The sequence below is a fragment of the Corynebacterium pilosum DSM 20521 = CIP 103422 genome, from assembly GCF_000373805.1.
In the GTDB taxonomy this organism is placed as follows: Bacteria; Actinomycetota; Actinomycetes; order Mycobacteriales; family Mycobacteriaceae; genus Corynebacterium; species Corynebacterium pilosum.
In genome coordinates this window covers 57,672-173,014 of sequence record NZ_KB892438.1, presented here as the reverse complement: position 1 = coordinate 173,014, position 115,343 = coordinate 57,672, and the positions used below count along the sequence as shown (strand labels likewise).

Annotated in this window: 101 protein-coding genes (1 of these 101 only partly in view); 75 read left to right on the top strand and 26 right to left on the bottom strand. The window is 61.0% G+C overall.

The genetic code is table 11. From position 1 onward, the window contains the following. Both B097_RS0100770 and B097_RS0100765 read left to right on the top strand, forming a co-directional pair. Positions 1 to 483, top strand: partial view of a polyadenylate-specific 3'-exoribonuclease AS gene (locus B097_RS0100770; protein WP_018580626.1) — the 3' portion only. The gene continues 30 nt to the left of window position 1, outside the view; the window shows 483 of its 513 coding nt (coding positions 31–513); the start codon falls outside the window, past its left edge; the stop codon is at positions 481 to 483. A gap of 65 nt (positions 484 to 548) precedes the next feature. Beyond that, the gene (locus B097_RS0100765) at positions 549 to 1,937 is read left to right on the top strand and encodes a class II 3-deoxy-7-phosphoheptulonate synthase (protein WP_026254203.1); all 1,389 of its coding nucleotides are present in this window, start codon (positions 549 to 551) and stop codon (positions 1,935 to 1,937) included. Between the two features lie 54 nt (positions 1,938 to 1,991). On the opposite strand, the gene pknB is transcribed toward B097_RS0100765, so the two are convergent. Beyond that, positions 1,992 to 4,208: a Stk1 family PASTA domain-containing Ser/Thr kinase gene (gene pknB, locus B097_RS0100760; protein WP_018580624.1), complete on the bottom strand. Its 2,217-nt coding sequence runs from the start codon at positions 4,206 to 4,208 to the stop codon at positions 1,992 to 1,994. An 80-nt stretch (positions 4,209 to 4,288) separates the two neighbouring features. Between pknB and B097_RS0100755 the strand changes: the two genes are divergently transcribed. Continuing rightward, complete coding sequence (locus B097_RS0100755; RefSeq protein ID WP_018580623.1) at positions 4,289 to 4,648, top strand: Rv2175c family DNA-binding protein; 360 nt, start codon at positions 4,289 to 4,291, stop codon at positions 4,646 to 4,648. Here B097_RS0100755 and B097_RS0100750 read toward each other — a convergent pair. The 3 genes from B097_RS0100750 to B097_RS0100740 are packed head-to-tail and all read right to left on the bottom strand — an operon-like array spanning position 4,620 to position 7,861. After that, positions 4,620 to 6,131, bottom strand: a complete 1,512-nt coding sequence (locus B097_RS0100750; protein WP_026254202.1) for an alpha-(1->6)-mannopyranosyltransferase A — start codon at positions 6,129 to 6,131, stop codon at positions 4,620 to 4,622. The two genes, B097_RS0100755 and B097_RS0100750, sit on opposite strands and share 29 nt — an antisense overlap. Positions 6,132 to 6,133: 2 nt before the next feature. Then, the gene (locus tag B097_RS0100745) at positions 6,134 to 7,237 is read right to left on the bottom strand and encodes a polyprenyl synthetase family protein (protein WP_018580621.1); all 1,104 of its coding nucleotides are present in this window, start codon (positions 7,235 to 7,237) and stop codon (positions 6,134 to 6,136) included. A gap of 57 nt (positions 7,238 to 7,294) precedes the next feature. Continuing rightward, on the bottom strand, positions 7,295 to 7,861 hold the full coding sequence (locus B097_RS0100740) for a GNAT family N-acetyltransferase (RefSeq protein WP_018580620.1): 567 nt from the start codon (positions 7,859 to 7,861) through the stop codon (positions 7,295 to 7,297). 171 nt (positions 7,862 to 8,032) lie between these two features. Between B097_RS0100740 and B097_RS0100735 the strand changes: the two genes are divergently transcribed. From B097_RS0100735 to B097_RS0100625, 23 genes are all read left to right on the top strand, one after another. Further along, on the top strand, positions 8,033 to 8,482 hold the full coding sequence (locus B097_RS0100735) for an SAV_6107 family HEPN domain-containing protein (RefSeq protein ID WP_018580619.1): 450 nt from the start codon (positions 8,033 to 8,035) through the stop codon (positions 8,480 to 8,482). A gap of 118 nt (positions 8,483 to 8,600) precedes the next feature. Further along, entirely contained in the window at positions 8,601 to 8,999 is a 399-nt protein-coding gene (locus B097_RS0100730) for a DUF3040 domain-containing protein (protein ID WP_018580618.1), read from the top strand. A 564-nt stretch (positions 9,000 to 9,563) separates the two neighbouring features. Beyond that, positions 9,564 to 9,998, top strand: coding sequence for a division/cell wall cluster transcriptional repressor MraZ (gene mraZ / locus B097_RS0100725; protein ID WP_018580617.1), 435 nt, complete (start codon positions 9,564 to 9,566; stop codon positions 9,996 to 9,998). Between the two features lie 168 nt (positions 9,999 to 10,166). Beyond that, entirely contained in the window at positions 10,167 to 11,162 is a 996-nt protein-coding gene (rsmH, locus tag B097_RS0100720) for a 16S rRNA (cytosine(1402)-N(4))-methyltransferase RsmH (protein WP_018580616.1), read from the top strand. Between the two features lie 13 nt (positions 11,163 to 11,175). Next, on the top strand, positions 11,176 to 12,015 hold the full coding sequence (gene ftsL / locus B097_RS0100715; RefSeq protein ID WP_018580615.1) for a cell division protein FtsL: 840 nt from the start codon (positions 11,176 to 11,178) through the stop codon (positions 12,013 to 12,015). Positions 12,016 to 12,193: 178 nt separating this feature from the next. Further along, positions 12,194 to 14,044, top strand: a complete 1,851-nt coding sequence (locus tag B097_RS0100710) for a peptidoglycan D,D-transpeptidase FtsI family protein (protein ID WP_081617980.1) — start codon at positions 12,194 to 12,196, stop codon at positions 14,042 to 14,044. Positions 14,045 to 14,065: 21 nt separating this feature from the next. Further along, on the top strand, positions 14,066 to 15,610 hold the full coding sequence (locus tag B097_RS0100705; RefSeq protein WP_018580613.1) for a UDP-N-acetylmuramoyl-L-alanyl-D-glutamate--2,6-diaminopimelate ligase: 1,545 nt from the start codon (positions 14,066 to 14,068) through the stop codon (positions 15,608 to 15,610). Positions 15,611 to 15,666: 56 nt separating this feature from the next. Beyond that, on the top strand, positions 15,667 to 17,229 hold the full coding sequence (locus B097_RS0100700) for a UDP-N-acetylmuramoyl-tripeptide--D-alanyl-D-alanine ligase (protein WP_018580612.1): 1,563 nt from the start codon (positions 15,667 to 15,669) through the stop codon (positions 17,227 to 17,229). Positions 17,230 to 17,235: 6 nt separating this feature from the next. Further along, positions 17,236 to 18,342, top strand: coding sequence for a phospho-N-acetylmuramoyl-pentapeptide-transferase (gene mraY, locus B097_RS0100695; RefSeq protein ID WP_018580611.1), 1,107 nt, complete (start codon positions 17,236 to 17,238; stop codon positions 18,340 to 18,342). Beyond that, entirely contained in the window at positions 18,343 to 19,764 is a 1,422-nt protein-coding gene (murD, locus tag B097_RS0100690; protein WP_018580610.1) for a UDP-N-acetylmuramoyl-L-alanine--D-glutamate ligase, read from the top strand. A 2-nt stretch (positions 19,765 to 19,766) separates the two neighbouring features. Further along, positions 19,767 to 21,230: an FtsW/RodA/SpoVE family cell cycle protein gene (locus B097_RS0100685; RefSeq protein WP_018580609.1), complete on the top strand. Its 1,464-nt coding sequence runs from the start codon at positions 19,767 to 19,769 to the stop codon at positions 21,228 to 21,230. A 19-nt stretch (positions 21,231 to 21,249) separates the two neighbouring features. Then, positions 21,250 to 22,323, top strand: a complete 1,074-nt coding sequence (gene murG / locus B097_RS0100680; protein WP_026254201.1) for an undecaprenyldiphospho-muramoylpentapeptide beta-N-acetylglucosaminyltransferase — start codon at positions 21,250 to 21,252, stop codon at positions 22,321 to 22,323. Between the two features lie 83 nt (positions 22,324 to 22,406). Further along, positions 22,407 to 23,828: a UDP-N-acetylmuramate--L-alanine ligase gene (gene murC / locus B097_RS0100675; protein ID WP_218564398.1), complete on the top strand. Its 1,422-nt coding sequence runs from the start codon at positions 22,407 to 22,409 to the stop codon at positions 23,826 to 23,828. Positions 23,829 to 23,838: 10 nt separating this feature from the next. After that, positions 23,839 to 24,528 (top strand): cell division protein FtsQ/DivIB, encoded by a 690-nt coding sequence (locus B097_RS0100670; protein ID WP_048402799.1) that lies wholly within the window; start codon positions 23,839 to 23,841, stop codon positions 24,526 to 24,528. Positions 24,529 to 24,697: 169 nt separating this feature from the next. Continuing rightward, on the top strand, positions 24,698 to 25,936 hold the full coding sequence (ftsZ, locus tag B097_RS0100665; protein ID WP_018580605.1) for a cell division protein FtsZ: 1,239 nt from the start codon (positions 24,698 to 24,700) through the stop codon (positions 25,934 to 25,936). A gap of 48 nt (positions 25,937 to 25,984) precedes the next feature. Beyond that, positions 25,985 to 26,716 carry a peptidoglycan editing factor PgeF gene (gene pgeF / locus B097_RS0100660; RefSeq protein ID WP_018580604.1) on the top strand — a complete coding sequence of 244 codons (732 nt, stop codon included), beginning with the start codon at positions 25,985 to 25,987 and terminating at the stop codon, positions 26,714 to 26,716. After that, complete coding sequence (locus tag B097_RS0100655) at positions 26,717 to 27,439, top strand: YggS family pyridoxal phosphate-dependent enzyme (protein ID WP_018580603.1); 723 nt, start codon at positions 26,717 to 26,719, stop codon at positions 27,437 to 27,439. Between the two features lie 72 nt (positions 27,440 to 27,511). Next, positions 27,512 to 27,991 (top strand): cell division protein SepF, encoded by a 480-nt coding sequence (locus B097_RS0100650; protein ID WP_018580602.1) that lies wholly within the window; start codon positions 27,512 to 27,514, stop codon positions 27,989 to 27,991. 139 nt (positions 27,992 to 28,130) lie between these two features. Further along, a complete protein-coding gene (locus tag B097_RS0100645; RefSeq protein WP_018580601.1) occupies positions 28,131 to 28,412 on the top strand; it encodes a YggT family protein in 282 nt (93 codons plus the stop codon). A gap of 207 nt (positions 28,413 to 28,619) precedes the next feature. After that, positions 28,620 to 29,654, top strand: coding sequence for a DivIVA domain-containing protein (locus B097_RS0100640; RefSeq protein WP_018580600.1), 1,035 nt, complete (start codon positions 28,620 to 28,622; stop codon positions 29,652 to 29,654). 302 nt (positions 29,655 to 29,956) lie between these two features. Further along, entirely contained in the window at positions 29,957 to 33,145 is a 3,189-nt protein-coding gene (gene ileS, locus B097_RS0100635; RefSeq protein ID WP_018580599.1) for an isoleucine--tRNA ligase, read from the top strand. A gap of 1 nt (position 33,146) precedes the next feature. After that, positions 33,147 to 33,977: an EamA family transporter gene (locus tag B097_RS0100630; protein ID WP_018580598.1), complete on the top strand. Its 831-nt coding sequence runs from the start codon at positions 33,147 to 33,149 to the stop codon at positions 33,975 to 33,977. 17 nt (positions 33,978 to 33,994) lie between these two features. Then, the gene (locus B097_RS0100625) at positions 33,995 to 35,386 is read left to right on the top strand and encodes a DNA polymerase IV (RefSeq protein ID WP_018580597.1); all 1,392 of its coding nucleotides are present in this window, start codon (positions 33,995 to 33,997) and stop codon (positions 35,384 to 35,386) included. A gap of 32 nt (positions 35,387 to 35,418) precedes the next feature. On the opposite strand, the gene B097_RS0100620 is transcribed toward B097_RS0100625, so the two are convergent. Then, complete coding sequence (locus tag B097_RS0100620) at positions 35,419 to 36,330, bottom strand: asparaginase (protein ID WP_018580596.1); 912 nt, start codon at positions 36,328 to 36,330, stop codon at positions 35,419 to 35,421. A 121-nt stretch (positions 36,331 to 36,451) separates the two neighbouring features. Between B097_RS0100620 and B097_RS0100615 the strand changes: the two genes are divergently transcribed. After that, positions 36,452 to 37,111, top strand: coding sequence for a WKL family lipoprotein (locus B097_RS0100615; protein ID WP_018580595.1), 660 nt, complete (start codon positions 36,452 to 36,454; stop codon positions 37,109 to 37,111). Here the strand turns inward: B097_RS0100615 and B097_RS0100610 are convergent, their stop codons facing one another. Together B097_RS0100610 and B097_RS0100605 are read right to left on the bottom strand one after the other, a co-directional pair. Continuing rightward, a complete protein-coding gene (locus B097_RS0100610) occupies positions 37,112 to 38,806 on the bottom strand; it encodes an ABC-F family ATP-binding cassette domain-containing protein (protein ID WP_018580594.1) in 1,695 nt (564 codons plus the stop codon). A gap of 59 nt (positions 38,807 to 38,865) precedes the next feature. Beyond that, a complete protein-coding gene (locus B097_RS0100605) occupies positions 38,866 to 39,804 on the bottom strand; it encodes a DUF6263 family protein (protein WP_244911200.1) in 939 nt (312 codons plus the stop codon). Between the two features lie 55 nt (positions 39,805 to 39,859). Between B097_RS0100605 and lspA the strand changes: the two genes are divergently transcribed. Genes lspA through B097_RS0100590 form a run of 3 tightly spaced genes read left to right on the top strand, consistent with a single transcriptional unit; the run spans position 39,860 to position 41,900 of the window. Then, positions 39,860 to 40,411, top strand: coding sequence for a signal peptidase II (gene lspA, locus B097_RS0100600; RefSeq protein ID WP_081617972.1), 552 nt, complete (start codon positions 39,860 to 39,862; stop codon positions 40,409 to 40,411). A gap of 44 nt (positions 40,412 to 40,455) precedes the next feature. Beyond that, positions 40,456 to 41,334 carry an RluA family pseudouridine synthase gene (locus B097_RS0100595; RefSeq protein WP_018580591.1) on the top strand — a complete coding sequence of 293 codons (879 nt, stop codon included), beginning with the start codon at positions 40,456 to 40,458 and terminating at the stop codon, positions 41,332 to 41,334. Continuing rightward, a complete protein-coding gene (locus B097_RS0100590; protein WP_018580590.1) occupies positions 41,331 to 41,900 on the top strand; it encodes a hypothetical protein in 570 nt (189 codons plus the stop codon). Before B097_RS0100595 ends, B097_RS0100590 begins: the two co-directional genes overlap by 4 nt. On the opposite strand, the gene rarD is transcribed toward B097_RS0100590, so the two are convergent. Continuing rightward, a complete protein-coding gene (gene rarD / locus B097_RS0100585; protein ID WP_018580589.1) occupies positions 41,887 to 42,756 on the bottom strand; it encodes an EamA family transporter RarD in 870 nt (289 codons plus the stop codon). The genes B097_RS0100590 and rarD overlap by 14 nt on opposite strands. Positions 42,757 to 42,803: 47 nt before the next feature. Between rarD and B097_RS0100580 the strand changes: the two genes are divergently transcribed. From B097_RS0100580 to B097_RS0100565, 4 genes are all read left to right on the top strand, one after another. Further along, a complete protein-coding gene (locus B097_RS0100580) occupies positions 42,804 to 44,117 on the top strand; it encodes an 8-oxoguanine DNA glycosylase OGG fold protein (protein WP_018580588.1) in 1,314 nt (437 codons plus the stop codon). A gap of 22 nt (positions 44,118 to 44,139) precedes the next feature. Continuing rightward, on the top strand, positions 44,140 to 47,700 hold the full coding sequence (gene dnaE, locus B097_RS0100575; protein ID WP_018580587.1) for a DNA polymerase III subunit alpha: 3,561 nt from the start codon (positions 44,140 to 44,142) through the stop codon (positions 47,698 to 47,700). 150 nt (positions 47,701 to 47,850) lie between these two features. Beyond that, on the top strand, positions 47,851 to 49,059 hold the full coding sequence (locus B097_RS0100570) for a cobalamin-independent methionine synthase II family protein (RefSeq protein ID WP_018580586.1): 1,209 nt from the start codon (positions 47,851 to 47,853) through the stop codon (positions 49,057 to 49,059). 140 nt (positions 49,060 to 49,199) lie between these two features. Next, a complete protein-coding gene (locus tag B097_RS0100565; protein ID WP_018580585.1) occupies positions 49,200 to 50,408 on the top strand; it encodes a cobalamin-independent methionine synthase II family protein in 1,209 nt (402 codons plus the stop codon). Between the two features lie 83 nt (positions 50,409 to 50,491). Here B097_RS0100565 and B097_RS0100560 read toward each other — a convergent pair whose 3' ends face one another. The 3 genes from B097_RS0100560 to B097_RS13660 form a co-directional block, all read right to left on the bottom strand. Next, positions 50,492 to 50,929: a hypothetical protein gene (locus tag B097_RS0100560; protein ID WP_018580584.1), complete on the bottom strand. Its 438-nt coding sequence runs from the start codon at positions 50,927 to 50,929 to the stop codon at positions 50,492 to 50,494. 150 nt (positions 50,930 to 51,079) lie between these two features. Next, positions 51,080 to 52,387, bottom strand: a complete 1,308-nt coding sequence (locus B097_RS12225) for a choice-of-anchor I family protein (RefSeq protein ID WP_244911199.1) — start codon at positions 52,385 to 52,387, stop codon at positions 51,080 to 51,082. Next, positions 52,365 to 52,982, bottom strand: a complete 618-nt coding sequence (locus B097_RS13660; protein ID WP_237559318.1) for a choice-of-anchor I domain-containing protein — start codon at positions 52,980 to 52,982, stop codon at positions 52,365 to 52,367. The genes B097_RS12225 and B097_RS13660 overlap by 23 nt, the downstream gene beginning before the upstream one ends. A 149-nt stretch (positions 52,983 to 53,131) precedes the next feature. Here B097_RS13660 and ilvA point away from each other — a divergent pair, with 149 nt between their 5' ends. After that, positions 53,132 to 54,403: a threonine ammonia-lyase IlvA gene (gene ilvA / locus B097_RS0100550; protein ID WP_018580583.1), complete on the top strand. Its 1,272-nt coding sequence runs from the start codon at positions 53,132 to 53,134 to the stop codon at positions 54,401 to 54,403. Here ilvA and treZ read toward each other — a convergent pair. Then, on the bottom strand, positions 54,400 to 56,139 hold the full coding sequence (gene treZ / locus B097_RS0100545; protein WP_018580582.1) for a malto-oligosyltrehalose trehalohydrolase: 1,740 nt from the start codon (positions 56,137 to 56,139) through the stop codon (positions 54,400 to 54,402). The genes ilvA and treZ overlap by 4 nt on opposite strands. A gap of 30 nt (positions 56,140 to 56,169) precedes the next feature. Here treZ and B097_RS0100540 point away from each other — a divergent pair, with 30 nt between their 5' ends. Genes B097_RS0100540 through B097_RS0100530 form a run of 3 tightly spaced genes read left to right on the top strand, consistent with a single transcriptional unit; the run spans position 56,170 to position 57,446 of the window. After that, positions 56,170 to 56,820, top strand: coding sequence for an IMPACT family protein (locus B097_RS0100540; protein WP_018580581.1), 651 nt, complete (start codon positions 56,170 to 56,172; stop codon positions 56,818 to 56,820). 5 nt (positions 56,821 to 56,825) lie between these two features. Further along, on the top strand, positions 56,826 to 57,059 hold the full coding sequence (locus B097_RS0100535) for a hypothetical protein (protein WP_026254197.1): 234 nt from the start codon (positions 56,826 to 56,828) through the stop codon (positions 57,057 to 57,059). 3 nt (positions 57,060 to 57,062) lie between these two features. Continuing rightward, positions 57,063 to 57,446, top strand: a complete 384-nt coding sequence (locus B097_RS0100530) for an RNA-binding S4 domain-containing protein (RefSeq protein ID WP_018580579.1) — start codon at positions 57,063 to 57,065, stop codon at positions 57,444 to 57,446. Here B097_RS0100530 and B097_RS0100525 read toward each other — a convergent pair. The 5 genes from B097_RS0100525 to glgX form a co-directional block, all read right to left on the bottom strand. Next, complete coding sequence (locus tag B097_RS0100525; protein ID WP_018580578.1) at positions 57,443 to 58,456, bottom strand: GTP pyrophosphokinase; 1,014 nt, start codon at positions 58,454 to 58,456, stop codon at positions 57,443 to 57,445. The two genes, B097_RS0100530 and B097_RS0100525, sit on opposite strands and share 4 nt — an antisense overlap. Positions 58,457 to 58,462: 6 nt before the next feature. Continuing rightward, the gene (gene treY / locus B097_RS0100520) at positions 58,463 to 60,991 is read right to left on the bottom strand and encodes a malto-oligosyltrehalose synthase (protein WP_018580577.1); all 2,529 of its coding nucleotides are present in this window, start codon (positions 60,989 to 60,991) and stop codon (positions 58,463 to 58,465) included. Between the two features lie 70 nt (positions 60,992 to 61,061). Continuing rightward, on the bottom strand, positions 61,062 to 61,616 hold the full coding sequence (locus B097_RS0100515; protein WP_018580576.1) for a hypothetical protein: 555 nt from the start codon (positions 61,614 to 61,616) through the stop codon (positions 61,062 to 61,064). An 87-nt stretch (positions 61,617 to 61,703) separates the two neighbouring features. Next, entirely contained in the window at positions 61,704 to 63,074 is a 1,371-nt protein-coding gene (locus B097_RS0100510) for a 3'-5' exonuclease (protein ID WP_018580575.1), read from the bottom strand. Positions 63,075 to 63,159: 85 nt separating this feature from the next. Then, positions 63,160 to 65,442, bottom strand: coding sequence for a glycogen debranching protein GlgX (gene glgX, locus B097_RS12220; protein WP_018580574.1), 2,283 nt, complete (start codon positions 65,440 to 65,442; stop codon positions 63,160 to 63,162). A 353-nt stretch (positions 65,443 to 65,795) separates the two neighbouring features. Here glgX and B097_RS0100500 point away from each other — a divergent pair, with 353 nt between their 5' ends. Both B097_RS0100500 and B097_RS0100495 read left to right on the top strand, forming a co-directional pair. Next, positions 65,796 to 66,494 carry a hypothetical protein gene (locus B097_RS0100500; RefSeq protein ID WP_018580573.1) on the top strand — a complete coding sequence of 233 codons (699 nt, stop codon included), beginning with the start codon at positions 65,796 to 65,798 and terminating at the stop codon, positions 66,492 to 66,494. A gap of 75 nt (positions 66,495 to 66,569) precedes the next feature. Next, positions 66,570 to 67,076: a hypothetical protein gene (locus B097_RS0100495; protein WP_018580572.1), complete on the top strand. Its 507-nt coding sequence runs from the start codon at positions 66,570 to 66,572 to the stop codon at positions 67,074 to 67,076. Here B097_RS0100495 and B097_RS0100490 read toward each other — a convergent pair. Next, positions 67,054 to 68,085: a YbjN domain-containing protein gene (locus B097_RS0100490; RefSeq protein WP_115324658.1), complete on the bottom strand. Its 1,032-nt coding sequence runs from the start codon at positions 68,083 to 68,085 to the stop codon at positions 67,054 to 67,056. The two genes, B097_RS0100495 and B097_RS0100490, sit on opposite strands and share 23 nt — an antisense overlap. Before the next feature lie 92 nt (positions 68,086 to 68,177). Here B097_RS0100490 and hisD point away from each other — a divergent pair, with 92 nt between their 5' ends. From hisD to B097_RS12215, 19 genes are all read left to right on the top strand, one after another. Beyond that, positions 68,178 to 69,488 (top strand): histidinol dehydrogenase, encoded by a 1,311-nt coding sequence (gene hisD / locus B097_RS0100485; RefSeq protein WP_018580570.1) that lies wholly within the window; start codon positions 68,178 to 68,180, stop codon positions 69,486 to 69,488. Further along, positions 69,488 to 70,585: a histidinol-phosphate transaminase gene (locus B097_RS0100480; protein WP_018580569.1), complete on the top strand. Its 1,098-nt coding sequence runs from the start codon at positions 69,488 to 69,490 to the stop codon at positions 70,583 to 70,585. The genes hisD and B097_RS0100480 overlap by 1 nt, the downstream gene beginning before the upstream one ends. Before the next feature lie 2 nt (positions 70,586 to 70,587). Then, positions 70,588 to 71,190 (top strand): imidazoleglycerol-phosphate dehydratase HisB, encoded by a 603-nt coding sequence (hisB, locus tag B097_RS0100475; RefSeq protein ID WP_018580568.1) that lies wholly within the window; start codon positions 70,588 to 70,590, stop codon positions 71,188 to 71,190. Then, entirely contained in the window at positions 71,191 to 71,397 is a 207-nt protein-coding gene (locus B097_RS0100470; RefSeq protein ID WP_018580567.1) for a hypothetical protein, read from the top strand. It begins immediately after the preceding gene. A gap of 80 nt (positions 71,398 to 71,477) precedes the next feature. Then, positions 71,478 to 72,755, top strand: a complete 1,278-nt coding sequence (locus B097_RS0100465) for an MFS transporter (protein ID WP_018580566.1) — start codon at positions 71,478 to 71,480, stop codon at positions 72,753 to 72,755. 11 nt (positions 72,756 to 72,766) lie between these two features. Beyond that, entirely contained in the window at positions 72,767 to 73,405 is a 639-nt protein-coding gene (gene hisH / locus B097_RS0100460; RefSeq protein ID WP_026254195.1) for an imidazole glycerol phosphate synthase subunit HisH, read from the top strand. A gap of 10 nt (positions 73,406 to 73,415) precedes the next feature. After that, positions 73,416 to 74,150, top strand: a complete 735-nt coding sequence (gene priA / locus B097_RS0100455; protein ID WP_018580564.1) for a bifunctional 1-(5-phosphoribosyl)-5-((5-phosphoribosylamino)methylideneamino)imidazole-4-carboxamide isomerase/phosphoribosylanthranilate isomerase PriA — start codon at positions 73,416 to 73,418, stop codon at positions 74,148 to 74,150. A gap of 18 nt (positions 74,151 to 74,168) precedes the next feature. Beyond that, on the top strand, positions 74,169 to 74,957 hold the full coding sequence (locus tag B097_RS0100450; protein ID WP_018580563.1) for an inositol monophosphatase family protein: 789 nt from the start codon (positions 74,169 to 74,171) through the stop codon (positions 74,955 to 74,957). An 11-nt stretch (positions 74,958 to 74,968) separates the two neighbouring features. Continuing rightward, positions 74,969 to 75,745 (top strand): imidazole glycerol phosphate synthase subunit HisF, encoded by a 777-nt coding sequence (gene hisF / locus B097_RS0100445; protein WP_018580562.1) that lies wholly within the window; start codon positions 74,969 to 74,971, stop codon positions 75,743 to 75,745. After that, positions 75,742 to 76,098: a phosphoribosyl-AMP cyclohydrolase gene (gene hisI, locus B097_RS0100440; RefSeq protein WP_018580561.1), complete on the top strand. Its 357-nt coding sequence runs from the start codon at positions 75,742 to 75,744 to the stop codon at positions 76,096 to 76,098. Before hisF ends, hisI begins: the two co-directional genes overlap by 4 nt. Before the next feature lie 72 nt (positions 76,099 to 76,170). Continuing rightward, on the top strand, positions 76,171 to 76,773 hold the full coding sequence (locus B097_RS0100435; protein WP_018580560.1) for a TIGR02234 family membrane protein: 603 nt from the start codon (positions 76,171 to 76,173) through the stop codon (positions 76,771 to 76,773). 113 nt (positions 76,774 to 76,886) lie between these two features. After that, positions 76,887 to 77,702 (top strand): indole-3-glycerol phosphate synthase TrpC, encoded by an 816-nt coding sequence (locus B097_RS0100430; protein WP_018580559.1) that lies wholly within the window; start codon positions 76,887 to 76,889, stop codon positions 77,700 to 77,702. Positions 77,703 to 77,726: 24 nt separating this feature from the next. Beyond that, complete coding sequence (lgt, locus tag B097_RS0100425; protein ID WP_018580558.1) at positions 77,727 to 78,611, top strand: prolipoprotein diacylglyceryl transferase; 885 nt, start codon at positions 77,727 to 77,729, stop codon at positions 78,609 to 78,611. A gap of 72 nt (positions 78,612 to 78,683) precedes the next feature. Then, positions 78,684 to 80,114 (top strand): pyruvate kinase, encoded by a 1,431-nt coding sequence (pyk, locus tag B097_RS0100420; RefSeq protein ID WP_026254194.1) that lies wholly within the window; start codon positions 78,684 to 78,686, stop codon positions 80,112 to 80,114. A 143-nt stretch (positions 80,115 to 80,257) separates the two neighbouring features. Beyond that, complete coding sequence (locus tag B097_RS0100415) at positions 80,258 to 81,445, top strand: ABC transporter substrate-binding protein (RefSeq protein WP_237559317.1); 1,188 nt, start codon at positions 80,258 to 80,260, stop codon at positions 81,443 to 81,445. Next, complete coding sequence (locus B097_RS0100410) at positions 81,445 to 82,581, top strand: FecCD family ABC transporter permease (RefSeq protein WP_018580555.1); 1,137 nt, start codon at positions 81,445 to 81,447, stop codon at positions 82,579 to 82,581. Before B097_RS0100415 ends, B097_RS0100410 begins: the two co-directional genes overlap by 1 nt. Further along, entirely contained in the window at positions 82,578 to 83,342 is a 765-nt protein-coding gene (locus tag B097_RS0100405) for an ABC transporter ATP-binding protein (RefSeq protein ID WP_018580554.1), read from the top strand. Before B097_RS0100410 ends, B097_RS0100405 begins: the two co-directional genes overlap by 4 nt. 12 nt (positions 83,343 to 83,354) lie before the next feature. Continuing rightward, positions 83,355 to 84,158 carry a class I SAM-dependent methyltransferase gene (locus B097_RS0100400; RefSeq protein WP_018580553.1) on the top strand — a complete coding sequence of 268 codons (804 nt, stop codon included), beginning with the start codon at positions 83,355 to 83,357 and terminating at the stop codon, positions 84,156 to 84,158. A 58-nt stretch (positions 84,159 to 84,216) separates the two neighbouring features. Next, positions 84,217 to 85,395 (top strand): ABC transporter substrate-binding protein, encoded by a 1,179-nt coding sequence (locus B097_RS12215; protein ID WP_018580552.1) that lies wholly within the window; start codon positions 84,217 to 84,219, stop codon positions 85,393 to 85,395. A 79-nt stretch (positions 85,396 to 85,474) separates the two neighbouring features. Here B097_RS12215 and B097_RS0100390 read toward each other — a convergent pair whose 3' ends face one another. The 3 genes from B097_RS0100390 to B097_RS0100380 form a co-directional block, all read right to left on the bottom strand. Continuing rightward, entirely contained in the window at positions 85,475 to 87,862 is a 2,388-nt protein-coding gene (locus B097_RS0100390; RefSeq protein ID WP_018580551.1) for a glycogen/starch/alpha-glucan phosphorylase, read from the bottom strand. Positions 87,863 to 87,949: 87 nt separating this feature from the next. Continuing rightward, a complete protein-coding gene (locus B097_RS0100385) occupies positions 87,950 to 89,206 on the bottom strand; it encodes an amidohydrolase (RefSeq protein ID WP_018580550.1) in 1,257 nt (418 codons plus the stop codon). A gap of 54 nt (positions 89,207 to 89,260) precedes the next feature. After that, positions 89,261 to 90,604, bottom strand: a complete 1,344-nt coding sequence (locus B097_RS0100380) for a DUF4921 family protein (RefSeq protein WP_018580549.1) — start codon at positions 90,602 to 90,604, stop codon at positions 89,261 to 89,263. A 30-nt stretch (positions 90,605 to 90,634) separates the two neighbouring features. On the opposite strand from B097_RS0100380, the gene B097_RS0100375 reads away from it, so the two are divergent. After that, entirely contained in the window at positions 90,635 to 91,036 is a 402-nt protein-coding gene (locus B097_RS0100375; RefSeq protein ID WP_018580548.1) for a hypothetical protein, read from the top strand. On the opposite strand, the gene B097_RS0100370 is transcribed toward B097_RS0100375, so the two are convergent. After that, positions 91,006 to 92,151, bottom strand: coding sequence for a glycerate kinase (locus B097_RS0100370; RefSeq protein ID WP_018580547.1), 1,146 nt, complete (start codon positions 92,149 to 92,151; stop codon positions 91,006 to 91,008). The genes B097_RS0100375 and B097_RS0100370 overlap by 31 nt on opposite strands. 93 nt (positions 92,152 to 92,244) lie before the next feature. On the opposite strand from B097_RS0100370, the gene gdhA reads away from it, so the two are divergent. From gdhA to smc, 8 genes are all read left to right on the top strand, one after another. After that, entirely contained in the window at positions 92,245 to 93,591 is a 1,347-nt protein-coding gene (gene gdhA, locus B097_RS0100365) for an NADP-specific glutamate dehydrogenase (protein ID WP_018580546.1), read from the top strand. A 53-nt stretch (positions 93,592 to 93,644) separates the two neighbouring features. Beyond that, positions 93,645 to 94,403: a DivIVA domain-containing protein gene (locus B097_RS0100360; RefSeq protein ID WP_018580545.1), complete on the top strand. Its 759-nt coding sequence runs from the start codon at positions 93,645 to 93,647 to the stop codon at positions 94,401 to 94,403. Between the two features lie 10 nt (positions 94,404 to 94,413). Continuing rightward, on the top strand, positions 94,414 to 94,947 hold the full coding sequence (locus B097_RS0100355) for a YceD family protein (protein WP_018580544.1): 534 nt from the start codon (positions 94,414 to 94,416) through the stop codon (positions 94,945 to 94,947). Beyond that, positions 94,944 to 95,714, top strand: a complete 771-nt coding sequence (gene rnc, locus B097_RS0100350) for a ribonuclease III (RefSeq protein ID WP_018580543.1) — start codon at positions 94,944 to 94,946, stop codon at positions 95,712 to 95,714. Before B097_RS0100355 ends, rnc begins: the two co-directional genes overlap by 4 nt. Then, positions 95,707 to 96,531 carry a bifunctional DNA-formamidopyrimidine glycosylase/DNA-(apurinic or apyrimidinic site) lyase gene (gene mutM, locus B097_RS0100345; RefSeq protein WP_018580542.1) on the top strand — a complete coding sequence of 275 codons (825 nt, stop codon included), beginning with the start codon at positions 95,707 to 95,709 and terminating at the stop codon, positions 96,529 to 96,531. The genes rnc and mutM overlap by 8 nt, the downstream gene beginning before the upstream one ends. Before the next feature lie 84 nt (positions 96,532 to 96,615). Continuing rightward, entirely contained in the window at positions 96,616 to 98,028 is a 1,413-nt protein-coding gene (locus B097_RS0100340) for an alanine/glycine:cation symporter family protein (protein ID WP_115324655.1), read from the top strand. Between the two features lie 5 nt (positions 98,029 to 98,033). Beyond that, positions 98,034 to 98,315: an acylphosphatase gene (locus B097_RS0100335; RefSeq protein ID WP_018580540.1), complete on the top strand. Its 282-nt coding sequence runs from the start codon at positions 98,034 to 98,036 to the stop codon at positions 98,313 to 98,315. A gap of 9 nt (positions 98,316 to 98,324) precedes the next feature. Beyond that, positions 98,325 to 101,774, top strand: coding sequence for a chromosome segregation protein SMC (smc, locus tag B097_RS0100330; RefSeq protein WP_026254192.1), 3,450 nt, complete (start codon positions 98,325 to 98,327; stop codon positions 101,772 to 101,774). Here the strand turns inward: smc and B097_RS0100325 are convergent. After that, positions 101,771 to 102,946 carry an HNH endonuclease signature motif containing protein gene (locus tag B097_RS0100325; RefSeq protein ID WP_161795922.1) on the bottom strand — a complete coding sequence of 392 codons (1,176 nt, stop codon included), beginning with the start codon at positions 102,944 to 102,946 and terminating at the stop codon, positions 101,771 to 101,773. The genes smc and B097_RS0100325 overlap by 4 nt on opposite strands. Before the next feature lie 324 nt (positions 102,947 to 103,270). On the opposite strand from B097_RS0100325, the gene ftsY reads away from it, so the two are divergent. Together ftsY and ffh are read left to right on the top strand one after the other, a co-directional pair. Next, the gene (gene ftsY, locus B097_RS0100320; protein WP_018580538.1) at positions 103,271 to 104,857 is read left to right on the top strand and encodes a signal recognition particle-docking protein FtsY; all 1,587 of its coding nucleotides are present in this window, start codon (positions 103,271 to 103,273) and stop codon (positions 104,855 to 104,857) included. A gap of 93 nt (positions 104,858 to 104,950) precedes the next feature. Continuing rightward, positions 104,951 to 106,564, top strand: coding sequence for a signal recognition particle protein (gene ffh, locus B097_RS0100315; RefSeq protein ID WP_018580537.1), 1,614 nt, complete (start codon positions 104,951 to 104,953; stop codon positions 106,562 to 106,564). Positions 106,565 to 106,850: 286 nt separating this feature from the next. On the opposite strand, the gene B097_RS13405 is transcribed toward ffh, so the two are convergent. Both B097_RS13405 and B097_RS0100305 read right to left on the bottom strand, forming a co-directional pair. Next, positions 106,851 to 106,991: a hypothetical protein gene (locus tag B097_RS13405; protein WP_155879200.1), complete on the bottom strand. Its 141-nt coding sequence runs from the start codon at positions 106,989 to 106,991 to the stop codon at positions 106,851 to 106,853. A gap of 186 nt (positions 106,992 to 107,177) precedes the next feature. After that, complete coding sequence (locus tag B097_RS0100305; RefSeq protein WP_026254190.1) at positions 107,178 to 109,253, bottom strand: acyltransferase family protein; 2,076 nt, start codon at positions 109,251 to 109,253, stop codon at positions 107,178 to 107,180. Between the two features lie 278 nt (positions 109,254 to 109,531). Here B097_RS0100305 and rpsP point away from each other — a divergent pair, with 278 nt between their 5' ends. The 3 genes from rpsP to rimM all read left to right on the top strand — a co-directional run bounded on the left by rpsP (position 109,532) and on the right by rimM (position 111,181). After that, a complete protein-coding gene (gene rpsP / locus B097_RS0100300) occupies positions 109,532 to 110,032 on the top strand; it encodes a 30S ribosomal protein S16 (RefSeq protein ID WP_018580534.1) in 501 nt (166 codons plus the stop codon). A gap of 58 nt (positions 110,033 to 110,090) precedes the next feature. Further along, positions 110,091 to 110,603 (top strand): NUDIX hydrolase, encoded by a 513-nt coding sequence (locus B097_RS0100295; protein WP_040429179.1) that lies wholly within the window; start codon positions 110,091 to 110,093, stop codon positions 110,601 to 110,603. An 80-nt stretch (positions 110,604 to 110,683) separates the two neighbouring features. Next, positions 110,684 to 111,181 (top strand): ribosome maturation factor RimM, encoded by a 498-nt coding sequence (rimM, locus tag B097_RS0100290; RefSeq protein WP_018580532.1) that lies wholly within the window; start codon positions 110,684 to 110,686, stop codon positions 111,179 to 111,181. On the opposite strand, the gene B097_RS0100285 is transcribed toward rimM, so the two are convergent. Further along, a complete protein-coding gene (locus B097_RS0100285; protein WP_018580531.1) occupies positions 111,178 to 111,786 on the bottom strand; it encodes a DUF4232 domain-containing protein in 609 nt (202 codons plus the stop codon). The genes rimM and B097_RS0100285 overlap by 4 nt on opposite strands. Between B097_RS0100285 and trmD the strand changes: the two genes are divergently transcribed. Together trmD and B097_RS0100275 are read left to right on the top strand one after the other, a co-directional pair. Next, positions 111,785 to 113,023, top strand: a complete 1,239-nt coding sequence (trmD, locus tag B097_RS0100280) for a tRNA (guanosine(37)-N1)-methyltransferase TrmD (RefSeq protein WP_048402855.1) — start codon at positions 111,785 to 111,787, stop codon at positions 113,021 to 113,023. The two genes, B097_RS0100285 and trmD, sit on opposite strands and share 2 nt — an antisense overlap. A gap of 17 nt (positions 113,024 to 113,040) precedes the next feature. Further along, on the top strand, positions 113,041 to 115,305 hold the full coding sequence (locus B097_RS0100275; RefSeq protein WP_018580529.1) for a Tex family protein: 2,265 nt from the start codon (positions 113,041 to 113,043) through the stop codon (positions 115,303 to 115,305). Positions 115,306 to 115,343 lie beyond the last annotated feature (38 nt).

Sequence of the window (115,343 nt, the reverse complement as noted above, 5' to 3'; positions counted from 1 at the left end):
GAAGATGGGCGCACGATCGAATTGGTCAGTATCGGGATTGTGGCCGAGGATGGGCGCGAGTACTACGCCGTGTCGACGGATTTTGATTCATCAGCCGCAAACAACTGGGTGCGTGACAACGTCTTAGACAAACTCCCCAGCCCCAACGACGAGGTATGGAAATCCCGGGACACCATTCGCAAAGAGGTCTACGAATTCCTCACGGCTGATTCCAAGCGCCCAGAGTTGTGGGCGTGGGTCGGGGCCTATGATCACGTGGTATTTGCCCAGCTGTGGGGTGATATGGCCGGTCTGCCGCGTAATCTACCGCGCTACACGCATGAATTGAAACAGTACTGGGAGATGGCAGGGAAGCCGCGGTTGCCTCAAACGCCTGACGGTAATCATGATGCGCTTATCGACGCCCGGCACAACCTGCAGAAGTTTAGGGCGTGCGAGAAGGCTTTGCCTCTGAATGGCAAAGGGCGAGTGAATCGGGACTAGCTTCACAGAACTAGTTCATTGGGGGAAAGTGGGTTTTCGCTGGGTGTCGTGCTACAACTAAGAGTGTGAGTTGGACAATTGATATTCCAGAGACAATGCTGCCCGATCTGCCACCGTTGCCCGGTGATCTCAACGAGCGATTCCAGGACGTGATCGCGCGCGACGCGAAGCAGCAGCCCACCTGGGACGAGCGGAAGGCCGAGAACGTTCGAAAGATTCTCGAGTCTGTCCCGCCGGTCGTCGTCGCACCCGAAATTCATAAGCTCAAGGCACAGATGGCTGACGTTGCCAACGGCAAGGCCTTCTTACTGCAGGGTGGGGACTGCGCCGAAACTTTTGAGTCCAACACCGAGCCTCATATCCGCGCCAATATTAAGACACTGCTGCAGATGGCGGTCGTGCTCACCTACGGTGCGTCGATGCCCGTGGTGAAGCTGGCACGTATTGCAGGGCAGTACGCTAAGCCACGTTCTTCGGACCTCGACGGAAATGGGCTGCCTAACTACCGCGGCGATATCGTCAACGGCGTGGAGCCAACGCCGGAGGCTCGTCGTCACGATCCTTCCCGGATGGTGCGCGCATACGCGAACTCGGGCGCGGCGATGAACTTGGTGCGTGCCCTGACCCTGTCGGGCACCGCGGACCTGTACAACCTAGATGAGTGGAACCGTGAGTTCGTCGCTAATTCTGCTGCCGGCGCGCGTTATGAGGCGCTGTCGCGCGAGATTTCCCGCTCGCTCGCGTTCATGGACGCGTGTGGCGTGAACGATACTCACCTGCGGACATCGAATATTTATGCTTCCCATGAGGCACTGCTGGTCGATTATGAGCGTGCGATGCTGCGCTTGGCGGAGGATGAGAACGGCGAGACGAAGCTCTATGATCTTTCCGCGCACCAGCTGTGGATCGGCGAGCGGACCCGTGGCATCGAGGATTTCCACGTGAACTTTGCTGCCCTGATCGATAACCCGATCGGCCTCAAGATTGGGCCTTCGGTGACCCCGGATGAGGCAGTTGCGTACGCAGAGCGCCTCGACCCGAACCGTGAACCAGGACGCCTGACGATGGTCGCTCGGATGGGCCATGAGAATATCCGCGAGGTTCTACCTGGCGTGATTAAGGCCGTCGAGGCCTCAGGCCACAAGGTCGTCTGGCAGTCGGACCCGATGCACGGCAACACCTTCACAGCGTCGAATGGCTATAAGACCCGCCACTTCGACAAGGTGATTGACGAAGTACAAGGCTTCTTCGAGGTGCACCGCGCACTCGGGACCCACCCAGGCGGCATTCACATCGAGCTGACCGGCGAGAACGTGACGGAATGCCTAGGCGGTGCCCAGGACATCACCGATGTTGATCTGCCAGGCCGCTACGAGTCGGCGTGTGACCCACGCCTGAACACCGAGCAGGCACTGGAGCTGTCCTTCCTCGTTGCTGAGATGCTGCGCTACTAGAACCACTAGCGTTACTAGCGACAGCCGAGCAGCCCGGTCACCCGGGCTGCTCTTTTATTTTTCCGAGTCAACGCGCACTGTCGCGCCTGGGCGGACTGTCTCGCCAGGGGAGGTGCGTTGCTCGGTGATCACTTCGTCGTTATAGCGGCTGCCGCGGTTGATCTTCAGCCCGATATCGTCGGCAAGCTTGCGGGCATCCTCTACGCGCATGCCGACGAAGGTTGGCACGATAACGCGGCCGGGCAAAGTGATGCTTACTTCGGCATCGTCTGGGTGGAGGTTGGTCCACGGTGCTGGATCAGTGGACAACACGCGGTTGGCGTTATCGGCGCTCTGATCGCTGTCACGTGTGGTGCGGTCGACGGTGATGCCTGCCTCCTCGATAGCGTCGGTGGCTTCGTCGAGGGTCCTACCCACAACGTCAGGTACCGTCCTAGCGTTGGAGAGGACCAGGTCGACCGTGTTCCCGCGTTCCAGCTCAGTGGATTGTGGGGGATCGGTGGAGACCACGTTGCCGCCGTAAATCTCGTCGTCGAAGGTGTGGCTGATTTCTCCGACGTTGAGGCCAGCCTCTCTGAGCGCTGCGATCGCTTCGTCTTCGGGTAGTCCGCGTAGATCAGGTACACCGATTGGTTCTGGGCCCTTGGAGACAGCCACGGTGACGGTGGATCCGATCGGCATCGGGGTGCCTGCCGGCGGGTTCGTTTCTGCGATGGAGCCAACCGGCGCGTCCGCCGAATAGACTGATTCGCCGGTGGACACGTCGAAAGTCCGTTGCTCGGCGAGCGCCCGGTAATCTTCCACGCCCATGCCTGCCGGGACCTCAGGCACCGTGGGTTTTCCCTGCGAAATCAACACCGTCACAGAATCGCCGGGTAGTAGTTTGTCGCCACTCGGTGGTTCAGTTCCCACCGGTTGATCTTTTGGGACGTCATCGTGGTACACAATCTCTGTCGTAGGTTCGAAGCCGGCCTCGCTGACTGCCGCGATTGCTTCTTCACGGTCCATGCCCAGTACCTGCGGGATTTCCCCGTAGCGGCCAGACCCGAACCACCACGCGCCAATGGCAACGGCTGCGGTGAGAATCCCAATGATCACCAGCCACACGATTAGGGAGACAGAAGAGCGGTTACTTTCGGCTGCGGGCGGTTCGATCTCCCGCCGTACCTCCGGTTCAGGCGAAGGAGCCGGCGCCGGTGGAGGCGCTATCTGTCGTGTCTGCGGCCCCGGCTGGGGCATCGGCTCCGGGGGCACCGCAGGTTGGACACGAGTTTCTTCTTCGGGCTCTTCCTCCTGGGCGGGGATGACTCGGGTCGAGCCTGCATCTTCAGGCTCATCACCGGCGTTTTCGGTATTCGCCCCAGGCCCCATGTTGGTGGGCACGGCGGCCGCACGGTGTGCCGCGGAATTCGTTGGCACGGGCACGGTGTAGGCGGGCAGGTTGAGCTCGGCGGCAACGTCGTCAAGCGCGGCAAGGAATTCGCCGGCGTCGTGGAATCGGTCGCCGGGCTGGCGGGCGGTCGCGGTGGCTACCAGCTCGTCGAAAAGCTTCGGTACGCCCTCGATGCGGCTGGAAGGGGGCGGGACATCGTCGTTAAGCCGCGCAAAAGCGTGGGCCAGTTGGGAGTCCCCCGAAAACGGTGTGGAGCCGGTCAATAGCTCAAAGAGGACGATGCCGGCGGAGTAGACGTCGGATGCCTGGGTGATTTCGTTGCCATCGACCTGCTCGGGGGAGAGGTAGGCAACTGTGCCTACGATCTGATCGGTGGAATGCTTCGCGTCGCTGGCGGCGCGAACCAGCCCGAAGTCCGCAAGCTTGACCCGGTTGTCAGAGTTGATCAGGATATTGTCCGGCTTGATATCGCGGTGCACCATGCCTTTGGCATGCGCAACGGATAAGCCGGTGAGTACCGCGCGCATCACTGCGGTGGCGGCGTGCGGCGGCATCGGCCCGCGCTCAGCGAGCAGTTCGCGCAGGGTGCCGCCGGTAATCAATTCCATGATCAGGAAGGCATGTTCCCCGTGCACCGAGAAGTCGTACACGTTGACAAGGTTGGGGTGCGTCAGTTGGGCCATCGCGCGTGCTTCGCGCCGGAAGCGGTCGAGGAAGAGGGAATCGTCCACGTAGCGGTCATCCATGACCTTCGCGGCGACCTCACGCCCGAGCCGCTCGTCGACGCAGCGATACACCATAGACATCCCTCCGCGCGCGATCGGGTGATCGATGCGGTAGCGGTCCTCCAGGTAATCTCCAACTGCGAGCTGATTCATAAAAACAAGTATCCCTCAACTTGGGTGCTAAGTGGTATCCGACAGCCTCTTTAGTCCGCCGTGGACGTAGAGTAGCCCATGTGAGTACCAACGTAGACGCATTGCTTTCCGACGAAGAACTGCTGACCTTCCCGCAGGTGGCTGATCAATTGGCCGTGCCCGTGACGAAGGTCCATGATCTGGTCCAGAATTCGAAGCTGGTGAAGTATCGCAAGGACGGGAAAAACTATGTTCCTGCAGCGCTTTTCGACGAGCACGGCGAGCTGACCAAGTTCGTCTCGGGCGTGATCACCGTGCTGGCGGACAACAAATTCAGCGACGAAGAGATCCTCGAGTACCTATTTACCGAAGATGAATCGCTGCCCGGCCGGCCCGTGGACGGTCTCCACGGGCACTTGGCACGCGAAGTGATTAGGCGCGCGCAGGCGATGGCGTTTTAGCCTCGCTTGTGGCTTCCTCGGCCTCGCGGACATAGCGGCTGCGAAGCGGGAAAATATATGCGGTAGCCAGCCAACCCAGGAAGACGGCGAAGCCGAGGAACCAGAGGTCATAGAACCTGTGGTTTCCACCCCCGGTAAAGGCCAGCGCGAGCACCACGGTGGCGCCGACCGTGAGGCGCTGGAGCCACAGCGGTGGGCGGAACGTGCCCACCAGGGAGACCACGGAGGCGTAGTACCAGGGGAGCACCACCGCGTTCACGGTGAACGCCCACTGGTACGCGAGGGTGGTTCCCATGATTGCGCGCCGGTCATTCTGGCGGAAGAACCACCAGATCACGACCAAACCGATCAGCATGACAATCGATCCCACGGTGCGGGTGGCATCCAAGATCACGTTATAGGGGAATCGCTCCACGAACAGCTGGACAAACGGGGTAACGATGTCCGCGATCAGCGTCGGCAGCGAGAGCGGGTTGACCACCTTGGAGTTGCCGGAAATCTCGGCCAGCCAGCCCCAGGAAGACCCCGAAGCCCACGTAACCACACCCACCACGGCGAGCGTTTCGATCACGCCGACGATGCCAGCAATCACGAATGCCAGCACGCGCCGCCCCAGCCCGGCACCCTGGCCGGCGAAGTGATGCATCGCCATCCACACAACAAAAGGCAACGCGATGGCGGCCGTCGCCTTCAGGGACACCGCTACCGCAATGAGTGCAACACCAGCGATGAAACGCCGCCTGAGCGCAAGCACCAAGCCGATCGTCACCAGCCCGACCATGGTCGATTCATTGTGCATGCCGCCCACCATGTGCAACATCATCACCGGGTTAGCCACACCAAGCCATAGCGCCAGCGCTGGGTCACCGCCCAAGGCGCGTGCAATGTGGGGCACACCCCAGGCGATCATGGCAAAGCCGAGCAGCGAAATAACCTTGTAGGTGATCAGTCCAAGGGCCACGTTGTCCCCAACTAGAGTGGTCACGCCCTCACCGATCCACAGGTGCAGCGGCCCGTAGGGGGTCGTTGTATTCCGCCAGTCGTGCGAGACCTCGAGGAGGTAGGGGCCGGGGTTGACGGCGGCACCTTCGTTATAAGGATCGAAGCCGTCGCGCAGCATGGCGCCTTGCATCAGGTAGGAGTACACATCGCGCGACAAGATCGGCGCCGCGAACACAAGCGGCACTAGCCACAGCCACATGGAACGTTGCACGGTGGTGAACCGGTCGTCGTCACGCTCCAGCTTATCGACGATCACCCGTCTCCCAACCAGCGCCCACGCACCAAGAAGGAGGACGATGCCCACGGTGAGAATGACCTCCATGATCCCTTTGCCGTGGCCAAAGGTGAGAAAATCAAGACCAAGTGCGCTGACCACACCACCTCGGTTGCGTGTAGCGCCGGCACCGAAGGAGCCGATAGCGATCAGTAGAGTCCCGATAAGCCCCACAGTGGCGGGGTTGATACGGCGCAGCCAGCCCATCACTACTTCCGCCGCTCCGTGGCCTTAATCGCGAGTTCGCGCATCGCGTCGTGAACCGGCGTTGGTACGCCTGCGTTGGTCAGGTGCTCCAGCCCGGACTCAGTCAGCCGAGTAATCTGCTGCTCAATCTGCTCGACCGCACCAGTCTCTTGAATGATGGCCGAAAGTTTGGCGATCTCAGCGGGGTCCGTCGCGGTGCCCACACCGGCGCGCAGAGAAGCAGCGGCAGCGGGGTCGGCCTCGTCGGCACGCGACAAGGCTAAGGACAGCAATACTGTGCGCTTGCCCTCACGCAAGTCATCGCCGGCTGGCTTGCCAGTCACCGAAGGATCACCGAATACGCCGAGAAGATCATCACGCAGCTGAAAAGCGATGCCGATATCGCGCCCGTAACCGCGGAACGCGTCGATCGTCTCCGCGGATGCCCCGGCTAGCGCCGCACCGAGGTGAAGGGGACGTTCAATGGTGTAAGCGGCGGTCTTAAAGCGGTTCACGGCATTCGCCAGCTCAGGGCTTTCGTCGCCGGTAGCTTCCAGCGTGATGTCTAGCAGCTGCCCGCCGATGACCTCAGTGCGCATCCCGCGCCACGGCTCCGCGGCCCGGTCCAGGGCTGCGTGGCTCAAACCGGAGTAACGCCACATGTCCTCCGCCCACACCAGGGCCAAATCGCCGACCAAGATAGCGGTGGACTGCCCGAAGTGCAGCGAACTGCCCGCCCACTGAGCATCCGAGTGAACCTTCTCCACAGCGCGGTGAACGGTGGGGTTGCCGCGCCGGGTATTTGAGGAGTCAATGATGTCGTCGTGAATCAGAGCGCATGCCTGGATGAATTCAAGAGAGGACACGGCGCGCAACACAGCGTGGGGGTCTTCGGAGGAATTTTCCAGGCCACCGCCACCGACGAAGCCGGCCCAACCGTAGAGCGGGCGGACGCGCTTGCCGCCGCCGAGAACGAAGTTGTGCAGGTGCTCTACGGCGCGAGTGACTGGGGTGCCAATCTTGGCGATGTCCGCGTCACGCTGGCTCAAAAACAAGCGGAGTTCCTCCGCGACGGCTGCGGGGACTTCATCGAGAGAGAGATTTCGGAAATCCTGAGTTGCGCTCACGCGACACACTCCTGAAACGTTGTAGTGAAGTATTTTGCTTTAACACTACCCATGCGCTTATTTCTGTTGGGGAAGTGGCAAGGGTCGCGCCAATATGGCAAAGGGCCGCGCATCGCCGTTGTAGAAGAAATCGCGCAGCACGTCTTCGAAACCAAAGGACCGGTACAAGCCGAATGCCGCGTTCTTCTCATCGGGAACCTCCGGCGTGGAAAGCATGGCGTAGGACGCGGGGGCGTTCCACAGGAGCTCGGTGAGTAGGGCGCGCCCGATCCCACGCACCTGGAGCCGAGGTGTGACGTGAATTTCGGCGACTTCAAAGTAGTCGCGCAGCATCGCTTCTTGTTCGGGTGTGGCTCCTCCGCGCTCGCGGAAGCCGCGACGCAGTTGTTGATCCCACCAGCGGTCGGGGTGCCCGATGAACCCATAGGCCACTCCAACGACCTGTTCGTTAAGCATGGCGACGATGGCAGTAAAGCCTGGTTGGTAGATTTCGGAGCGCCAGACTCGGATTCTGTCGTTGCGAATGCCTGGGGCGTAGCCCATGGCATGGATATAGATGTCGACAAGGCGGGGAGCCAGGATCGAAAATTCTGGACCGCTGAGACGGCGCAACGTAACACTCACATGTCCTATCGAACCATGTTGGCGCGATTCTCGCGTAAAAATCCCCCTGATTAGTTGCGTGGCCTGGCTAAACGCGCAGAAAGACGAAAGTATGTTCGAATTGCTAGAACGTGTGTCCGGGACGTGCTTTAGGGTGAAACCACATCAAATAAAGGAAAGGAAAATTAGGTCATGAACAGTGTTATCTCGGCTACCACTGGCTCGGTAATGGGGGCCCCGACGGCGCATGGCCGCAACATGAAGCGCATTGACGGCTTCCTAGCGTCCGCCGAATCCCTCTTAGCGTCAGCTTCGGAGCATTTAGCAGGCGGGAAGGGCGACCTTGCCTTGGAGGATGCTTACCGGGCTGCGTTACGGGTGGCCGGCGCGGTCAACGCGGCATCGCCCGTTATTGCGAATCGGAAGCGCTTGCCGACGAGCGCGTGGGACAAATTGGCCCTTACAGGGGAAAGCGCGAAGGCGTGGGCTACCCAATTTAAGCGCTACTCCGCATTGCGTGGGCGGGTTGCGTCGGGGATTGTCACGCAGCCGCCTCGGGAGGACGTGGTCGCGCTGCTGGATCTTGCGTATGCGTTCTATGACGAGACTGTGTTTGGTCCAGGTGGCTCTGCTGTGGCCTAAGGGTGGGGGAGAGTGGTACATGAGAGATTCCCTCTCTGGGAACAAAACAGATACGCTATACGTTGAGAAGTTAGAGAGTTCGAACAGGACATTTAACACCACTACAGCGGGAGGAATCGTGGCCCTTTCAGAGCAGGAACAGCGCGCGCTCCGTGAGATTGAGCAGTCGCTGCTGGCAGACGATCCTAAATTTGGCGCGCAAGTTTCAGGGAGCTCGTCGTTTGGGGATGGCACTGGTACCGGCAAAATTACACTGCGCGGCGTCGCCCTTATCGTCGTGGGTCTAGTACTCCTCGTTGCCGGTGTCGCATTGGCGCAGGTGAATCTATGGCTCATCGCGCTCAGTGTGTTGGGCTTCATCGTGATGCTTGGTGCTGGTGTGTGGATTCTGCGCACCCCGAACGACGATGAGCCAGCGGTGCGCCGCCCGTCCGGCAAGGCGAAGGCTCCGCGTAAGGATGGAGTCGGCTCCCGCATGGAGGAGAACTTCCGCCGCCGTTTCGAAGATAACCAGTAGTCCATTCTTTTCCGGCCGCCTCTGGCCGTAGTGGCATCCCCGCGCCTCAACTTGTGTTGAGGTGTGGGGATTTTTTATGTCTGCAGCCAATCGCGTGCGCCTGGCAGCTTTGCTCACCCCCTGCGCGGGGGTGGTCGGGAGAAATCGGGGTGCGCTCCGCTACGAGGCCACGGCTGGCCTAAATTCGGGAGACTGTGCGTCTCCCACTTTGCCCCACCCGGACGCCCCACTTTGCCCCACCCTCGATCCACCTCGCTAAAGGCGCAGGTCGTTCGGATAGGTTGGGTCCCCATTGGGCCGATGAGGAAGTTCTTAAAGCGAGGTATTGGTGCTCATGTGGCGGTTGTGACAAGCTTTTTGGGGGACTCGCGGGAAAGTCCGCCACCTTAATTTCTTGCTCTTTACCTGCTGTTATCGTGCCTAGCAAAAGAATTTTCGGGCCCGATGTGGCCAATGTGGGGCAAAGTGGGTTAAAGTGGGGCCTATCGGCGATCAATTGGGTAACCATGCGGTAGCTGAAGAAGATTCACACCGGCGTAGTCGAACGAAGGAAGGTGACCCTGGTTGTTTCTGGGCACCTACACTCCCAAGCTCGATGACAAAGGCAGGTTGACCCTTCCGGCCAAGTTCCGCGAGGAGCTGGCAGATGGGTTGATGGTGACGAAGGGGCAAGACCACTCCCTAGCGGTCTATCCCCGGGAAGCATTTGCGGCCCGCGCACGCAAGGCAGCAGCTGTTTCCCGCACGAACCCGAAGGCACGTGCGTTCATTCGTAACCTCGCAGCGAGCGCGGATGAGCAAACTCCCGATGGGTCCGGGCGCATCACCTTGTCGCCGGCGCACCGTGAATACGCAAACCTGTCCAAGGAATGCGTGGTCATCGGGTCGGTGGATTTTCTGGAGATCTGGGATGCGCAGTCCTGGGCTCAATATCAAGAAGAGACGGAAGCTGCGTTTGCCGCAGCGGATGAGGACGACATTCTTTCCGGGCTGCTCTAGCAGTAGCCACCGACGGAGAGCGTGTACGGACTCTGCCCGAAGCGCGAGTCTTTCTGGTGTACTTCCCCGACATCAGAGTGACCGCTTCGGGTAGGGCCCTATACGTTCCCCGTGATGAGTTCAATACCGGCTGCTATTTCCGAAGGGGGTGTTCAGGCCGTGAATCACATGGATTTCGATATCGACGCCAACCACGGCCACGTCCCCGTCATGCGTGATCGCATGGCCGAACTCCTCGCCCCTGCGGTGGAGGCCTTCGGCGACAACGCTGTGATCATTGATGGCACGTTGGGTGCCGGCGGACACACCGAGCACTTCCTCACCGTCTTTCCCCGCGCTCGAGTCATTGGCGTTGACCGCGACCCAGAAGCGTTGCGCGACGCGCAGGACCGGCTTGCCGGGTTCGGGAACCGCTTTACGACGATTCAAGCTCGCTTCGACGACATTGACGAGGCACTTGAAAGCGAAGCTGGTGAAATCTTCGTCACGGCCCGTGACCACGGTGTGGCAGGGGCCCTTTTTGATCTAGGCGTCTCTTCCATGCAGCTGGACCAAGAGGAACGTGGTTTCGCCTACTCGGTGGACGCGCCTCTAGATATGCGCATGGACCCGACCACCGGAATTACTGCTGCGGAGGTCCTCAACACCTACAGCCACGGTGACTTGGCACGCGTTTTAAAGACCTATGGGGATGAACGCTTCGCCGGCAAGATCGCATCTGCCGTGCTCAAAGAGCGCGAACAAGAACCATTTAGCCGTTCGGGTCGCCTCGTCGACCTGCTGTACCGCGTCATTCCGGCGGCAACTCGCCGCACCGGCGGCCACCCGGCGAAGCGCACTTTCCAGGCGCTGCGCGTAGAGGTCAATGGAGAACTCGACGCGGTGCGCAACGTCATCCCCGTGATCACTGATGCCCTTGGTGTCGGTGGGCGAGTGGTGTTCATGAGCTACCAGTCGCTGGAAGACAAGATCGTCAAGCAAGCCTTCGCAGAACTCACCGCTTCGAAGACCCCGCCGGGGCTGCCGATGGACCTACCAGGAACTGAACCACGATTCCGTGCCGTGACCAACGGTTCCGAAAAGGCAACCAAGGCGGAAATTGAAGACAACCCCCGCGCCGCCCCGGTCCGGGTCAGAGCAATCGAAAAACTAGCAGAGAATTAAGGACTGAAGGGACATGACCATGGGAGCCAGCCGAGACCTGACTGCCGGTTACGACACCGGGGCGAGCGTTACGCTGCTGGACGAGACCGGCAGGACCGAGCCAACGTATATCGACACCCCCCGTGACGACACCGCGCGGGCGGCCGGTCGATCGTCGGCACGCACTACTGTTCCTCATTCCCCCACTGGCTATCGTCCGCGCGTGGCCCCTCACGTCCCCCGCACAAAGCCGGGGCGACTGGGATCGAAGCAGGTCGTGTCTGTCCGCGGGCGTCGCGTCAACGAGCAGCCGGCCGAGGCCAAGAACCGGTTCACGGCAGTTTCGCTTATCGTCTTGCCACTGCTTGTTTTGGGCGTCGTGGCAGCCATGCTGTTCTCTGCGCTGTCCACCCAGCAGACGTTTGCGATTCAGCAACTACAGGGCAACGAGACGCGGCTGAACAATGAGATTGAGACCTTGAACCGCGATCTGGAAAACCTGCAGTCCACTGCAGAGGTGGCGCGCCGCGCCAGCGATGCGGGCATGGTCGTTCCTGTCACGCCGGGAATTGTCGATGTAGAAAACGACGGCACCGTCTCAGAGCGTCGCCCGGCTGATGGGGCAACGCAATCTATCATTGACGTCAACGGTGCGCCGGTCCGTCCAGGACGAGCATCGAGTGACCCAGACGCCACCGCAGACGTATCAGACTCCCTTGAAGCTCGCCCACAAAACAGCCGACCAGCACCTATCGACCGCCCTGATCAACAACGCAATGAGGCTCCCGCATCGAACGCGCCAGCGCCAGCGCCGGCTCCGGCACCAGAGCCAGCCGGGTTGCCATATGCCCCGAACGTTCCGGCACAGTTCTAGACAGCCGGGTGTTCGTCGACAAGCGATCAGTAGGGGATGGGTACACGCCAAACAACAAAGCAAAAGTAGGAAAGTAAGCAGGTGACAGACGGCCGTGACTAAGAAGACTTCGCGCGCCTCGCGCGCACAAGCACCTGTCGCCAAGCAAAAAACCATCACCAACAGCCGGCTCAGTATCATGCTCATCGCGTTCATCGCGGTGGCCGCCGTGCTGATTGCTCGCCTCGCATGGGTTCAAGTGGTCTGGGGGCCCGAACTTTCTGCAGCTGCAGAACAGCAGCGCGCCCGCGTCTACGTCGACCCAGCTCGCCGCGGCACGATTACAGACCGCGAGGGCAATGAGCTGGCCTATACGATGCAGGCGCGTTCCCTCACGGTCTCCCCAATCCGCCTCCGCGATGAGATCACGGAGCAGGAGCGCACCGCGTTAGAAATCGAAGAGCTGAGCGAGGCAGAAATTGAGGCCCAGCTACCAGCCAAGGTCGAGGACCGCCTGCGTACAATGGCCAATGAGATCCCGAAGATGATCGACGAGGCCGGCGAAACTGGCTCCGATAACGCCGAGGATGTCGATGCGAAAGAGATCCTGGACAAACTGAAGGCCAATACCCACTATGAAGTATTGGTCCGCAACGTGGACCCTGATGTTGCCGATGAGATCGCCGGGACCTTTCACGGTGTCGCCGCAGACCACCAGGACATCCGCCAGTACCCCAATGGCGCGATTGCCGAGAATATCGTCGGAAAGGTCTCCATGGACGGCCAGGGCCAGTTCGGCCTGGAGGCTTCCGGCGACGCACTTCTGACGGGTAATAATGGTCGGCGCACAGAGGACGTATCGACGGACGGCCAGCCCATCCCGGGCACGCTTCGCGACGAAGTCCCCTCCATTGACGGCAGCGATGTGACCCTCACGGTCGATCTGCACCTGCAAACCTATGTGCAGCAGCTGTTGGAGCAAGCCAAAGCGAACTCCGGCGCTAAGTCGGCTGAAGCAGTGGTGCTCGATGCCGCTACCGGTGATATTCTCGCCATGGCCAACACCGGAACCATTGACCCGAATGGTGATCTGGAGAAGCAGTTGGAACAGGGCCGGGACTTCGAAAATGAGTCGATTTCGCACCCCTATGAGCCTGGCTCCGTTGCCAAGATCATTACCGCCGCGGCCGCGCTGGAAGAAGGCGTGACCACCCCGGATGAGGTGCACCAAGTACCCGGATCTATCGAAATGGCCGGGATCACCGTGTCTGACGCGTGGGAGCACGGCGTTGTGCCGTACACCACCTCCGGCATCTTCGGTAAGTCCTCCAACGTGGGCACCCTGATGATCGCCGAGCGGCTAGGTGAGGAAAAGTTTGCCGAATACCTCAACCGCTTTGGCGTGGGGCAAACCACAGGCGTTGAGCTCCCCAACGAGTCCTCGGGCCTGTACCCGCCGTTGGAGCAGTGGTCCGGTGGTACTTTTGCGAACCTGCCGATTGGGCAGGGCATGAGCTGGACCACCCTGCAGATGGCCAGCATCTACCAGACGCTGGCCAACGGCGGCGAGCGCATTGAGCCACGCATCATCGAATCTGTGAGAGATGCGCACGGCAATCCCGTGGAGCAGGAAGAACCGGCCCGCACCCAAGTGGTCAGTCCGGAAACCGCAAAGACCACAGTCGATATGTTCCAGTCCGTATTCCAGGAAGATCCCACCGGGCTGAACTCTGGTACGGCACAGGGGCAGGGCATCGAGGGCTACCAGCTGTCCGGCAAAACCGGTACGGCGCAAAAGGTGGACCCGGACACCGGTGCCTACTCGCAGTCCCAGTTCTGGATCACGTTCGCGGGCATCGCGCCTGCCGACGATCCCCGCTTCGTCGTCGCGGTCATGATCGATGAGCCACAACGTGGTCCCATGGAGGGCGGTGCCGGGGGCCAGTCCGCGGCACCGGTGTTCCGTGAGATCGCGAACTGGCTGATTAACCGGGACAATATTCCACCTAACCCACCGGCTGAAGAGCCGATCATCTTGCAGACGCAATAAGCAGTAAGGAGACCACCTACAATGACAACCCCTGCACACACCGCGCCGTCGCTTGATGAGCTGGCACGTATCGCTTCGGCCCGGGTACACAACGCCCCGGCCCAGCCCGCGCAGTTGACTTTCGAAGCGATCAGCTTGAACTCCGCGGACGTGGAACACGGCGGAATTTTTGCGGCCCTGCCAGGTACCCGGGTCCACGGAGCCTCCTTCGCGGGTGAGACCCCAGCCGCGGCCATCCTGACCGATGAGGCAGGCGTGAAGATCCTGGAGGAGGCGGGTGATCGTCGTCCCGTGCTCGTCGTGGATGAGATTCGCGCGGTGCTCGGTTCGGTGGCTGCGGAAATCTATGGTCACCCCTCCGCAGACCTGACCGTCCTCGGAGTGACCGGTACCTCAGGAAAAACAACCACCACCTACCTGCTCGAAGCCGGCCTGATGGCCGCGGGGCATACAGTGGGCATCATTGGAACCACCGGCACACGGATCGATGGTCGCGAGGTTGCGACAAAGCTGACCACACCTGAGGCCCCTACGCTCCAAGCGCTGTTTGCGCGGATGCGCGATGAGGGGGTGACGCACGTGGTCATGGAAGTCTCCTCACACGCTCTGAGCTTAGGCCGAGTCGACGGCACCACGTTCGCCGTGGCGGGCTTTACCAACTTGAGCCAGGATCACCTTGATTTCCACCCGACCATGGAAGATTACTTCCTGACGAAGGCACGCTTCTTCGATCCTGAGTCGGCCGTTCATGCGCAGCGCGCAGTGATCTGCGTTGACGATGCCTGGGGTGAACGCATGGCAGAGCTTGCCTTTAACCCAACGACCGTGGGGACCCGTGGCCAGGACGGCCTGAACGTGGCCGCGACCCGCACACAGCTGGATGCCTCCGGCGCCCAAACGATTGACATCGATGTGGAGGGCACCCGCTACACCACAACGCTGTCCCTTCCGGGTGACTTCAACGTGGCAAACGTAGCGCTGGCAACGGCGATGGCTGCCAGCGCCGGAGTGAACGTCCCCGATTTCCTCGCCGGCGTAGAGACCGCGGGCGTGCCAGGGCGCATGGAGCGTATCGACGAGGGCCAGGACTTTGTTGTGGTCGTCGACTACGCCCACAAACCAGCTGCAGTGGCCGCTGTGCTGGAAACGATGCGCGGCCAGGTGGAAGGACGCGTAGGCGTGATCGTCGGCGCAGGTGGGGACAGGGATGCGTCGAAACGCCCCATCATGGGCGCGGAAGGAGTCAAGGGTGCAGACTTGGTCATCGTCACTGATGACAACCCGCGTTCGGAAGACCCGGCCACGATTCGCGCGGCAGTGATGGAGGGCGCTCGCGCTGAGGCTGAGGCACAAGCCAAGGCCGGCCGCGACGTCGAGTTACGTGAGGTGGGGCAACGCTCCGACGCAATCGACCAACTCATCCAGTGGGCTCAGCCGGGTGATGCTGTCATCGTGACGGGGAAGGGCCACGAGGTTGGGCAGATTGTCGGTGATGAAGTGCACCACTTTGACGATCGGGAAGAAGTACGCCGTGCCTTGTCCCAATTCCGGGGCCGGACAGATTAGCTTTTGAAACAGAGACACAATTCCAGTGGCAGGCCACGAAAGAAAGGTAGCTGGGAATGATTCCACTTAGCCTGAACCAGATCGCCAAGATCACCGATGGTCGCGTTGCTGATGCCTCAGAGGGCAAAGCCGCAGGACGCGAAGACGCATCTCTGGTCACCGGGTTCGTGGAGTTCGATTCGCGAAAGGTGACCGCGGGTGGCCTGTTCGTGGCGTTGCCAGGGGCACACGTGGATGGCCATGATTTCGCCCACACCGCGATCGAGAAGGGTGCCGCCGGTGTGCTCGCTGCACGCGAAGTAGGTGTGCCCGCCGTCGTCGTCCCGCCCGTTGAGCGCCGCGCAGACGACAATTCCGACCTTGCTGCTAATGATCCCGACGGTTCGGCCGCGGCAGTCGTCGAAGGGATGAGTAAGCTTGCGCGCCACGTCGCCCACGAGCTGGTGGACAACGGAACGCTGACAATCACAGGCGTGACCGGTTCCGCCGGCAAGACGTCGACGAAAGATCTGATCGCCGCGGTGCTCTCCCAGGCGGGTGAGACCGTTGCCCCTCCAGGCTCCTTCAACAATGAGATCGGCCACCCCTACACGGTGTTGCGCTGTTCGGAGCGCACCAATTTCCTCGTCGCAGAAATGTCCGCACGCGGCATTGGGCACATTGCGCACTTAGCGACGATCGCCCCGCCACGCATTGGGGTGGTCCTCAACGTCGGCACCGCCCACCTTGGGGAGTTCGGTTCCCGCGAAAATATCGCCCAGGCCAAAGGCGAACTGGTGGAGGCTCTGCCCGCAGCCGCCGAAGGTGGCGTGGCGGTCTTGAACGCCGACGACCCCTTCGTCGCTGCGATGGCATCGCGCACCACAGCCCGTGTTGTGCGGTATTCGGCGGCAACGCCCGCCGTGGCAGACGCCGAATACTATGCCACCAATATTGAACTTGATGACGTGGCACGCGCCTCCTTTGACATGCACACGCCGGGCAATCCGCCGCAGCGCGTCTGCCTCGGGGTGTTCGGCATGCACCAAGTGTCCAACGCGCTGGCTGCCGCTGCAGTAGGAATTGAATGCGGTATGGATGCAGTAGATGTGGCCGCGGCGTTGTCGTCGGCACGCTCTGCCTCTGCTAACCGCATGGACCTGCAAACGCGCGCGGACGGCGTGACCATCATTAACGATGCGTACAACGCTAATCCGGAATCCATGCGGGCCGGCATCGCCGCCCTCGGGTTTACGGCTGCGGCGCGCCCGGGCGCTCGTTCGATCGCTGTGTTGGGCGAGATGGGCGAGCTAGGAAATGACTCTGTTGGGGAGCATAAGGCGCTTGCCGACGAGCTGGCGCGCTACCGGGTTACTGACCTAGTGGCGGTGGGTGACAACCCCGCGACACAGGCCCTGGCGAGCGCTGCTGCAGGTCAAGGAGTGCGCGTGAAGTTGGTGCGCGATGTGGATGAAGCAACCGCGGCCGTCAAAGGTATCATTTCCACGGCGCCGCCAGGTGAAGCGAACTGGCACGCACGTGAAGACAAAGACGTTATTTTGGTCAAAGCCTCCAACGCGTTGGGGCTTTGGCGAGTGGCGGAAACGCTACTGGAGAATGAGATAAGGAACTCGAGGTAGGCCATCGTGACACAGATTATTATCGCGGGGATTGTCAGCTTCCTGGTGGCCATTTTCACCACCCCTGTACTGATCAAAATGTTTTCCCGCCAGGGGATGGGCCAAGAAATCCGTGAGGACGGGCCGAAGTCCCATGCGCATAAGCGCGGCACGCCCACCATGGGTGGTATTGCGATCTTGTTGGCGATTACCGTTGCCTACCTGGTGGCGGGAGCGTGGTCCATGGCTACTGGCCGGGGTGGATACACCGCGTCCGGTTGGTTGGTGCTGGGACTTACGCTGGCGCTTGGGGCAGTGGGCTTTGCCGACGATTTCATCAAGCTCTACATGGGGCGCAACCTTGGACTGAACAAGACGGCCAAGCTGGTGTCCCAGCTCGTCATCGCGATCGCTTTCGGTCTGCTGGTTTTGCAGTTCCCGAATGCCGAAGGAATCACCCCGGGTTCGACCATGCTGTCCTTCACCCGTGATATCGATACCGTTGACCTTGCTGTTGGTGGCGGAATCATCGGCACGATCTGCTTCCTAATCTTCATGTACATTTTGATCGCTGCGTGGTCGAACGCGGTGAATCTGACCGACGGCCTCGACGGGCTGGCAGCGGGCAGCACCACCTTGGTGATGGGCGCTTACACCCTGATTACGTGGTGGCAGTTCCGCAACTCGTGTGCCGTTGCCGCCGAACCTGGCTGCTATAACGTGCGCGACCCGCTGGACCTTGCAGTGCTGGCTGCCGCCGGCATGGGCGCGTGCGCAGGCTTCCTGTGGTGGAATGCTTCCCCAGCGAAAATCTTCATGGGCGATACCGGCTCCCTGGCACTCGGTGGTCTTGTAGCAGGCCTGTCCGTGGCTAGCCACACCCACCTGCTGATGGTCATCATCGGTGCGCTGTTCGTGATTGAGGCCGCGTCCGTGGTGATCCAGGTGATCTCCTTCCGGTCTACCGGCAAGCGCGTGTTCCGCATGGCTCCTTTCCACCACCACTTTGAGGCGGGCGGTTGGGCCGAAACCACGGTCGTTATTCGTTTCTGGTTGATTGCAGGCATCGCCGCAGGCTTGGGTATTTCGATCTTCTACGCCGAATGGCTCACTAGCTCAGGAGTTGGTTTGTAAATGTCTGTTGTGCGTCCAGACTTTCTTAACGGCCGAGTACTCGTCGCGGGTGCCGGCGTGTCCGGTCTGGGTGCAGCGCGCCTGCTGCGCGGACTTGAAGTGGACACCGTCGTCGCCGACGACAATGACATAAACCGCCAGAACATCACCACTGTCACAGGCGCGAACGCGGTGACGGTGGCCGAAGCGATGGTGCGTCTCGACGAATATAGCCTGGTGGTCACGTCCCCGGGTTGGCGCCCTGACTCCCCGCTGCTCGTCGCCGCTGCTGAGGCAGGTATTGATGTGATCGGTGATGTGGAGTTGTGCTTCCGCCTCGACCGCGCCGAGGTCTTCGGTCCACCGCGGACGTGGCTGGTGGTGACAGGCACCAATGGCAAAACGACGACGACGGGCATGCTCGCCGCCATGATGAGCCACGCCGGCCAACACACCGGTTTGCGGGCGACAGCGTGCGGCAATATCGGAGTCGCCGTTGCCGATGCGCTCACCGACTCAGAGCGCGTTGATATTTTGGTGGCGGAGCTCTCGAGCTTCCAGCTGCACTGGTCCGAACATCTCATCCCGGACGGCGGAGTTTTACTTAATCTTGCCGATGACCATATTGATTGGCACGGCTCTTTCGACGCGTACGCCACCGCAAAAGCCAAGGTGCTCCAAGCACCGGTAGCAGTGGCGAGGCTTGACGACGAGCGTGTCCAAGCTTTTGCCGAACGCACGGGACGTGATGACATCATCGGTTTCACTCTGGACCAACCAGAGGACAACCAGTATGGAGTCTCCAACGGCTACCTCGTGGAGGCCTGGCAGGGCGCCCAGACCCGGCTTGCACCTGCGACTGGCATTGAACCTGCTGGCGCGGCCGGACTCTACGATGCCCTCGCCGCAGCTGCCATGGCCCGCAGCTATGGGGCCACCGCCGAGGACGTGGCAGAAGCCCTAAGAAATTTCCAGGTAGATGGTCACCGCGGTGCTACCGTGCACCGCGCCGGCGGTGTCAGCTGGATCGACAATTCGAAAGCCACCAACCCACACGCGGCGCACTCTGCACTCGACGGTGCGGGAACCGTCGTCTGGATCGCCGGAGGGCAACTCAAAGGCGCGTCCGTTGAGGATTTGATCGCGGCCCACGCCGATCAGTTCCGCGCCGTCGCGGTGCTGGGCGTCGACCGCGACCAGATCGCCCAAGCGGTGCAGAAAGTTGCCCCCGAGGTTCCAGTTTTTGTCACCGATTCGACCGACCCAGAACAAGCCATGAATGACGTGGTGAAATTCGCCGCCGAGCACGCACACGCCGGCGACAGCGTCATGCTTGCCCCTGCGGCAGCAAGTCTTGATATGTACACCGGCATGGCACAACGCGGCGACATGTTCGCCGCAGCCGCTCGCACGCACGCCGTCATTCCGCAGGAGAGGGGATAGCCGTGACTACCACCCGCGAACATTCAACCCGACCGACCCCACGCCGTTCCAAGCCCGGCCAACTGATTGACCGCGCCTCTGAATGGATGTCGAGCCAACCCCTGATCGATTACAAGATGATCCGCACCATCGTGCTGGTCCTTGCCGGCTTGGGTGTGGTGATGGTGATGAGCTCCTCGATGACCTGGTCGGTCGTCGACGATGAAACCGTGTGGGCGCAACCAGTCAAGCAGGCAGTGATGGTTGTTGTCGGCCTGATCGTGTTTTATATCGCGCTTCGTATTTCGCCCGACCGGGTGCGGCGCTGGTCGCCCTGGCTGATGTTGCTTTCTGTCATCCTGCTCATCCTGGTGCTTACCCCACTGGGTACGGGCCGTGAGTCGGTTGGCTCGCAGTCCTGGATTGCGCTACCTGGTTTCCAGCTGCAGCCTTCCGAATTCGCGAAGGTCACCATCGCTATTTGGGGTGCCAGCCTTTTGGCGAACAAGGATCCCCGCACAGAAAACTGGAAGAACAGTTTTGTTCCCTTCGGCGTCGTAGCAGCAATCTGTGCCGGACTGATTGTCTTGCAGGGTGACGTGGGCATGGCGGTGTCCTTTGCCATCGTCGTCGGTTTCGTCCTGATCTTCGCTGGCATTAACTGGCTCTGGGTCGGTGTCGTGGCCGCATTCGGCGCAGTACTCATGCTCTTGGTCCTGCTCGCGGGCGGGTTTCGATCCAACCGCTTCCACGTCTTCTTCGACGCGCTATTTGGGCGTTTCGACGACACCCAGGGCACAGCGTTCCAGTCCTACCAGGGCTTTCTTTCGCTTGCCGACGGCTCCCTCTTCGGTGTGGGGCTCGGCCAATCACGCGCGAAATGGTTCTACCTCCCAGAAGCCAAAAATGACTTCATCTTCGCCGTCATCGGTGAGGAACTCGGCCTGTGGGGCGGCGCCCTTGTGATCCTCTTGTTCTTAGGTCTGGGCTTCTTCGGCCTGCGCGCCGCACGTCGGGCAAGCAACCAGTACCAGGCGCTGCTCGCGGCAAGCCTGACTGCAGGTGTGGTCTCTCAGGCGTTCATCAATATCGGCTACGTGGTGGGACTTCTGCCAGTTACAGGTATTCAGCTGCCGATGATTTCCGCCGGCGGCACCTCAGCCGTGATTACCCTGGGCTCCATGGGACTACTCGCCTCGGTGGCTCGCCATGAGCCACCCGCTGTCTCCGCAATGCAGAACCACGGGCGTCCGGTGTTTGATCGCATCTTCGGTATTCCGGAACCCGCGGCGCCAGGACAGCGCACGGACGCTACAGAGGAGCCACGCCGCAGCTCCCGTTCTCAGTATGGCCGGCCGGTCACGGCTCGTCGTCGTGAAGCACCCGCTCGCGCACGCACGGCCGCGCCGGAACGGGCACGCCGGGCACGAGGCGCAACCAGCGTCGATAAGCGTGTTGCTCCGGAGCACCCGCGTGGTCGTCGATAATAAAGGAATGAATACAACCATGGGAACAACTCCTACAGTCGTGTTGGCCGGCGGCGGAACCGCCGGGCATATTGAACCCGCGCTGGCTGTCGGCGAGGTGCTTCGCGACGAGCACGGCGCCACCGTTGTTGCGCTGGGAACGCCGAAAGGGCTGGAATCGTCGATTATTCCGGCGCGTGGTTTTGACCTGCGTCTGATTGATCCGGTGCCGGTGCCACGAAAGCAGCCGTTGAAGCTGCTTGGGCTGCCGTGGAAGGTTGCAAAGTCTGTGGGCCAGGCCAGGAAGGTGCTCAAGAAGACTGGTGCGACTATCGTTTTCGGCACTGGCGGTTATGTGGCAGCTTCAGCGTACCTGGCGGCGGCATCGCTGCGCCTGCCGTTTTTCGTGCTGGAGACGAATGCTCTTGCCGGAATGGCGAACAAGCTGGGCGTGCGCCTCGGTGGCATTGGCTTTAACGCGGTCGAAGGTTCGGGGATGGATGGCGAAGTCATCGGGATCCCCGTGCGCCCAACCGTGGGTGCCGATGAGGACGGGGAGAAAGCCCGCCGCGGCCACGCCACGTGGAACCTGGACCCAGAGAAGAAGACGGTCCTTGTCACTGGCGGTTCGCAGGGTGCGGTGAGCCTGAACAACGCGATGGTGGACGCCGTACCCGCGCTGGTGGGCGCCGGCTACCAGGTGCTCCACGCCTACGGGCAGAAAAACGATGCTCCGACCGCCCATGACAACTATGTGGCGGTGCCTTATATCAAGGACATGGCGGCTGCACTGGCGGTCGCGGACATCGTGGTGTGTCGTTCTGGTGCCATGACGGTGGCGGAGAACTCGGCGGCGGGCCTGCCTGCGATTTATGTTCCTTTGCCACACGGCAATGGTGAACAGGGGCTGAATTCGGCGCACCTGGTTGAGGCTGGGGCGGCGCGCACAATCCGCGATGAAGACTTGGAGGGTACAGCGCTTGCCGACGAAGTCATCGCCATCCTGGACAACCCGACTACTTATGAGACGATGCGTTCGGCACTGCGCGACAGCGGCGCCGGCGATGTGGCTGGTACTTTAGCTGAGAAGCTTATTGCAGCTGCCAAACACTAGATAGGAGACTTACTGCCGTGACCCAAGTTCAAGAGGCAATCGATCTGTCCCGCGTCCACTTGATCGGGATTGGCGGATCCGGCATGTCGGGTGTGGCACGAATTTTGCTTGACCGCGGCAGCGTTGTTACCGGTTCCGACGTGAAAGATTCTCGTCCCGTCCGCGCGCTGTCCACTCAGGGCGCGACGATCGCCGTTGGGCATGCTGCCGAAAACTTGGAGTTGGCGGGTGACCTTCCCACCGTGGTGGTGACCAGCTTCGCCGCGATTCCGAAAGACAACCCAGAGTTGGTTCGCGCGGTGGAGGAGAATATCCCGGTGATTCGCCGCTCTGACCTGCTGGCGGAGCTGATGCAGGGCTACACGCAAGTTCTGTTCGCGGGTACGCACGGCAAGACGTCCACGACGTCGATGGCGGTCGTGGCATTGCAGGCGGCGGGGGAGAACCCCTCCTTCGCCATTGGCGGGCAGCTTAATCGCGCTGGGACGAATGCCCACCACGGCACCGGCGACGCGTTCGTCGCAGAAGCCGACGAGTCTGATGCCTCGCTGCTGCGCTACCAGCCGGACGTTGCGGTGATCACCAATATTGAGCCTGATCACCTTGATTACTTCGGTACGAGGGAAGCCTACTTCCAGGTCTTTGATGAGTTCGCTGATCGCGTCACCCCCAATGGCCATCTTGTGGTCTGTCTTGACGACGACCACGCCGCCGCCTGCGGCAAGCGCGCCTTGGACCGTGATATCGCGGTGCTGGGCTACGGCACCCGCGAGGCCGTGGAGGCGCATCCGGAGATCACACCAGGTGTCATCGTCGAAGACGAAGTAGTCACGGGTGGCTCCACCAAGGTCACTGTCACCCTTGATGCTGGTGAGAGCGGCCAGGTTGAGCTGGAATATTCCTTAGCTATTCCGGGGCGCCACATGGTGCTGAATTCTGCTGCTGCGTTGTTGGCCGGCACCCTGGCTGGCGCCGATCCGCTGCGCCTGGCGAAGGGCTTGAGCGAGTTTACGGGCGTGCGCCGCCGCTTTGAGTACCACGGAGAGGTCATGGGCGGGCCTTTCGTCGGCACGCGCGTGTACGACGACTATGCGCACCACCCCACGGAGGTCAACGCTGTCCTGACCGCTGCCCGCGAGAAAGTGGAGGCGGAGGGCAAGGGCGCTCGAGTCGTCGTCTGCTTCCAGCCGCATCTGTATTCGCGGACCCAGGAGTTTGCCTTCGAGTTCGCGGAGGCGCTTTCGCTTGCCGATGCCGCCGTGGTGCTGGACATTTTCGGCGCCCGCGAAGCACCGGTGGAGGGAGTGGACTCGCGCATCATCACCGAGCGGATGACCAATGAGGTTGTCTACGAAAAGAACTTCTCCGCGGCCCCGGACACGGTGAAGGAACTGACCAAGGCGGGAGATATCGTCTTGACCATGGGTGCTGGTTCGGTCACAATGCTTGCCAGCGAGATCCTCACGGCCTTGTCTGAAACCGCCGAGTCTGAAGTTACCGAGTAGGGCGGGAAGAATGTCTACTGCCTTGAACACTGAGGAAGGGCCGAACCGGAAACCATTATGGATTGGGTTGGCCACCGTGGTGATCGTCGCGGTCATCGCAGCCGTCGTTGTCCTGGCCACCCCGGTTTTTTCGGTGCGTGATTACAACGTGGAGGGCAATTCCCACACCGCGCCCGAGCAGGTCGTCGAGGCTGCAGGCGTACCTGAGGGGACAAACTTGGCGCGTGCCGACGTCGGATCCGCCGCCCAGGGCGTGGCCGGTTTGCCGTGGGTAAAGTCGGTGACTGTGACGCGTGGCTGGCCCTCTTCTCTCAATATCAGCATCACCGAGCACCAGGCCGTCGCCTATGTCGAGGAAGACGATGGGACGCACCTGATCAACGCGGACGGTGCTGAATTCGCGATCGATCAGGCACCGCCGGAGGCACTAAAGATCGTCGGCGATGCGCGTGACGACGAGGCCGCACGGAAAAACGCGGTGGATATTGCGGCATCCATTCCCGAAGAACTGCGTCTAGAAGTCGAAGCGATCAACGCGAAGGATCCGTACAACTTCGAGCTGGAGCTCAATGATGGCCGTCTGGTGGTGTGGGGCGCTGCGGAACACAACCACGATAAGTCGCTTGCTCTGGACACTGTCTTGAAGCGCGAAGGCCAGCGCTTTGATATTTCTAACCCGAGCCAGGTGGCGGTGAGCTAGCGTGAAAGGGTCGGCATAACCCCAGACTATAACCCTAAAGTAAAGGTTGAGGGTGCCGACACGCCGCGAAAATCAACCACCTTTTCGGCCTGATTTAACCCATGATGGATAGCAAGCACTTGAAGCGAACATATTCCTCCCATGATTAATTGAAAGGCGAGCCTCACCTATGACCTCTCCTAACAACTACCTCGCCATGATCCGCGTCGTCGGTGTCGGCGGCGGTGGCGTCAACGCGGTTAACCGCATGATCGAAGAAGGCCTGAAGGGCGTCGAATTCGTCGCCATCAACACGGATAGTCAGGCGCTGCTGTTTACCGATGCAGACACAAAGCTCGACATCGGCCGTGAAGCGACCCGTGGTCTTGGCGCAGGCGCGAACCCTGAGGTGGGTCGCACCTCCGCGGAAGACCACAAGAGCGAGATCGAAGAGTCCCTCAAGGGCTCTGACATGGTCTTCGTCACGGCCGGCGAGGGCGGCGGCACCGGCACCGGCGCTGCCCCGGTTGTTGCCGGCATCGCCAAGAAGATGGGCGCGCTGACGATCGGCGTTGTCACCCGCCCGTTCTCCTTCGAAGGCAAGCGTCGCACCCGCCAGGCACTCGAGGGCATCGAGCGCCTCAAGGAAGTCTGCGACACCGTCATCGTCATCCCGAACGACCGCCTGCTGCAGCTTGCCGACGGCGACCTGTCCATGATGGAAGCGTTCCGCGCAGCCGACGAAGTGCTCTACAACGGTGTGCAGGGTATTACCAACCTGATCACCATCCCGGGCATGATTAACGTTGACTTCGCCGACGTGCGTTCCGTCATGGCCGATGCGGGTTCCGCACTGATGGGTGTCGGTTCCGCCAACGGCGACGACCGCGTCATGGACGCCACCCTGCAGGCCATCAACTCCCCACTTCTGGAATCCTCCATGGAGGGCGCGAAGGGCGTGCTGATCTCCGTGGCTGGTGGCTCGGACCTTGGCCTGATGGAAGTCAACAACGCGGCGTCCGTGGTGGAGGAGAAGGCAGACGACGATGCCAACATCATCTTCGGCACCATCATCGACGACAACCTGGGCGACGAGGTCCGCGTGACCATCATCGCCACCGGCTTCGACGAGAAGGCCAACGCTCTGCCACAGGATTCGGAGCAGCCACAGGAACAGCAGGTAGAGCAAGCACCTGTGTCTGAGGAAGCCACCCCGGCGCCCGCTGCCCGTGGCTCCTTGTTCGAGGACCGTGAGCGTGACGACGAGCGCAGCGAAGATAGCTACGCCGCCCGTCACCGCTACGAACCACAACGATCTGAACCGCAGCGTTCGGAGCCTCGCCGCACCGGACTGTTTACCTCCAGCGATGATCGTCGTGACAACCGCGACGACGATGATGACCTGGATGTGCCAAGTTTCATGCGCTAGGTTCTGCGCTTCGTCGCGCCCCAACGCGACTGCGCTAACCTATGGAGTATGTCGCAGCTAGAAGATCGCCCCGTCCGCTTCGTGTTTACGTCACGAGCTGGCGGGGTTTCGCAATCCCCCTATGACTCTTTCAACCTGGGCGGCCACGTTGGTGACCGCCCCGAAGACGTCGCTCAGAACCGAGCCCGCCTGGCGGAGATTATCGGTGTTGACGCGGGCACTTTCGTGTGGATGGAACAACTCCATACCAATAACGTGGCCTTCGTCGATAAGCCACAATCGGCACCCGTGGAGGCCACCGATGCCGTGGTGACCACCACGCCGGGTCTTGCCTTGGGTGTGTTGGTCGCAGACTGCGTTCCGGTGCTGCTCGCCGACCACACCAATGGGGTGATTGCGGCGGCGCATGCAGGACGGATGGGCGCGCGCAACGGAATCATTCCGGCTACGGTGAAAGAGATGCTGGCCCGCGGCGCGCAGCCGCAGTCGATCCAGGTCCTGCTCGGGCCCGCGGCTGCAGGAGAATCCTATGAGGTGCCAGAAGAGATGGCGGCGGATGTGGAGAAGCATCTGCCGGGCTCACGCACGAAAACGAAAAAGGGCACCCCGGGCCTTGACGTTCGTGCGGGTTTGGTGCGCCAGCTGATGAGCCTGGGGATCACCAATATTGATGCGGATCCTCGCGACACGATTACAGACGAGGCCTTTTTCTCCTACCGCCGCGAGGGAACAACCGGGCGACAAGCGGGCATTGTCTGGTTGACAGGAAAGGATGCATAAATGAGCCGTCGTGAAGAACTAGAGCACAACCTTAATCAGGTGCGCGAACAGATCTGGGCCGCCGAGAGCGCCGCGGGCCGTGAGAAGGGATCTGTGTCGCTGCTGCCGGTATCCAAGTTCCATTCCGTGGAGGATATCCGGATCTTAGGTGAGCTCGGTGTCACCCTAGTCGGGGAAAACCGTGAGCAAGAGGCCCGCGGGAAGGCCGAGGAACTGGCGGGGCAGTCGTCGACAAGCGATATTGCCATCGCAATGATCGGCCAAATCCAAACGAAGAAGGCCAACGCTGTGGCGCGTTGGGCGGCCGAGGTGCACTCCGTTGACACGCCGCGGCTGGCGGCGGGGCTGGATCGGGGAGTGGGGCTGGCGATCGAACGCGGTGATCGTCCGGAAGGCCAGCTGCCGTGCCTGGTGCAGGTATCGATGGATAACGATCCCACCCGCGGTGGTGTTGCCCTGGAAGATGTGGATGCTCTCGCGGCCCAGGTCGAAGAAGCCGAGAACCTAACCTTCGGGGGAATCATGGTGGTGCCACCACTGGAATCCGACGCGGAGGCGGTGTTTACGCAGGCCCGCGAGCAGGCTGATCGCCTCGGGGAGCACGTGGGGCGCAGGCTTGTGTTGTCCGCTGGAATGAGTGGAGATTTTGAGCTGGCGATCGCGTGCGGAACGGATATCGTGCGTGTCGGAACCGCGGTGTTTGGCCAAAGGCCCTTAGGGTAAATACACAAGAAGAACACCAGTGTCATTTGTTGAACCCGCCAGGTCAGCACATCAGAATGAGGAGTACAACACATGTCTTTTGTGAAGAACGCCAAGGAATTTTTCGGCTTCGCGCCGTACACCCCGGAAGAGGACGCCTACTACGACGAGCCACGCTACGGCGATGACGGCTCCTCCGCGTACGCGCCGGCACCAGCACCAGAGCGCACCTACTCTTATGATCGCCCAGAGCGTGTGGAGCGCATCTCCACCCGCGAGCCACGCTCCTATACGCCAGCGACCGTCGTCGTGACGCCTCGTTCCTACAACGATGCGAAGGATATCGGCGAGCCATTTCGCGACGGCGATGCCGTAGTTATGGATCTGACTGAATTGGACCGCAAGTCTGTCACCCGCATGATCGACTTCGCTGCAGGTCTGTGCTTTGGTCTGCGCGGCCAGATGCACAACTTGGCTAAGTATGCCGACACCGACCGCTACGTCTTCGCGATCGTGCCGGAGAACGCACAGATTTCCACCAGCGAGCTCGAGCGAGCAGCGGATCTCCGCTAGCGTTTGGGCGTGTGACCTGGCGGTCGCGCGAGAAACACCCCTCCGTAGTTGGGCTTTGTCCGGGCTTTCCGACGAAGGCCCACGCGGCTGGGGTGTTAGTCGTTTAGTGAGGAAATAGGTAGGGTAGATCACCGTGAGCATGCTCGGAGCCATTCTGTACGCATTAGTGCGTCTATATACGTTGATCGTGATTGTGCGACTGATCATTGAGATGATCCAGTCCTTCTCGCGACAGTTCGATCCGCCTCGGTGGTTCATGGTGGTCGCGGAATTCTTCTTCGTGGTCACCGATCCGCCGATCAAGGCCTTGAGGCGCATCATTCCGCCAATCCGCATGGGCGGGGTAGCCCTCGATGTCAGCGTGATTGTGCTTTTCCTCATCCTGATGATCCTCAGTGTGATTATTATCGCTATCTTTTAATCCACCTAAGGCGGGGGTAATTCGGTGGAAAATCGGGCATAAACGGTGAGAAATATAGCCCTCCGGTAAAGATTGAGGGTGGTAGTTACGCCATGAAGGACTAGTCTTGACTAGAGTAGTAAACCGTAACGAAGATAAATTAACTACAATGCAATAAAATGCCCACACTTTCGGTGGGTGCTTAGATTTGACTCGAAGGGAACGCTAATGCCGCTGACACCAGCAGACGTGCACAATGTCGCTTTCAGCAAGCCACCAATTGGCAAGCGCGGTTACAACGAGGACGAGGTCGACCAGTTCTTGGACTTGGTCGAAGAGGCCTTGGCTCAACTGCAGGATGAAAACGACGACCTGCGTGCCCGCGTTGAGGAACTGGACGGCCAGGTGAAGTCCGGCGGTGCCGCCGCGGCTGCTCCTGCAGCGCAGGCCGGTTCCACGGCGAATGACAACAAGGTCGACGAAGAGGCTCTACGAGAGCAGATCGAAGGCGACCTCCGCGCGGAGTACGAGGCCAAGCTGAAGAAGGCACAGGATGCCCAGAACAAGGCTGAAGCTGATGCCAAGAAGGCCCGCGTCGCCGCGGATCAGGCCCGCCAGGACGCTGAGGCTGCAAACAAGCGCGCATCCGAACAGTCTTCTGAGCCAGAAAAGAAGGAACAGCCTGTTGCTGCTGCATCAGTGGCAAACGACGAGGCTCCGGCAACTGCCGACACCCACCTGCAGGCCGCAAAGGTCTTGGGCATGGCTCAGGAGATGGCAGAACGCCTGACCGCTGAGGCGCAGGAAGAGTCCAAGTCCATGCTGGACGAGGCACGCCAGGCAGCAGACACCCAGCTGAAGGACGCGGAAGAGCGTTCCAAGAAGCAGCTGGCTGATGCTGATAAGCAGGCAAAGACCCGCACCCAGGAAGCAGAGACCAAGGCAAATACCCTCATCTCTGACGCTGAGAAGAAGGCAGAGCAGACCACCAACGATGCCAACTCCCGTGCTGAGGCACAGATCCGCCAGGCGGAGGAGAAGGCTGTTCAGCTGCAAGCAGACGCAGAGAAGAAGCACACTGAGATCATGGCGACAGTCAAGAGCCAGCAGACTGCACTGGAAAACCGGATCTCCGAGCTGCGCACCTTCGAGCGCGAGTACCGCACTCGCCTGAAGACCTTGTTGCAGTCCCAGCTGGAGGAGCTGGAGAGCCGCGGATCCTCGGCGCCTAACGGTGACGCAGGCCAGGCAGACAACAACTAAACCAACGTAGGACCGCCCGGGAACCCGAAAGGGAGTCCGGGCGGTTTCGTCGTGTATAGTAAACCTCTGTCGAGGCACCGCACTAGCAGTGCCGAAGCGCGCAATGATCCGCCATCAACGGGGAGCGCTTCCGGAAGAACAGCCACTGTGGCCCAGTAGAACCGGACGGGATGAGAAGGCGCCGCAACCTTCTTCACCACAAAAGAAGTGGGGCAACCTTGGTTGCCCAAGCAGGGTGGTACCGCGTGACACCTGTCGCGTCCCTGCAAACAGGAATGTTGTGCGTGAAGAAAGGACGATTGATGAATACTCCCGTCGGTGGCGTGTACCCCAAGGTCGATATGACCGGGGGAAGCAACAAGTTCCCAGAAATGGAAGAAAAGGTACTCCAGTATTGGGACGAGGACAGCACCTTCCAAGCCTCCTTGGAGAACCGCAAGGACAACGAGGAATTCGTCTTCTACGACGGCCCTCCTTTCGCTAACGGTTTGCCACACTATGGACACCTGCTAACGGGCTACGTCAAAGACATCGTCCCGCGTTACCGCACGATGAAGGGCTACCACGTCCCACGCGTCTTCGGTTGGGATACCCACGGCCTGCCAGCAGAGCTCGAGGCAGAAAAGCAGCTGGGAATCAAGGACAAGGGCGAGATCGAAGACATGGGTCTGGCCAAGTTCAACGAATACTGCGCCAAGTCCGTTCTTGAGTACACCGACGAGTGGAAAGAATACGTGACCCGCCAGGCCCGCTGGGTCGACTTCGACAACGGCTACAAGACGATGGACCTGACCTACATGGAGTCCGTCATCTGGGCTTTCAAGGAACTCTACGACAAGGGCCTGATCTACCAGGGCTTCCGTGTCCTGCCGTACTCGTGGGCCGAGCACACCCCGCTGTCCAATCAAGAGACACGTCTCGACGATTCCTACCGCGAACGCCAAGACCCCACCCTGACGGTGACCATGCCGTTCACAGGTGCTGAAGAAGGCACCGCCGGCGCGGACACCTGGGCGAAGCACGAAGAACTGCACGACGCGGCAGCCCTTGCGTGGACGACCACCCCGTGGACCCTGCCATCCAACCTGGCACTAGCGGTGCACCCAGAGGTGGAGTACTCCCTGGTGGAGGTTGCAGACGATGGGGCAGAAGACTTCGTCGGCAAGCGATTCCTCCTGGCAACCGCACTGGTTGGTGCCTATGCCAAGGAATTCGGCACCGACGCGCAGACCGTAGCCACCTTCCAGGGCTCCGAGCTGGAGGGCCTGCAGTACACCCCAATCTTCGACCACTTCGCGGATCAGCCCAACGCATTCAAGGTGATCCTGGCGGACTATGTCACCACCGAAGACGGTACTGGTGTGGTCCACCAGGCGCCCGCGTTCGGTGAGGACGATATGCTGACCTGCCAGAAGTACGGGATTGACCTGGTGATCCCGGTGGACATGGACGGCCAGTTCACCTCCCAGGTGCCGGAATATGAGGGCCAGCTGGTCTTCGATGCGAACAAGAACATCATCCGCGACCTCAAGGACAAGGGGCGTGTGCTGCGCCACCAGACCATCGTGCACTCCTACCCGCACTCCTGGCGCTCCGGGGAGCCACTGATCTACATGGCGCTGCCATCCTGGTTCGTGAAGGTCACCGAGTTCCGCGACCGCATGGTGGAGCTCAACCACGAGCAGATCGAGTGGATCCCGGAGCACGTGCGCGACGGTCAGTTTGGCAAGTGGCTGGAAAATGCGCGCGACTGGAATATCTCGCGTACCCGCTACTGGGGCAGCCCGATCCCGGTGTGGCAGTCAGACAACCCGGAGTACCCGCGTACCGACGTGTACGGCTCCCTCGACGAGCTGGAGCGCGACTTCGGTGTGCGCCCGGAATCGCTGCACCGCCCATATATCGACGAGCTGACCCGCCCGAACCCGGACGACCCAACCGGCAAGTCCACCATGCGTCGCGTGCCCGACGTGCTGGACGTGTGGTTCGATTCCGGTTCCATGCCTTTTGCGCAGTTCCACTACCCGTTTGAGAACAAGGAGTGGTTTGAAAAGCACCACCCGGCGGACTTCATCGTGGAGTACATCGGCCAGTCCCGCGGCTGGTTCTACCTGCTGCACGTGCTGTCCACCGCACTGTTTGATCGCCCAGCGTTCAAGCAGGTCGTCGCCCACGGCATCGTGCTTGGCGACGATGGCCAGAAGATGAGTAAGTCCAAGGGCAACTACCCGAACGTCAATGAGGTCTTCGACCGTGATGGTTCCGATGCGATGCGCTGGTTCCTCATGTCCTCACCGATCCTGCGCGGCGGCAACCTGATCGTCACCGAGCAAGGCATCCGCGAAGGCGTGCGCCAGGCACTCCTGCCGATCTGGAACGCATACACCTTCCTGCAGCTCTACAGCTCGCAGGAGGCGGAGTTCTCCACGGATTCTGGGCACATCCTGGACCGCTACATCCTAGCGAAGCTGCATGACCTCGTCGTTGAAGTGGATCATGCACTGGAGACCACCGACATCTCTGGGGCGTGCGATAAGGTGCGCCTATTCGCCGACGCGCTGACCAACTGGTACGTGCGCCGCTCCCGCGACCGGTTTTGGGCCGGCCAGGAGGAACACCCGGAGGCATTCAACACCTTGTACACCGTGTTGCACGTTCTCACCCGCGTGGCGGCACCGCTGCTGCCATATGTCACCGAGGTGATCTACCGCGGACTCACCGGTGAGCGTTCCGTGCACCTGACCGACTACCCGGATGCGCAGGTCATCCCGGCGGATGCGGATCTGGTTGCTGTGATGGATGCGACCCGCGCGGTGTGCTCGTCGGCAAGCTCCGTGCGCAAGGCCAACAAGCTGCGCAACCGCCTGCCACTGCCGAAGCTGACAGTGGCGCTGCCGGAGGCAGATACGCTGGCGGACTACACCGGCATTATCCGCGACGAGGTTAACGTCAAGGATGTCGAGCTGACCAACGATGTTGATGCGGTCGGATCTTTCGATGTGGTGGTCAACGCGAAGGTGGCCGGGCCGTCGCTGGGCAAGGATGTCCAGCGCGCGATCAAGAACGTGAAGGCCGGCAACTACACCCGCGACGGCGAGAACGTGATCGTTGACGGTGACATCACCCTTACCCCGGAGATGTACACCGAGCGCCTCGTGGCGGAGAATCCCGAGTCCACCGCCGCGATCGACGGCACTGAGGGGCTTGTCGTCCTGGACATGACCGTGTCCGAGGAACTTGAGGCGGAAGGCTGGGCCGCCGACGTCATCCGTGGCCTGCAGGACGCACGCAAGGCATCCGGTTTTGAGGTCTCAGATCGCATTACGACGACGCTGTCGGTACCTGCGGAGAAGGAGGAGTGGGCCAACCGCCATGCGGATCACATCGCTGCGGAGACCCTGTCCACCTCCTTTACCGTGACCACCGATGCAGTGGCTGACGGCCATGACATCGTGGACGGTGTCACCGCGACGGTGCAGAAGAACGCCTAAAATGCGTGAGCGTCTGACAGCCCCAGCGCTGATGGTTGTCTCAGGTACCTCGATGTACCTGGGTGCGGCCATCGCGGTGGGGCTCTTCGACATTTTTCCGCCCACGGTGGTGGCGTGGATGCGCATGAGTGCTGCGGCCTTGATCGTCCTGGTGATCAACCGCCCGCAGATTCGGGACTTCGTGGGCCCGGTCGGCCGAGCGGCGGCGATCTACGGCGTGGTGACCATGGCGATGAACATGACGTTCTATGAGGCCATCGCGCGCATCCCGCTGGGCACTGCCGTTGCCATCGAGTTCTTAGGCCCGATCGCGGTGGCAGCAATCGGCTCGCGCAGCCTGCGCGACTGGGTGGCGCTGCTGCTCGCAGGTTCCGGTGTGCTGGTGATCTCTGGTGCGACGTGGGCAACCGATGCCGCCGGCATCATCCTGGCCCTGGCCGCCGGGTTGCTGTGGGCTGGCTATATCGTGGCGGGTTCCCGCATTGCCGGCGATGCCGCGACTTCGCGTGCTTCGACCGCCATCGGCTTTAGCTGGGCGGCGGTGATCGGCCTGCCGCTTGTTGTTTGGCTGTGGCCTGCGGAGGTCGCACAGGACCCCGGGGTCACTTTTGGTTTGGCCATGGGGCTTGGCTTGTTGTCGGCCGCGGTGCCTTATTCGATCGATCAGATCGTTCTGCGCAAGGTCGGTCGCGCGTATTTCGCAGTGCTGCAGGCGATTTTGCCGGTGGTCGCGGCGGTCATTGGCGCGGTAGCGTTGGCCCAGTGGCTCAGCCTCGCGGAGCTGATCGGCATGGCGTTGATCGTGGTCGCGGTTGCTTTAAGACGACCTTAGCTGGGTACCGTAGAGGTATGCGCCGCTGGGTTTTACACATCGACATGGACGCGTTCTATGCGTCCTGCGAACAGTTGACCCGCCCCACCCTCAAAGGTCGCCCAGTTCTGGTCGCCGGGGTGTCGGGCAGGGGAGTCGTCGCCGGTGCCAGTTATGAAGCCCGCAAATACGGTGCCCGTTCCGCCATGCCCACCCACCGCGCAGCCCGGCTTGTCGGCCCGCGCGTGGTCCTCGTCGCGCCCCGCCGCGCCGTCTACTCCACGGCCTCGCGCCGGGTGTTCGAGGTTTTGGGCAGGCACGTGGATGTGGTCGAACAGCTCAGTATCGACGAGGCCTTCATGGAGCCACCCGAGCTTATCGACGCCACCGTCGGCGAAGTCCGCGAATGGGCCGAAAAGGTCCGCGCGGACATCAAAGACGAGACCGGTCTGCCAGCCTCCATCGGTGCCGGCTCCGGGAAGCAATACGCCAAGATCGCCTCTGAACTGGCAAAACCCGATGGGATCTACGTCCTAGACCCGGACCACGAATTAGAGACCTTGCACGCCTTGCCCGCCAAAGAGCTGTGGGGTGTTGGCCCTGTCACCCAGGGCAAACTATCCACGATGGGGATAGAGACCATCGGCGACTTGGCCGCGCTGAGCGAAAAGGAAGTAGAGATCGCCCTTGGCGGGGCAGTAGGTCGCCAATTGTGGACCCTGGCACGCGGCCACGACGACCGGCCCGTCGCACCACGCGCCGAAGCCAAGCAGATCTCCGCCGAGCACACCTATCCGCACGACCTGACCACTCCACCCGAAGTTGATGCGGCGATGACTCGTGCAGCCCAGGACGCACATCGGCGCCTGTTAAAAGATGGCCGCGGCGCCCGCACCGTCAGCGTGAAGCTGCGCATGGCGGACTTTCGCATTGAGTCCCGCTCCGCCACGCTGCCCTATGCCACCGACGACGCCGAAACCCTCCTGGCCACCGCCTTCCGTTTGGTGCGCTACCCCGACGAAGTCGGGCCCATCAGGTTGGTCGGGGTGAGCTACTCCGGGCTGGAAGACGGGCTGCAGCACGTGCTCTTCCCCGAGCTGGACCAGCAGATCATCCGCCCGCAGCCCGTTGACACGGACTACGAAACAGGAGTTAGCGACCACGCGGGTCAAGCAGGCGCGGATTCCATCGAAGTGGACATCACTCCCGCCGACCAGCCTGGCCACTGGCGCGCCACCCAGGACGTGTACCACCCCGAGTACGGCCACGGTTGGGTGCAAGGCTCCGGCCTCGGCTGGGTGACCATCCGCTTTGAAACCCGCGCGACCGGCCCGGGACGGATCAAAACATTGCGTGTCGACGACCCCGACTTGAAGCACGCCGACCCCGTGGACTCGCTGGCCTGGGAGGACTGGGAACCCGCGGAATAAACCGTCGGCAGAATTCTGCAGCTGCAGAAAAATCAGCCCAGAAGGGTAGCCGGATCCACGCCCGCAGCTAGTGCCACGGTCAATGCCATGCGCGCCTGACCAGCGCGAAGCCACCCGGCCGACATAGCACCGCGGGTGCCAAGCGTGTTTCCGCCACCGGCACCGCCATAGGAGAACTGCACGGCACCACGCGGCACCTGTGTCGTGATCACCACAGCAATGCCAGACTCCAGCGCGCGCACCAGGGCCGCCCCCATGCTGTCCGAAACATTCCCAGAGCCGAGCGCTTCGACGACGATGCCGTCTGGGCGCGTATCGACGATCGCATCAATTACTTCTCCACTCGCGCCGGGCCACGCGGCGGCAACAACCACGTCTATGCCCTCCAAGGAGCAGAGCCCGACGGGGGAGGGGCGGCGCAGCGGCTTTTCAGATGTCAGTGCAAAAGCATCACGATTAGAGGTGTGCTGTTTGAATAATCCCCGGGCGGGTAAAGCAACATCGTTGAAGAAGACGTGCACGCCAACCCCAGGAGGAGATACCACACAGTCGATCGCGCCGCGCAGATTGGCTGGCCCGTCAGCGTCGGGATGGTCAGCGGGTTCTTGGGCGCCGGTGAGAACGATGGGGCGATCGTCGTCAAGCATCAAGTCGAGCGCGATGGCGGTATCGGCCATGGAATCGGTGCCATGGGTGATCACAACGCCGCGGCAGTGCTCGTCGGAAAGTGCGCGCTGCGCCTCGTCGGCAAGCGTGTCGATGTCGCTTAAGCCCATCGCAGACGAATCCAGCGAAGCGTTGTCGATGACGCGCGTTGGAACCTGGGTGCCGCACGCACGGATGAGGGCCGCGCCGGAGAGTGTCGGGACGCGGGCGCCTTCCGCATTTACGGTGGAGGCGATGGTGCCACCAGTGGCGATGACGGCAACATGAGGATCGGGCATAGAAATAGCTTGCCACAGTGCGTCGCTCTTTGGCATGGAAGTTACGAAACGGTAACGTGGGAAGGCGTATTGACGCGTGCGGAGTCCCATTCCCGTAGCCCGAAACGCACAAGGAGAAATTGTGAAACTCAACAAGATCACTGCAATCATCGCCACCTTTGGCGTGGCCGTGACAATGGCAGCGTGCTCGAACGACGAAGCCGCCAACGACGGGTCGACGAACTCGGAGACCACCGCGGCCTCGGATGCCAACGAAGACACCGCAGCTCAGGAAAGCCCAGCTCCGGAACTGCCGACGGCGGCCGACCTCAACGAGGTCCTAGCACGGGCCACCGACCCGAACCTGCCGATGGAAGAGCGCGTGAACACCGTCCAGAGCGGTGAGACCGCGCCCGAGCTCTTCGACACGATGACGATTTCCAAGGAAGAATCCGGCGCTGACTTCCAGGTCGTCGACCCGGTTCTGCCTGGCTACTCCGCAAACTCGGTGCTGGCCACGGTCAATTTCACTCAGCCTGATCAGCCAACCCAGCTGGCAGAAAACGTTGAGTTCGTCTACGAAGATGGCACATGGAAGCTCTCCCAGTCCTGGGCGTGCACCCTGATCACCAACACGGTGGCCCCGGAACAGGTCCCAGCAATGTGCCAGGCCGGCGAACCGGCAGCCCCCGAGGAGGCACCGGCACCGGCACCAGCAGAGGCGCCAGCGCCTGAGGCCCCGGCGGACGCACCGGCTCCTGCGCCTGAGGCTCCGGCTCCTGCCGAAGCACCTGCGCAGTAGCTACGCTTTATCGCGCCACACCTCATCGGACCACAAGGTCTCCAACGTGAGGATCGTGGCGCGATCTTCTTTTTTCTCGATCCGCTGGCGCCAACGACGACGAATCCACCGATCGTGACTGGTCATGATCACGGTGCCTGGGAAACCCAACAGAGCTTGTTCCAATTCCTCCGCCAAGGCCAGGGAGAGGTGGTTGGTGGGCTCGTCGAGAAGCAACAGATCAGGAGGGCAGGCCAAGATGATGCCCAGGGAGACGCGGCGACGCTGCCCTAAAGAGAGGTCCGCGATAGGTTTGGTCACCTGCTCTTCGGTCATCAGCCCCATTTCCACCAGGGACGGTGTGCCGGCGGGCACGCGGGCCTCGAAAGCCTGCTGGGCGGTGATGGAAAGGTCTTGCCAATCGTCGTCCTGTTCCAGGCGGGATACGGTCACTTCCTCGGGGATGCGCAGCTCGCCCTCGTAGTCGGTGAGATGGCCGTCGAGGATCTTCAACAAGGTGGACTTGCCGGAACCGTTCGGGCCTTCCACCAGCAGCTGGTCACCAGGCTGGACCTTGATGGTCAGCGGAGCCAGCCGGTCCTCCACAGCCAGGTCCTTGGCAGCAACCGCCGGCTCGCCCAGGCTTGCCGCCGTGTGTTCTGGAATGCCGTGGAAGCGCAACGGCTCTGGTGGCTTGGGAAGCTGGTTACGTTCCAGATCCTCCAGCCGGTTCTTCGCACCACGGGTGCGATTGCCCAGCGTTTTCGCGGCACGGTCGGCATAATACTTGGCGGCCATGCGGATCTCGGTCTTGCTGTCGTGGGAGTGGAACACATCCTCTTCGGTTTGCTCGGCGGCCTTCTCCAACCGGGCGCGTTCCTGCTCCTGGGCGTTATAGTCGCTGATCCACCGGTTGCGGCGGGCCTCACGCGCCTTCAGGTAGTCAGAGAAAGAGCCGGTAAACCGGTTGCCCTGGCGGGTCTCCTCACCGAATCCGCCCTCGGGGCCCAGACCTGGGTCTAGATCCACGATGCCATCGCAGGCAGTATCCAAGAAGTAGCGGTCATGGCTGGCCACCAGCACGGGGCCTTGGAAAGCCTCCAGCTCAGCGACTAGGAAGTCCACCGCCTCGTCATCTAAGTGGTTGGTGGGCTCGTCCAGCACCATGCCATCGACTGGGCGTAGCAAGAGCGTGGCCAGCGCAAAACGACGGCGCTGCCCACCGCTCATCTCACCAAGAGGAGTGGCAAGATCCACGTTCGACAGGCCCAACCCGGCCAGCACGGTGCTGACACGCGCATCCAGTTCCCACACGCCAGAAGACTCCGCACGAGCCAGGGCAAGGTCAAACTTCTCGGCCACCGACGTGTCCTCGGGCGTATCCACCATCGCCTGGGAGAGGTCGGTGATGGCCTGTTCGACTGCGCGCAGTTCCGCGACGGCTTCGTCGATAAGCGCCTGCGCGGGCGCGCTAAAAGGCAGCTCCGTCTCCTGCGCGATGAAGCCGGTGACTGGGGGAGTGATGATCTGGCCGACGTCCGGCTCCAAGTCACCGGAAATCAACGATAGGAGTGTCGATTTGCCCGCGCCGTTCTCGCCGATCAGGCCGGTGACGGAGCCGGAGGGGACGGCAAAAGAGATATCCGTGAGTACGCGGTGGCCCCCAGGATAAGAAAATGAGACACCGTCAATATTGAAGTGCAGCGATGCGACCATGGGGGCCTCCTAGCAGAATGAACAATAACTACATCCATTCTACTCTGCACCGCAACTGGCTATGACCAGTTCACCTTCTCGGTGTAGTCCTGCACGATGCGGAAATCCTCGTCGGCACCTGCGTAGACAACGCGCGTCGAAGCCGACGCCGCCCCGTCCACGGGCAGGGCCTCGGTGCGGTCGACGGTGAGGGAGCCCTCCGCGACGGTATCGGAGCTTTCCACCGTCAAGGATTGCCCCGCCAAGTCCGGGGCAGTTTCGGCATCAAAGTTCAAGGTTTCCTGCGCGGGGCGCTGGTCGACGACCACGTCCAACATCACCTGATCGCCCTGAATATCGGTGACCGTATAGGTTGTGGTGCGCAGCATCGTCGACCCACCAGTCACACGTGATTCCACGGTCCAGGAACCACCCACGCCCACGGCATCGCTGGGGAAAATCACTGTGCTGGACAGCACGGACATCAGCGCCGATTCCACCGTGGCACGCGCGTCCTCGGTGGCTTCCTCGGGGGCAAGCAGCTTCACTGTGCTGACACGCCCGTCATCCGTGCCACGCCACACGGACAAGAAGCCGGTGGCAGACGCAAGGTCGGCGGAGACATCGTCGGCAACGCGCAGTTCCACGCGCCGCGACGCGTCGAGCTCACCTTCCCCGGCCGCCGGCGCTTCCAGCGTGCGCACCTCCAGCGGCAGCGTCAGCGCATCAGTTTCCTCGGTGGGCTGGGCGGCGGGATCTACTGCGTCGGACGCGACCACGTTCTGGTCGAATCCGGTTTCGGTGGTCACGGTGCGTGTCGACGATTCCTCCTCACCGCCTACGTCATTGTAGGAAAGCACCTGCGGATCCGTGCCCGCTTCAACAACTTCCACCCGCGCCACGTCCACGGGGAACGCAGGAACCTCGGCGACGGGGTCGGGTTCCCCGCCGCAGGCCGCCAGTGTGGAGGCGAGCGCGACCGGAATAAGGAGGGCTGGTGCTTTATGACGAATACTCACACCAACAAACTACCTCACGGGGCAAACTAGCATTTGGGTACTAAGGTAGTGAACAATGGTGCAAGTGAACAGGACATCTCAAAGGAAGAAGCGGGAGCGCAATTACGTTGGCCTGATGGTGGCGATCATCGTCATAGTGGCCCTGATCGACCAAGCCGTGAAACAGCTCATGCTGAACTGGCTGGAACCCGGCCAAGCCGTCGCCGTGATTGGTGACTGGTTCCGTTTCTACCTCCTGTTTAATCCCGGTGCTGCCTTTTCTATGGGGCAGGACTCAACCTGGCTGTTCACCACGATTCAGCTGGTGTTCGTCGTAGGCGCGTTGATCGCTGCGTTCTTCATTCGCCAGCCGTGGTATGCGGTGGGCATCGCCCTGATCGCTGGTGGCGCGCTGGGTAACTTGTGCGATCGCCTCTTCCGCGAGCCAGGGTTCTGGTTTGGACATGTGGTCGACTACATCTCTGTGGGCAACTTCGCGGTGTTCAACTTGGCGGATGCCTCCATCACCATCGGCGTGGTCGTCTTCGTTATCGCCGTGTTCCTCGACGATTCGGATAAGGCGGAGAAACAGGACGCCCAGGAGGTTAAGGACGGTGAGGCCCAGTGACAGGAGATTTCCGCAGCCTTCCGGTACCCGAGGGATTGGCCGGCATGCGCGTGGACGCAGCCCTGGCCAAGATGTTTGGTATTTCGCGCACGGTCGCCGCTGAACTAGCGACGACAGGGGAGGCGCTTGTCGACGGCCACACAGTCTCCAAATCCGATCGCCTCGTCGAAGGCGCCCGGCTTGAGGTCACCTTGCCCGAACCCCAGGGACCACCCATGCCGAAAGAGGAGCTGGTCCCGGGGCTGGACATCTTGTATTCGGACCGTGATCTCATCGCCGTGAACAAGCCCGTCGGCGTGGCTGCGCACCCAACGGTGGGGTGGGAGGGCCCCACGGTGGTCGGCGGTCTAGCGGCCGCTGGTTTCCGTATTTCTACCTCCGGCCCGCCGGAGCGCAAGGGCATCGTGCAGCGCCTCGATGTGGGCACGTCGGGGGTGATGGTGGTCGCGGCCAGCGAGCCGGGCTACTCCGTGTTGAAGCGCGCGTTCAAGGAACGCCAGGTGAAAAAGACTTATCACGCGATGGTGCAGGGGCTGCCAGATCCGCTCGTCGGAACGATCGACGCACCGATTGGGCGCCACCCTTCCGTCGGCTGGAAGTTCGCCGTGACCTCTGACGGCAAGCAGGCCATCACCCACTACGAAGTCATCGAAGCCTTCCGGGAGTGCAGCCTGGTCGAAGTCTCCCTGGAGGCCGGCCGAACGCACCAGATCCGCGTGCACATGTCCGCGCTGGGCCACCCGTGTTGCGGCGACCCGATGTACGGTTCCGACCCGAACCTGGGCAAGCGACTGGGGCTGACCCGCCAGTGGTTGCACGCGGTGCGCCTCGGGTTCCACCATCCGCGCACGGGCAAGTGGATGGAAGTGGAATCGCCCTACCCGGATGACCTCCAGTCCGCCCTAGATGTGATGCGCGGATGAGCCGCTTCGATAGAGGCCGTGCCGTCGTCGCGGCCATCAGCATCGTGGTGTTAGTGGGCCTCGTCGTCGTGCTTGGTATGCGCTCGGACCCACCGCCACCCATCAACGGCGACAGCCTTGGCATGGAGCAAGGGGAAAGCTTCACGGATTACGCCGCGCGTGCCGACGAGTCTTTGCGCGCGCTTAACGACGAGGACGCGCATCACTTCGCCCTGGTCACTTTCACCGAACCCCTCGAAGCTGAGCCAGCTGGCGAAGTGACCGAGCCGGTCGGCCGCGTCAACGCGATGGTAATCGCTGATGCCCACCCGCGCCCACTTCCAGAGCCCATCGATGGGGAGAACCGCTCCGATGTCTACGCGCGTGAGCTGGATCGCGTGGCCACGGCACTTGCTGATGTACCGATGCCCGAGCCAATAAACACCCTGAACGGGGTTGTGGTGTGGGACTACCCGGCGGCCCTCCGCGCGCTTGACGACGATCCCCACGTCGCTGCCGTCGAGGCACTTCCTGCAGACGCGCAGTGGGGTAGGTTCGGTGTCTCGCCAGTAGTCATGCCCGATTAGCCGCGCGCCGCTGTCTGCCGAAACGCAGAATGTCCCACAGATAAATAGCTACCGCTACCCAAATGATGATGAAACCCACCCACCTGGACGCCGAGAGGTGCTCCTGGGTAACGAAGAGCGCCCACAGCATTTGCATCGTCGGCGTGATGTACTGCAGCATCCCCAGCGTGGTCAGGTTCAGGTGCTTCGCCCCGGCACCGTAGAGCAGCAGCGGGATCGCCGTGACCAGCCCAGAGGTGACCAGCAGCAGCGCATGGACCGGGCCCTCGGACATGGCCGTGCCGCGCCCGGTGGCCTCCAGCCAGATCAAAAAGCCCACGGCCAGGGGCAGCATCGCCAGCGTCTCACCTGCAAGCGAGGCCTGCGCCGACACCTTCACGCGCTTCTTCGCCAGGCCGTACAGGCCGAACGTGACCGTCATCCCCAACGCCATGATCGGCGGCTGCGCCGAAAAGACCAGCAGCCAGATCACACCCAGTGCAGCGATACCCACCGCAAAAACCTGCCACTTGCGCAGGCACTCCTTCAAAAAGATCACACCCAGCAACACAGAAAATAGCGGGTTGATGAAATAACCCAGCGCGGCATCAGCCACGTTGCCAGAATTCACCGCCAGAACATAGATCCCCCAGTTCGCCGTGATCAGTGCGCCGGACAAGGCGATCAACAACCACTGCCGCCCACCCGCCTGACGCAGCTCACCCCAACGGCGCGTCATGGTGAGAACCACCACCATCAGCACCGCCGTCCACACCACGCGGTGAGCCAAAATCTCCACCGGCCCGGCCGGCTTCAGCAGCGGGAAGAAAGCGGGGAACAGGCCCCACGTTAAATAGGCGAACAGTCCATAGATCACAAGGTGGCACAATACCCGGTTTGCCCGCCCCGCTACGATGATTCGTTGTGAATGAGCAGATTCCTACCCTCCCTGTCTGGCTAGCCATCCATATCGGGCGCACCCCCTGGGCTGAGTCCTATCCCATCAACCGCGCCGGGATGAACAAGATGCTGACCTCCGTGGGCCTGGATATCACGCTGGAACACACCACCATCACCGAGGCGGAGATGGTGGAAGCCGCAGGCCACGCAGCCACCGATCCTGCAGCAGCAACCCTACTGATGGTGCAGGTCATCGCAGCCAATTCGGGATCCTCGCTGCGCGGCGCGAAGCAGCGCCTGCGCTCCATCGCCACCCCGGAGGCACAGGAGAAGCTGCGCGAGATTGCCGCGACCGCCAACGAGGACGTCGCCGCCGCCTACACCTTGTTCCGTACCGGCTCGCGCAATAACTTCTCCCACATCGGCCCCGCCATGTTCACCCGCTACCTGGCGGCGGTCACCCCGGAAGCCTTCGTGCTGGACAGCCAGGTGGCCACGAACCTCAACCGCGCGGGCGTGGACATTGACCCCGTCGGTCCGTGGAACACGGCCAGCTACTCCCACTACATCGAGGTGCTCTATACCTGGGCCGGCCAGCACCATGACCCCGCAGATCTTGAGTTGGCACTGCTCAATTGCCCTACCTCTGCCACAGAGATGGAGTTCTCCGGCGATACCGGCCGCATGCTGGCCCACCTGCTCGGGGTGGAGCGGCCCGCACCGACCACGTGGGGGATGCACCGGATGGACAAAAAGTTTGGCCGCCTGCGCACTGGTACCGTCACCGTGGTGTACGGGAAGAAGGGCAGTGGGGTGACGTCTCTGTTACGCACCATCGCTTTGGGGAATTCGGCCCGCGGTTTAAACGTGGACTTCATCACGGAGATGGACTCGGGCGATGCTTGGTCGCTCATGCTCGCCGGCGCCACCGGCATGAGTGTGGAGGAACTGACCGACCGCGACAATGCCAGCCGCAACCGGATGGTCGTCGATAAGGCGCCGCAGCTTCCGGGCACCATCCGTATCCTGGCAGCGCCCGACCCGGAAACCCGCGCGGAAGTGATCATTGATGACCGCACATTTCCCACAGACCGTCGTCGTAAAGCGCCTCCCGTGCCCGAACCCCGCCACGGCATTGCCTACCTGATGTCCTACCCCTTGCTGGACTTGGCCGAAGACGCGGACATCGACGCTTTCCTGCGCCTGGAGCGCCCTGACCTGCACCAAGGCGATCATAAACGCGCGGGCGAGATCGATTGTTATGACACGGTGAACAATCGCGGCATCGTGTTGGCCAACGCCCTGCACTGCGGACGAGTGACGGACAAGGGGCGTTGACAGCTGGGCTACACTAGCCAGCATGGCCAAAAAATCCTCGTTCGTTCATTTGCACAATCACACCGAGTTTTCCATGCTGGACGGCATGTGCAAGGTGGATATGCTTGCCGACGAGGTCGTGCGCCAAGGCATGCCCGCGGTAGGCATGACGGACCACGGCAACATGTTCGGCTCCGATGCCTTTTATAAGGCGATGACGAAGGCCGGCGTGAAACCGATCATCGGTATCGAGGCGTATATGGCGCCTGAGTCCCGCTTCAACAAGAAGCGCGTGACCTGGGGTACGCCTGACCAGAAGCGTGACGACGTCTCTGCCTCCGGCGCTTACCTGCACCAGACGATGATCGCGGAAAATGCGACGGGCCTGCGCAACCTGTTCAAGCTCTCGTCGTTAGCCTCCTACGAAGGTCAGCTGGGTAAGTGGCCGCGCATGGACCATGAGCTGATCGCTGAGCATGCCGATGGCATCATCGCCACCACTGGGTGCCCTTCGGGCGACGTGCAGACCCGACTGCGCCTGGGCCAGTTCGACGAAGCCCTCGAGGCCGCTGCCATGTGGCAGGACATTTATGGCAAGGACAACTACTTCTTGGAAGTGATGGACCACGGCTTGTCCATCGAGAAGCGCGTGCGTGATGACCTGCTGCGCATCGGCAAGATGCTGGAACTTCCCGCGCTGGCCACCAATGACTGCCACTACGTGCTGGAATCCCAGGCCGCTTCGCACGAGGCGATGCTGTGTGTGCAGACCGGCAAGACGCTGCTGGACCCGGACCGCTTCAAGTTCGATGGCACCGGCTACTACATCAAGTCTGCCGAGCAGATGCGCGATCTTTTCGACGATGACATCCCTGATGCTTGCGACAACACGCTATGGATCGCTGAGCGTGTCCAGCCTTACGACGAGATCTGGGAAGAACACCCGCTGGACCGTATGCCGGTGGCGGACGTGCCCGAGGGACACACCCCGACCACCTGGCTGACCGAGGAAGTCATGCGTGGGTTGCAGGACCGTTTCGACGGTGCCGAGGTGCCGCAGGAATATGTTGACCGCGCGAAGTATGAGATCGAGGTCATCGACGTCAAGGGCTACCCGTCCTACTTCCTGATCGTCGCGGAGATCATTAAGCATGCCCGTTCCATCGGCATTCGTGTGGGTCCGGGCCGTGGTTCGGCGGCTGGTTCCTTGGTGGCCTACGCCTTGACCATTACGAATATCGACCCGATGGAACACGGCCTGCTGTTTGAGAGGTTCTTGAACCCCGAGCGCCCGTCCGCACCGGATATTGATATTGACTTTGACGATCGCCGCCGTGGCGAGATGATCACCTACGCCGCCGAGCGTTGGGGCGAGGACAAGATCGCCCAGGTGATCACCTTCGGTACCGTGAAGACAAAGCAGGCCATTAAGGACGCTGCCAAGGTGAACTTCGGTCAGCCCGGCTTTTCCATGGCTGACCGGATTAATGGCGCGCTGCCGCCAGCCGTGATGGCGAAGGATATTCCTCTCTCCGGCATTACTGACCCAGAGCACGAGCGTTACGGTGAGGCCACCGAGGTCCGCACCATGATCGAGACCGATCCTGACGTGGCCAAGATCTATGAGACCGCCCGCGGCTTGGAGGGCGTGGTGCGCCAGGCGGGCGTGCATGCGTGTGCGGTGATTATGGCGTCGGTGCCGCTTATGGACTGCATCCCGATGTGGAAGCGGCCTGCCGACGGCGCGATCATCACCGGCTGGGACTACCCGGCCTGTGAGGACATTGGCCTGTTGAAGATGGACTTCCTGGGCCTGCGCAACCTGACCGTGCTGGGTGACGCGGTGGAAAACGTGGAGAAGAACCGCGGCGAAACCATTGACCTGGAAGCTTTGGACACCGATGACCCGGCCGTCTATGAGCTGCTCAGCCGCGGTGAGACCTTGGGCGTGTTCCAGCTTGACGGTGGGGGCATGCAGGAGCTGCTGAAGCGAATGAAGCCGACCGGTTTCAACGATATTGTGGCCTCCCTGGCCCTGTACCGCCCAGGCCCGATGGGCGTGAACGCACACTGGAATTACGCCGACCGTAAGAACGGCCGCCAGCAGATCACCCCCATTCACCCAGAGCTTGAGGAACCGCTGCGCGAAATCCTGGATGAGACCTATGGTCTGATCGTGTACCAGGAGCAGATCATGGAGATCTCCCGCAAGGTGGCCAACTACACCGCCGGTGAGGCAGATGGTTTCCGTAAGGCCATGGGTAAGAAGAAGCCTGAGGTGCTCGCCGCGCAGTACGAGAAGTTCTGGTCCGGCATGCAGGATAACGGCTACTCCAAGGACGCGATGGACGCGCTGTGGGGCACGATCGAGCCGTTTGCTTCCTATGCGTTTAACAAGTCCCACGCCGCCGGCTACGCACTGGTGTCCTACTGGACCGCCTACATGAAGGCGAACTACACCGCGGAGTACATGGCCGCACTGCTTACCTCTGTGGGTGACAAGAAGGACAAGTCCGCCATCTACCTGTCGGACTGCCGCCACCTAGGCATCCGCGTTCTGCAGCCGGATATCAATGAGTCCGAAGAGGACTTCATGGCTGTGGGCGAAGACATCCGCTACGGCCTGGCCGCGGTACGCAACGTGGGTAGGGAAGTGGTGGATTCCATCAAGGAGTCCCGCCGCACAAAGGGCGATTTCACCTCCTTCTCCGATTACCTGGACAAGATCGATCTGCTGCCGTGCAATAAGCGCATCACAGAATCGCTGATCAAGGCTGGTGCTTTCGACTCTTTGGGCCATGCGCGCAAGGGCTTGATGTTGGTTCAGGAAGACGCGGTGGACTCGGTCTTAACGACGAAGAAGGCCGCCGATAAGGGCCAGTTCGACCTCTTTGCGGGCCTGGGCGGAGAATCCGAGGAAGCCGCCAACGCTTTCGCCATTGAGGTGCCTGAAGACGAGTGGGACCGTAAGCACAAGCTGGCGCTCGAGCGTGAGATGCTGGGCATGTATGTCTCGGGCCACCCGTTGGATGGTTTCGAAGAGGCCATTGATGCCCAGACGGACACGCCACTGACACAGATCCTGTCCGGGGAGATGCGCCACGGCACCGAGGTTGTCATCGGCGGCATTATCTCTGCGGTGGACCGGCGTTTTTCTAAGAAGGACGGCTCTCCGTGGGCGATTGTGACTCTTGAGGATCATCACGGCGCCCAGGTGGAGGTGTTGCTGTTCAACAAGGTGTACTCGATGGTTGCCCCGCAGATCGTGGAGGACAACATCATCCTGGTGTCCGCGCATATCTCCATCCGCGATGAGCGCATGAGCATTTTCGGCGACGATGTGCGTATCCCAGAGCTCGGCCCCGGTAACGGTGCTGGCCTGCCGCTGCGCCTGACGATGCGCACGGAACAGTGCACCATGGACAACATCACGAAGCTGAAGAACGTGCTGGTCAACAACCCTGGCGAGTCGGATGTGTACCTCAACCTGGTCAACGGCGATGAAAGCCAGCTGCTTGTGTTGGGCGATCATTTGCGCGTCGAACGTTCCGGCAACCTGATGGGTGATCTGAAGGCAACGATGGGCGCGGGCATCCTGGGATAATACCTGGCGGCGCGGTCGCGTGAATTTAATTCCGCGATTCGCCGCGCCGTCACGGCCGTCTGTGTATCTTCAAAAACACAGTCGTTGTAAATCCGGAGCCCCGGTCTGACTGACATACCGCATTGTCAACACACAGAAAGGGGCACTACCATGTCTCGGATTTTAACTACCCACGTCGGCTCGCTTCCGCGTACCAAGGAACTGCTGGAGGCCAACGCAAAGCGCGCACAGGGCGCCATCGCTAACGACGAGTACCTGCGCATCCTTCAAGATTCCGCCAACCAAGTGGTGGCGAAGCAGCTGGAATTAGGCATCGACATTGTCAACGAGGGTGAGTACGGCCACGCGGTCAAGGAAGAAATCAATTACGGCCCATGGTGGAATTACATCTTCCCCCGGTTGACCGGCCTAGAAAATATCGACCGTGAGCGCCTCGACGCGGCTATCGCGAAACAGCCAACAGACAAGGTTGTTCTCAGCGAGTTCATGGAGCGCCGCGACTTCCAGAAGTTCGCCGACGTCTACGCCACTACAAGCGCGGGTGAGTCCACCCACAACGAAGAAACGAGTAGCGCCACATTCCCGGCGATCACCGGTGAGATCACCTACGTGGGCCAGGAGGAGGTCGCGCGCGATGTGGCTTTGCTACGCAACGCATTGCAAGCAAATAACTCCACCAACCGCGGCTTCATGGCTGCCGTGTCTCCCGGCTCTGCTGTCCGTTTGACCAACGAGTACTACGACGATCAAGACGCCGCCGTCTTGGCGGCTGCCCCGGCCATGCACGAAGAATACAAGGCCATCACGGACGCTGGTTTTAGCGTTCAGATCGATGCGCCTGACTTGGCTGAGTCCTGGGACCAGATCAACCCGGAGCCTAGCCTGCAGGGCTACCAGGATTTCCTGAAAATTCGTGTCGATGCGATCAACAAGGCCATCGAAGGCCTGCCGAAGGAACAGACCGTGTTGCACGTGTGCTGGGGCTCCTGGCATGGTCCGCACTCCACGGACATTCCTTTCGCAGACATCATTGATGTGCTGATGGAGGCCAAGGTGGGTGCCATGTCGTTCGAATCCGCAGGCCCAAGCCATGCCCATGAGTGGCGTGTGTGGGAAAACCGCCAGCTGCCAGAAGGCTACAAACTCTACCCCGGAGTGATTTCCCACAACGTGAATGCGATTGAGAATCCACGCCTTGTGGCCGACCGGATCCACACGTTCGCAGACCTGGTGGGCCCGGAGAATGTGGTGGCATCGGCTGATTGTGGCCTAGGCGGTCGCATTCACCGCGACCTTGCGTGGGCGAAGTTGGACGCACTGGTGAAGGGTGCGGAGATCGCTTCCAAGGAACTGTTTTAGCCGATCTGAATGTAAATGAACCGCATGGTACGGACGTTCCTTTGGTTTCCATTAAGATGGTGCTTCATATGCCAGTAAACCCGGAGCCCTGGTTTGGCTGACTATTTTGTACACCGCAATTTTTGGAGACTGAAAAACATATGTCAGTGAACAAGATTCGTACCACGCACGTTGGCTCCCTGCCGCGTACCCCAGAGCTGCTGGAGGCAAACAAGCGCCGTGCAGAAGGAAACATCGAGGACGCAGAGTTCTTCGAGATCCTGCAGAAGGCGGCCGACGACGTCGTGAAGCGCCAAGTCGACCTGGGCATCGACATCGTCAACGAGGGCGAGTACGGCCACATCACCTCCGGTGCCGTAGACTACGGCGCTTGGTGGAACTACTCCTTCTCCCGCCTGGGCGGCCTCACCATGACGGATGAGGACCGCTGGGCGGCGCAGGAAGTCAAGCGTTCCACCCCGGGCAACATCCAGCTGACCAGCTTCTCTGATCGTCGTGACCGCCAGATCTTCGCGGACGCATACAACGATCCTGATTCCGGCATCTTCACCGGTCGCGCGAAGGTGGGCAACCCGAAGTTCACCGGTGAGGTCACCTACATCGGCCAGGACGACATCGACGCAGACGTGAAGTTCCTGCGTGAGGCCATGGACAAGGCCGGTGCGAAGGACGGCTTCGTCGCAGCTCTGTCCCCAGGTTCGGCAGCACGCCTGAAGAACGAGTACTACGACTCCGAGGCCGAGCTGGTTCAGGCATGTGCCGACGCGATGTCTCACGAGTACAAGGCGATCACCGNCGCCGGCCTGACCGTCCAGCTGGACGCGCCTGACCTGGCCGAGTCCTGGGACCAGATCAACCCGGAGCCATCCATCGAGGATTACCGCGATTGGCTGCGCATCCGTGTTGACGCGATCAACTCTGCCATCAAGGATCTTCCGAAGGAGCAGGTCCGGCTGCACATCTGCTGGGGTTCCTGGCACGGTCCGCACACCACGGACGTGGAGTTCGCGGACATCATCGACGAGATCCTGCGCGCCGACGTCGGCGGCTACTCCTTCGAGGGCGCGTCCCCTCGCCACGGCCACGAGTGGCGCGTGTGGGAGAACGGGAAGCTGCCTGAGGGCAAGCTGATCTACCCGGGCGTTATCTCTCACTCCACCAACGCTGTTGAGCACCCACGTCTGGTCGCGGACCGCATCATCCAGTTCGCTGAGGCCGCGGGCCCTGAGAACGTGGTTGCTTCGACCGACTGTGGTCTGGGCGGTCGCCTGCACCACCAGATCGCTTGGGCGAAGCTGGAGTCCCTGGTGAAGGGCGCGGAGATCGCGTCGAAGGAACTCTTCGGCTAAGTCGCTGTCGCTTATCGACGAAAGACCAGCGCCGCTCCGATCCACTAGGAAGTGGGGGAGCGGCGCTGGTGTTTTGTGGTGCTTTACATGAAGTTCTTCAGGATCGGCACGATGATGACCGCTGCCTGAGTGATCGCGGTGAGGATACCGATGATCAGGCCGAGCCACTCGAATGCTTCCTCAGCCTTCGGGGAAAGCTCATTCCAGTTCAGCAGGGTGCTGGACAGGTTTTCCGAGGAGGTCTTCTCTGGGTCCTTGCTGGAGTGCGGGAAGCCGGTGCTGTTTTTGTCATCGGAGGAACCGGAGGAGCCACCCTTGTCGCCCTCATCGGAGGAGCCGCTATCGTCCTTGGAAGCCTCAGACCCTTCAGGCTTTTCCGGGGTCTGGTCTGGCTGTTGCTTCGACTGTTCAATGCCAGGGTTAGCACCTGGGTTGTCTTGAGTTTCGGCCTGAACTGGGGCGATACCGGCAAGAATGACTGCACCTGCTGTTGCCAGTGCGAGAGAGATACGACGGTTCACAGGGGGAACTCCTCTGTAGATGATGTTTTGAAGAACGAAAACGCCAGCGACAGTGTACCCCACCGTATTGCTACTGGTGAAGGGGCCGCTGGAGCAGCCCAGTCTTATCCGGGCTCTCCTTGTCCTGCTGGCTCCAAGGAATCATACCCTTTACGCGGGAAGTTGGGGCAAGTATGGGCGTACTTTATTCAGCAGTTCGGCTGTCAAGCCTGGGTTCATTGCGACGACCCCACCCACGGCAGCCAGAACGCCAAGTATTGCTGCGATCGCGGTCAGGGCTCCGGCAGAGGAACCACCGGTGCTGCTTCCACTGCTTGGCGCAGCAGGGGCAGGGGTGGTCGGCTCGACCAGGTCGTCTACCTGGAAGATGGTCGTGGTTCCCGACACTTCATTGCCGACGACCAGCAAGTTCTCGCCGTTGGGGGAGTCTGCGGCCGGGATGAACTTGAGCCCCTCAGGGCCTAGGTCGCCGGCCTTGGGCAGGTTCGCTGCGATCGCGGCGGGGTCCTTCTTGTAATCCTCCATGGAGATGCCGAAGTCGCGATTGTTGACGTAGGTTACGTAGCGCGATTGGGCCGGGTCCGTGACGTCATAGACGATGACACCGCCAACGCGTTCAAAGCCGATGAAGGCGTAGGTGCGGTCGCCGATCTGGCCGAGTGCCAGGCCCTCTGGCTCGGGGCCCTTGTCGTCGGAACGGCCCTCGAAGTTGGACTCGGAATGGTTCGAGTTGAAGAACTTTGGGTGCACCTCTGCGGTGATCTTTTCGAAGTCAGCTCCAGAGTCGAAGACAAGCTCACCATCGGCGGTGAAAATGGAGAAGTTGCGGCCACCATAGGCGTAGACCTCGTCGTAGCAGGTGCGCTCGTCGTTAAGCCCGAAAGCGGTGGTGACTTTCAAGCGGCCGGCGCCCTCGTCGGACTGGAAGAACTCGATCTCCTCGGCCGTCATTCCCTGGAAACCTTCGCACAGGCCAGGCAGGCCCTCGTCGGGATCGCCCAGGTCCTTCAGGCGTGCTTCTTCGGAATAGGCATCCCAGTCGCGGGCGTCGCCCTCGTTGGCGGTCACGATATACGTGGTGCCACCGGCTTCGTAGGCGCCGATTGCATCCGGTTGGCGAATGCCTTTGACCGGCCAGGTGCCGATCTTGATCTCACCGCTTTTACCGTCAAGATCACGGTCAGACGGGTCGAACGGGATATCCGCGCGGTCGATGTAGCCCAGCGGCCAGATCTTCTCCACGGTGGCAGAGGCAATGTCGACCACGGCGATGGCGTTGTTCTCCTGCAGGGAGACATAGGCCTTGCCGCCAACTTGTGCGATGTACTCCGGTTCCAGATTCTGCGCATCCGTGGTGGAGGCCCGAACCTTGCCATACACGTGGACGCCTTCGGGAAGCGCGCCCTCGAAGGCGTCGAAGCCGGCGGTGCGCACATCAGCCTGCGTCGAGGCCGACACATCGTCGTTCAGCGCGACAACAGAGACGGATCCCCTCTGGGTCGACGGAGTAATCCTCGGCCGGCTCGCCCTCATTGGCGACAAGGGCATATTTGCCGTCGTCAGTGATCAGGACCATGTCTGGCAGGGAACCAACCTCCACGAAACCAAGCGCCTCGAGGTTCTCGGCACCGGCGTCGAAGAACATCAGCTGGCCGGCATCCGTCTTGTTTGCGGGTTCGACGGTGGCAACACCCAGCCCGTCGGTACGCACGGAGACGGAATTGATGGTGGTGTCCGCCCCACCAGAGAGCGCACCGATCTTCGTCGGGTTGGTGGGATCCGAAGCGTCGAGAACATCGATCTGGCCGGATTGCGCGTTGACCACCAGCAGGCGCTTTGACGCCGCGTGGTAGTCCACGATCTCGGCAGCAGACGCGTCGAACACGCCTGAGTCATACGCACCGATAGGAGCAAGAGCGACACGAGCGTCGGCTGCGGAATGGCTCCATGGCTTATCGACGATCGCTGCCTGCGCCTCAACGGCCAGGGAGAATGTCAGTGCGGTGGTTGCTGCGATCGTGATACCGCGGCGGAAGAACGAAGACTGGGGCATTGGGGGCCAAACCTTTCAAAGTCACAGAAAACTCACAGTGCTTCATTCTTAAACCAACAGAATGATGATGCGGTGACGTAGACGTGAACAACGCGTGAATCGGTAGGGAGAGCTAGTGCTAGAACCGCGGGGGTCTACACTAAGAAGCCATGAGCTTCGAACCGGTACACGCATCCGATATTCAGGTCGCCCAGGCAAATATCTCTGCCGTCATTGCTCCCACACCGCTGCAGTATTGCCCGCGCCTCTCGGACAAGCACGGCGTGGAGGTTTACCTCAAGCGCGAGGACCTTCAGGACGTGCGCTCGTATAAGATTCGCGGCGCTTACTACGGAATGTCGCAGCTGTCGCCGGGGGAGCGCGACGCGGGTGTCGTGGCTGCGTCGGCAGGCAACCACGCCCAGGGTGTCGCCTACGCCTGCCGGACGATGGGGATTGAAGGCCGGATCTTTGTTCCCAGCACCACCCCGAAGCAGAAGCGGGACCGCATCCAGATCCACGGTGGTGACATGGTGGAGTTGGTGGTCACCGGCGCGAACTTCGACGAAGCGGCGGAGGCGGCTCGTCGTGACGCACAGGAGCGCGGCGCAACCATCATCGAACCTTTCGATTCGCGCAACACCGTCATCGGCCAAGGCACTGTGGCCGCGGAAATCGTCACGCAGCTGACCTCTCTGGGCAAGTCGATGGACACGATCATGGTGCCCGTGGGCGGCGGAGGCCTGCTGGCAGGTGTGACAAGCTACCTGGCGGACATGTCGCCACGCACCGCAATCGTGGGCGTGGAGCCGGCCGGCGCCCCTTCGCTGCAGGCATCCATCGCCAACGAAGGCCCAGTCACCTTAAAGGACGTGGACAGCTTCGTCGACGGCGCATCCGTCAAGCGCACAGGCGACCTGAACTACCAGATCGTAGAGGCGAATCAGGGCCGCATCCATCTGTTGTCCGCTGATGAGGGCGCCGTGTCCACAGAAATGCTGGATCTCTACCAAAACGAGGGCCTGATCGCGGAGCCTGCAGGCGCGCTCTCCGTGGCGGGCCTGGCCGAAATCTCGCTGACACCAGGATCAGTGGTGGTGTGCATCATCTCCGGCGGCAACAATGACGTGCTGCGCTACGCAGAGATCATGGAACGCTCCCTAGTCCACCGCGGCCTGAAGCACTACTTCCTGGTCAACTTCCCGCAGGAACCAGGCCAGCTGCGCCGCTTCCTCACCGATGTCTTGGGCCCCGACGACGATATCGCGCTTTTCGAGTACCTAAAGAAAAATAACCGCGAAACCGGCGCGGCCCTAGTCGGCATCGAATTGGCCGCCGCCCGCGACTTGGGCCCGCTGCTCAAACGCATGGACGAGTCCGGCATGGACTGCGAACGCCTCATGCCGGGCACACCCGCCTACGAGTACATCGTGGGCAATTAACGACGAATAATTGCGAGCTCCCACCCATCAAGGTGGGTCTCGTTTTCACGCACCTCTGGGTTGGTGAAGCTGTAGATCAGCTCACCGCCCACCGGGGCAACCGCTGGTTCATTACCCAGGTTGACGGCTAAGACCACATCGTCATAGCCCATGGTCAGCCATGTCGGGCCATGATCAACCTGCAGCTCGCGCAGGTCCGAGCGGCTCAGCCCCAGCTCGCGGCGCAGCGCCAGCAGACGCGTATAGGCAGCGTGGATCGCCTGCTGCTCCGCGGTGAAATCCCAGTCCAGCTTCGCCGACTCAAAGGTTTCTTCCGCCGCTGGGTCGGGCACCTCCGAGGAATCCCAGCCTGAGCGCGCGAATTCGCGGAAGCGGCCCTCGCGGGTCAGGCGATTCAGCTCGTCGTTGGTATGGGAGCAGAAGAAGGGGAATGGGGTTGTTGCGCCGAACTCCTCGCCCATAAACAGCATCGGTGTGAATGGGGAGAACAGGATCACCGCGGCTTTGAGCACCTGCTGGTTCGGCGTGAGGTTCTGCGAAGGGCGATCGCCCTGGGCTCGGTTACCGGTCTGATCATGCGTGGTGGTGTAGGTGACCAGGTGCGCGGGAGACGTCGTCGACAAGTCAATCGCACGGCCATGAGTGCGCCCGCGGTACCCGGACCAGGAATTGCGGAAGCGGAACCCGTGGCGCAGCGTGTCGGCCAACAATTCGATAGTGCCGAAGTCCTCGTAATAGGCGTGCTGCTCGCCCGAGACGACAGTGTGCAGCGCGTGGTGAATATCATCCACCCACTGGCCGGCCAGCCCATAGCCGCCATTCGCCTCTGGGGTGATCAGGCGCGGGTCATTCAGATCGCTTTCGGCGATGATGGAACGCGGGATGCCGGTGCGTGCCTCCACCTGGTGGGCGATGTACTGGATTTGCTCCATGATGGAAAATGCGCCCCGGTCATCCAGCGAGTGCACCGCGTCCAGCCGCAGGCCGTCGATGTGGAACTCATCCAGCCACTGTTTGACGGTATCCAAGATGTAGCGGCGGACCTCGTCGGAACCATGCGTGGAGATATTCACCACCTCGCCCCAGCCCGTCGACCCGCCCGCGGTGTACGGGCCGAAGAAGCCGTTGTAGTTGCCGTCGGGCCCGAAGTGGTTGTACACCACGTCCAGAATCACGCCGATGCCCTTATTATGCGCCGCGTTGACCAGTTCCTTCAGCCCGCGCGCACCACCATAGGATTCCTGCACAGCGAACCAGTCGACGCCGTCATAGCCCCAGTTACGCTCCCCGCCGAAGGGCTGCACGGGCATCAGTTCGATCGTCGTTACGCCCATGTCTTTCAGATAATCAAGCTTGTCGACGATCCCGGCGAACGTGCCCTCCGGGGTGAATGTGCCCACGTGGAGCTCGTAGATCACCTGGCCGGGGAGGACGCGGCCGGTCCATGCGTCATCGGTCCAGTCGAAGTGCGGGTCAATGACCTCGGAGAGGCCATGAATGCCGTCCGGCTGCGACTTGGTACGCGGGTCCGGCAGGGTGATGGACCACTCGTCGCCATCGAAGACCTCGTAGCCATAACGGTCGCCGGGGCGCGCCACGGTATCGCAGGTCCACCAGCCCGCACGCTTCTTGTGCGGATCAGACTCCCGGCGCATATCCACAGTCGAGCCATTGAGCTTCAAACGGATGTCGTGGGCAAAAGGCGCCCACACGGAATACGGTTCAAAGGTAGTCATAGCACCAGGCTAGACTAAAATAAACTCATCATGGTCACGAAATACGAGCTTCCCGCAGCTGGAGAGATCTTCACCAACGAATTTGAGATCAAACGCTCCCGCTTCATCACCTGGATCGCACGCGCACAAAGCGACGACGAAGCCCGTGACCTCATTGCCCTGGCCCGCGAAACCTACCCGGACGCCCGCCACCACTGCTCTGCTTATGTGGTCCATGTCGATGGATCCACTCCCATCGAACGCTCCAGCGATGATGGCGAACCCTCCGGAACGGCCGGCAAACCCATGCTGGACGCTTTGAAAGGCTCTGGCATGCTCGATGCTGTGGCGATAGTCATCCGCTACTTCGGCGGCATCAAACTAGGTGCCGGCGGGTTGGTGGGTGCCTACTCTGATTCCGTTGTCGAGGCGCTGCCACACGTTAAACGTGTCCGCCGGGCGATGAAGGAACTCGTCACCGTCGACCTACCGCACGCGGAGGCCGGGCGCATTGAGGCCGACCTGCGCAACCACGGGGTGGACATCGTCAACGTCGAATACGGTGCCGCCGCCACCTACACGTTGGCCCACGATCCAGGCCGCCGGGAACAGCTCGATGCGCTGCTGGCAGCGACCACCCAAGGCGCTGCCGAATCAGAGGAAGCCGGACACGACTGGGTGGAGATTGACGTTGTAGACTAAGACCCATGTCAATGCAGCGACGAAACCCCAACCCCATCCAGGCACGCAAGGATGCCGTCCGCAAATACTCCCGCAACGCAGTCGTCTACGCTGGCGGTGGCATTGTCGGTGGTGTGGCCCTCGGCCTCATATTCAGCTCGTGGACACTTCTGGTCTTGGGCCTCGTCGTCGCCGTCGTTGGTGGCGTGGTGAACTACAACAAGGTTCAAAAGATCGTCAACCACAAAGACAATTACTAGACGATGACCACTCCCGCCGGCACACCAGTACGTATCGACGCATGGACGTGGGCCGTTCGCATCTTCAAAACCCGCAGCGACGCCGCCCAAGCCGTGCGCGCCGGGCACGTCAAACTCAACGGGGAATCGGTGAAACCGGCCGCCCAGGTTGTTCCAGGGGACCGGGTGCACGTGTGGAAAGATCACCGCAATTACGAATTTGAAGTAACTGCAACCGTGCGCAAGCGGGTGGGGGCACCCGTGGCCCGGACCTGCTACGTGGACCATTCCCCGCCGCCACCGCCGAAGGAGATCATCGCCTCCATGCCGCGGCGCGACAGGGGAGCGGGCCGCCCCACAAAGCGGGAACGCCGCCAACTAGACAAGCTGCGCGGCTACAGGCGCTAGTGTTTCGTCGGGGTGCGCAGTTGCTCCAAACGTCGTTCCAAGCGCTGCGGGCGCTGTGCTGCCTGCCGGCCCAAAGAACCGGTGCGGTGGATATGTTCATGGCCGAAGCGGTTCAACAATAAATCGTCGATAATGCGCACCTGGCCGGGTTGGAACCGGTAGTTCATCGCCGCCTGCACCACTTCCAGATCCGCTTCGTTGACGACGTCGGCAAGCTCTTGGATCGTCGTGATACCGTTCGCGAACAGCAGATCCTGCAGCCAGCGGTACGCATCTGTGCGCGAACGGGGGAAACGGTTGCCCAGCAGCATCGTCAAAATCCCGGGCAGGGTCTCCGCGGTCAGATCCACTTCTTCTGCAGGTAGGCGGACGCCTTCTGGATCATAGAGCGCCGCGATCTGGTCAAACTGTTGGTCCGCCAGTTCAATCAGCCCGGCGGCCAGCGTGAACGCGCGGTCTACTTGGGGGTCGGTGGAGTTTTCGCCGCGCTTATAACGAACATCGTGCTCGAATTCCGCCCACGCGTGCTGCAACACTGTGCGCACTTGGACCTCGAGTTCCATCCCGCGGTATTCCTCCAACCCTTCAGAGTCCTCGGTGACCTGCAGGATGAGGTGGTGCGAGCCGTACCCAAAGCCGCCGGAAATCTTCGTCTCCTGGGCCTTGTCTACGCTGCGCAGCACCTCAAAAGAGTGCGCAATAATATCCAGCACCACGGGGATCTCGGTGGAATGCAGCACCGTGATGCGCGCCCCGATCAGATCGTGGATGTCATTCCACGGATCGGGGTACACCAAGCTGCCATCGTCGTGACGTTTCGCAGCCTTGCCACGCAGCGAGGTCCACGTTTTTACGCGTGCGACGATGCGGTCGAAGTTGATCCCGGCATCGCTCAGGATATCTTCGAGCGCTCGCTCGAAGTCTTCCGCCGTGGTGGGGTGCTGGGCGGTCCACTCATGGTAAGTAGCGCCCAACGATGCGATCGTGTGGGCGGGTTCGTTGTCACTCATGCGCTACTAGTTCCCGGAGGCCATCTCTTCCAACCGTGCAGAGACCAGCAGCGCTGTGGGCAGCAGCTCCAGAATCTCGGAGACCGGAACCGTGCCCGCAAACGTGCGGCCGGTGAGGCGGTCACGCCACTGACCTTCTGGGAGTGTGACGGTCGTGCCGCGCCAACCACCATCTTGCTGGAGCAACAGTGGGCGACGCACCGCCAACGCGATCACGGAGATCCCAGCAGCACCAGGGGTGTCGCCGTCGCCACGTGCCGTGCCCACCAGGTGTGATTCCGCAGGGCCGACACCGAAGACAGCCTGGTGTTCACCGCGCAGGAAAACCTCTGGGAACTGGCGGCGCAGCAGCATGCCCTGATGCACCACGGCCTGCTTAGCTCGGTCGGACCACCGTGCCAAGTGCGGGTAGGGGGTGGGGTTCTCTCCGGCCTCGCGCTGTTCGGCGCGGGCCTGGGCGGCGATCTCCTCTAGGTGGTCTGATTCTGGGTCCTCCAGCACGTCCAGGCTCTGGCTGCGTGCCGTGTAGTCGACAAAGCGACGGTTATCTGGATCCACCAGCGAATAGTCGAAGAACTCCTGGCCCTGGTAGGTATCAGGAATGCCAGGGCCCGCCATCTGCAGCATCTTCCGGCCCAAAGAGATCTGGACCGCGCCACGGTGGATATCCTGCATAAACTCCGTAATTTGGGTGGTGGCCGGGCCGTCGAGCAGTGCCTCCACCCAGGTCAGGATCGCGTTCTCATACGACTCGTTTTGATCCACCCACGTGGTGTGCAAGCTCGCCTCGCGCACAGCCTTCAGCGCATAATCGCGCAGGCGTGTGCGCAGCGAATCCGTAATCTCCCCGTCTTCGGGCCAGACGCCCAAAATATTCTGGATCAAAAAGTGCGCCGTCGCAGGGTCCGGTGCCGGCACCACAGCGTTGACCTGGGTGACCAGTTCCGCAAATTCGCTGTGGTACTCCGTCAACTCAATGATGCGGGCGCGCACATCCTCACTGCGCTTGGCATCGTGGGTAGACAAAGTGGTCATCGCCAACGGCCACAGGTTCTGGCGTTCCTGCTGCAGCAAGTGGAATTCAGCGGCGGATACACCGAAACGGCCCGGCGCGCCGCCGACTTCCTGCAGGGCGACCAAGCGCGATGCGCGGTAGAAGGTGGTGTCCTCTACGCCCTTGGCCATGACGGCACCACAGACTTGGGCGAAGCGGACTTTGGCTTCGCCGTTGGCTAGGAGGGCGGCGGAGATCAGGTCGAGTGCGTCACGACGAGAGGGGAACCGGCGCGACATGTCGGCCACAACAGAGGCGGTGATGCGTGAGAGGGAGACGTAGTCGGCGCGGTAGACCGGCATGGCCGCCACCAATTCTTCGATGGTGGAGATCAGGTCATCTTCCGATACAAGGGCACCGGCGGTGGAGAAGTTGTCGCGGCGGATGGCGCGCGCGAGGCGGCGGACCTCGGCGGCGAGTTCGGTGCGTGCGACATCGCGCTTGAGATGGTGCTCTGTCGCTTCGATAGCACTTTCATCCCAGGTGGAGCCGCTTTGTTGTAGCGCGAGCATGCTCATGTGGTTTTCGGCTTCGCGGGAGATGAACACGCCGTCAAACTCGCGCAGGGCGTCGTAGCCGGTGGTGCCGTCGACAGCCAGGCGGGGGTCGAGGGGCTCGTCGACACCCAGGATTTTCTCGATGACTAGCCAGCGGTCATCGCCGACAACGTCGCGCAGGCGGTTGAGGTAGCCGAAAGGATCGGATAGGCCGTCGGGGTGGTCGACGCGCACACCGTCGATCAAGTCTTCGGCGATCAGTTCGCGCAGGACGCGGTGGGAGTGTTCGAAGACCAAGGGGTCTTCTTGGCGGATGCCGGCAAGCCCGTTGACGGAGAAGAACCGGCGGTAGGAGATGACGCCGTCGCGCCAGTACATCAGGCGGTAGGACTGCTTCTCATAGACCTCTTGGGGATTGTCTTCGGGGCCATCGCAGGTGCCTGGGGCGATGGGGAAGTAGTTATCGTAATAGGCCAGCACCAGCTCGTTGAGTTCGGAGTGGTAGTGGATTTCTAGTTTGTCTTCGTCGCCTTCCTGTCCCAGGATCGGCATGCCTAGCTTGCCGTCGGCGCCGTTGTCTTCGTGCCAGTCAATATCGAAGTAGGGATCATAGTTGGAGTCTTTGCCGTGCTTGAGCACGTCCCACCACCAGGCGTTCAAGGTGGGGTCGTCTACGCCTAAGTGGTTGGGCACGATATCGACGATCAGCCCCATGCCTTCGGCGTGTGCCGCTTGCGCCAGTGAGCGTAGCCCTTCGACCCCGCCCAGCTCCGGGTTGACGGTGGTGGGGTCGGTGACGTCGTAGTTGTGGTTAGATTCCGGTACTGCGGTAAGGATGGGGGAGAGGTAGAGGTGCGAGACCCCCAGCTTCTTCAGGTAGGGGATTTGTGCTTCGGCCTCAGCGAAGCCGAAAGCGCGTCCCCCCGGATCGGCCTTGGGGCCGCGCAGCTGCAGGCGGTAGGTGGACGTGATCGGACGACGCACGAGACAACTCCTTCGTTTGTAGAATCTTTAGCCTCCACACTAATGATTTTTCGTCACACCCGGTTGTGGCTTACCGCACTACAGGAAAGCCCAATGAGTAAGCAACCACGTCCGCTGCCTCGCCTCTCGCGCTCAACCCGGCGCGAAGAAGGCCCGGCGCACAGCTATAGACCGCGACCTCATCATCGGGACGCACCGCGTAGCTAAGTTCAGCCTTCGGACCCACCAAGGTTGTGAGGTGGCGGTGCAGCACCGTAAAGGTGGAAGGGTGGGCCATCCACTGCCGCGCATTGGCGATGTCCCACCCCTGCACCCCAGAGAGCACACAAGGCGCGTCGCGCACCAAAAATTCCACGCCTTCACTGGAGCTATGCTTTGCCAGCAGCTCGCGGGCGGCCAGATCCCACGCCGCATGAACACTCAGCCCCATCCGACCCAGGTCGTGGTAGGTCAGTCCGCGGCCGGCATCGTCGTAAAGCACGGCGCGGAAGTCACGCGAGAGCGGGACGTGGGCAATGTCGTCGCTTATCGACGACACACCCCACGGTGCCTGAAGGCATTCAGAAGCGTGGACCGCCTTCATTCCAAGCGACCCGATCGAGGCGTGTGCAAGCGCGGCAGACATGGAGGGAACCCTTTCGGAAGGAGCAGATGTGATTACCCTTTAGACTGCTCAAATACCGAAACGGTTCCCTCGAACACGCAAAAAGTTTTAAAACGGGGGTTCTTCGTCCAGCCCCAGCACCTGGAGCAGCTTGTCGGCCGGCCAAATCGCCAACTCTTGGCCCTTCTCAATCAGCTCGCGTGCGCGCTTTTCCTTCGATGTCATGGTGGCCCATTCACCGGTGACCAAGATCGTCGTCTTCTTCGTCACGTTCTTGCCCACTTGAGCACCGCACTCGGCGATACCAGCCCACAGAGTGCCCTTGTCGAAAGGCTCAAATTCGCCGGTCAGGGTAACGTTCTCACCGAAGAGCTCGTTGCTCGGGTCAGCGTCCTCATTGGGTTCGGGGATCGTGTCAGGGGTTGCCACCGACTGCCAGGGCGCAGGCCCACGACGCGTCTGCTTCTCCGCGCCCGCCGGCTGATCCGTCCCCGCACCCGAGACCTCCGGTGCCGGCGACTCATTCTTCTCCACACACTGCGCCTGCAAAGCGCGCGACGCCCCCGAACGGTCACGCAGCGTAGGAATCACCCGCGACGGCTCCAACACACCGAGCGTAAAACCCGTGCCATGCACATAGTCCATTAGCGATCCAGTGTGATCAGCCCGCCGCGCCAACTCCACCATGACCTCGGCGCACGCCACCGCATCAGCTTCCGCATCATGGTGCGCAGTTAGCTCCACCCCAAGATGCTCCGCGAGCGTTGGTAGCTTGTGGTTGTCCACGCTTAACGACGATGCACGCGACGCCGCCAAAGAACACCCAAACATTGCCTGGGGAACCTCCACACCTGCCGCCTGGCACGCCTCACGCAGGGCAGTCATATCGAACTGCGCGTTATGCGCGACAAGGGGAAGATCGCCAACAAAGGCCGTGAACTCGTCGACACGCTCCGCAAAAGTGGGCTGGCCCGCCACATCCTCGCTAGTGATGCCATGAATATTCACGTTGAAAGTGTCGAACTCATCAATACCCGCAGGCGGGGTGCACAGCCAAGACGCGGTCTCAGTCACAACACCGTCAATAACTTTCGCCGCCCCAATCTGGCAGATGGAGCCCCACTGACCATTGGCGGTCTCCACATCAAAACCCACGAAATCAAGCCCTGTGACACCGGCCTGAGCTTCGCTGTCCTCCGGGGCCTCGCCGCGCCGGGCGTCGTCGATACGCGCGAGGAATTCCTCGACTGTGTCCTGGGAGCCTGGGGCGAAGCTCACGGTGACGGGATCGCCCGCGGTGGGTAGCGTGACGGTGGAGTTGTCCCAAGCGTCACCGTGTGTGACATCGACCTGGCCAAGCTGTGCGATCTCCACCGTGACGTCGTCACTAGAACCACGCAGCGATGCCGCTAATTCCGTAGGCGAAATGCGGATGGTGGTGTTCGTGACAGTGATTGTGGCGCCGTGAGCTGCTATCACCTGAGCTGTCTCCTTTAAAGCGAAAGCGGGTAGGACGAGTGTTCTTGCTCATCCTACCCGCGATGCCAACGCCGCTATTCGCCGACTACTCGTCGCCGTTCTTATTTTCCTCTACTTCCGCGGCGACCTTCTCGTTGCGCTTTTCGGCACGCTCAGCACCCGCAGTGTTCCCCGCAGATTCCTCTGCGTCGTTCTCGGGGGTCTCCTCGTCGAACTCAGGGCCACTGACCTGCTTCAGCACCAGGGTGGAGCGCGGCTCGACCGTGACGGTATCGCCCGTGGACACGATGGACTGCTCCAGCGGGTAGCCGGTCAGTTCAGTGGTGTCGATGAGTAGCTGCCATTCGGTACCGAAGTTCTTCGAAGGAATCGTGAACTCGATGGCCTCATAGTGCGCGTTGAACATCATGATGAAGGAGTCATCCTCGATCTGACGTCCGCGGGAATCAGGCTCAGAGATCTTGTCGCCGTTGAGGTAGACCATCAAGGCCTTACCAAAAGCGAAATCCCAATCACCCTGGGTCATCAGCGTTGCTTCAGGTGTCAGCCACGCGATGTCACGATCCTGGGCATCGATACCCAGCGGGCCGCCCTCAAAGAAACGGTGACGGCGGAATACCGGGTGGTGGCGGCGGATCGTGAGCAGACGGCGGGTGAAATCATGCAGCTCCCTGTTTTCTTCAAGAAGCTCCCAGTCCATCCACGCGATCTCATTATCCTGGCAGTACACGTTGTTGTTACCGCCCTGAGTACGGGCGATCTCGTCGCCATGCGAAATCATCGGGGTGCCCTGAGACAGCAACAGTGTGGTCAGGAAGTTACGGCGCTGGCGGTCGCGCAGATCATTGATGATCGGGTCCTCAGTGGGGCCTTCCTCACCGTGGTTCCAGGAACGGTTGTGGGATTCGCCGTCGCGGTTGTCCTCACCGTTGGCCGAGTTGTGCTTCTCGTTGTAGCTCACTAGGTCATTCAAGGTGAAGCCGTCGTGAGCGGTGATGAAGTTGATCGATGCCGTCGGGCGGCGACCATTGTGCTGGTACAAGTCCGACGACCCGGTCAGGCGGGAGGCAAACTCACCCAGGGTGGAAGGCTCGCCACGCCAGAAATCACGCATGGTGTCGCGGTACTTACCGTTCCACTCGTACCAGAGGGGCGGGAAGTTACCCACCTGGTAGCCATCGTGGCCAATATCCCATGGCTCGGCGATCAGCTTGGTCTGGGAGACCACTGGGTCCTGCTGGCACAGGTCAAAGAAGGTGGCCAGGCGGTCCACGTCCGAGAACTCGCGCGCCAAAGTAGAGGCCAAGTCGAAGCGGAAGCCGTCGACGTGCATCTCGGTAATCCAGTAGCGCAGTGAGTCCATGATCAGCTGCAGCGAGTGCGGGTCGCGCACGTTCAGCGAGTTACCGGTACCGGTGTAGTCCATGTAGTGGAACTTGTCGCCTTCAACCAGGCGGTAGTACGCCTCATTGTCAATGCCTCGGAAAGCGATGGTGGGGCCCAAGTGGTTGCCCTCGGCGGTGTGGTTGTAGACCACGTCGAGGATCACTTCCATGCCGGCCTCGTGGTAGGCGCGGACCATCCCCTTGAACTCAGTGACGGCGTCTGCTGGGTCTGAGCCGGAGGCATAGTCTTGCTGTGGGGCGAAGAAACCGAAGGTGTTGTAGCCCCAGTAGTTGCGCAGCCCAAGTTCGCGCAGGCGGTCGTCCTGCAGGAACTGGTGGACCGGCATCAGCTCTACCGACGTGACTCCCAAGTCCTTCAGGTATTCGATCACGGCCGGGTGAGCCATGCCCGCGTAGGTGCCACGCAAGTTTTCTGGCACGTCGGGGTGGGTGGCCGTCATTCCCTTGACGTGGGTTTCATAAATTACCGTCTCATTTGGCGGGATCTTTGGCGCGCGGTCGTCGCCCCAGTCGAAGAAGGGGTTGACCACGACCGACAGCATGGTGTGCCCCAGGGAATCTTCCTCATTGCGCCCGGAGCCTGCTGGCTCGGCGTTGATGTCATAAGAGAACAGGGAAGGGTGCACGCTAAATTCACCGTCGAAGGCCCGTGCGTAAGGGTCGACGAGCAGCTTGTTCGGATCGCAGCGCTTGCCGTTGTGCGGATCCCAGGGGCCGTGTACGCGGTAGCCATAGCGCTGGCCCGGGGTGACGCCGGGCAGGTACGCGTGCCACACGTGGTTATCTACTTCGGTGAGTTCCACGCGGGTTTCGTTGGTGTCTTCGTCAATCAGGCAGAGCTCAACCTTTTCCGCCACGTTAGAAAAGATGGCGAAATTCGTGCCAGCGCCGTCATAGGTGGAACCTAGGGGGTATTGGTCGCCTGGCCATACTTGCAGGGATTCTGCGGTCATGTCAGTCATGTGCACTAATCGTAGTGGAATTTTCCCAGAATCCCTGTTGGGCACCCCGCGTGAGACGAGCAGATTGCGTAAAGGGAGTATGAAATTCTCTATTCTCCGAGGTTATCGTCCTAAAGATGGATTTTCCTGACGTGAATTCAAGGTTCGCTTTTCGACGATCAATTTTCCTGCTCTTTCACAGGAAGCTATGCGGGACAGTTGCAAGAACAAGCAGGACTGACTTGATAGGGTTTTGTGTGGTTGTCCACTTTCGCGAACATGGCGAAACGAGGCAGGATGAAATTTATACCCATCTGGACGGCCGTGCATGCCTGTCGTGCCGTCGCCGGTAACCCTCAATCAGGAGAAGTACTTTGAAGATTTCTTTCACGTCGAAAAAGACCCTCGCTGCTGTAGCGATGGTGATCCCGCTGACGTTGACCGCTTGCGGCTCGAAAGAGTCTGAAGAAAGCACAGAGGCGATGGCGTCGAGCTCCACGACGACCACGACCTCCTCGAAGTCCTCCGAGAAGGATAAGCCAGAGGAGGAGAAGGACAAGCCTGAGGGCGAGGAGCGCGAGGAGCCCGAGAATCCTGAGGCCAACCCAGACGAGCAGGCCGCCCCGCAGGGCCGCGCAGCCGCCCGAGGCGCTGGTGGCCCCGCTGCTGGTGAGAACCCGCTCGAGGGGGGCCAACTGCCTACTGTCCAGGTTGAGCCACTGCAGACCGGTCAATCCGGCACGGCAGAAGATGCCGCGCAAATCAAGGCGAACCTCAGCGAGATTTATAACCAGACCACCGTGCAGGGCATGACGAACGCCTTGGTGAATAACACCTGCGCCCGTGTTCTCGAGGAAAATGGTGGCGCGCAGGTCTTCGACCTCGGCGGCCAGGATGTCTCTCTTGCCGAACTTGGCGTTGACACGAGCCAGAACTATGTCCGAGACGTCCGTGATGTAAAGATCGACGGTAACCGGGCTTCGGCAACCGTCGAGGTGCAGACTCAGCAGGGTACCGATACTGCCACCCAGATTTTTCAGAATGAGGGCGGCCGCTGGAAGATGTGCAACTAGTTGCACGACTCTTTCGTTAGGCACTCCACCTCGCAGCTATCTCGCCGATACACGGTTGGATCGGCTGCGGGGCTTTTGTGCGTTGGCATCATCTCTGGGATTGTCCTCGGGGTGGCCTGGGCGTTCCTGCGTCCCGGCTATACCGGAGAGGTCGTCGACGGGATCTTCACCGCCGACCCATCAAACGCAGTAGACAACGTGGAGTTCACCTCATTCATGTGGTTTGTGGTGTTCTCGGCGGCGATTGGTTCGCTGGTGGCCAGCGTCGCTTACGCAGCGGCGGGGCATGTCCGCGGCCTGAAAACAATGCTCTGGCTCGGCATCGTCGCCGCTGCGGGTTCCTTCACGTTACTGGTCGTGGGGCAGTGGGTGACCTACGCGCTCCATCCCCTCCCGGATGAAGGCGCTGGCGAGACGCTCGAGGCGGTCACGTTAGTGCCTCCTATCGACCCCTTGCATGGGTGGGTGGCCGCACCACTAATGGCGGTGCTGACGTATTGGATCTTCGCCGTGATCACACTGCCCGAACAGATCCGGGCCCAAGAACCCTTGCCGGATGTCAGTGTGGCCACTGCACAATAGTGGTGCCCTGAGTCTGCTTGCTCAGGCTATCCATCGCGCCCAGGATGCTGACCAGCGCGGAAATCACAAAATGGCTGCGCTGATCTAATGCCATGCCGTCGGTGATATTGACGGCGGCCTCCAGGTGGAGCAGCATCACGCCTTCCTCCATGCGGGTATATGCGGTGGTGCCCACCGCGGACTCATTGTGCTCATTGCAGGCCAGCCACAGGTCCAGAAAATCAGATTGCGGATCAAACTCCGTGATCCACCCGCCGGTGACGCGGAAGAATGCGCCCCCATCGACACAGAGGGCAAACCCCACACCGTTGACGGCCGTGGACACAATCCCGTCCTCACCCTCCGTATAGCTAAACTCCAGTTGTGTCAGCGGCTCAGTGATATGTTCACCCACAAACTCGTCGATCGGTTCATGCTCAGCGATGACGGCCTCATCCGGCACGGCATACACGCCAATCTCCTCGTCCGCGGGAAGATGGCGGGAATGGGGATGCCGGCCGTGCAGCGCCGCGTAATCCTGCTCGGTCACCAGGGTCTCCGGCACGGTCAGCGCGTCGTCGTCAAGCTCAAGCTCCTCGCGAAACTCATGTGCAAAAGTGCCCAGCGCGTTCATCGATGAGGCGAGGAAGGTGAGCAGTTGATCGTCGGAAAGCCCATGCTTGATCCACGTGGCGGTGCGGGCGCGGACCGAAATATTTCCGGCAGCGGTCAGGCGGTAGGACACCGTGGGGCCGATGCGCTCCTGGTTCCACCTGTCCAGGGCTTCGGCCAGCTGGCTGGCGTAGTCCAAATCGAGAGGGACGCGGCCCTCGCTGTCGATGACAAGGGCGTGGGGCGCGGAGTAGTCGATCCATACCGTGGCGATGTAGTCATAGGCACCGATCACGATGCGGTCGAATTCCGTCGCGAAGCCGTACCCTAAGCCCTGCAAGGCATGTTCGACACGGGGTAGATCGACCGCGCTGGCCTGTGCCTGCCCGATCTTGTCTGGTTTCCTGTGTCGTGCCATATGTGTCAGTGTAATGGCCCTGTCCGCGGCGCTGGTGAGCGCTGTGAATACAATGGTGGTGTTTAACACTGGTTTTACCCAAGGAGCCCTCCATGCTGAAAGTCACAGACCTGCGCGGACACACCCCAACCATCTCTGAGTTGAGGCGCGTTCTGCCGCGCGGTGGCACCGATGTCAACGCGGTGCTGAGCACTGTTACCCCCATCGTGGAGGACGTGCGCGAACACGGCGCAGCCAAGGCGCTGGAATACGGGCAGCAGTTCGACGGCATCACGCCTGAGTCTGTGCGCGTGCCACGTTCGCTTATCGACGATGCCCTGAACACTATCTCCGAAGAGGTACGCGAGGCCCTGGAAGAGGCCATCTCCCGCATCCGCAAAGTGCACGCGGACCAGAAGCCTGCGCCGCACACCACGGAGCTGGGTCATGGCGCGACCGTGACGGAGAAGTTCATTCCCATCACGCGCGTCGGCCTGTACGTCCCGGGTGGGGAGGCGGTGTACCCGTCGAGCGTATTGATGAACGTGATCCCTGCGCAGGAGGCAGGTGCCGAAACCATGGTGGTGTGCACCCCGCCGCAGGAGGCGCACGGCGGGTGGCCGCACCCGACCATCCTGGCTGCCTGCAAGTTGTTGGGCGTCGAGGAGATCTGGGCTGTCGGCGGTGCGCAGGCCGTAGCCTTGATGGCTTACGGCGACGATGAGCATGAGCTGGATCCCGTGGACATGATCACAGGACCGGGCAACATCTTCGTCACTGCCGCTAAGCGCCTGGTCAATGGCGTGGTCGGAATTGATGCAGAGGCTGGTCCTTCGGAGATCGCGGTGCTTGCCGACGATTCCGCCGACCCCGTCTACCTCGCCTATGACCTGATCAGCCAGGCCGAGCACGACGTGATGGCTGCCAGCGTGCTGATTACTGACTCCGAAGAGCTGGCCGATACCGTCAACCACGAGATTGAGGCGCGCTATACCGTGACCCTTAACGCGGAGCGCGTCCGCGAGGCGCTGACGGGTGCGCAGTCCGGCATCGTGCTTGTCGACGATCTGGAAGCAGCCATCGCAGTGGCGGATGCTTATGCCGCAGAGCACCTGGAGATCCACACCCGCGACGCGCGTGAGGTCGCCGAGCGCATCCAGCATGCCGGCGCAATCTTCGTCGGCCCGTACTCGCCTGTACCTTTGGGCGATTATGCCGCAGGCTCCAACCACGTGCTGCCCACATCCGGCACCGCACGCTTCTCCGCGGGGCTGTCCACCCACACCTTCCTGCGCCCGGTGAACCTGATTGAGTACGATCGCGTCGCGCTCAAGGAGATCGGCCGCCACATCATCGCGCTTGCCGACGACGAACAGCTGCCCGCCCACGGCGAGGCCATTCGCGCACGATTCGAGGAGAACTAATGGATATCACCCTGGACCAATTACCGCTTCGTGGCGAACTACGCGGCAAGTCTGCCTACGGTGCGCCACAACTTCAGGTCCCCGTTCAGCTCAACACGAATGAGAACCCCTACTCGCCCTCGCAGGCGCTGATCGACGATCTTGTCGCCGAAGTGTCCAAGCTGGCATCCACCCTGAACCGCTACCCAGAGCGCGACGCGGTGGAGCTGCGCGCCACGCTGGCAGACTACGTGACCAAGCAGACCGGCGTGGCCGTGGCCAAGGACAACGTGTGGGCCGCCAACGGTTCCAACGAAGTGCTGCAGCAGCTATTGCAGGCATTCGGCGGGCCGGGACGCAAGGCGATGGGGTTTGTTCCGAGCTACTCCATGCACCCCATCTTGTCCGCAGGTACTCAGACGGAGTTCATCGGAGTCGATCGAGGAGCGGACTTCCGCATCGACATGGACGCGGCACTGCAGGCGATTGAGCAGCACGCACCAAGTGTCATCTTCATCACTACCCCGAACAACCCGACTGGTGATGTGACCAGCCTGGAGGACATCGAAAAGATCTTGGAGGTGGCGCCTGGCATCGTGATTATCGACGAAGCCTACGCTGAGTTTTCTCCGTCTCCTTCTGCTACAACCCTGCTGGAGAAGTACCCCACCAAGCTGGTGGTCTCGCGCACGATGAGCAAGGCCTTCGATTTCGCAGGTGGGCGTTTGGGCTATTTCGTCGCAGCCCCCGCGTTCATCGAGGCGGTCATGCTGGTGCGCCTCCCGTACCACCTGTCAGTGCTGTCGCAGGCAGCGGCGACCGTGGCATTGCGCCACTCAGAGGACACGCTGGCCACCGTCGATAAGCTATCGAAGGAACGCGAGCGCGTCCTAGCCGCGTTGATCGAGCTGGGGTACGAGGTTGTGCCCAGCGAATCCAATTTCCTCTTCTTCGGTAATTTCGCTGATGCCGCCGAAGCCTGGCAGGCATTCTTGGACGAGGACGTCCTCATCCGCGATGTCGGGGTACCTGGCCACCTGCGGGTCACCATCGGCCTGGATACCGAAAATGACATGTTCCTGCAGGCAGCTAAGATTGTGAAAAAGAAAGGGCTGTAACTATGAGCGAGCGCATCGGCACCGCCACACGAACCACCAGTGAGTCTGATATCACCGTCGAAATCAACCTCGACGGCACAGGCACGTGCGATATTGACACGGGCCTGCCATTTTTTGACCACATGCTCACCGCATTTGGCACCCACGGCTCCTTCGACCTGAAGGTACACGCCAAGGGCGACACGCATATCGACGCCCACCACACCGTCGAAGACACAGCCATCACCCTGGGCTGGGCGCTGTTAAATGCCGTTGGCGATAAGAAGGGGATCCGCCGCTTCGGTTCCATGGACTTGCCGATGGATGAAACATTGGTCAGCGCTGTGCTCGACATTTCCGGGCGGCCCTACTTCGTGATGAACGGCGAGCCCGAAAATATGGACTGGCAGATCATCGGCGGCCACTACGCCACCGTGATCAACCGCCACTTTTTCGAAACCCTGGCGTACAACTCACGTATCACCCTGCACGTCAATGTGCAGTATGGCCGCGACCCGCACCACATCACCGAGGCGGAGTACAAGGCCGTGGCGCGCGCACTGCGCCAGGCAACCGAGATGGATCCGCGCGTCGAGGGTGTGCCATCGACCAAGGGCGCGCTGTAGATGATGGTGCTCGCACAAGGCTCATCGCCTGGGATCGGCGGGTCCCTGTTCATCTGGATCCTGTTTATCATCGCGGGCATCCTCGTGGGCGGCGCTTGGTCCGCCTATCAGAACGGATCAAAGAAGGCCACGCTGTTCATGGTGGTCTTTGCCGCCGTTGCTCTGTTGATAGCGTTGGGCAGTTTGTTCACCGCGATGCCGATCTAGGACACTAGCCCGTGTTATCTGTTATCCTTGCTCGGTTGACTAGACCTTAAAGCACTTATAGGCACAGCGGAAGGGGAGCAGTGGCACAGGAGCGCATGAGCCGGGACGAGATCGAACAGCTCGATAGCATTTGGAAGGCGCCGGGGTTCCTTCCGACGATGATTGCGGTAGCTGCCGCATTCGGCGCTTGGGCCCTGCTGCTCCCGGTGCTGCCGGTGGCCGTCCTCGACTACGGTGGCAGCGCCACGCTAGCCGGACTCACCACCGGCATTTTTATGCTGGCCACCGTAATCACGCAGGTGTTTACTCCTGCGATGCTGCGCTCCATCGGTTACCGCCCCGTCATGGTCACTTCTGCCTTATTGCTTGGAGTTCCGGCCTTGGGTCACATCATCAGCATGGAGCCTTGGGCAGTGCTGCTGTTCTGCGCCATGCGTGGTGTTGGCTTCGGCGCGATCACCGTGGCCGAGTCTGCGCTGGTCGCGGAGCTGATTCCTGCGCGCTTCTTAGGTAAAGGTACCGGGTTGCTGGGCGTTTTCGTCGGTGTGGCACAGATGCTGTTCCTTCCGGTGGGCCTGGCTATCGCCCCGCAGTTCGGATACAACACCGTCTACGTAGTCGGCGCGGTCATCGCGCTGATTGCGGGTGTGATGGCCCTGCGGATCCCGTCGCTGAAGGCAGACCCAGTTGAGCCGCGCAGCACTGACACGTCGCAGGTCCACACACCGATGTGGAAACTGGTGGCGGTGCCAGCGTTGGCGTTGACCACGCTGTCGATGAGTTATGGCGTGATCACCTCCTTCTTGCCTTCGGCGATGCGGGAGATGGATACCGAGGCCGGGGTGGTCTTGGGCGGCATCATTCTGTCGGTGGTCGGCGCGGCGTCGATGATCGTGCGCTATGGCGTGGGCATCATCGCCGACAAGCGCGGTGAACCAGGCATTACCATGATCCCCGCGCAGTTGGCCGGTTTCCTCGGCATGGTGATTATCGTCGTCGTCATGCTGACCGGGGCGTCGGTGTGGTGGCTCGTTCTGGCGGCCATTTTGTATGGTGGCGCTTTTGGCGCGGTGCAGAATGAGTCGCTGCTGAGCATGTTCCACCGCCTGCCGCGTTCCCAGGTGTCGAATGCTTCGGCGGCGTGGAATATCTTCTTCGATGGCGGTACGGGCTTCGGTTCGACGGTGCTTGGCATGGTCGTTGCGGCTTCGGGCTACCCGGGCGCTTTCGCTGCGGGCGCCGCGATTATCGCGCTGGGCATCGTCATGACGACGATCGACCGCATGTTGGGTAAGCATCGCGTGGTGCCGCACAACAACATCGCTACCCGTCTGAAGACGGTGCGTCGTCGGAAGTAGAATCGGTGACCATGACGAAGAAGATCGCAGTCCTCGATTATGGTGCCGGCAATCTGCGCAGCGTGCAGCGCGCCCTTGAACACGTGGGGGCAGACGTTGCGATCACGCACGATCCCATCATCGCCATCGAGGCCGACGCCTTGGTCGTTCCGGGCGTCGGCGCATTCGGCGCCTGCATGAAGGGCTTGAACTCGGTCCAGGGCGGCCGCATCATCGGCCAGCGTTTGGCCGGTTCGCGCCCAGTATTCGGCATCTGCGTCGGTTTCCAGGTGCTTTTCGACAAGGGCGTGGAACACGGTGTGGAGACCGCCGGCACGGGGGAGTGGCCAGGTGTCGTCGATAAGCTCGATGCGCAGATCTTGCCGCACATGGGCTGGAACACCGTGAGCCAGGCTGCGGGCAGTGACATGTTTGCAGGCCTAGGCGCTGATCAGCGTTTCTACTTCGTCCATTCCTACGGTGTGCAGAGCTGGGAATTGCGTGTCGACGAGTTCATCGCACCGCCCAAGGTGAGCTGGACCAATCACGAGCAGGCCACGTTCGTCGCGGCTGTAGAGAATGGACCATTGTGGGCCACGCAGTTCCACCCGGAGAAGTCTGGGGAAGCCGGCGTGCACCTTTTGGAGAATTGGCTGCGTAGCGTGGGTTAAGGTAAGTGCCATGACATTTACCTTGCTTCCAGCCGTCGATGTGGTCGACGGGAAAGCTGTCCGCCTCGACCAGGGCGAGGCAGGAACCGAAAAGACATACGGCGAACCCCTCGACGCTGCCCTTGAGTGGCAGGCGCAGGGCGCGGAGTGGCTGCACTTCGTGGACCTCGATGCCGCATTCGGCCGCGGTTCGAACCATGACCTGATGGCGGAGATCACCGGAAAGCTGGACATCAACGTGGAGCTGACCGGCGGCATCCGCGATGATGAATCGCTGGAGCGTGCACTGGCCACCGGCGCGAAGCGCGTGAACATTGGTACTGCAGCCTTGCAGAATCCGGAGTGGATGGAGGGCGTGCTCAAGCGCTACCCGGAGCAGGTGGCCATCGATATCGCTGTGCGCAATGAGGAAGGCCAGTGGCGCACGAAGGGCAACGGCTGGACGTCCGACGGCGGCGACCTGTGGGAAGTGCTGGAGCGTTTCGACGCCGCCGGCTGCACCCGCTTCGTGGTCACCGACGTGTCGAAGGACGGAACCCTCGCGGGCCCCAATATCGAGCTGCTGCGTGAGGTGTCGGCCGCGACTGATGCGCTGATCACCGCGTCCGGTGGCATCGCCACGCTGGAGGACGTTGTGGAGGTGGCCAAATACCAGGACGAGGGGATCGATTCTGTCATCATCGGCAAGGCGCTCTACGAAAAACGCTTCACGCTGCGCGACGCTCTAGCAGCGGTAGCACAATAAATAAGTAAGGTGTACAGCATGGTTGATACCCGCGCCCTTCTCACCGTGGCCAATGACATCGTCAGCCACGCTAGCGGCATGTTTGTCAAAGGCGTGGGCGCGGCACCTTCCCTGTACAAAAAAGATGGCGATTTCGCCACGGAGATGGACTTGGCGATTGAGCGGTTCATCCGCGAGGAGCTCGCCAAAGAATCCTCCATCCCGGTCTTCGGCGAGGAGCAGGGCGGCAAGTTCAACCCAGAGGCGTGCTGGATCATCGACCCGATCGACGGCACCACGAACTACGCCACCGGCAACCCGAACTGCTCCATCCTGGTCTCGCTAGTGATCAAGAACGAGCCACGCATTGCCGTGACCGCGATGCCGCTTTTCGATAAGCACCTGTCCACGCGTGACGACGAGCCGGTCTACCTGAACGGGAAAGAGCTTCCGGAGCTTGTCGACGATTCCTCCGGCGGGCTCATCGGTTTAGGCTCGGTGGGATCACCGGATTCCGACAAATTCCCCATCGAATTCCGCCTTAAACTGATGGGCTGGCTCACCGACACTCATTTGCGTCCCCGCATCACAGGCTCTGTCGGCGTGGACCTTGCGCTGGTGGCCTCCGGCACGTTCAAGGCGGCGATGAGCTTCTCCCCAAATATGTGGGACAACACCGCCGGCGTGCTGCTGGCCCGCAACGCCGGTGCCGTGGTGACCGATGGCCTGGGCCGGCCGTGGAGCCCGACGTCCCCAGGGGCGATCGTCGGCACGCGCGACGCTCATGCAACTGTGATGGACACCATCATGACAATTCTGAAACTGTAGAAAGACGAACAATGTCTGTAGCTATTCGTGTTATCCCTTGCCTGGACGTGGACAACGGCCGCGTGGTCAAGGGCGTTAATTTTGAAAACCTGCGCGACGCAGGTGACCCGGTGGAGCTTGCGCGCCGCTACGGCGAGGAGGGCGCCGACGAGCTGACTTTTCTCGACGTGACCGCCTCAAAGGACGGGCGCGGCACCATGCTTGACGTGGTACGCCGCACCGCTGACGAGGTGTTCATTCCGCTGACCGTGGGCGGGGGAGTGCGCACCGTTGAGGATGTGAAGGAGCTGCTGCGCGCAGGCGCGGACAAGGTGTCGGTGAACACCGCGGCGATTGCGAAGCCGGAGATTCTGCGCGAGATGGCAGACGAGTTTGGTTCGCAGTGCATCGTCTTGTCCGTCGACGCACGCCGCGTGCCTGAGGGCGGCCAGGCGCAGCCTTCCGGTTTTGAGGTGACCACGCATGGCGGCACGAAGTCCGCCGGTATCGATGCAGTGGAATGGGCGCGTCGCGGCCAGGAGCTGGGCGTGGGCGAGATCCTGCTGAACTCGATGGATGGCGACGGCACCAAGGACGGCTTCGACATTGAGCTGCTGACCAAGGTCCGCGAAGCCGTGACCATTCCCGTGATTGCCTCTGGTGGCGCTGGCAAGGCGGAGCACTTCCCGCCGGCCGTGGAGGCGGGCGCGAACGCGGTGCTCGCGGCGTCGATCTTCCACTTCGGTGAGGTGTCCATCGGCGAGGTCAAGGACGCACTGGACGCAGCCGGCTATGAGGTCCGCAAGTGAGCGAGCACCCGGCAGACTACACTCTTGACCCCGCCATCGCCCAGCGCCTGAAACTGAACGACGCAGGGCTGATCCCCGCCATCGTCCAAGCCGATGAGACCGGCGAGGTGCTGATGATGGCCTGGATGGATACCCACGCCTTGGCCTATACGCTTGCTTCACGACGAGGCACCTACTACTCGCGTTCCCGCAAAGAGTACTGGATTAAAGGCCTGACCAGCGGCCATACCCAGGAGGTGACCGGTGTGCACCTTGATTGTGACGGCGATACGCTGTTGGTGACTGTCAAGCAGGTCGGCGGCGCCTGCCACACTGGTGATCGCACCTGTTTCGATGCCGACCAGTTGCTCTAACCGAAAGGAACTTTTGTGACCACTGCTACGCAGGCCCCGTCGAAGGGGTGGTCCCGCCTTGGACCCCTTGGGATGGGTGTGGGCGCTGTCATCATGTGGGTGGGCTCGCGCATGACGTGGATGGATGTTGCCTACCTTGACGACAAGTCCGGCTCGGGCTCAGTCGCCTTGTCGGGGGCGACGTGGTCGACCGAATTAACCGCCGTGATCCTGGTGCTGCTGGCGGGCATGATCGCAGCGTTCGCCCTCCGCCGCTGGGGCCGGCGCATCGTCGGCGCGATCGGTGCGTTGGCGGCGTTGGGCGCTCTGATCTCTCCGGTGGCGGTGCTGGCCGGAAACCCGGATGCGCAGCGGGCGAAGATGTTGCTGACATCTGGCGCGGCGAGCCAGCGGTCGAATGCGCCGGTCTCTATTGCCGAGTGGGCCGAGATCACCGACGTTTCCGTGCAGGCCCTCGGCCCAGTGGTGACAGTGATTGGCGCGCTGCTGGCGATTGTGGCTGGTGTTGCCCTGGCGGTGAAACCAGGCGGGGATTCCCCGAAGCGAAATAAGTATGAGAAGGCGACGATGCGGCGCGAGAAGATTGAGGAGGATCTTGAATCCACACCCGATTCCGGCCGCGTCATGTGGGACGCTCTTGATGCAGATATAGACCCCACCGATCGCAACGGCTGACCCTCCGATTACCCCCGCTAAGTAAACAGCAAGCGACGTGATTTCTTCCACTGAACTATCACCAACTAGCCTTGAACATGAAGCTTCATTATCGAGGTTGGGAGGTGAGCGCAGTGCGCACCTTAGACAGCGTGCAACGCATCGTCAGCGGGGTGCTGGCCGATGTCGCCCAGCGGGAAGCCCGCCTGCCCTTCCAAGAAATCAAGGCGCGATCGCGCGATATGGCCCCCACGCGGGATGTCCGCGCAGCCTTATTGAAACCTGGTTGTGGTGTGATCGTCGAGATTAAACGAACCTCCCCAGTGTTTGGCCCCACCGGCCTCGTAGCATCCGTCGAGGATGTGGCTCGAGATATTGAAGCCGGTGGGGCTCATCTTATTGCTTGCCAAACGGAGCGACTGCGCTTCGACGGCTCTCTGTCCGATATGGTCGCCGCCCGCGAGGCAGTGTCCCTGCCGATGGTCTGCCGCGATGTGATCCTGGATCCTTACCAAATCCATGAGGCACGTTGCTATGGCGCCGACATGATCCCGCTACAAGTCGGATTGATGGACCAGCACCGGCTGGAGTCCTTGTTGGATCGAATCGAGTCGCTAGGCATGGTCGCTATGGCCGAGGTGCGTACCCCGGAGGAGGCTGACCGCGCGCTCCAGGCTCGCGCCAGCGTGATCGCCGTCAATTCCTGGACCTTTGACACCAATGACCTCAACCGCGACTCCTTCGCCCAGATCGAACCGGGCATCCCCGGAGAGGTCCTCCGGATCAGCCTCGGCGGCGTCCGCAACGCGCGCGACGTCCTCGACGCAGCCTCCCAGGGGGCCGATGCTGTCCTGGCCGCCGAATCGGTTATGAGCCAGGACGATATACGCGTTGCGACGATGCGCCTTGCCGCCGCGGGGCAGCACCCGTCGTGCCCCTCGCGTTCTTAGCCAGAATCGGGCACACTATGTAACGTGCAAACTACGATTTTGGCTAATATCCCATCGCCTCCGCAGGGAGTCTGGGAGCTCGGGCCCATCCCAATCCGCGCGTACGCGCTGTGTATCGTCACCGGAATCCTGGTCGCGTTGTGGCTCACGCTGCGCCGCTACCGCGCGAAGGGCGGGGACGCCGACGTTGTGTGGGATGCCGCAATCGTGGCAGTACCAGCGGGTATTATCGGCGGCCGCCTCTACCACGTCATCACCGATTACGATAAGTATTTCGGACCCGGCAAAAACCCGTGGGAGGCCTTCAACATCGCCGGCGGCGGCCTCGGCATTTGGGGCGCGGTAGCGCTTGGCGGCGTGGCCGTGTGGATCCTCTTTCGCTTCAAAAAGCTGCCGCTCGGCCCCTTCGCCGACGCGGTGGCGCCCGGCATCATTCTGGCCCAAGCCATCGGCCGGCTGGGTAACTGGTTTAACCAGGAACTCTACGGCCGCCCCACAGATGTCCCGTGGGCCCTGGACATTTACTACCGTGTCGACGAGGCCGGCAACTTCGCCCCGATTTCCGGCCGCTCCACCGGAGAAATCATCGCCAGCGTGCACCCGACGTTCCTCTACGAACTGGTCTGGAATCTCCTCGTCTTCTTCTTCCTGCTGTGGGCCGAGCGGAAGTGGCGCCTTGGCCACGGACGCGTCTTCGCTCTCTACGTGGCGGGCTACACCCTTGGCCGCTTCTGGATCGAACTGATGCGCGACGATACCGCCAACATGATCCTCGGCCTGCGCGTGAATACGTGGGTATCGGCTATCGCATTTATCGTCGCTTTGATCATTTTCTTCAGGCTTCCACGTGGTCAGGAGGCTCCCGAGGAGGTCGATCCGCGCCAAGCGAAGGAAAAGAGCAGCAGGTAGCCTGGGTTACTGTGAAGTCCTTTTCAGCACGTACCACTGAAAAGTCGTATTAAAGGGAGTAGGTTGGTAACTGTGGATAGACGAACAAAGATCGTATGTACTCTTGGACCAGCGGTAGCGAACAAGGAGGCCATCGTCGGACTTGTCCGTGATGGCATGAATGTCGCCCGCATGAACTTCTCTCACGGTGATCACGCTGATCACGAACAAAATTACAGGTGGGTGCGCGAAGCTACCGACGAAACCGGGAAAGCTGTCGGTATCCTCGCCGACCTGCAGGGCCCGAAGATTCGCCTCGGCCGCTTCAAGGAAGGCGCAACGGTATGGGCGACCGGCGAAACCGTCCGCATCACTGTGGACGACATCGAAGGCACGCACGACCGCGTGTCGACGACCTACAAGAATCTCGCCCGTGACGCCAAGCCGGGCGACCGCTTGCTTGTCGACGATGGCAAGGTCGGCCTGATCTGTACCGAGGTCGATGGCAATGACGTGGTCTGCCGCGTCACAGAGGGCGGCCCCGTCTCGAACAACAAGGGCGTGTCCCTACCAGGCATGGACATTTCCGTGCCGGCCCTGTCGGAAAAGGACATTAAGGACCTGAAGTTTGCACTCGAACTGGGTGTGGACTTTATCGCTTTGTCCTTCGTGCGCTCCCCATCGGATGTGGACCTTGTCCACGAGGTGATGGACGAGGTTGGCCGTCGCGTTCCCGTGATCGCGAAGTTGGAGAAGCCCGAAGCTGTCGACGCACTCGAGTCCATCATTTTGGCATTCGATGCCATCATGGTTGCTCGTGGCGACCTCGGTGTGGAGATCGCCCTGGAGCAGGTTCCACTGGTGCAGAAGCGCGCGATCCAGATCGCACGTGAAAATGCGAAGCCAGTGATCGTCGCAACGCAAATGCTCGATTCGATGATCGATAACTCGCGCCCAACCCGCGCGGAAGCATCCGACGTTGCCAACGCCGTCCTCGACGGCGCAGACGCAGTCATGCTCTCCGGCGAGACCTCCGTCGGCGTGGACCCGCACAACGTTGTGCGCACCATGTCGCGTATCGTCCGCGTTGCAGAGAACACCGGTCATGTGCCACCGCTGGTGCACATCCCACGCACCAAGCGTGGTGTGATCTCTTACTCTGCACGTGACATCGCCGAGCGCCTCAACGCGAAGGCCATGGTTGCGTTCACCACCTCTGGTGACACCGCACGCCGCGTGGCACGCCTGCACTCGAAGCTGCCATTGCTGGTCTTCACGCCACGCCAGGAAGTCCGCTCCCAGCTCGCGCTGACGTGGGGCACCGAGACATTCCTGTGCCGCGAAGTCACCGGCACCGACGACATGATCAAGGTTGTCGACGAAGAACTGCTCGACTTCGAGGACTACAACGAGGGTGACACCATGGTGGTCATCGCTGGTACCCCTCCTGGGGTTGCCGGCACCACCAACATGATCCACGTCCACCAGCTGGGCGAGGACACCAAGAACCCGAAGTTCCGCTAAAACTCTTTAGCGACCAAAAAGCCCGCTGTTCAGTCATCTGAACAGCGGGCTCTTTTGTTTGACTTTCCAAGCCCAATCGCCCATCATTAAATATAAAGGATTCAATTGAGTANTTGAATGATAGATAATGTGCTTTCAACGCAATGGAGCTGATTGTGATGGGAAGGAAGAGGATCGCAGCCCTGTGTGCAGCAGCTGCTGTAATTTTGACTAGCGCGTGTTCGACCTCGGAGGAACCGTCTGGCGCGGTAGGAAATAGCGCGTCGGGCGTCGAAGTTTCTATGGAATCGACCGCATCATCCAGTAATGATGCACTCCGGACCGTGACAGATTCATTAGGGCGTGAAGTTGAGGTTCCCGCTCGAGTGGAAACGGTGGCCACGCAAGGTAGTGCGGCGCGGAATGTTATTTACGCTGGTGGACTGGACAAAATCGTGGCAGTGACCGAAACGGACCAAGGCCCTGATGTGGGCGCACCATATAAGTACGCGGGGCGAGAGATATTTGAAGACCTTCCTGTCACCGGACCGGGCGGCCCTGCACAGACAACTTACGAAGAATCTCTCATCGAGGTAGACCCTGACCTTATGGTGACCACCTGGTCAGATCCCGCTATGCTCGATCAGATCCAAGACCGGACCGGTGTTCCAGTTATCGCAGTGTCAGACCCGGCCCCTGACTACTCCGCATTTTCTGAAGTTAATGCGGAAATGATTCTCTTGCTTGGCGAGCTTCTCGGCACCGAGGAGCAGTCCCAAGCTCTTGTTGACAAAATCCAAGAATGGGAAAAAGACCTGACCGGACGGGTGGCGGATCTTTCCGAAGATGAAGTTAAGACCGCATATACAGGTGCCGTAAGCTTCCGAGGCGCGCACGGGTTTGCAGGTACCAGGGCACACTATATGCCGTTCGACACGGTAAAAGTGATTAATGTTGTCGACGAAACAGGTCAGGATGGGCCGTTCCAAGCGGACCTTGAGAAAGTTCCTGAGTGGGACCCAGACTTCATCTTCCTCAACCCAGCGAACATGGATCTTGTCAACGAGGACTACGCAAACAACCCAGAATTTTTCGACAGCCTGACTGCCGTGAAAGAGGGGCGGGTGTATTCTCAACCGTCGTTCATTTGGCACGCACTAAACCATGAGATGGCTGTCGCGAACACATATTACGTTGGCAAAGTGGTCTATCCCGAGCGTTTTGCGGATGTGGAGATGAAACAGATTGTTGACGAGGTCTTTAGGGCTTACCTTGGCATGGAATACGCAGATCTGCTCAAACAAGAGGGGCTCTGGTTTCAAGAACTAACCTTGGGTGAGGATGTTCAGTAGTGGGAGCCGTAAACGACACGCCGAAACTTGCGCCGGGGACTTCAGCCAGAGCCCACAAGCTTGCCAAGAGCGAAAGAGATGATGCGACCTCTCGCTACAAGGGATATGTAGGAAAGAAATGGCTAGTTATTGTCATCGCAATCCTCATCTTGCTAGTAGCAGCGCTCCTATCTGTTGGAATGGGATCTGCAACGATGACCATCCCCGAGTCAATCGGGGCGCTCTTCGGCGGAGGCAATGAACAGGCTCAAAATATTGTCACCCGCTTGCGTCTACCCCGGGTTTTAGTCGCAATAGCAGGAGGATTTGGCCTAGCTATTGCTGGCGCAGCTTTTCAAAGTGTATTGCGAAATCCATTGGCCTCGCCGTCTACATTGGGCGTTGCGCAGGGAGCTAGCTTCGGCGCATCGATTGGCATCGTCGTTTTTGGAGCGGGCACTACTGCCGGTGTCTCAGCTGCGAGTCCCGTACAGATCGATAACCCATATATTGTGACGATCTGTGCCTTTAGCGGGGCGATGCTGTCGACGATTGTCATTCTCGGGTTGTCAAAATTTCGCCAGATTACACCGGAATCCATGGTGCTTGCAGGCGTCGCTTTATCTTCTATCTTTTCGGCAGGGACCACCTTGGTGCAGTATTTTGCCGACGATGTTCAAATTGCCGCGGTAGTGTTTTGGACGTTCGGTGACCTAGGGCGCGCCTCGTATCGTGAAATTCTACTCGTCTTCATCGTTGTGCTTGCAGCAGCTATTTATTTCCTTTATAACCGCTGGAACTACAACGCGATGGAAAGCGGAGAGACCACGGCAATCGGTCTTGGCGTCAACGCGAATCAGGTGCGCCTCGGAACCATGGTCATGGGAACCCTTGTCACATCTGTGGTGGTGTCGTTTGTGGGGATCATCAGCTTTATCGGCCTAATCGCGCCACATATCATGCGGCGCTTCATCGGCTCTGATCATCGTTATCTGATCCCAGCTGCAGGCGTTGCCGGTAGTTTGCTGCTCCTGCTGTCTGATTTGACCGCGCGGATGCTGATGGCGCCCATCATTTTGCCAATTGGGGCAATCACATCGTTTCTTGGAGGGCCGATGTTCCTGTACTTGTTATTTAGGGGAGTTAATCGCCGATGATTACCGCAACGGATATAGATTTTTCCTTCAAAAGCGGGCGCCAGATTCTGCACAAAGTTAGCGCAAGCGTATCTTCTGGTTCTTTTATGGCAATACTAGGTAACAATGGTGTGGGCAAATCCACCTTTATGTTTTGTCTCAACCGGATTTTGCGTCCTACAGGGGGAAAGGTCGTTTTGACAACCGGTAAGGCTTCCCGCGATGTCGCAGACCTGTCCAGGATGGATCTCGCGCGAAATATCGCCTTCGTTGCACAACATAGCCACGCGGGGCGTTTGACCGTGTTTGACGCTGTGCTGCTGGGGAGGCGACCGCACATTAATTTTTCTCCATCGGAGAAAGATTATCAGCTTGTCGAGAAAGCAATAGCGCGAATCGGAATTAAAGACCTTGCCTTGCGTTATGTCGACGAGCTTTCGGGTGGTGAATTCCAGAAGGTCATTTTGGCTCGGGCATTAGCGCAAGACGCCAATATTTTGCTTCTCGACGAGCCGACGAACAACCTAGACCCGCACAATCAGCACGAAGTCATGCGCGCTGTCCGAGAGGTCGTTGATGAAGACCAGATCGCCGCTGTAGCGGTAATGCATGATCTGAATCTGGCTGCCAGGTTCTGCGACTCATTCGTTTTCCTCAAAGAGGGGAGTGTGTATGCCCACGGTGGTATTGAAACTGTCACACCGGAAAATTTGCAAGCGGTGTATGGGATCACCGCTGATGTAATCGAACATAAGAACCGCACTGTTGTCGTCACGCTTTAGAAAGGTATTTGCGTGTTTACTCTCGAAGAAATTCAAGAAAAATGGGCTGAACCTGCGCCCATCAATGCAGCGATGTGGGATTCCCAGTCCACGCGCTCAAATTACAATACTGTCCCAGATATTTCCTCTAATGCTTTTCTGACGCGGCTGCAGCAGCGTGGATGGTTGCATGAGGAGACGGAGATACTTGATGTCGGATGTGGAGCAGGTGCATACAGTATGGCCTGTGCGCCTTTGGTCAAAAATGCCGTCGGCACTGATTTATCAGAAAAAATGATCGCCGCCGGTAGGGCAATGCTCGAGCAGCACGGGATATCCAACGTAGAGCTAATGTGCGAAAATTGGCACGAGGTTGATCTGGATGAACGCGGGTGGCGTAATAAGTTTGACCTAGTTTTTGCACGCAACACTCCTGCAATTAGCTCGAGCAACGCATTAGAGAAACTGCTGGCAGCGTCAAAATCACACTACGCGATGAGCTCGCCGACCAACATGCGTGATTCGCTTGTCGACGAGCTCCAGGACGCTCTCGGTATCCAGAACAGCAGGCCGAGCCACGGATCAATTCTCCTCGCGCTTAATGAATTGCTATTGCGTGGTTACAAGCCGGAACTTGAATACGAAGATGCCGATTGGGTCAACGATCAAACGGTCGATGTTGCCGTGGAGTTCTATTCAGGCCGACTTGGCCTGGATCGCAAACAACGTGAACAGCGAGAACCAGAGATTCGCGCGTTCATGGAGAAACGTGCTGTCGATGGAAAGGTCCGGTCGATCACTACGACCACGATGGTCCAAATTTTCTGGAGCCGCTAATAAGAGACTGCTACTCGCAATTAGACATTTAACTCCCGATCCATTAGGAGAACATCTCATGAAATTCCTACCCAAAAAGTCCTTGCTTGCAGCGGGACTAGTAGCCGCGCTCTTCGTGACGTCTGCTTGCGGAGACGATAACGACGCTGCCTCATCAACATCGACCGGTACTGCAACGCAGACAGAAGCCCACGCCGAGTCCGAGACCTCAACGCGGGTCATTACAGATGCGCTCGGCCGTGAAGTTGAGGTGCCGGCAAGTGTCGATGAAATCGCTACCCATGGCACCGCAGCACGGATGGTTATTTACGCTGGTGGTTTAGACAAGCTATCTGTCGTGGCCGAGGGCGACCAACGTGACAATGTGGCCATGCCATATGCATATATCAACCATGAGGAGCTGAAAGACCTCCCAATAGGTACGTCAGGTAAGTCTGCCGACCCTATGTATGAGGAGCAGATTATTGAACAATCGCCAGACATTATTGTCTCGTCCTCTGCAGATGCTGGTTTCCTTGACGAAATGCAGGAGCGAACAGGTGTCCCAGTTATCGCGCTTTACGAGACGATTGTCCAGAACAACGTTTTCGACGAAGAGATCATCCGCATGATTAATTTGCTTGGTGAATTGATGGGCACCGAGCAGCGGGCCTCGGAGGTCACCGCAGCTATGGAACAGTGGGGAGCTGACCTAGAGAAACGAGTTGGTGACATCCCCGAAGCGGAAAGGTTGACTGCTTACACGGGTGCTGTTAACTTCAATGGCGCTCACGGCGTCACCGGTTCCTACGCGAAGTACATGCCATTCGATTTGGCAAACGTGGTGAACGTTGTCGACGAGACCGGCCAGGAGGGCGCATTCCAAATTGATCTGGAGAAGCTCCAGGATTGGGACCCTGACCTCATCTTCTTGAATCCGGCGAATATGGACTTGGTGAACGAGGATTACGATGAGAACCCAGCGTTCTTCGATAATCTGTCGGCTGTACAGAATGGTCAAGTGTACTCCCAGCCACCGTACATTTTCTCTGGCACCAATTTTGAATTGGCTATCGCGGATACTTTCTATGTAGGAAAAGTTGCTTACCCAGAGCGTTTCGAAGACGTTGACATGGAAGAATTTACTGACGAAGTCTTTGAAGTGCTACTCGGTCAATCCTACTCGGACAAACTAAAGGAAGCTGGCCTGTGGTTTAATCCACTCACCTTCGGGGAAGACCCAACCTCGCAAGAATAAAAGTTTTTATTTTTCTGCAGCTGCAGAAAACCAGACCGCCCGCAGCGATTCAGTTCGCTGCGGGCGGTCAAAATTCTACTTACCCGATCGGGGTTGGCTCGATCTTCCAGACTTCGTCCGCGTAATCGCGGATGGTGCGGTCAGAGGAGAAGCGGCCGGACTCGCAGATGTTCACCCAGCACATGCGTGCCCAGTGCTGCGGATCCTCGTAGTACTCCTCGGCCATGCGGTCGCGGGTGGCGCGGTAATCCTCAAAGTCACCCAGGACGTACCAGGTGTCCGGGGTTTCCCAGCCGCCGCCATCCAGCAGGGAGGAACGGATGTCGTGGAAAGCGCCCGAATCATTGTCGTTGAGGGTGCCGTTGGTCAAGGCGTCAAGGACGCGCTTGACACCAGGGACGTTCTCGTAGACGTTCTGCGGGTTGTAGGTCTTGCGCAGCTCAGGCAGCTCGTCTTCCTTCGCGCCGAAGATGTAAGCATTCTCTTCGCCCACAGCCTCTGCGATCTCCACGTTGGCGCCGTCGAGGGTACCCAGGGTTAGTGCACCGTTCATCATGAACTTCATGTTGCCGGTACCGGAGGCTTCCTTGCCTGCGGTGGAGATCTGCTCGGAGACGTCGGTTGCCGGAATGATGTGCTCGGCAGGGGAGACGTTGTAGTTCTCCACGAACACTACGGACAGGACCTTGGACACCTCTGGGTCATTATTGACCAGCTCGCCGATCTCATTGATCAGCTTGATGATGCCCTTCGCCCGGGTGTAGCCAGGGGCGGCCTTCGCACCGAAGATGAAGGTGCGGCGTGGGACGGTCTCGCCATCTTCCTTGATACGGAAGTAGAGGTCCAGGATATACAGCGCGTTCATCAGCTGGCGCTTGTACTCATGCAGGCGCTTGATCTGGGTGTCGAAGATGGACTCAGGGTCCACCTCGATGCCCTGGCGCTCGAGGATCCAGTCCGCGAAGTCCTTCTTGTTCTCCACCTTGATGGAGTTGAGTTCCTTCATCACTTCTGGGTCATCGGCGTACTTGCGCAGCTCCTTGAGCTGGTCCATGTCGGTGACCCAGTCGTCGGAACCTGCAAGGCGGTCCAGCAGCTCGGACAGGCGTGGGTTGCACATGCGCAGCCAACGACGAGGGGTCACACCGTTGGTCTTGTTGTTGAAGCGCTCTGGCCAGATGTCGAACCAGTCGTTCAGCGTGTCGCGCTTCAGGATCTCGGTGTGCAGGGCCGCCACGCCGTTGATGGAGTAGGAGGCGTAGCACGCGATCCACGCCATGTGGACCTTGCCGTCGTGGACGGGGGACATGCGGTGAGCACGATCCGGTGCGATGCCACGCTCGTGCATATCGATGCGGAAGCGGCGATCAATCTCCAGGCAGATCTCCCAGATGCGCCAGAACAGCTGCTTGAAGATGGACTCATCCCAGGTCTCCAGGGCCTCGGTGAGCACGGTGTGGTTGGTGTACGCGAAGGTCTGCGTGGTGACGGACCATGCCTCATCCCAGCCCAGGCCGTGATCGTCCATCAGCAGGCGCATCAGCTCTGGGATCGCCAGTACTGGGTGGGTGTCGTTGAGCTGGATGGAGTTGTACTTGTGGAAATCGGTCAGGTCCTCGCCGTGGTGCTCGATGTAGTTGTCGATGAGCTCCTGCAGGGATGCGGACACGAAGAAGTACTGCTGGCGCACGCGCAGCAGTTTGCCCTGGTAGGTGGTGTCGTTCGGGTAGAGCACGCGGCACAGGTCGTGCACGGCTTCGCGCTCGATTATGGCATCGGAGAAGCGCTGGGAGTTGAAGGCGTCATAGTCGAACTCGCGCATGGGCTCAGAGTTCCACAGGCGCAGGGTGCCCACGTTGTCGGTGTCGTAGCCGGTGATTGCCATGTCGTGTGGCACGGCGCGGACAGTCATGTCGTCGAAACGCACGATGCGCTGCTGCGTGTTGCGGCGCACGAGGAATGGGTAAGCCGATTCCTTCCATGCGTCAGGGTGCTCCTTCTGGAAGCCGTCGACGAATTCCTGGCGGAACAGGCCGTAGCGGTAGAGCAGGCCGTAGCCGGTGACAGGGAAGTCTTGGGTGACGGAGGAGTCTAGGAAGCAGGCTGCAAGCCGGCCGAGGCCACCGTTGCCTAGCGCAGCATCGTTCTCGGCCTCGAGCACGTCCGTCAGGTTGTGCCCGTTGGCCTCAGCGGCCTTGGCGGCTTCGTCGACGAGGCCGAGGTTGGTCAGGTTGTTCAGCAAGGCACGGCCCATCAAGAACTCCGCAGACAGGTAGGACTGCTTGCGGGTGGCGTTGTAGGCCTTGTTGGTTGCCTCCCACTTGTCTGCGATCTGTTCTTGGACTGCGGCGGCAAGGCCGGCCCAGAACTTGTAGTTAGTTGCTGACTGCGGCGACTGGCCGGAGTAAGCACGTACATGGCCACCGACGGTGGTCTCTAATGCAGGCGGGGTAGCAGGCTGGTTCATATAATTACCTCACGTAATGGGAAGATATTGACCGTACAGTGTGTGAGTCTACCAAGTATTCTGGCTATTTCTTGACTATAAGTAGCACTATTCGACGGCGAGGTAGGACAATACGGCTGCCGCCGCTGCGTAGGTGGTCGCGTACACAGTCGGTTCGTAGTCCGGCAAAAATGTATTCATGTGGTTAACCGGCACGTCTTCGGTCACGCGGTTACTCGCCACTGCCGCATCCCACACTTCGGCCGGAGTACATCCCACCACCCAGTACAGGTAGGGGGTGCCCAACGCGAGGGGGATATTCGCGAAGTCCTCGGACACGGTGCGTCGTTCAGCGTCCACGGACATCTTGCCGAATACCGCGTCGAAGGTGCCACGAACCTGGGAGAAGACCTCCGGCGAATTATCAATCAGCTCGCCGTGGGCAAAAAATTCCAAGCGCGGTGTCTCTTCAACACCGGAGGCAACACATTCCGCCTCCACGACACGGCGAATGGCTGCGTACACGCGACGCTTCACGTCGTCGTTGTAGAAGCGGCAGTTCAGTACTAGTTCGGCGTGGTCGGGGATGATGTTATTCGTCGTCCCGGAGCGCAGCGTGCCCACGGATACCACGGCAAAATCGTTGGGGTCAACCTCGCGGCCGACGATGCCTTGCAGGCGGATCACCACCATAGCCGCGATATAGGTGGGGTCAATCGCCTTATTCGGCATCGACCCGTGCGCGCTGCGGCCAGGGATCAGGATGCGGATCGAGTCGCAGGCAGCGAACTGTGGGCCGGGTTTGGTCTGGACCTCGCCCGCGCGCCCTGGCATCACGTGTTGCGCCATGCACACATCCGGTTTCGGGATGCGCGTGAGCAGACCGTCGTGGACCATCGCGGTAGCGCCCATCGCATTCTCCTCGGCGGGCTGGAAAAGCGCGATGAAGGTGCCGGCCCATTCGTCGCGGGTGCCGTCGATCAGCGCGCACGCACCTAGCAGGGCAGTGGTGTGCATGTCGTGGCCACAGGCGTGCATCACGCCCACCTGCGAGCCGTCGGGATTGGGTCGCACACGCGTGGACGCATAAGGCACACCCGTTTCCTCTTTGATCGGAAGGGCATCGAAGTCCGCACGGAACAGCACGGACGGGCCTTCGCCGTTGCGGAAGACCGCCACGATGCCGTACCCGCCGATCGGCGCAATCACCTCACAGTTAAAGCGCTCCAGCTCCTGGAGGATGCGCCGATGCGTCTCATGCTCGTGGCCCGACAGCTCGGGGTGCTCATGGAACCATTCGTAGGTTCCACGCTGCCACGACAAATCGATATTGTGAGTCTGCAGGATACGGGCAATGCTCGGCATGGGTGATCGGCCTCCGGTGCTAGACGACAATTCTTCCCACGACGATAGCGAAACCTACTGCGTCAGATGCAGCATCGGGTTATATCGCAACACGTTTGTCGCTGCCGAGCACTCTGTCGCAATGCGTATCGACGATTCGATCTTGCCTTCGTCGCGCAACTTGTACATCGAGCTGACCACCCGATCGCGCAGGTCAAACGGGGAAATCGTGTTCACGTACACTTTGGTGCCACCCTCAAAACCAGCCAGGGTGGACACGCGCCACTTCAGATTGATGCGCCACGGCATCGGCATGTCCAAATCGACAGGTTTGTGGTGCCACTCCTCATTGCAGGCGATATCGGGGCCAGTGGCGGCGTGCGCTGCGTGCAGCAGGTCAGACATGCCGCGCACCTCCTCCGGGGCTTGCAACCAGGGCTCCGGTACCGCTGACTTCGAGTACAGGCCCAAGGTGGGGTAGCGGTGGCCGATGCCCGCGATCAGGATCGCGTAGTCATTCTCCGCGATCACCAGGTTGTGGTAGCTGGCGTAGTTGACCGCCCACTCGTTGTACATGTTCGGGTTGGTGCGCAGCTTCTGGATCTCCATGTCGGTCTGCACGCCGCGCTCGTCGATCGCCACCAACTGCTTGTGCAGGTGATCGAAGGATGCGCCGGCAGCAGACAGCCAGTTCTGGAACACCACCACGTACGGTGCGTAACGGTTGTTCTCATACAGGTCCCGCATCGCGTCGATAGTAAAAGCGGTGAACCCGTAGTGCTCATCCGGTGTCATCGTGCCGGAGGACGCCAGCTGCGAATCATCCGTCGCCCCGTCGATATAGTGGCGCGAGGACACGATCACATCGTGGCCTCCCGCAAAATAGGTCGGTGCCTTCGCCAGCAGCTCCTCATCTGTCATCTCGTCGCCTTGGCCATTGCCCGAAGCGTTGAGGCGCGTGCGCACGATATCGATCACGTGCTGGCGCCCGCGCTCGTCGGAAATGTAGCGCTGCATCTGGAAAGCGGTATCAGAGGCCATCTCATACTGGTAATTTTCCACCCAGTAGTCATAGGACACGATCTCAAAGAGGTTGGGCACTCGTCGAAAAGCGGCATCGGCCTGCTCCATCTCATCAGGAAGAAGGCCGCGCAGGATGTGCCAATCGCCGTCGCTGCCGCGCACCATGCGCGACTTCTCCGGTGGCGTCTGCAGCGGGTTCCCGGAGCAAAAGGCGCAGGAGTGGGTGAAGTCTTCCGGCCCGAGCGGCTGTGCGTCGTGCTTCGGCTTCGACAGGGGACGATTGCCACGCCCGGGCACCGTCCACACCTGGGTTCCGGAGAACGGATTGATCTGTTTAATTGTGCCGTCCGCCATCGTGGAGAGGGCTTCGCGGTAAGAATGGATTGGGAACGTCATACTATCCACAGTATTAGCTAGTCTTAGAACATGCCTTCAATCCAGTTTGACATCCTGATCCCGGACCAGCCCGAGTCCGCGGCAACTGAGCTCGTGGACGCTTTTCGACGAGCGGTCGAGATCCTTGAAAAACACCAGATGCTGAGCGACGGCGCTGTCGCCCACACCCCGGGCCAACAGTGTGAAGACTTTACGGTGGAGCAGCTGCGCAACGTCTACCGCGATGAGCGCGGCGAAGACCCGGACGAGGCCAGCATGCACCGCATCATCGTCACAGCAGACAATGTGCGCTCCTATAACCAGCTGGCCATGGGGCTGTCGCGCATCCTCACCCCGAAGGCTGACCTGCCGGCCGATCCTGTGGCCTTAGAGCGCGAGACGGACTTCGAACTACCCTCGCTCTACCCGTGGACCGTGGAGATATCGAGGTAATCCACCGCGATCTGCGCACCGGCGCGGCGCAACTGCTCGGCCACCTCCAAGTCTGGCACGAGCTCGACGGCGATCGCGCCGGCAGGCGCGTCGGCCTCCAGCTTACCGGCGGCGATGGCTACGGGCACGTCTGCTTCGGCAGCAAGCTTTCCGACGACATCCACAACCTTTCCGGTGGCGGTCTGCTCGTCGTACTTGCCTTCGCCCGTAATCACCAAAGAGGCCTGCTTTAACTTCTCGGGCAGGCCCAGCGCATCGGCGACCAAGCGCGCGCCAGAGACCAGGTGCACGTGCTCGTCGGTACCATGCAGCAGCTGCGACACCCAGCTCACCCCCACGGGGATAGCGCCGGCAGCACCGTAGCCGGCAGCGGTGGGATCGATTCCGGTGACCTCGCACAGGCGGGCCAGACCCCCGTCGAGAAGCTGCACCTCTTCCTCCGTGGCGCCCTTCTGCGGGCCGAAGACGCGGGCGGCGCCCTCCGGGCCAGTGACCGGGGCTGTGACATCGGCTGCCAGCACCCAATCCACCGCGGCGGCCGGAATATTCATCTTGGCGGTGTCAAAATCGTGCAGCTCGCTCAAGTGGGCGCCACCTTTGCGCGGGGTGTAGCCCTCCTTGTTGATCGGGTTAATGCCCAGCGCCACCAAGATGCCGGTGCCGCCGTCGACCGTGGCGGACCCACCCAAACCCAGGACGATGCGGGTTGCGCCGCGGGTCTGCGCATCCGCGATGAGCACGCCAGTGCCATAGGTGTCCCCGGTGGCAGCCACCGGCGCATCCGCGACCGCGGGCAGGCCGGATGCGGCGGCGACGTCGATATAGGCAGTTGTGAGCGAAGCATCATAGGTATAGGTGGCCTCGGTGAGGCGGCCGGCCGCATCCGTGGTGGGCAGCGTGATGCGATCGCCCTCGAAAAGCTCAGAGGTACCTTCGCCACCGTCAGCCATCGGTGCAATGACAATCTCCGCGTTCGCGATGATCTGCCGCACCCCCTCACCAAGCCACTGCGCAGCCTCGGAGGCAGTGGCAGTTCCTTTGAAAGAATCTGGGGCGATCACGATGGTGGGATCGTCGGCAAGCGCGTCAAGCGGGCTAGGGGCTGAATCAGTCATGGGAATCAGTGTAGAACAACTTGCGAAACTCCAGTTAGGAAGGAAAAATGATTTTCCATAGTTGACGCAAGTAAACGTGAAGGATGGAACGGCATGACCAATACTGAAGAGCTGGTTTCTGGCTATTACAGCAAACTGCTCAAGCGCAACGCGGGCGAGCCGGAGTTCCACCAGGCTGTCGCCGATGTGCTGGACTCGTTGAAGATCGTCCTAGAAAAGGACCCACACTACGCCGACTACGGCCTCATCCAGCGCCTCTGCGAACCAGAGCGCCAAGTCATCTTCCGCGTCCCATGGATCTCCGACAACAACAACGTGCACGTTGCGCGTGGCTTCCGCGTCCAGTTCAACTCCGCACTGGGCCCCTACAAAGGTGGGCTGCGCTTCCACCCATCAGTCAACCTGGGCATCATCAAGTTCTTGGGCTTCGAGCAGATCTTCAAGAACTCCCTGTCCGGCCTGCCCATCGGCGGCGGCAAGGGTGGCTCCGACTTCGACCCGAAGGGCCGCTCCGAAGGCGAGATCATGCGCTTCTGCCAGTCCTTCATGACAGAGCTGCACCGCCACATCGGCGAGTACCGCGACGTCCCCGCAGGAGACATCGGTGTAGGTGCCCGCGAAATCGGCTTCCTCTTCGGCCAGTACCGCCGCCTGACCAACCAGCACGAGTCCGGCGTGCTCACCGGCAAGGGCCTGACCTGGGGTGGCTCGCTCGTGCGCACCGAGGCCACCGGCTACGGCACTGTCTACTTCACCAACGAAATGATGCGCTCCCACGGCGAATCCCTCGACGGCGCCAAAGTCATCGTGTCCGGCTCCGGCAACGTGGCCATCTACGCCATCGAAAAGGCCCAAGAGTTGGGCGCCACCGTGGTCGGCTTCTCCGACTCCTCCGGCTGGATCCACACCCCAGACGGCGTGGACGTGGAACTGCTGAAAGACATCAAAGAGAAGCGCCGCGAACGCGTCTCCACCTACGTCAAGGAAGCAGAGAACGCGACCATGCACACCGAGGGATCCATCTGGTCCCTAGAAGCCGATGTCGCCCTACCATGCGCCACCCAGAACGAGCTCAGCGGCGAACACGCGCAGATGCTGGTGGACAACGGCGTGAAGTACGTCGCCGAAGGTGCCAACATGCCCTCCACGCCGGAAGCCGTCGAGATATTCCGCCGCTCCAAGGTCAAGTTCGCGCCGGGCAAGGCCGCGAATGCCGGTGGTGTGGCCACCTCCGCCTTGGAGATGCAGCAGAACGCCTCGCGCGATTCCTGGTCCTTCGAGTACACGGATCAGCGCCTGCATAAGATCATGTCGAACATTTTCCAGCGCTGTGAGGCCACGGCGAAGGAGTATGACCGGGAGGGCGACTACATCCTGGGTGCGAACATCGCCGGCTTCAAGAAGGTTGCGGACGCAATGCTTGCTCAAGGTGTTGTGTAAATTCTTCGTGTCGGGCGGGCACTGTTTCGTCGTTAAGCAGTACTCTTGGGTGCATGTATCGCGTCTTTGAATCTCTGGATGAACTCGTACACACGGTAGAGCAGGCCTACGGTGTGCCGATGACCGCCAACTGCATGGTGCCCCGCAACGACATGCTGGCCCTGCTTGATGACCTGCGCAACGCGCTGCCCGTCGAACTCGACGACGCCCAGGACGTGCTGGACAAGCAGGACGAAATTCTACGCGGCGCCCAAGAGCGCGCCGATGGCCTCATCGCGGACGCGGAGGAGGAGTCGCAGCGCATCGTCGGCGAGGCGCACAATGAGGCGCAGGACATGCTAGCGGATGCGCAGCACCGTTCCACCGCGATGGTGGCGCAGGCGCAGGACGAGGCTGCGGATATCGTGAACCGTGCGAACGAAGAGGCTAATTACACCGTCCAGAACGCCCAGGCAGAGTCCGATCGCCTTGTGCAGGAGGGCAACGAATCCTACGAGCGTTCCGTGGCCGAGGGCTTGGCGGAACAGGAGCGTCTTGTCTCCGAGTCTGAGGTGATGAAACGTGCCGACGAGGAAGCGCACCGCATCGTCGAAAGCGCGCACACCGAGTCCAACCGCCTGCGCACCGAGTGCGATGATTTTGTCGATACGAAGTTGGGCGAATTTGAGGAGTCCCTGTCCGGCATCCTGCGGACTGTGACGCGCGATCGCAGCGCTTTACGACGAGGCGCCGGCGTATCTGGTAGCCAGCGTGCGGACTCCTACCACCGTTATGAGCGCTCGGAGCGTACCCGTCGCCCACGTTCCGAATAGGGTAGGGCGTATGGCAAACAATCCTTTTGTACTGAACGTCGCAGACGCGCTTCGCTCTGACGGCATGCCACTGGACATCACCGCGACCGGCCCTTCGCCTTCGCGCATCGGGCCGGAAATGATCGCCATCCCCGAAGGTGGAGAGGTCACTGTCGAAGCCACAGTGACGAACCTGGGCTCTGGTGTGCTTGTCGACGCCACCGCAACCGCCCAGCTTGAAGGCGAATGCGTGCGCTGCCTGGCACCCCTGACCCCGACCGAAACGCTGAGTATCAGCCAGGTCTTTTCCACTGACGATGATTTCATCAGCGGGGACGCCGAAGACGACGAAGATAAGGGCTCTGGCGATGAGGTGAAGTACGTCGCCCCCGACGACACCGTGGACCTAGAGCAGGCTTTCGTCGACGAAGCCGGCCTGTCCCTCCCGTTTAATCCGACCTGCCAGCCGAGCTGCGCTGAAACGGATGTCCCGGAGCCGGATGGTGTCTCGGGCGAGGTGGAGCGGGTGGATCCGCGCTGGGCTGGCCTGGAGAAGTTCCTGTGAGCAGATCACGCAAACGTAAGATCACGGGCGAGCAGGCCTGGCAGCAGGCCTATGAAGCGGTGGACCACGGTCCGCTGCTGAAGGCCCTGGGGGTCGCCATCGACGATGAGCACCTGCGGCTGGCATTGACCCACCGCAGCTTCGCCAATGAAAATGGCAATCTGCCGAACAATGAGCGCCTCGAGTTCCTCGGCGATGCGGTGCTGGGCCTTTCGGTAGCCACCAAGTTGTATGAGGAGTACCCGTCGCGCCCGGAGTCGGACATTTCGAAGATGCGCGCCTCCATCGTGTCGCGTTATGGGCTGGCGGACATCGCCCACCAGATCGACCTGGGCCCGCACATCTTGCTGGGTCATGGCGAGGTGGTCACCGACGGCCGGAACAAGGACTCCATCCTGGCCGACACTACGGAGGCGCTGTTTGGCGCGATCTACCGCCAGCACGATTTTGAGACCGCCCGGGACGTGATCCTGAGGCTTTTCGACGAGAAGATCCACACCGCCAGCGCCACGGGCCGCCATCAGGACTGGAAGACGACACTGCAGGAGCGACTGGCCGAGCTGAAGGCGCCGACCGCGGTGTACACCGCCACCAGTGTTGGGCCCGAGCACGACCTCACTTTTACCGCCGATGTCCTTGTCGGCGGCACGTCCCGGGGCCAGGGCGTGGGCCCGAACAAGAAGCTTGCGGAGCAAGAAGCGGCCCGCCAAGCCGTGCTTTTCCTGCGGGATCACCCAGCCGCCGTCGCGGGGACTGCCGATGCCTGAACTTCCCGAAGTGGAAGTGGTGCGCCGCGGCCTCGATGAGCACGTGCGCGGGCTGACCTTCCGCTCTGTCGAGGTGTTGCACCCGCGCGCAGCCCGCGACAACGATGTGGACTTAAGCGCCATACTTCCCGGCCTGAGCATCGACGCGGTGCGCCGCCGGGGCAAGTACCTCTGGTTCGAATTGTCTGACGGCTATGCCTTGGTGATCCACCTGCGCATGAGTGGTCAGTTGCTCGTCGGCACGCACGGCGACGTCACCAGCCCCCACCTGCGCATTCGCGCCGACATGGGCCCGCGCGAGCTGTGCTTCGTCGATCAGCGCACGTTCGGCTACTGGCAGTACACGGCGCTTGACGACGAGGGCATACCCACGACGATGGCCCATATCGCTCCCGATCCTTTTGAGCCTGCCTTCGACGTGGTGGAGACAGCGCGCGCGATGCGGAAAAAGAATTCTGCCGTGAAGACGGTGCTGCTTGACCAGGGCATTGTGTCTGGCATCGGGTCGATCTATGCCGACGAGGCAATGTGGGCCGCGGGTGTGAAACCGACGCGGAAGGCGCGCGCCTTGAGGCAACGCGACGCAGTGCGACTGCTGGAGGAATCGCGCGAGGTAATGGCCCGTGCGTTGGAACAAGGTGGCACCAGTTTCGATGCGTTGTACGTGAACGTCAACGGCGCCAGCGGCTATTTCTCGCGCTCTTTGAATGCTTATGGGCAGCTCGACGAGCCGTGCGCGCGGTGCGGGCAGCCGATCGTGCGCACCAAAGTCAACGGTCGCTCAAGCTATTTTTGCGCCAATTGCCAGGTTCTTTAACAAAGTCGGGCCGTGCGGTATTAAGATTTCCTCGTGGAATGGCTTGAAAGCTTCGTCACTTCGACGATCAATGACAACCTGTGGATGGTTGTCCCCTGGGTGCTCATCGCCGCTGGAATTTACTTTGGTATCCGGACGATTCTGGTGCAGGTCCGCATGCTGCCCGACATGTTTAAGGCGGTCGTCGAAAAGCCGACGACCGACCAGGACGAAGACTATGGCGGCATCTCCGCGTTCAAAGCGTTCACGATCTCGGCGGCCTCGCGCGTCGGCACGGGCAACGTGGCTGGTGTGGCCGTGGCGATCTCCCTGGGCGGGCCCGGCGCCGTGTTCTGGATGTGGCTGATCGCCATTGTCGGCGGCGCGACTTCTTTTGTGGAGTCCACCTTGGCGCAGCTGTGGAAGACCAAGGACGACGAGGGCAACTACCACGGCGGCCCGGCCTATTACATGACGCGCGGGCTGGGATGGACCCCTCTGGCCACCATCTTCGCCGTATTCCTCGCCGTGACCTATGGCTTTGTGTACAACGCGATCCAGACCAACTCTATCGTTGAGTCCATGGGCACCTCTCTGGACGCGGATTCCTTGACCTTCAAACTGATCGTCGGTGGCATCGTTGCGCTGCTGACAGCGTCGATCATTTTCGGCGGTGTCACGCGCATCGCGAATGCCACCCAGATTATCGTGCCGTTCATGGCCGGTGCGTACATCATCATGGGTGCGATCGTGCTGCTGGTGAATATCAACGAAATCCCGGGCATGTTCGTCGACATTGTCACCCACGCGCTGGGCTTCAAGGAGATCGCGGGCGCTACTCTGGGTGCTGCTTTCATGAACGGTGTGCGCCGTGGCCTGTTCTCCAATGAGGCCGGTATGGGCTCCGCACCGAACGTGGCTGCGACCGCAACCGTGTCCCACCCCGTCAAGCAGGGCCTGGTGCAAACTTTGGGCGTGTACTTCGACACCATCGTTGTGTGCTCCATCACCGCGTTTATCATTTTGCTCGGCCCCCAGCCGGTGTACGGGGAAGAGGTGCAGGGCGCCTCGCTGACTCAGGCGGCGCTTGCCGATTCCGTCGGCGATTGGGCAATCCACTTTGTCACCTTCATCCTGTTCTTCCTGGCGTTTTCCTCGATCATCGGGAACTACTACTTGGCGCAGGCAAATATTGAGTACCTGACGAAGTCCAAGTTGGTCATGAACCTGTTCCGCGTCGTCGTCATTGGTTTCGTCTTCTTCGGCGCGGTCGGTTCGATCCCGCTGGTGTGGGCGCTCGGCGACACCTTCGCTGCGTCGCTGGTGTTCATCAACCTGATCGCCATCGTCCCGCTTGGCGGGGTGGCCATCAAGCTGTTGAAGAATTACTCGGAGCAGCGCTCCGCCGGTCTTGACCCCGTGTTCCACCGCGACATGATCCCAGAGCTGAAAAACGTAGAGTACTGGGACGGATCAGACCCGGTGACCCGCCGTAGCGAAGAGGACATCATAAAATAGGTTGCATGAGCACACGAGTTACAGCCTTTGTCCACGGACACGTCCAAGGCGTCGGCTTCCGGTGGTGGACCCGCTCCCGCGCCCTCGAACTTGGACTCACCGGGCACGCGAGGAATTTGCGCGACGGCCGCGTTGAGGTCGTCGCTGAAGGGGAGCAGGCGCTCGTCGAGAAGCTTCTTTCGCTTCTCGACGAAGACCCCTCCACAGCCGGCCGCCCGGGCCGAGTGGATACCGTGATTACGCAGTTCTCCGAGCCACGCGGGGAGCAAGGCTTCCGGGAATGTTAAGATGCATCGGTGCACCTAAAATCGTTGACGCTTAAGGGATTCAAGTCTTTTGCGTCTGCGACGACCATGAAATTTGAGCCCGGCATCTGTGCCGTGGTCGGGCCGAATGGATCGGGCAAGTCGAATGTTGTGGACGCGATCGCGTGGGTGATGGGTGAGCAGGGGGCGAAAAACCTGCGCGGCGGCAAGATGCAGGATGTCATTTTTGCCGGCGCAGGCGACCGGAAACCGCTGGGGCGTGCGGAAGTTACCCTCACCTTTGATAACTCTGATGGCCATTTGCCGATCGAGTACACCGAAGTAGCCATCACGCGGCGCATGTTCCGCGATGGCGCCAGCGAGTATGAGATCAACGGTTCCAAGGCCCGCCTGATGGATATTCAGGAGCTGCTCAGCGATTCCGGTATTGGCCGCGAGATGCATATCATCGTCGGCCAGGGCAAGCTCAGCGAGATTTTGGAATCAAAACCGGAGGAGCGCCGCGCCTATATCGAGGAGGCAGCGGGCGTGCTGAAGCACCGCCGCCGCAAAGAGAAGGCGCAGCGCAAGCTGACCGGCATGCAGGCGAACCTGGACCGCTTGCAGGACCTCACCGATGAGTTGGGCAAGCAGCTCAAACCTCTGGCACGCCAGGCGGAGGCGGCGCAACGGGCAGCAACGGTGCAGGCCACGTTGCGCGACGCCCGCCTGAAGCTGGCTGGCCACCAGGTGGTGGAGCTGCGCGCGAAACTCAACGACGCCGCCCGCAACGCCGAACTTCTGGCAGAGCAGGTGGACACGGTCACCCAGAACCTGGAGGAATTCACTGCGGCGCAGGAGGCGATCGAGGCGCAGCAGCAACAAGTCACCCCGCAGGCGGAGCAGGCCCAGCAGTTGTGGTTCCAGCTGTCCACGCTGGCAGAACGCGTGAGCGCGACTGTCCGCATCGCCACCGAGCGCGCCTCAAACGTGGGCGCACAGGTGGCCTATTCCGGCCAGGATCCCGACGAACTACTGGCCCGCGCCACGGTCGCCGACGAGCAGTACCAAGAAGCCCTCATGGTCGCCGAAGAGGCGGCCGAGCGCCTGGAGTCCATCCGCGAGGAAGTCGCTGCTCGCCAAGAGGCTGCCGATGCCGCCGAGGCGGAGCACATGGCTCAGGTCCGGGCGATCGCCGACCGCCGCGAAGGCGTTGTCCGCTTGCTCGCCCAGGAGGAATCGCAGGCCGGGGCGGTCGTGGCGGCTGAGGACGAGATCGCGCGGTTGAACGAGACTCTGGAGGAAACCCGCACACGTACCCGCGACGCCGACAGCGAAGCCACCGAGGTCGGCCGCACTTTGCAGGCGCTTCACGACGAACGCGCCCCTCTCGACGAGAACTACGTCCGCGCCGCCACCGAATCTTCCGCAGCCGATAAGCGCCTTGACCAGCTGCGCGACGCCCAGCGCGAGCGCGAGAGGGCCGTGTATTCTCTGGAGTCCCGCATTTCCACCCTGGAAGAATCGGCACCCACGGCCAGCGGCACAGAGGCCCTCGGCGAGGGATATGGTCCGCTCGCCGGCCTGGTGCGCGCGGAGCAGGGCGTGGAGAAAGCGCTCGCCGCAGCGTTGGGACCGTACGCGGAGGCGGTGGCTGGCCAGGTGGACCAGTCGGTCGTCGATACGCTTTCTGATGCGTCACGCACCATCGTGATCGACACCGCCGGCGGTCGCACCTGGCGTCTCGACGGCACGCTGCCCGCCGGAACGTCCTGGCTGTTGGATCATGTGACGCTTGCCGACGAGATCACCGGCCCCGTTGCGCGCCTGCTCGTCGACGTGGTGCTTGCCGACGATCTACCGCAGGCACGTGCCGCCGTGGAAGAGGATCCGCGACTGCGCGCCGTTACCCCGGCGGGCGTTCTGGTGGGTGAGGGGTGGGTCGCCGCCGGTAGCGGGCAGGCCAGCGCCGTGGAGGTCACCGCGCAAATCGAGGCAGCGCGCGAAGAACTTGCTACAGCGTGCGCCCAGCTTGAGGAGCTCTCCGGCACGTTGGAGGGCGCGAAACTTTCCGCCGAGGACGCACGCGTGGCGGCGGCGTCGGCACGCGCGGCTCTCAACGAACACGATGCCAACGTCGAAGCCTGGCAGCGCGACCACCAGCGCCTGATCAAGCAGTATGAGGTAAACAAGGCCGAACATGAGCGCGCCGCTGAGCGAGCCACCGAGGCCGAAGTGCGCCTGACCCGCCGCCGCGAGGAGCTGGCTGAAACCCGCGACCGCCTATCGCGTGTCGACGATAGCGATGCCCCCGAAGAGCCCTCCACCGCGGGCCGCGATGAGGCATCGGCCGCGTTGGCGCAGGTCAAGAGCATGGAGATGGAGGCCACCCTGCAGGCGCGCACCGCAACCCAGAACGCGGAACAGGTCGCGGGCAAGGGGGACGCGCTGCGCCGCCAAGCAGAACACGAACGCCAAGCGAAAGCGCGTCACGATGCGGCGATGGCTCGTCGTAAAGCCCAAGCGGAACTGGCACACACGGTAGCCGGCCACGCGCGTGACCTCGTCGCCCGCATCGATGACGCCCTCGAGCGCGCCACCACCTCCCGCGACGAACTGTCCGCGCAGGTGAAAAGTTTGCAATCGCAGCACGCTCAGGCGCGCGACAAGGTCAACACCACCCGCCAGCACCTTTCGCGCCTGACTGATAACGCACACTCATCCGATATCGCGCGATCCCAAGCACAGGTGCGTATCGACGAGGCCGAAACGAAAATCACGGAGCAGTTGGGCATCGCGATTACCGACCTGCTGGAGGACTATACCCCCGGAGAGGACTTCGACAAGGCCGAGGAGACCAAACGCCTCAAGCAGGCAGAGAAGGATCTCACTGCGCTGGGCAAAGTCAACCCGCTGGCCTTGGAGGAATACAAGGCGCTGGAGGAGCGCTACAGTTTCCTCTCCACCCAACTCGATGATGTTGTGCAGGCACGCAAGGATCTGAGCGATGTGATCGAGGAGGTCGACGCGCAGATCCTGCAGCTGTTCACCGACGCCTGGCACGACGTCGAAGCCGAATTCCCGAAGGTATTCAACACGCTGTTTCCTGGCGGCGAGGCGCGTTTGCTGCTCACTGATCCGGACGACATGTTGACGACCGGCATCGAGATTGAAGCGCGCCCACCGGGCAAGAAGGTGAAGCGTTTGTCCCTGCTATCCGGTGGCGAAAAGTCGCTCACCGCGCTGGCGTTGCTGGTTGCCATCTTCCGGGCGCGTCCATCACCTTTCTACGTTCTCGACGAGGTGGAGGCCGCGCTCGACGATGTCAACCTGCGCCGCCTGATCGCCCTGCTAAAGGAGTTGCGTGAGGACTCGCAGCTGATCGTGATCACCCACCAGAAACCCACGATGGACGTGGCCAACGTGCTGTATGGCGTGACCATGCGTGGCGACGGCGTGACCCGCGTGCTTTCCCAGCGGATGAGCCCAGCCCCGAACTAGCTGTACATCACACCGCCTTCCGCCTCTTCCAGTACGACATCGTCGAAACTGTCGATGTCGCCGAAGTCCGTGGCCTGGCGGCTGAGGTATTCCTCCATGGTGGCGCGTTCCGGCAGCCCGCGGTTGCGGGATACGAAGCAGGTGTCATCTGGGAAGACGAAGAAAATGTCATCTGCGTGAGCTTCGATCTTCATGATTCCCTCTGTGACCAGCGAATGACAGCGTGAACACAACGGAACGATGTTGTCCACGGACGTTTCTCCGCCCTCGCACCATTCGCGGATGTGGTGGAATTCGATCCAGTTCGTGTGATCACAGCCTGGGGTGGCGCATGTGAAGTTCCACGCTGCTAGCAGCGCTTTCTGTTGAGCATCGGAGGCAAACCTAGTGCCACGGCTGACATTGAGGGTGAGCCCTTTGTCGTTGAGAAGGTGAACACGTTGAATGGCATTACCTGCGATATTGGCAAGCTTGGAGGAGATTGCCTTGGGCTGAAAGGGGAGGAAGGCGTGGCCGTCTTGAGTCATCATGATGTTGACCTGTGCACCCGGTGCACGCTTCGCCACGCCGGGGTTGTTGCGCACAATATTGATCATGCCCTGCAGGGACGACAACATGGCGCGAGCAGGGGTAATGCCGAAACGCGAAGGCAAATGTTCGGGTTGGTCCTCCTCAGGGATGTCGGTGTCTTCGGTAGGGGTGGTCGTCGTAAAGCTCAGCTCACCGATCTTGAGTGCTGCAAGGAAAGCAGCAGCATCAGCGGGGTTCAAGCTAATGTGCACGTTGATGCCTCCGTCCTCGCGGTTGCGAAGGCGGACATAATCTTCTTCTGGTTCGGGTTCGTCTGTAGGCGCGTGACCTGCAAGAGCGTGCTCAAGGTGGGCCAAATTGTGCTTCAAGGCCAGGGTCACAAGCTCCGCTTCATTGTCGTGGGTGATGTACTTCAGCAAGAAGCGGACTACGGAATAACTAAGGTCGCCGCGCCGAAAATGCTGGACCAACAAAGGAAAACTGACCATTTTCACGGCGACATTGATGTACTCGTAGGCCGTCTTCGGCCTGAGATCCAAGGTGCGGCACACCCACGCGACGGTCGAGGAAGACCCCTGATCTGTGCAGAGGTTACGGGTATGAAACTGCTCGAGCGCGACTAGAAACTCGGCGCGAGTCATGCGTTGGGCATGCTCGCACTCAAGAAGCGTATCGATGATTTCTGCATTTGTATATTCGGATAACGGGCTTGTAGAAATCAGTGAAGTGGGCGAAAGTACGTTCGTGTTAGTCATTTTTAAACCCCCGGAAACTTGCTGGTAGTGGGCCTCATTTGTGGCTTTAAGTGCATTATAGAATACGTGTACGACATTGGCTTGGTGAAGAAGTTGTGCCCGCGATGAAGGGGCAGAATTCTGCAGCTGCAGAATTTCCGGGTGGAGAAAGTTTGCGAAAAGGGTTCTCTTATTGGTGCGAAAACCCAAAAACCTGGCACTATAGACAGCATGGATATGAATCTTCTCTGGATTATCGTCGCCATCGTCGTCGTGCTGCTCATCATCGTGGGCATCGTCGTGATCGTTGGCAACAACCGAAAGAAGTCAAAGACTGTCTCCTTCGAGAAGAAAGAAGAGCAGCCGAAGGAGCTGACGCAGCAGGAGAAATCGGGCAACTACCAGGCCGTGGGCGGGTTCAACTTTGCCCCGGCGACGGCGCCCGAGAAGGAGGCGGAGCCGGTTGAGCCACGCCGGGTGGAGAAGCCAACCGAAAATATTGCTGAGGATTCTGCAGCTGCAGAAAATGAGCCGGATACTGCCCCGGAGGATTCTGCAGCTGCAGAAAATGAGCCGGAGGTTGAGCTCACCCATGACGCGGCCGAGGCGGTCGAGGTGCTTAACGACGATGGCTCGCCGGAAATCGATGAGCCCGTAGAAGTAGAGGAAGAAGCCCCTCTCTTTGAGGACTTAGCGGAGGAGCACGCTGAGGATCCTGAGACAGAGGTGGACGTCGAAAAGCAGGTCGAAGAAGATGAAGCGCTGACTCCAGAAGAAGAGGCGCAAGAGGCTGCCGACATCGCGCAGGTCACCGCGGAGGTTGCGGAGCAGGCGCGCGAGCAAACGCCAATCCCTGAAGGGGAGCCTGCGCCACCGCAAGAGCCGCTCGACGATATTGCTCCTGCGGCTGGTCGTATCGGCCGTCTGCGTGGCCGGCTGTCTCGTTCGCAGAACGCGATCGGTCAGGGCCTGCTGGGCATCCTGACTGCGGGTGATTTGGACGAGGACGCCTGGGAGGAGATCGAAGACACCCTCATCATGGCTGACTTGGGCGCGGATCTAACGATGCGCGTTACCGATCAGCTGCGTGAGAAGATCGCTGAGCGTGGCGTGGGCAGCGAGGAAGAAGCGCGTGCGATGCTACGCGAGACCCTCGTCGAAGCTGGCCGCCCAGATATGGATCGCTCGATCAAGGCAATGCCGGTTGAGGGTAAGCCTGCCGTGATCCTCGTTGTCGGTGTGAACGGCACAGGCAAAACCACCACGACGGGCAAGCTCGGCCGCGTGCTGGTGTCCATGGGTCACCGCGTTCTGTTTGGTGCTGCGGATACATTCCGCGCGGCGGCGGCAGATCAGCTGGAGACCTGGGGGCGTCGCGTCGGAGCGACCACTGTGCGTGGCAAGGAGGGCGCGGACCCGGCATCTGTCGCGTTCGACGCCGTGGCCAAGGGTGTGGAGGAGCAGGCCGACGTCGTTCTCATCGATACCGCCGGCCGCCTGCATACGTCGACCGGTTTGATGGACCAGCTCGGTAAGGTCAAGCGCGTCGTCGAAAAGAAATCCAATGTCGACGAGGTGCTGCTGGTGTTGGACGCCACCGTCGGCCAAAATGGCCTGACGCAGGCGCGCGTCTTCCGCGATGTCGTGGACATCACCGGTGTTGTGCTGACCAAGCTGGATGGCACCGCGAAGGGTGGCATCGTTTTCCAGGTCCAGGAGGAGCTGGGCGTGCCGGTCAAACTGGTGGGCCTCGGCGAGGGCGCGGATGACCTTGCACCGTTTGAGGTGGAAGGTTTCGTCGACGCGCTGCTGGGTTAACCTCGCTTTTCGACGAGTGCAATGTGACCAAGGGGGCGGCGACACGCTAGGCTAGGTGCATTATCTATTAGCTACTTAAGGGAGTGTTGAAGCGTGTTCGAGTCACTGTCCGACCGCCTCCAAACAGCTCTGTCGGGCCTGCGCGGCAAGGGCAAGCTCACCGAGGCAGACATTAATGCCACTGCCCGGGAAATCCGCATCGCATTACTAGAAGCCGACGTGTCTCTGACCGTCGTCCGCGCTTTCATCAAGCGTGTGAAGGAACGCGCCTTGGGTGCGGACGTTTCTGAGGCGCTGAATCCTGCGCAGCAGGTTATTAAGATTGTCGACGAAGAACTGACCGCCATCCTTGGCGGGGAGACTCGTCGTCTGCACTTTGCGAAGAACCCACCGACAGTAATCATGCTGGCCGGTTTGCAGGGTGCTGGTAAGACGACCCTGGCCGGTAAGCTAGCGCGCCACCTGGAAAAGCAGGGGCACACGCCAATGCTGGTGGCCTGTGACTTGCAGCGCCCGGGTGCGGTGCAGCAGCTGCAGATTGTCGGTGAGCGCGCAGGCGTGAAAACTTTTGCGCCGGACCCAGGCACGTCCGTGGATTCGCATGATCATGAGATGGGTACCTCGCACGGTGACCCGGTCGCTGTCGCTCTTGCGGGCGTGGAAGAAGCGAAGCGTGCGCAGCATGACGTGGTGATTATCGATACCGCGGGCCGTTTGGGTATCGACGAAACCTTGATGACCCAGGCCCGCAACATCCGTGATGCTGTGGCTCCGGACGAAGTGCTATTCGTCATCGATGCAATGATCGGCCAGGACGCCGTGACCACCGCCCAGGCTTTCGCCGAGGGCGTGGACTTCACCGGCGTGGTGCTGACCAAGCTTGATGGCGATGCCCGCGGTGGTGCAGCGCTGTCGATCCGTGAGGTCACAGGCAAGCCAATCCTGTTCGCCTCCAACGGTGAGAAGCTGGACGACTTCGACGTCTTCCACCCAGACCGCATGGCCAGCCGCATCCTTGGCATGGGCGATGTGCTCTCGCTGATTGAGCAGGCTGAGTCCGTCATGGACCAGCAGAAGGCCGAAGATGCCGCGTTGAAGATCGGCACCGGCGAGCTCACGCTGGAGGACTTCCTCGACCAGCTGCTGATGATTCGTCGCATGGGGCCGATCGGCAATCTGCTAAAGATGATGCCGGGTGGCAAGCAGATGAACGAGATGGCAGACATGGTCGACGAGAAGCAGATCGACCGCATCCAGGCCATCATCCGCGGCATGACCCCGGCCGAGCGCCAGGATCCAAAGATTTTGAACGCTTCTCGACGAAAGCGTATCGCTAACGGCTCCGGCGTCGAGGTATCCGACGTGAACCAGCTTGTGGAGCGCTTCTTCGAGGCCAAGAAGATGATGAGCAAGATGGCTAACCAGATGGGTATGCCGGGCATGCCCGGGATGGGCCGTTCTGCAACCAAGAAGAAGCCGAAGGGGCGCCGCGGCAAGAACGGTAAGCGCAAGCCGGTGAAGAACCGCCGTGGTGGCGGTGGCGGTATGCCGAACATGGCAGAGATGCAGAAACTTGCCCAGCAAATGGAGCAAGGCGGCGGCATGCCAGGTATGCCGGGTCAGGCTATGCCAAAAGGCATGGAAAATATTGACCTAGACAACCTGGACTTCGGCGAAGCCATGAAGCGCATGAACAAGGGGAAGTAGATAACCGAAGAACGGTTCGACGAAGGGCCGCAGCAGGGGAACTGCGGATACCGCGCAGACGTTGGTGATGTCGAGGGGAAATCGGCGGGGTAGAAGGAGTGGTCGCCGATCGGCCACCCGTAGTCGCCCCCGCCCAGATTATCGGCGGGCAGCGGCTCCACCCCGTCAGGGACATCGGCGCCGAAAAAGGCCATTGCGCCGGGATACACCTGCGGATCCAGGTAGGCCATTCCACGCTGCGCGGTCTCGCCCATCCAGCGTGGTTGCACAGACAGCAGCAGAATCATCACCGCGGCAACCCCGACACCGCCCACGGCGCGGGGGCGGTCTCCAATAGGCGGGAGGCGGGGCCGCCGACCGGAAGGAGCGCTGCAGGGCCGGGGAACATTAACGACGAGGGGATGATCAGGCCGGTGGAGACCACCATCGCAAGCCCCAGCTATGTGGCGGCCAGCGTCACGGCAAGGGCTGGGACGAGGCGCCGAATGGTGCGCCACAGTGATCACCAGGGGTTTAGGCTGGCGCTTGGGCGTACCGCATAGCGCAGTCCATCCAAGTCGTGGCGGCAGTTCGTGCGCGGTGGCTTAGTGCGGGGCAGGGTAGTCACGGCGAACTACCCCCGGGCAAGGAACGGGCGCATGTTCTCCCACAAGAGTTCTTCCGTGGTAGCGGCAAACTGGTTGGAAATGTGGTTGGTGTCGCGGTAGGCGAAGATATTTCCGACGATCGGCGAGCAGGATTCTGCACTGCAGAACCAGTCAGCGGTATCCACCGCCACGGCATTGCTCATGGAGCCGAGTAAAAGTTGTGCCGGGTCGACAGGCGAGTACACGGCAGCGCGGTCCATGGAACAGGCGTCCTCATCCTCGTCGCGAAGCATGCAGTGATTCGGGTCCTCAGGATCGAGGGCGTCGTCGAAGAACCAGGGGTTATCGCGCAGACCGAGGAATGGGATGCCGTAATCGTCGAGAGCCTGCCAGAAGTTGGCGTAGCCGGCGGGGACGATGTCGGGGCCGTGGCCGATCTCGCCCTGAGGGCGCGTAGAGGTGGAAACGACCAGATCCGGATCGAATTCGATGATGCGCTGGAAAGCGTTCTCGCTCCAGGCGACGCATTCGGGTAGGACGCCGGTGTCGTCGTCAAGCATGATGGGGCACTGCTGGCGGATCAGGGGGATCACGCGGAAATCGTGCTGCTGGCCCAGGCTGTCCAAAGGAATTCCGTAGGGTTCCGCATGCGAACCGCCGACGAGAAGCACTGTGGTTTCTGCGTCTGGGTTGCCGTAGACGCAGTCCTCACCACGGAACTCCTCTGGTGGGGCGTACATATTAATCATGCACTCGTCCATGCCGATGGGCGGGTACATTCCGGCGATCAGTGCCGGGTTCGGCTGGGGCTTCACGTTGGGGGGTGGGGCGCCGAATTGGGCCATGGCACCGGGGTAGCGTGTCGGGTCGAGGCGGTCGCTCGAGTTATCGGTTAGTTTCTGCCACACAGGTTGGACCGACACGATGGCTGCCAGCAACGCTGCGACCACAACTCCGCCGGCTGCGCGCTGACGGCCCTTCGGTTGCTGCAGGGTGGCCATGGCCTCTGGCACAGGGGCTTCGAGGTGGGTCGGGCGCTTGCGGTGCTGGCGCAGTGGTTCTTCGATCCACTTGTGCGTGAAGTGGGCAAGCAGGAGGGACGCTGCGATCACGAGCGTGCCCAGCCACACCGGTGGGGTGTCGTGGCCGGTGACGGCGGTGGTGATGATCAGCATCGGCCAGTGCCACAGGTAAAGGGAGTAGGCAATACTGCCCAGCCACGTTGCAGGTTTCGACGACAAGACGCGCGACACCGGATGGTTACCGGTAGAAATGATGACGAGCATGGCGCCCGTCAGAGGCAGCAGGGCGAGGGGCCCCGGGAATGCCAGCGAGGTTGGGATCGCGAAACCGGTGATCGTGATCATGAACACGCCCAGCCCGGCGGTCCACGGCGCAACCTTCGCAGGCACCGTGAGGCGATGCGCCATGATGGCGAGCAGCCCGCCGAGGGTCAGTTCCCACATGCGGGAGAACGTGGAGTAGTAATTGTCAGGCGTGCCGACGAGCCCAAAGCGCGACGCCCACAGGAAAGACACGATGGTGACCACCAGCAGGATCACGCCCACGGTGCGTTTGGCCACATCGCGCGGGGTGTTCCTGCGGCGTGCCCACCAGGCAACGCCGATAGCAAAGAGAATGCCGATCAGATAGAACTGGCCCTGCACGCTCATCGACCACAGGTGCTGCAGGGGAGAGGTGTCCACACTTGCCGCGGAATACGCAAGGTCCTGGGAAATCAGCTCCCAGTTGATGAAGTAGAACGCGGCGGCGGTGAGCTGTTGGGTCAGCTCCGGCGTCATGAGCTCAGGCGCAAACAGCAGTACTGCGATGACAGTGGCCACCAAGGTGACGGCCAGGGCCGGCAAGAGGCGGCGTGCTGTCCGCCAGATCGGCCACCACGGATTCAAGCTAGCGTGTGGTCTTAATGCGTAACGCAGCTGGGAGCCCAAAAAGAAGAAACCGGATAACAGCAGGAACACGTCCACGCCACCGGAAACGCGGCCGACGTAAACGTGAAAAAGCACGACAAGAGCAATCGCGTAACCGCGCAAACCATCCAAGTCGTACCGATAAGCGGGCCTGCTCTGTGTGGAAGTCATGACACCACCCTGTGTAGCAGAACAATTTTTTATCACCCAGACTGTAGCGCGTTTTGTTGTCGCCACCAGCTTTCGGCGCACCGGTTTGGAAAGGATGCAGGTGCCTAGTAACATTGTTCGGGTTATGCGCTCGTCGAAAAGCGTGTAACGAACTGCGTAAGCGCCGATTCCGGGTACGTCCCGCCGGTCGTGTCACGCGCAGACCAAACCAAGGGCTGAACCGGCCCGCCGAGAAGAGGCGGGTGACTGAACTGCCCAGTGACCTGAAGGAAACAATTATGGCTGTCAAGATTAAGCTGCAGCGCGTCGGTAAGATCCGCAACGCGCAGTACCGCGTTGTCATCGCTGATGCACGCACCCGCCGCGATGGCAAGATCATCGAGAACATCGGCATCTACCACCCAAAGGAAGAGCCATCGCTCATCCAGATCGACTCCGAGCGCGCACAGTACTGGCTGGGCGTTGGCGCGCAGCCAACCGAGCCTGTCGCTGCTCTGCTGAAGGTCACCGGTGACTGGCAGAAGCACAAGGGCGAGGCTGGCGCAGAGGGCACTCTGAAGACCGCTGAGGAGAAGCCATCCAAGCTCGACCTGTTCAACCAGGCTCTGGAAGAGGCCAACAACGGCCCAACCGCTGAGGCAATCACCGAGAAGCGCAAGAAGGCTAAGGAAGAAGCAGAGGCAAAGGCCGCTGCTGAGGCCGAGGCTGCTGCGAAGGCTGAGGCTGAAGAGGCAGAGGCTCCAGCTGAAGAAGCTGCTGAGGAGAAGGACGCAGAGTAAATCTCGCGTACTCCTGCCCCGCACCGCATATTCCGCGGTGTGGGGTATTTTTATGCCCATGGAGCACTGGGACATTTACGACGAGAACCGTATTCGGACCGGAAAAATCGTCGAGACCGGCACGGAACATGGGCCGGGCGAGTTTCACCTAGTGGTCACGTTGTGTCTTTTCGATGCCCAGGACCGCCTGTTGGTCCAGCGGCGTGCCGACGAGAAGACCTTGTGGCCCAGCTTGTGGGACGTGACCGTGGGCGGCTCCGCCATGGCCGGCGAGACGTCGCGGGAGGCGATGCAGCGCGAAACCAGGGAGGAACTTGGCCTTGAGTTGGAGCTTGGCCGGCCCGCTTTCACGGCGAACTATGCCCACGGCTTCGACGATGTGTATGTGCTGCGCCACGAGGTGGATGCGAGTGCGCTAGCCGTTCCGAACCGCGAAGTGGCGGAGGTGCGGTGGGCGCGTGACGACGAGGTGATCGATCTTATGCGCGCCGGCCACTTTTTGCCTTACCGCGAATCGGTGATCCAGTTCGTCTGGGATTTCGTCGATAAGCCTGACGTTTTCAACCGGTAAGCATGGTATTTTCTGCAGCTGCAGAATCGTAGGGCTTCTCATGCAAGGGCTTTAATTAATCTGCGCTAAAATCAGCGACCATGGAATTGCAGATCGGACGCGTGATTAAATGCCACGGCATCAAAGGCGAAGTGGTGGTGGACCCCACCACGGATGAGCCGGAGACGCGCTTTGCTATCGACGAAGTCCTCCACGGCAAGCAGGCCGGGAAAGAGCATGAGCTGACGGTGGAGACCATGCGCCCGCACAAGGGACGCCTCTTGATCAAATTCAAGGAAGTGCCGGACCGGAACATGGCAGAGACGCTGCGCGGCACTATCTTCTTCGCCCCTCCGCTGGAGGATGACGACGATGACGGCTTCTATGACCATGAGTTGATCGGGCTGAAAGTGGTGCGTGACGACGAGGAAAGCGGCGAAGTCACCGGAGTGATGCACACGCCGGGACGCCAGATCCTTGAGGTGGACTATAAAGGCCGCGAGGTGCTCGTGCCCTTCGTCTATGACATCGTGCCCGAAGTAGACCTCGACGAGGGCCTGCTAGTGGTCACCCCGCCGGAAGGGCTCTTCGAACTCTAGAGAACTGGGCCCACCGTCAGCGTGGACAAGTCTGGGTTATCGCAACCCTCGAGGCCAGGCACGGGCACATAGATGGAGTTCGTGTTGGCTGGTGGGAACACGCGTAGGCCGTCGGCGTCGGTGGGGTTGCAGGTGGCGGCGTCGGATTCGGCAACGGTCACGGTGCTCGTGGCGGAATCGCCCTTCTTCAAAGTGACGTAGTCGGTGGAGACGGGCTCGCGGGAAGCGGTCGCGCCGATCTGGCGGCCGGTGCCGTCGCCGACCACGGTGACCGTGGGGAAACCAATCATTTCGCACGTGTCACCCGTGTTGGTGAATTCAAGCTCTAAGGCGCGGGAGCCGGCGGAGCCTTCTTCGTTCGCCAGCGTCACGTCGAGGTTCGATGCGATGCACGCATCCTTATCCGTGCCTGCGGTCAGATCCTCTTGGCGGTTGCCGGTCGTCTCTGGTGCCATCTCAGGTGCAGGGGACTCGCTGGGGAGGTCATTTTGCAGAACCTCTGGTGCAGCAGTCGGGCTGGGGGCGGCAGATTCGGCGCCGGAGCCACACGCCGTGAGGAGGGCGGCGGTGGCGGCGACGATCAAGAGACGATTCAACTTCGGCATGGCCCCTAGTATCGTTGAAAAGGTGACTCAAATGGCTCAGCGACTCGATATCATCACCATCTTTCCCGACTACCTCGAACCTTTAAGGCATGCCCTGCTGGGCAAGGCGATCGAGGACGGCATCATCGAGATCGGCGTTCACAATTTGCGGGACTGGGCAACCGATCGCCACAAGTCCGTCGACGACACGCCGCTCGGCGGCGGTCCCGGCATGGTGATGAAACCAGAGGTGTGGGGTCCGGCGCTCGACGACGTGGCGGACGGCCGGGTGGGGTACGAGCTATCGTCGGCAAGCGAACACCGCGCGGACCAGCTGCGTCACGACGAACTGCTGGGTAAGGCACCGCGGCCCTACGCCGACACGGGCGAGGACCGCTCCAAGCCGCTGCTGCTGGTGCCCACCCCCGCGGGTAAACCTTTTACCCAGGCGGACGCGCAGGCGTGGTCGCGCGAGGAACATATCGTGATCGCATGTGGCCGCTACGAGGGCATCGACCAGCGCGTGTTCGAGGATGCGGAGAAGCGCTACCGCGTGCGCGAGGTCTCCATCGGCGATTATGTGCTGATCGGCGGGGAAGTGGCCGCGCTGGTGATCGCGGAGGCGGTGACCCGCCTGATCCCCGGCGTACTGGGTAACGCGGCCAGCCACGAGGAGGACAGCTTCTCCGACGGGCTGCTGGAGGGGCCGTCCTACACCAAGCCGCGCGTGTGGCGCGGGATCGAGGCGCCCGAGGTGCTGCTCAGCGGCAACCACGCCAAGGTCGAGCGGTGGCGCCGCGACCAGTCGCTCTTGCGGACCCAGCGCGTACGGCCTGAACTTATCGACGAGAACACCCTGACCGAGGAGGACCTGTTTACTTTGCATGCACGCGATATTGCGACCGACCTGAACGTGCTGATCACCCCGACGGAGTGGGAACGCTCCGCGAAAAAGATGCCGAAGAAGCTGCGCAAGGCCGGTTTTGAGCCCTATGACATTAATACAGATCTGGTGGATTTAACCTGCGAACCGGACAACATGCTGGTCTGCCAGTTCGAACAGGCCGAGGGGCACGTGCCGGTGGCGGAGGCGCTGTACCGCGTGGTGGTCAACGGGCGCAGCGCGCTGGACCTGCGCGATGCCACGAAGGCTGTCGTCGCCGCCCTTCCCGCCGGCACCTACTGGTATGGCACCACCGACGAGGGCTACAAGGAGCCCGGCGTGACCGCTGCGTGTGCGTGGAACCACAAGGACTAGTTGCTAGAGTTACACGAATGACATTTATCGCCCGCACTATTGCAGAAGAACTTGGCATTAAGCAGTCACAGGTTGATGCCGCGCTGACCCTACTTGCCGAAGGCAACACGGTCCCGTTCATCTCCCGCTACCGCAAGGAAGCCACCGGCGGGCTGGATGACGCCCAGCTGCGCCACATCGAGGAACGCAACACCTACCTCGTCGAACTGGCCGAGCGCAAGGAAGCGATCATCGAGGCGATCGATGAGCAGGGCAAACTCACCGACGAGTTGCGCGCGCTGATCGAGGCCACCGATACGAAGGCCCGCCTTGAGGACCTCTACCTGCCCTACAAGAAGCGCCGCAAGACGAAGGCGGACATCGCTCGCGAGGCCGGCATCGAGCCGCTCACGGATTCGCTTATCGACGATCCCTCCGCTGATCCTGAGGCCCTGGCCCAGGAGTATGTGACCGAGGGCTTCGCCGACACGAAGGCCGTGCTGGAGGGTGCCCGCGCCATCTTGATCGACCGCTTCGCACTCGATGCGGACCTGGTCGGCGAGGTCCGCGAGGAAATGTACTCCACCGGTACCATGCGTGCCAGCGTGGTCGAGGGCAAGGAACAGGAAGGTGCGAAGTTTAAGGACTACTTCGACTTCAATGAGGACTTCACCTCCCTGCCGTCCCACCGCATCCTGGCGTTGCTGCGAGGGGAGAAGGAGGGCGTGCTGAACCTCAACCTGGATCCGGGGGAGGACGCCACCTATGAGGCAAAGATCGCGGACCGCTTCGACCTAGACACGAAGACCTCGACGTGGTTGGCCAACGCGGTGCGTTGGGGCTGGCGGACCAAACTGCTGGTCTCCTCCGGTCTGGATGTGCGGATGCGCCTGAAGGAAAAGGCGGAGGAGGGGGCGCTAGACATCTTCGCCACCAACCTGCGCGACGTCCTGCTCGCGGCACCGGCCGGTCAGCGTTCCACGTTGGCGCTGGACCCGGGCTACCGCAACGGTGTGAAGTGCGCGGTGGTAGACGAGACCGGCAAGGTGATGGATACCGCGATCGTCTATCCGCACCAGCCTCAGAACCAGTGGAGCCAGGCTGTACAGCAGCTGTCCACCCTGGTGGCCACGCACGGCGTGGAGCTGATCGCCGTGGGTAATGGCACGGCCAGCCGCGAGTCTGAAAAGCTTGCCGGGGAAGTCGCTGACCTGATCGAGAAGGCGGGTGGCACAAGGCCGACGCCGGTCGTCGTTAGTGAATCGGGTGCGTCGGTGTACTCGGCCAGTGAGATCGCGGCGAAGGAATTCCCGGACATGGATGTCTCGTTGCGCTCGGCCGTTTCCATCGCGCGTCGCCTGCAGGACCCGCTGGCGGAGCTGGTGAAGGTGGACCCCAAATCGATCGGAGTGGGGCAGTACCAGCACGATGTGAACCAGACGGCCCTAGCGAAGACCTTGGATGACGTGGTGGAAGACGCGGTGAACGCCGTCGGCGTGGACCTGAACACGGCGTCCGTGCCGCTTCTGGAACGCGTGGCAGGCATCTCTAACACCGTGGCGAAAAATATCGTGGCCTACCGCGACGACAATGGTGTTTTTGCCACCCGTAAGGAACTGGGCAAGGTGCCGCGCTTGGGCCCGAAGGCTTTTGAGCAGTGTGCCGGCTTCCTGCGCATCAATGGTGGCGACCAGCCTTTGGATGCGTCGGCGGTGCACCCAGAGGCGTATCCTGTCGTCGAAAAGATCGCGCAGAGTACCGGGCTGGCTGTCGATGAGTTGATCGGGAACACACGCGTGTTGGAGAAGCTGAAGCCGGCGGACTTTGCTGACGACACGTTCGGCGTTCCCACGGTGACCGATATCATCGCCGAGCTGGACAAGCCGGGCCGCGACCCACGCCCCGAGTTCAAGACGGCCACCTTCAAAGAAGGCGTAAACAAGGTTTCTGACTTGACCCCGGGCATGATCCTGGAGGGCACCGTGACGAACGTGGCCGCGTTCGGCGCCTTCGTAGACGTGGGCGTTCACCAGGACGGTTTGGTGCACGTGTCGGCGATGAGCCACAAGTTCGTGGAGGATCCGCACGACGTGGTCCGTTCCGGCGAAGTGGTGAAAGTCAAGGTCATGGATGTGGACGTGGAGCGCCAGCGCATCGGACTCAGTCTGCGCCTCGACGACGAACCCGGCGCGAGCAACAAGCCGAAGCGCAAGGCCAAGGAGCAGAAGCGCGGCAAGAAGAAACAACAGTCTCAGTCCGGCAGCATGGCGGACGCGCTGCGCCAGGCTGGATTTGGCCGCTAAGCACGGCCTGTGGCACAATATTTGCTTGTACTTTGTAG

What these genes read in the sequence shown, in the direction of transcription:
- priA (WP_018580564.1), top strand. Translation starts at nt 73,416, where the DNA reads ATGACATTTACCTTGCTTCCAGCCGTCGATGTGGTCGACGGGAAAGCT.
- gdhA (WP_018580546.1), top strand. Translation starts at nt 92,245, where the DNA reads ATGACCAATACTGAAGAGCTGGTTTCTGGCTATTACAGCAAACTGCTC.
- B097_RS0100640 (WP_018580600.1), top strand. Translation starts at nt 28,620, where the DNA reads ATGCCGCTGACACCAGCAGACGTGCACAATGTCGCTTTCAGCAAGCCA.
- B097_RS0100590 (WP_018580590.1), top strand. Translation starts at nt 41,331, where the DNA reads ATGAGCCGCTTCGATAGAGGCCGTGCCGTCGTCGCGGCCATCAGCATC.
- B097_RS0100335 (WP_018580540.1), top strand. Translation starts at nt 98,034, where the DNA reads ATGAGCACACGAGTTACAGCCTTTGTCCACGGACACGTCCAAGGCGTC.
- B097_RS0100540 (WP_018580581.1), top strand. Translation starts at nt 56,170, where the DNA reads ATGGTCACGAAATACGAGCTTCCCGCAGCTGGAGAGATCTTCACCAAC.
- B097_RS0100750 (WP_026254202.1), bottom strand. Translation starts at nt 6,131, where the DNA reads ATGGGCTGGCTGCGCCGTATCAACCCCGCCACTGTGGGGCTTATCGGG.
- ileS (WP_018580599.1), top strand. Translation starts at nt 29,957, where the DNA reads ATGAATACTCCCGTCGGTGGCGTGTACCCCAAGGTCGATATGACCGGG.
- B097_RS12215 (WP_018580552.1), top strand. Translation starts at nt 84,217, where the DNA reads ATGAAATTCCTACCCAAAAAGTCCTTGCTTGCAGCGGGACTAGTAGCC.
- B097_RS0100705 (WP_018580613.1), top strand. Translation starts at nt 14,066, where the DNA reads ATGACAACCCCTGCACACACCGCGCCGTCGCTTGATGAGCTGGCACGT.
- B097_RS0100530 (WP_018580579.1), top strand. Translation starts at nt 57,063, where the DNA reads ATGACCACTCCCGCCGGCACACCAGTACGTATCGACGCATGGACGTGG.
- B097_RS0100385 (WP_018580550.1), bottom strand. Translation starts at nt 89,206, where the DNA reads ATGCCGAGCATTGCCCGTATCCTGCAGACTCACAATATCGATTTGTCG.
- B097_RS0100735 (WP_018580619.1), top strand. Translation starts at nt 8,033, where the DNA reads ATGAACAGTGTTATCTCGGCTACCACTGGCTCGGTAATGGGGGCCCCG.
- B097_RS0100375 (WP_018580548.1), top strand. Translation starts at nt 90,635, where the DNA reads ATGCCTTCAATCCAGTTTGACATCCTGATCCCGGACCAGCCCGAGTCC.
- murG (WP_026254201.1), top strand. Translation starts at nt 21,250, where the DNA reads ATGGGAACAACTCCTACAGTCGTGTTGGCCGGCGGCGGAACCGCCGGG.
- B097_RS0100535 (WP_026254197.1), top strand. Translation starts at nt 56,826, where the DNA reads ATGTCAATGCAGCGACGAAACCCCAACCCCATCCAGGCACGCAAGGAT.
- ftsZ (WP_018580605.1), top strand. Translation starts at nt 24,698, where the DNA reads ATGACCTCTCCTAACAACTACCTCGCCATGATCCGCGTCGTCGGTGTC.
- B097_RS0100670 (WP_048402799.1), top strand. Translation starts at nt 23,839, where the DNA reads ATGTCTACTGCCTTGAACACTGAGGAAGGGCCGAACCGGAAACCATTA.
- treZ (WP_018580582.1), bottom strand. Translation starts at nt 56,139, where the DNA reads ATGACTACCTTTGAACCGTATTCCGTGTGGGCGCCTTTTGCCCACGAC.
- B097_RS0100355 (WP_018580544.1), top strand. Translation starts at nt 94,414, where the DNA reads ATGGCAAACAATCCTTTTGTACTGAACGTCGCAGACGCGCTTCGCTCT.
- hisH (WP_026254195.1), top strand. Translation starts at nt 72,767, where the DNA reads ATGACGAAGAAGATCGCAGTCCTCGATTATGGTGCCGGCAATCTGCGC.
- hisD (WP_018580570.1), top strand. Translation starts at nt 68,178, where the DNA reads ATGCTGAAAGTCACAGACCTGCGCGGACACACCCCAACCATCTCTGAG.
- murC (WP_218564398.1), top strand. Translation starts at nt 22,407, where the DNA reads ATGTCGGGTGTGGCACGAATTTTGCTTGACCGCGGCAGCGTTGTTACC.
- dnaE (WP_018580587.1), top strand. Translation starts at nt 44,140, where the DNA reads ATGGCCAAAAAATCCTCGTTCGTTCATTTGCACAATCACACCGAGTTT.
- murD (WP_018580610.1), top strand. Translation starts at nt 18,343, where the DNA reads ATGTCTGTTGTGCGTCCAGACTTTCTTAACGGCCGAGTACTCGTCGCG.
- B097_RS0100275 (WP_018580529.1), top strand. Translation starts at nt 113,041, where the DNA reads ATGACATTTATCGCCCGCACTATTGCAGAAGAACTTGGCATTAAGCAG.
- glgX (WP_018580574.1), bottom strand. Translation starts at nt 65,442, where the DNA reads ATGACTGACATGACCGCAGAATCCCTGCAAGTATGGCCAGGCGACCAA.
- B097_RS0100405 (WP_018580554.1), top strand. Translation starts at nt 82,578, where the DNA reads ATGATTACCGCAACGGATATAGATTTTTCCTTCAAAAGCGGGCGCCAG.
- B097_RS0100710 (WP_081617980.1), top strand. Translation starts at nt 12,194, where the DNA reads ATGCTCATCGCGTTCATCGCGGTGGCCGCCGTGCTGATTGCTCGCCTC.
- ftsL (WP_018580615.1), top strand. Translation starts at nt 11,176, where the DNA reads ATGACCATGGGAGCCAGCCGAGACCTGACTGCCGGTTACGACACCGGG.
- B097_RS0100360 (WP_018580545.1), top strand. Translation starts at nt 93,645, where the DNA reads ATGTATCGCGTCTTTGAATCTCTGGATGAACTCGTACACACGGTAGAG.
- B097_RS0100370 (WP_018580547.1), bottom strand. Translation starts at nt 92,151, where the DNA reads ATGACTGATTCAGCCCCTAGCCCGCTTGACGCGCTTGCCGACGATCCC.
- B097_RS0100295 (WP_040429179.1), top strand. Translation starts at nt 110,091, where the DNA reads ATGGAGCACTGGGACATTTACGACGAGAACCGTATTCGGACCGGAAAA.
- hisB (WP_018580568.1), top strand. Translation starts at nt 70,588, where the DNA reads ATGAGCGAGCGCATCGGCACCGCCACACGAACCACCAGTGAGTCTGAT.
- pgeF (WP_018580604.1), top strand. Translation starts at nt 25,985, where the DNA reads ATGTCGCAGCTAGAAGATCGCCCCGTCCGCTTCGTGTTTACGTCACGA.
- B097_RS0100595 (WP_018580591.1), top strand. Translation starts at nt 40,456, where the DNA reads ATGCGCGTGGACGCAGCCCTGGCCAAGATGTTTGGTATTTCGCGCACG.
- B097_RS0100325 (WP_161795922.1), bottom strand. Translation starts at nt 102,946, where the DNA reads ATGACTCGCGCCGAGTTTCTAGTCGCGCTCGAGCAGTTTCATACCCGT.
- B097_RS0100285 (WP_018580531.1), bottom strand. Translation starts at nt 111,786, where the DNA reads ATGCCGAAGTTGAATCGTCTCTTGATCGTCGCCGCCACCGCCGCCCTC.
- B097_RS0100390 (WP_018580551.1), bottom strand. Translation starts at nt 87,862, where the DNA reads ATGAACCAGCCTGCTACCCCGCCTGCATTAGAGACCACCGTCGGTGGC.
- B097_RS0100450 (WP_018580563.1), top strand. Translation starts at nt 74,169, where the DNA reads ATGGTTGATACCCGCGCCCTTCTCACCGTGGCCAATGACATCGTCAGC.
- rsmH (WP_018580616.1), top strand. Translation starts at nt 10,167, where the DNA reads ATGGATTTCGATATCGACGCCAACCACGGCCACGTCCCCGTCATGCGT.
- B097_RS0100610 (WP_018580594.1), bottom strand. Translation starts at nt 38,806, where the DNA reads ATGGTCGCATCGCTGCACTTCAATATTGACGGTGTCTCATTTTCTTAT.
- B097_RS13660 (WP_237559318.1), bottom strand. Translation starts at nt 52,982, where the DNA reads ATGCCCCAGTCTTCGTTCTTCCGCCGCGGTATCACGATCGCAGCAACC.
- B097_RS0100625 (WP_018580597.1), top strand. Translation starts at nt 33,995, where the DNA reads ATGCGCCGCTGGGTTTTACACATCGACATGGACGCGTTCTATGCGTCC.
- B097_RS0100435 (WP_018580560.1), top strand. Translation starts at nt 76,171, where the DNA reads ATGGGTGTGGGCGCTGTCATCATGTGGGTGGGCTCGCGCATGACGTGG.
- B097_RS13405 (WP_155879200.1), bottom strand. Translation starts at nt 106,991, where the DNA reads ATGGTGGTCTCCACCGGCCTGATCATCCCCTCGTCGTTAATGTTCCCC.
- B097_RS0100620 (WP_018580596.1), bottom strand. Translation starts at nt 36,330, where the DNA reads ATGCCCGATCCTCATGTTGCCGTCATCGCCACTGGTGGCACCATCGCC.
- rpsP (WP_018580534.1), top strand. Translation starts at nt 109,532, where the DNA reads ATGGCTGTCAAGATTAAGCTGCAGCGCGTCGGTAAGATCCGCAACGCG.
- B097_RS0100480 (WP_018580569.1), top strand. Translation starts at nt 69,488, where the DNA reads ATGGATATCACCCTGGACCAATTACCGCTTCGTGGCGAACTACGCGGC.
- lspA (WP_081617972.1), top strand. Translation starts at nt 39,860, where the DNA reads ATGGTGCAAGTGAACAGGACATCTCAAAGGAAGAAGCGGGAGCGCAAT.
- B097_RS0100490 (WP_115324658.1), bottom strand. Translation starts at nt 68,085, where the DNA reads ATGGCACGACACAGGAAACCAGACAAGATCGGGCAGGCACAGGCCAGC.
- B097_RS0100380 (WP_018580549.1), bottom strand. Translation starts at nt 90,604, where the DNA reads ATGACGTTCCCAATCCATTCTTACCGCGAAGCCCTCTCCACGATGGCG.
- B097_RS0100655 (WP_018580603.1), top strand. Translation starts at nt 26,717, where the DNA reads ATGAGCCGTCGTGAAGAACTAGAGCACAACCTTAATCAGGTGCGCGAA.
- trmD (WP_048402855.1), top strand. Translation starts at nt 111,785, where the DNA reads ATGGCCCCTAGTATCGTTGAAAAGGTGACTCAAATGGCTCAGCGACTC.
- B097_RS0100630 (WP_018580598.1), top strand. Translation starts at nt 33,147, where the DNA reads ATGCGTGAGCGTCTGACAGCCCCAGCGCTGATGGTTGTCTCAGGTACC.
- hisF (WP_018580562.1), top strand. Translation starts at nt 74,969, where the DNA reads ATGTCTGTAGCTATTCGTGTTATCCCTTGCCTGGACGTGGACAACGGC.
- rimM (WP_018580532.1), top strand. Translation starts at nt 110,684, where the DNA reads ATGGAATTGCAGATCGGACGCGTGATTAAATGCCACGGCATCAAAGGC.
- B097_RS0100340 (WP_115324655.1), top strand. Translation starts at nt 96,616, where the DNA reads ATGGTTGTCCCCTGGGTGCTCATCGCCGCTGGAATTTACTTTGGTATC.
- B097_RS0100525 (WP_018580578.1), bottom strand. Translation starts at nt 58,456, where the DNA reads ATGAGTGACAACGAACCCGCCCACACGATCGCATCGTTGGGCGCTACT.
- ftsY (WP_018580538.1), top strand. Translation starts at nt 103,271, where the DNA reads ATGGATATGAATCTTCTCTGGATTATCGTCGCCATCGTCGTCGTGCTG.
- B097_RS0100305 (WP_026254190.1), bottom strand. Translation starts at nt 109,253, where the DNA reads ATGACTTCCACACAGAGCAGGCCCGCTTATCGGTACGACTTGGATGGT.
- B097_RS0100470 (WP_018580567.1), top strand. Translation starts at nt 71,191, where the DNA reads ATGATGGTGCTCGCACAAGGCTCATCGCCTGGGATCGGCGGGTCCCTG.
- mutM (WP_018580542.1), top strand. Translation starts at nt 95,707, where the DNA reads ATGCCTGAACTTCCCGAAGTGGAAGTGGTGCGCCGCGGCCTCGATGAG.
- B097_RS0100515 (WP_018580576.1), bottom strand. Translation starts at nt 61,616, where the DNA reads ATGTCTGCCGCGCTTGCACACGCCTCGATCGGGTCGCTTGGAATGAAG.
- B097_RS0100700 (WP_018580612.1), top strand. Translation starts at nt 15,667, where the DNA reads ATGATTCCACTTAGCCTGAACCAGATCGCCAAGATCACCGATGGTCGC.
- pknB (WP_018580624.1), bottom strand. Translation starts at nt 4,208, where the DNA reads ATGAATCAGCTCGCAGTTGGAGATTACCTGGAGGACCGCTACCGCATC.
- ilvA (WP_018580583.1), top strand. Translation starts at nt 53,132, where the DNA reads ATGAGCTTCGAACCGGTACACGCATCCGATATTCAGGTCGCCCAGGCA.
- B097_RS0100645 (WP_018580601.1), top strand. Translation starts at nt 28,131, where the DNA reads ATGCTCGGAGCCATTCTGTACGCATTAGTGCGTCTATATACGTTGATC.
- B097_RS0100415 (WP_237559317.1), top strand. Translation starts at nt 80,258, where the DNA reads ATGGAGCTGATTGTGATGGGAAGGAAGAGGATCGCAGCCCTGTGTGCA.
- B097_RS0100570 (WP_018580586.1), top strand. Translation starts at nt 47,851, where the DNA reads ATGTCTCGGATTTTAACTACCCACGTCGGCTCGCTTCCGCGTACCAAG.
- B097_RS0100650 (WP_018580602.1), top strand. Translation starts at nt 27,512, where the DNA reads ATGTCTTTTGTGAAGAACGCCAAGGAATTTTTCGGCTTCGCGCCGTAC.